We start from the raw sequence: 104,310 nt of genomic DNA on the forward strand, positions 1-104,310 counted from the left end.
AGGTGCCGAGTGGTGGGGCAAGAGCCTTTTGCTTACTTTTGGGCTCCTCCAAAAGTGAGCCGCTGTAAAAGCGGAACCATAGGAGGCCGTTACCGAAGAAATGGATATGTACTCGGTCTAATCCAAAACCCTGGTGCAACATCGCACCACAGTTGTGTAGATACCTATGCCCATCGCTGGCAAGCCAGCCCCCACAAGGATCTGGACGCGGCACATGGCGTAGATCGATCAGCCAAGTCAAAGCCATAGACAGCATCGATCACCCCGTCAGCCAGAGCAATTGGACAGGCTGCCTCCAGGCCTCTAGCCTTCAACCGCTGCCACAGCACGAAAACGGCTGAAGACCCCACTGATGATTGTCCGTCCCAAACCCAACCTGATCGGCATCCTGTTCTCCCTCAAGGGTTCGATTGCCAAGCGCATCGCCTTGCGCAGCCTGCTGGTGACGCTGCTGGCATCGGTCATTGTGCTGGTGGAAACCTGGCACCCCGCGTACTTCTCCAAGGTCAATGCCACGCCTTTCACCCTGCTAGGGCTGTCGCTGTCGATTTTCATGAGCTTTCGCAACAACGCCTGTTATGACCGCTGGTGGGAAGGCCGCAAGCAATTGGGCCAGTTGATCATCGAGCTGCGTTCGCTGATCCGCGAAACCCAGGTGCTCAAGGACCCAGGTGAACGTGAACCGCTGCTGCGCGAACTCTGCGGTTTCGCCCATGGCCTGATTGCCCGGCTGCGGGTCGAAGACGAGGCTGCGGCAATCAGACCATGGGCCGATGTCGAGGCCGACCTGCGCCATCCGAATCTAAGCGATCGCCTGCTGCAACACGTCGGCGCCCGTTGCTCACGCCTGGCCGAGCTGGGCCGGATCAGCGAATGGCGCTATACCCAACTGGAAACCCGGCTGGTCAGCCTGAGCCAGGTACAGGCCGCTTGCGAGCGGATCAAAAGCACGCCCCTGCCCTTCCCCTATACCCTGCTGCTGCATCGGACCATCTACCTGTTCTGCATCCTCCTGCCCTTCGCCATGGCCGAACCGCTGGGCTGGCTGACGCCGGTGTTCACGGCCATCGTCAGCTACACCTTTTTTGGCCTGGACGAAATCGGCGACGACCTCGAAGATCCGTTCGGCTTCGATGAGAACGATCTGCCGTGCAATGCCCTGCTGCGCCTGATCGAGCGTGAAGTCCTGGCCGCCCTCGGCCACGACGAACTGCCCCCGGCCCTGGAGCCGGTCGACTACGTTTTAAACTAGGCGCGGGTTTGACTCAGGGCCTGCGCTGACCGAAGCTGGCACCCCTGCACTCGTTGTCAGCTTCCGGATCCGCGCATGTCCAAGCCTCGTCGCTACCTGATCATCAGCCTACTGGTTGTCGTTGCCATCGCCATCACCTGGCTGTCCCTGCGCAGTGTCGCGCCGCAGGTGCCGGAGGCGATCAAGCGCGGCTACAGCGAAGCCCTGGACCAGGCGCGCAATGGCAAGCCCGGTGCGGCGCGTGTGCTGTACCAGCAATTGGCCCGTCCGGATATCTCCGACAAGCGCCGCCTGTGGCTGCATGCCGAACTGCCCAACTACCCCAGCCCCCAGGCCCTGAAGCTGGCCGATGCCGACCTGCACCACCCTTCGGTGGCGGTGCGCGAGGCGGCGATCGACAGCATCGTCGGGCTGGTGCCCAGCGGCCAGCGCAGCTTGTTGCTCGGGCCACTGCTGGAGGACAGCGAGCAAGCGGTGCGATTTGCCGCCGCCGAGGCGTTGCTCGGTTTGTCGCCCGATGACCTGGGGCTGTACTTCGGTCCGCTGCAGCAAGTCATCGATGAGTACGAGCAGGCACTGCAAAGCCAGCCAGTTACCGCCCACACCCAGTACCAACTGGCGCGCCTGCACCTGCACAACGCCGAACTCAAGCAGGCGCAGCAAGCCTTGGAGCAGACCCTGGCCCTGGACCCGGGCAACCTGCCTGCGCTGGTGATGCAGATCGAGGTCCTGGACAAACAAGGCCAGAGCGAAGCGGCCCAGCAACTGCTGGCCCGCCAGCTCAAGGCGCAACCTGACTCGGCGTACCTGCAACACGCCCTGGGTTTGTGGCTGTTGCACCACGGGCAAAGCGAGTTCGCCCTGCTGGGGTTGTCCAGGGCGGTGGAGCTGGAGCCGAACAACAAGCACTACCGCTATGACCTGGCGACCACCCTGCACAGCGAGCACGAGCTGGAAGCGGCGCAGAAGCAGTTGCAGGAAATCGTCCAGCGCCACCCGGCCGATCGCAAGGCGCGGGTACTGCTGATCAACTACTGGAAGGAAAGCGGCCAGTTGCAGAATGTCCAGGTGCTGCTGGCGCAGCTGGAGCAGATGAATCCGGACGATCCGGCGCTGCAGCAGGGTCTATGATCAGATTGCGTTGAACCGTTTGGCTCGTCCCGGGGTCCAGTGAACAGGCAGCCATTTCGCCAGTATCGGCCGCTGCCTCGCTTCCCCTAGTCATGAGAGGGCATTTTTTGTCTACATCCAACGAGTTGAACAGTGAAAAAGCCGCCACCGGCATTGAAGGCCTGGATGACATCCTCGCCGGTGGACTGTCCCGCGGCCATGTGTTTCTGCTGGAAGGAGAACCCGGCACGGGCAAGACCACGGTGGCCCTGCATTTTTTGATGGCCGGCGCCCGCGCTGGTGAACGCTCGCTGTACATCACCCTGTCGGAAACCGAACGCGAATTGCGCCAAGGCGCCAAGTCCCACGGCTGGGAACTGGATGAGAACATCCACATCTTCGAGCTGACGCCGCCAGAGAGCCTGCTCAATGGCGAGCACCAGCAGAGCCTGCTGTATTCCTCGGACCTGGAGTTGGGCGAAGCCACCAAGCAGATTTTCGAGGTGGTAGAACGGGTCAAGCCGACCCGGGTGGTGCTCGACAGTCTTTCGGAAATCCGCCTGCTGGCCCAGAGTTCGCTGCGCTATCGGCGGCAGATCCTGGCGATCAAGCACTACTTCGTGCGCTACGACGCCACCGTGCTGTTGCTCGACGACCTGACCACCGAATCCCTCGACAAAACCGTGCACAGCGTGGCCCACGGGGTGATTCGCCTGGAAGAACTGACCCCCAACTATGGCGCCGAACGCCGGCGCATCCGGGTGGTCAAGTACCGGGGCCAGAAGTATCGCGGCGGCTTTCATGACTTCACCATCATGGCCGATGGCGTGCACGTGTTCCCCCGGCTGGTGGCTGCCGAACATCGCGGGCGGTATATCCGCCAGCAGTTGACCAGCGGCATCAAGGAAATGGACGCCCTGCTCGGCGGTGGCATCGAGACCGGGTCCAGCACCCTGATCCTCGGTCCGGCCGGTACCGGCAAATCGCTGATCTCGATGATCTTCGCCGCCGCAGCCGTGGCACGGGGCGAAAAGGCCGCGCTGTTCATCTTCGATGAAGAGCTGGGCCTGCTGTTCGAACGCATGAAGAACATGGGCATCGACCTGCAAGCCCTGCAAGACTCCGGCAACCTGCTGATCGAACAGGTGGACGCGGCCGAACTGTCCCCAGGCGAGTTCTCGCACCGGGTGCGCCGTTGCGTCGACGAACGCGGGATCAAGACCGTGGTGATCGACAGCATCAACGGCTACCAGGCCGCCATGCCCGAGGAAAACGCCCTGGTGCTGCACATGCACGAGTTGCTGCTGTACCTCAATCGCCAGGGCGCCGCGACCTTCATGACCGTGGCCCAACACGGGCTGGTGGGTGACATGCAGGCGCCCGTGGATATCACTTACCTGGCCGACACGGTGATTCTGCTGCGTTACTTCGAGGCCCTGGGCAAAGTGCGCCGGGCCATTTCGATCATCAAGAAACGCACGGGCAGCCATGAATCGACCATTCGCGAATACCGTATCGGCAGCACCGGCATGACTATTGGTGAGCCCCTGGACGCCTTTCAAGGCGTGTTGCGCGGTGTGCCCACCTACCTGGGCGCCAACACACCGTTACTTGTGGACGAAAACCATTGATCGCGCTCAAGGCAGTGTCCGAGCGCGCGTTGATTCTTGCGCCCTTGGGACGCGACAGCCAGATCGCCCTGACCCTGCTTAACGAGGCCGGTTACGCCGGCGTGATTACCCAGGGGCTGGGCGTGCTGTGCGAGCAACTGGAACACGGTGCGGGCCTGCTGCTGATTTCCTCCGAGGCCCTGCTGGGCGCGGACCTGGAGCCATTGCTGCGGTTTATCGAGCAACAACCGGCCTGGTCGGACTTGCCCATCGTGCTCCTCACCCACCATGGCGGCGCCGAGCAGAACCCAGCGTCGCGCTTTGGCGCCCAGTTGGGCAACGTGACCTTCCTCGAGCGCCCGTTTCACCCGGTGACCCTGATCAGCCTGGTATCCACGGCGCTGCGCGGGCGCCGCCGGCAGTATGAAGCCCGCGACCGCCTGGTGGATTTGTACCAGAGCGAGCTGCGGCTGAAGAACACCCTGGAAACCCTCGAGCAACAGGTCGAGGAACGCACCACCCAACTGCGGCACAATGAAGAGGCCCTGCGTCAATCGCAGAAAATGGAAGCGGTCGGCCAGCTCACGGGCGGTATCGCCCATGACTTCAACAACATGCTGACCGGCATCATTGGCAGCCTGGAATTGCTGCGCCGGCGCCTGGCGCGCGGTTGCACCGAAGACCTGGACGGGCTGATCGACCTGGGCGTGACCTCCGCCAACCGCGCCGCTGGCCTGACCCATCGCCTGCTGGCGTTTTCCCGACGCCAGTCGCTGGATTCCAAGCCGGTGGAAATGAACACCCTGGTGCGCTCGATGGGCGAACTGCTGCAGCGCAGCATCAATGAAAGCATTCAGTTGAACATGCAACTGCAGGATCCGCTGTGGGTGGCCGAGGCCGACCCCAACCAGCTGGAAAGCGCCCTGCTCAACCTGGTCCTGAATGCGCGCGACGCCATGCCCGACGGCGGCACCCTGGCGGTCAAGACCTTCAATCAGCACCTGGACACCGAGTTCACCCAAGCCCACGGCAACCTGCAAGCCGGCGATTATGTGGTGTTGAGTGTGATCGACAGTGGCTGTGGCATGCCCCAGGCCACCATCAGCCGGGCTTTCGACCCGTTCTTCACCACCAAGCCGATCGGCCAGGGCACTGGCCTGGGGCTGTCGATGATCTATGGCTTCAGCAAGCAGTCCCGTGGCCACGTGACCATCCAGAGTGCAGTGGGCAGCGGGACCACGGTGAACCTCTACCTGCCGCGCTTTCGTGGCGACCTCACGCAAAGTCAACCGCCCCAGGTGCCCCACGCACCGGGGGCAAAGGCCGGGGAAACCGTGCTGATTGTCGAGGACGATCCGGCGGTGCGGGTGCTGGTCAGTGCGGTATTGAGCGAGTTGGGGTATGCCTTCGTCGAAGCCGGGGACGCCGACAGCGCGGTGCCGATCCTCGATTCCGAACAGCGCATCGACCTGCTGATCAGCGACGTCGGGCTACCTGGCATGAACGGCCGGCAACTGGCGGAAATCGGCCGGCAATACCGGCCCGACCTCAAGGTGCTGTTCATTACCGGCTACGCCGAGCATGCCGCGGTGCGCGGCGGCTTTCTCGACCCGGGCATGCAAATGATCACCAAGCCATTCACCTTCGACCTGCTGACCGCCAAAGTCCGCGAAATGATCCGCACCTGAGGCAACTGCCAGCACGGCCCCGGGACGCTCATCAGATTGAGTAATGCGGGGATTGCGGTTGGCTCAGGAAAGCATTTCCTGCATCAGTTCCTGCAGCACGTCGAGGTCGAACGGCTTGGCCAGGATCGGCGCCTTTTGCGCGATGGGGCTGCCGGACTCGCGGATTTCCTGCGGGTAGCCGCTGATGAAAATCACCTTGAGCTCAGGGCGCAACTTGACTGCCGGCTCGGCAATCTGCACTCCGGAAATGCCTCCGGGCAGGCGAAAGTCGGTGATCATCATGTCCAGGTGGGGTTTGCTGGCCAGGATCGCGAACGCTTCCTCGCCGTCCACCGCCTGCAACACCCGATAGCCCTCGCCTGACAGGTAGGCGGCAAGCACCATCAGGATCGAAGGATCATCTTCGACGATCAATACGACGTCTTGTGCATCTTCACTCATGGGAAGCCTTTGTTCGGTCAATAGCTGCTATTACGACCCTGCATCGCTGCAGAGGTTGCGTTTATTTTGCCTGTTTTACTAGAGCGGCAGGCAAACCCGGAACATTGCGCCCTCGTTGATCCGGCTTTCGACGCTGATCGAACCTCCATGGGCGGCGATTATCTGCTCGGAAATGAACAGCCCAAGGCCCAGGCCCGCCACTACGGTCTTGGCCGAAACCCGTTCGAACTGCTGGAATATCCGCTGCTGGTTCTCTTCACTGATGCCGATCCCTCGGTCGCGTACTTCAACCCGGGCCTGGCCATCCTGGCTGTACACACGGACTTCGATCAGGCCTTTGCCGCCATACCGCAAGGCGTTGGTCAGCAGGTTGGAAATCACCTGCTCAATGCGGAATTCGTCCCAGTGTCCCTCTACCGGATGCTCGGCAATGAAGCTGATGGAACACTCGGCGGCCTCCACCTGCGGCGCAAAGTTCTGCAGCAGGTTAGCCACCCGTTGTGACAGGTCGAAGTAGCTGGGCCGGATGGAGAGCTTGCCCGTGCGAATCCGCGACACATCGAGCATGTCTTCGATCAGCCGAATCAGGCTTTTGATCTGCCGCTCATCGCGGTCGACCATCGCGTGCATCTTGTCCAGGGTAAAGGCTGCGGCGTTGTCGCGGGCCAGGTGCATCTTGCGTAACTGGGTTTCCAGGATCAGCCCGTTCAACGGCGTGCGCACCTCATGCGCGACGATCGACATGAAGTCGTCGCGCATGCGTACTGCCTGCTCCAGTTCGCCCTGGGTGGTCTGCAACTGCTTGAGCAAGGCTTCCTGCTCGCGGCGGCTTTGCTCCAGGGCTTCGACCTGCAGCTTCATTGCCTTGCGTTGCCGGAACAGGTCGACGAACACGTTGACCTTGCTCTTCACCGCGTGGATATCCAGGGGTTTATGCAGGAAGTCCACCGCGCCGCTTTCGTAGCCCTTGAAGGCATAGTTCATTTCGCGTCCGGCGGCGCTGACAAACACGATCGGAATGTTCTTGGTCTTTTCCGTACCGCGCATCAGTTCTGCCAGCTCGAAGCCATTCATGCCCGGCATCTGCACGTCGAGAATGGCCAGGGCGAACTCGTGCTGCAGCAGCAGCGACAGCGCTTCATCGGCCGACAGCGCCTTGTACACCGCGCGATCTTCGCGCTTGATCAGCGCTTCAAGGGCCAGCAGGTTCTCCGGCAGATCGTCGACGATCAGCAATTTGGCCTGGATAGTACTTAGCATGAGGTTCCTTCCAGCTCGACAAGCAGACGGCCGATGCCGTGCAAGGTGAGTATGTGATCGGGTTGCTGCAGGGCCAGCGCCGCGTCGGGCATGGTCGCCACCTGGGCTTCGGCCGGGTCCTGGACCACGGTCAACCCGCCCAGGCGCTTGACGTGCGCCAGGCCCCGCGCGCCATCCTGGTTGGCGCCGGTCAACAGCACCGCCAGCAAGGCCGGGCCATAGGCGTCGGCAGCGGATTCGAACAGGTAGTCGATCGCTGGCCGCGAATAGTGCAGGCGCTCCTCCAGGCTCAGGGACAAGCTGCGATCCTGCTCCACCGACAGGTGATAACCGGGTGCAGCCAGGTACAGGGTGCCGGCCTCGATCACGGCCTTGTCGAGCGCCTCGACCACCGGCATCGCCACCCGCCGCGCAATGACCTCAACCAACTGGCTGCGCCGTTGCTCCGGCAGGTGCAGGACGACAATGATCGGCAAGGCAAAACCCGACCCCAGCTTGCCGAAAATACTCAACAACGCCTCCACGCCACCGGCGGAAGCGCCAATGACGATGGCCTCGACCCGCGAGGCTGGAGCGTTGCTCAACAAGCCGGTTTTCATGTTTTACGGTAGATCCGTTCTTGTTTGACCAGGGGCTCGAACTGTTTGCTGTAGCTCGAAAAGTCGAGGGTTTCCTTACTGCCCAGCACCAGGAAACCGCGGTGACAGAGCGACTCATGAAACAATCCGAAGGCGCGATCCTGCAACTTTTTATTAAAGTAAATCAATACGTTACGACACGAAATTAATTGAGTTTCTGAGAACACGCTATCGGTTGCCAGGCTGTGATCGGCAAAGGTCACGTTGTCACGCAGGCTCTTGTCGAAAATCGCGTAATCGTAGGCAGCAGTGTAGTAGTCAGCGAATGAACTCTGCCCGCCGGCCTGCTGGTAGTTGCGGGTATAGGCGCGGATGTTCTCCAGGGAAAAGATCCCCTGCTTGGCCTTTTCCAGGGAGCGCGGATTGATGTCGGTGGCGTAGATGATCGTGCGCTCCAGCAGGCCTTCTTCGCGCAGCAGGATCGCCATCGAGTAGACCTCCTCGCCCGTGCTGCAGCCGGCAATCCAGATCTTGATCGACGGATAGGTGCGCAGCAGGGGCACCACTTCCTGACGAATCGCCAGGAAGTGCGCCGGGTCGCGAAACATCTCGCTGACCGGAATGGTCAGCAACTGCAGCAATTGCATGAACGCCGCCGGATCGTGCAGGACTCGCTCCTGCAACGCCGAAATGGTCTTGCATTCGAACTGGTGCAGGGCGTGATTGACCCGGCGCTTGATCGAGGCGCCCGAGTAGTCACGAAAATCGTAGCTGTACTTGAGGTAGATCGCTTCGATCAGCAGCCGCAGTTCGATTTCAGTATTGCGCTCCACTAAATTCTTTCCATCTTCGGTAACCACACGCGAATCAACGAGAACAGGCGATCCAGGTCGATGGGCTTGGCCAGGTAATCGTTGGCGCCCGCCTGCAGGCAGCGCTCCTGATCGTCCTTCATGGCCTTGGCCGTGACGGCGATGATCGGCAGCTTGCGCCAGCGCGGATCCTTGCGAATTTCCACGGTGGCCTGGAAGCCGTCCATTTCCGGCATCATCACGTCCATCAATACCAGGTCGATGTCCTCGACTTCATTGAGTTTGTCGATCGCTTCACGACCATTACGGCCAATGACCACGATTGCGCCTTTGTGCTCCAGGGCGCTGGTGAGGGCGAAGATGTTGCGCACGTCGTCGTCCACCAACAGCACCTTGCGCCCTTCGAAGACCTTGTCGCGACTGCGCGCGGTCTTGAGCATCGTTTGCCGCTCATGGGACAACCGCGATTCGACTTTGTGCAGAAATAATGTCACTTCATCCAGCAGCCGCTCCGGCGAACGCGCGCCCTTGATGATGATCGACCGCGAATACTTGCGCAGGTCTGCCTCTTCATCGCGGGTCAGGTTGCGCCCGGTGTAGACGATCACGGGCGGGAACGAGCAGATGTCTTCGGTGGACATGCGCTTGAGCAGGTCATTGCCGAGCATGTCGGGCAGCTTGAGGTCGATGATCATGCAGTCATAGATGTTGTTGCGCAGCAGGTCCAGCGCTTCCTGGGCCAAGCCCACGGCGGTAATTTCGATGTCATCGTCGCCGATCAGCCGGGCGATACTGTCGCGCTGCAGGTCATCGTCTTCCACCAGCAGCACGCGCTTGACCTTCTGCGTCAGCTTGGCCTCCAGGCGGGCGAACACGTCCTTGAGTTCCTCGCGAGTGGTCGGCTTGACCGCATAGCCCACGGCGCCCATGTGCATCGCAGCCTCGACCCGGTCTTCGACCGAAATCACATGCACCGGTATGTGGCGGGTTTCGGCGTGTTCCTTGAGGCGCTGCAGCACGGTCAGCCCGGAATGGTCCGGCAGGCGCATGTCCAGCAGGATCGCGTCGGGCAGGAACTCGCTGGCCAGGTCGTAACCTTCATCGGCACCATGGGCCACCAGGCACTGATAACCCAGTTCATGCGCCAGGTCGTAGAGGATATGCGCAAAGTTGACCTCATCCTCCACCACCAGGATGCAGCGGGTGCTGAACGGCGCATTGGCGCGGTCATCGGCAAAGCGCGGGATCTGCGCCTCGATGATCGCGGCCGGACGTGCCACCGGCACCGCCGGGACAAAGGCGACCGACGCCGGTGGCGGCAGTTGGACGCTGTTCTCGTCACGCTCCACGTACTGCTCGGGCAACAGCAAGGTAAACAGGCTGCCCTGCCCCGGTTCGCTGCTGACGGTGATCGAGCCGCCGAGCAACGCTGCCAGGTCGCGGGAGATCGACAGCCCCAGCCCGGTGCCACCGTAGCGCCGGTTGGTGGTGCCATCGGCCTGGCGGAACGCCTCGAAAATACTGCTGTGCTGATCGCTGGCGATGCCGATCCCCGAGTCGCGCACGGCAAAGGCTATTGCGCCCCCTGGCTGCAGACTGACATTGAGGCTGACTTCGCCCTGCTCGGTGAATTTGATCGCGTTCGACAACAGGTTCTTCAGCACCTGCTCCACACGCTGGCGGTCGGTGAACAGCAGCGTCGGAGCGTCCGAGTCCAGGTGGACGTTGAACGCCAGGTGTTTGTCCACCGCCAGCGGCTCGAACATGCCGCGCAGGCCGTCCACCAGACGCGCAACACTGGTGTTCTCCGGGCGTATCTCGAGCTTGCCGGCCTCGACCTTGGAGATGTCGAGGATGTCGTTGATCAGGTTCAACAGGTCATTGCCGGCGGAGTAGATCGACTCGGCGAACTTGACCTGTTCGGCGCTGAGGTTGTCCTGGGGGTTTTCCGCCAGCAACTTGGCGAGGATCAACGAACTGTTGAGCGGCGTGCGCAATTCGTGGGACATATTGGCGAGGAATTCAGACTTGTACTTGCTGGAGCGCTGCAGCTCCTGGGCACGGTCCTCGAGCTGGACCTGCGCCTGGTTCAGTTCGGTGTTTTTCAGGTCCATGGCGTCGCGCTGTTCGGCCAGGGTTTGGGCCTGCTCGGCGAGCTGCTCGTTGGTCTGCTCAAGTTCCACCTGCTGGGTTTCCAGGTGGGCCTGGGACTCCTTGAGAATCCGCGACTGTTCTTCCAGCTCTTCGTTGGCGGTCTTGAGTTCTTCCTGCTGGACCTGCAGCTCTTCGTTGAGTTGCTGGGTCTCGGCCAGCACTTCCTGCAAACGCTGGCGATAACGGGCCGCTTCGATCGAGGTGCCGATGTTGCCGGCAATCAACTCAAGCAACTCGATGTCACGCTCGTCCAAGGCCCGCAGGAAACCCAGTTCGATCACCCCATTGACCCGGCCGTCGTCGCTGGTAGGCACCACCAACACACTGCGCGGCACCCCGTCGCCAAGCCCGGAGCTGACTTTGAAATAGTCGGCCGGCACCTCGTCCAGGCGAATCAGGCGGCCCTGCAGTACGGCCTGGCCGGCGATGCCCTCGCCGTTATAGATCTGCTGGTCAACGGCTTCCTGCTCGCGGGAAAAACCATAGGTTGCCACGCGATTGAGGCCGCCATGATCCTCCTTGACGTAGACCGCCGCGACTGCGCTGCCCAGGTATTGCGCACAAAACTGCAGGATATTGCGCCCCAGCAGGTTCAATGACAGCTGGCCCAGCACTTGTTCGGCCAGTTCAGTCTGGCCGTTGCGCAACCAGGCCTGTTGTTCCAGGCGCCGGGCGCTGCTTTGTTGGGCCGCCAGGTTGGTGCTGTAGCTACGCGAGAGGCTGAGCAAGTCGCGGCGCCCGATGTAGGCCAGCAAAGCGCTGATGCCGACCACGAACAGGACGTACAGCGTAATGCTCCAGAGCGTGGTGCGACGCACCTCTTCATTGCGCGTGGTGCGCAACTGCTGCTCCATCTCGATGACGTCTTCGTACTGTTTGCGGATCTCGTCGGTCAGGCGCTTGCCGCGACCGGCGCGCACGGCAGAACGGTAGTCGCCGCTGCTGCGCTGTAGCTCGATCATGGTCTGGGCGTAGGTGTTCCACTCCTCCTGCATGGCTTGCAGACGGTGCAACCGATCGACCTGGACCGGGTTGTCCGCGGTCAGTTCCTGCAGGGTTTGCAGGGCCACTACAATACGCGGCCGGGCTGTCTCATAAGGGTCGAGAAAATGCTCGTCACCGGTCAGCAGGTAGCCGCGCATGCCGGTTTCCAGGTCGACCGTGAGCTTGACCGCTTCGTTGGCGTTGTTGATCACCCGATCGGTATGCTCCACCCACTGGATGGTCGACATCAGGTAGGTGATCAGGGAGACGAAAAACACCACGCTGAGCACGCCCACCCCCAACGGCAAGCCGATGTTGCGGCTCAGGAGTTTGCGGAAACTTTGCTCATCAACGGACGACGAAGTGATCATTTGCGGGCCTTGGTGGACGGGCATAAATGAAGGAGTTTGCCCCAAAATCGCGTCTGGGATCCATTTTTCTGACAGCTTAGCCAGCATTTTCCTGCATTGCGCTGCAATCTCCCCAGCACCGGGGTTATCCTGTCGAGGCCCGTACCCTGAGGGTTTTTTCAGCCCGCCGGGAACTTGTCGGGGCCGGCTGATTACTGATGAAAAAGCCGGCCAATTTGCGACACCGGTCACCCCACGCCCTTTTCGAGAACAGTCACTATGTCCAGCACCACTGCCACCATCCTCGTAGTCGAAGACGACGCCATCGTGCGCATGCTGATCGTTGATGTGCTCGAAGAACTGCAATTCAAGGTGCTGGAGGCGGACAGCGGCACCGCGGCCCTGGTCCTGCTGGAAAACCGCGATACGCTCATTGACCTGCTGATGACCGATGTGGGCCTGCCGCAAATGGATGGCCGGGAGCTGGCTGCACGCGCGCGCGCGCTGCGCCCGAGCCTGCCGATCCTGTTTGCCAGCGGTTATGCCGAAAGCCTGGAAGTGCCTGCCGGGATGCACGTGATCGGCAAGCCCTTCTCCATCGATCAGTTGCGCGACAAGGTCAAGGGCCTGCTGGCTGACCGCCCTGTGGTTTAATAACGCCGCTCGCGCCCTCCCCCCTGCCGCTTCAAGGAAATACCGCTCATGAGTCAGTCCCGCGCAACCAAAGTCCTGGTTATTGGTTACGTCTGGCCCGAACCCCGCTCATCCGCCGCCAGTGGGCACGTGATGCAGATTCTCGAGACATTCCTGGAACAGGGCTGGGACATTACCTTCAGCAGCCCGGCAGGCCCCGGCGAGCACAAGGCCGACCTGACGGCCATGGGTATCGCAGAGTGCAGCATCGAGCTCAACAGCAGCAGCTTTGATGCTTTCGTCAGTGAACTGGCCCCGGATATCGTGCTGTTCGACCAGTTCATGATGGAAGAACAGTTTGGCTGGCGCGTGGAAAAACACTGCCCTAACGCTTTGCGGGTCCTGGAGACTTCAGATTTGCAAAGCCTGCGCCATGCTCGCCACCAGCGGCTCAAGGACCATCTCAAGGCCAGCGACGACCACGATGACGGCACCGCGCTGTTCGGCCAGACGCTGGCCCATGAGTTCACCGCGATGGCCGACACCGATCTGGCTCGGCGGGAAATTGCCGCACTGTTTCGCTGCGACCTCAACCTGATGATCTCCGAGGTGGAGATCCGCTTGCTGGTCGAGCACTTCAGCCTGCCACCCAGTGCCCTGCATTGGTGTCCACTGATGCTCGAACCCACGGCACAGGCGCTGGCTCCGTACGCCGACCGTGCGCATTTTCTTAGCATCGGCAATTTCCGCCACGCGCCGAACTGGGACGCGGTGCTCTGGATGAAAAATGCCGTCTGGCCGCTGATCCGCCAACAACTGCCTGGCGCGCAACTGCACATCTATGGTGCCTACACGCCGCCCAAGGCGAGCGCCTTGCACAACCCGGCGCAGGGTTTTCACATCATGAACTGGGCAGAGGATGCGTTGCAGGTGATGACGGCCGCGCGTATTTGCCTGGCGCCCCTGCGTTTCGGAGCCGGGATCAAGGGCAAGATTGTCGACGCGATGCTCTGCGGCACGCCCAACGTCACCACTCCCATCGGCGCCGAAGGCATGGCCGGGGACATGCCCTGGGCCGGGGCGATTGGCCAAAGTGCCACGGCCATTGCCGCAGCCGCGGTGCGCCTGTACCAGGATGAACACCTCTGGAACCAGGCCCAGGATGCCGGCGTAAAGCTGCTGCACGCCCGTTACCGGCAAAGCGTGCATGGCCCGGCGCTGATCGCACGCCTGGAACATTGCCGCGAACATCTGCTTGAGTTACGCCAGGCCAACTTTATTGGCGGCATGTTGCGTCATCACCAACACAAGAGCACCCAGTACATGTCGCAGTGGATTGAAGAAAAGAACCGCAACAACGCGTAAGCGGTAATCTGGCCAGGGGCAGTGCCGGGCTGCAGGTTGTTTCGGCACGCTGCCTTGTTCCTGCACGACCTCCTCCAATTCCCACGGCCCTTAGCGAAATCTGCAACTACCGAGCACTGCAACTTGAGCCTAGTTTAGGAACTTCCCTCTTCTCATTTCGCTCATTGGCAAATTACACATGACAGACTGCACCCACCAAGCGGCCCGGCGTGCATATATGAAGAGTGGAAACGTTGTTGACCCACAGTGCAACTTCATCAGCCGTCCTTAAATAGCCTGGTGCGACAGGACGGAATCATGACTACTCAAGGAAGTGTAGATATGAATATCACCCACACAGCAAAAATCTCATTCCGGCATGAATGGATGAGCAAGACCCCGAGCATGGACGGCTTGACCCTTAACCAACTGGTTTGGCCAGGAGCTCACAACTCGGGAATGGATTTGTATAGCGCCGACAACAACATAATCAATAGCGTGCTAGCCTCCCACACCATGTGCCAGAACGGCCCTTATATCCAACAGCTCAATAGCGGTGCACGGGCACTGGACCTGAGGGTTTTCTCCAACTCCAGAAGAACAGATATTTATCAGTTCGAGGCCTTTCACGGCCCCGCAACCGGCAGCCCGCTCAGCGATCTGGTCAAGGCTCTGGATTTTTTCCTCGATAAAAACCCCGACGAATTCATCCTGCTCGACGTGCATCAAACCGAGGGCAGCCAAGGTAACGGTTTTGCTTTCAAGGAGTTCAACGATGCGATCAACAGTCGCCTGGGCGAGCGCCTGATCCCTTATGCCAACCGCAACCTGACATTGGCTGAACTGAAAGCCATTAGCCGCACACAGCGGGTGGTGATTGCCGCTTCGGGGCACCCCGAATTCGACGCACGGGTATTCTGGCCGAAGATCCAGCACCGCTGGAGCGGCCAGGACCTGACTTCTCCCAGTGAGCTGAAACAACACATCGCCCGCACACTCGACAATCCGCCAGACGGTTCGCTGCCGTGGTCGCTGTCAGCAACCAGTTATATCTGGTTCGATGCGTCGGGCATTTCCCTTATTGACCCGTTATTCGGGGCTAACAACGCTTTCGTAAGGGTCAATAAGATCACCGATGAACTGAATGAATGGTTCAGCCCCACCCCCAACGGCGAATGGCTGCTCAAGTGCAGCATTATCAATGTCGACTTTATCGACGAAACCTTGCTGGTCGAGTACTGCCGGGAAGCCAACATGTACAAGGCACGTAAAAAGTAGTCGTTGACCTTGGTCGGATCTTGCGGCTTGCCCGCGATGGTCTCAAGAACGCTGCGTTCATCCTGGATCTGCGCGTTATCGTTGACGTCCATCGCGAGCAAGCCGCAAGCGGGTACCCGCTCCAACAGGGGCGGCGTTGCCCATGGTCCTATAACACTGAAAAGTTGTAGCTGAGGATCAGCCGCGTTTCATCTACATCCCTGGCGACCGCCTCGTAGTTGGTACGGTAGGTCGCGCTGCGCAGGCGCAGGCTCAGGTCCTTGAACGTACCGCCCTGGATCACGTACTTGAGCTCGCTGTCGCGCTCCCATTCCTTTCCCTCTTGCTCGCTGCCCGCCACCTTGATCTGGTCACCGCTGACGTAACGGGTCAGAAAGCTCAAGCCATTGATGCCCAACGCCTTGAAGTCATAGTCGTAGCGTACCTGCCAGGAGCGCTCCTGGGCCGCGGCGAAGTCGTTGACCTGGACGTAGTTGACCAGATAAGGATTGCTGCCATCCAGGTAGGGCATCGAGGTGTCGCCGATCATCCGCTGCCAGCCGGCACTGAAGGTGTGGCCACTGATGGCATAGCCGAGCATCCCGCTCAAGGCGCGGTTATCGATGCTGCCGGCGCGCGCGGCGCCGGTGTCGGCGCTGCTGAGCAAACGCAGGTCAGCCTTGAGCAGCCCTGGGCCCATGGGTTGGTTACCGAGCAAGCCAACGAAGTGCTGACGGTAGATCTCATCGAGCTCCGCGTACTGGTACTGCGCACTCAAGCGCTCGTTGAATTTATAGTCCAGGCCATACAGGTCGAAGTGATCGGCGCTGATATTGCACGCGTAGCGCTTGTTCTTGCAGTGCACGCGGATGTCTTGCTGGTCGGTGGAATCCCGGGCGGTGTACTGGTCCAGGCGGGCGGCGGTGAAGGTCAGGTCCTTGAGTTCCCTGGACGTCAGCAAGGCGCCATTGAACTGGGTCGGCAGCAGGCGCCCGTCGTTGTATTTGAGCAGCGGCAGATCCGGCAACAAGGAGCCGTACTTCAATACACTGCGCGAGATGCGCATCTTGGCCGTCAGGCCGAGCTTGGCGTATTGGTCTTCCGAGCCACGGGGGTTGCTGCCGGAGGACGGCAGTAGGCCGCTGTTGCTGCTGTCGGCACTGGAGTCGAGCTTGAGCCCGAGCATGCCCAGCGCATCCAGGCCAAAACCCACGGTGCCTTCGGTGTAACCCGACTGCAGGTTGAGGATAAAACCCTGGGCGGACTCTTCGCGCTTGGAAGCACCTTGCGGGTTGCTGCTGTGGCCATCGCGAAAATCGCGGTTGAAATACACCGTACGCGACTCGACGCTGGCGCGACTGTCGTCGATGAAACCACTGGCCTGAGCGCCAGTGCTAAAACCTGCGCACAGGGCCAGGACGCCGAGGCCCAGAGCCGGGCGCGGTGTGATGAGGGAATACGGGGGACGCATGAAAAAAGCTCCAGCAGTGCATCTGTGCGACGGGTCAATCAAGCAACACAAATAACGCGCACCCCATGCCGGACAAGGCTCGGGAATGCAGGGGGAAGTAATAACGGGTGATCGCCAATGATGGCATAAGGCTTGTTTGCTCGGCAGGCGACTTTAGTCGGAAATCCGCCGGCGAAAAATCAGCGCAAATCGACTTAACCTCCGGTTAATCCTGTGGTCCAACAGTGACTGGACCGCGTTCGCGCAGAGCTCTCTGACGCCCCACGCGGCAGGGCCGGCATCCGAAATGCCGCGCCGACTTCAAGCCCGCTGTGGAGACTATCCATGAACCTGCGAATCCTCCTGCTTGCCACTTCTCTCGCCTGCACCGGGGCCTCCGGCCTGGCGCTGGCCGACAACACCAACACCGCGCTACCCGTGCCCTATCACTACGGCATGGAGCTGCACGTGAAACACGTGATCTCGATGACCGAACCCAGCACCGAGGAATGCAAAGTGGTCACTGCGCAGATGACGTTCATCGACAACCAGGACAAACAGGAAAACATCAGTTATCAGAAGCTCTCGGACGCCTGTAGCTATCAGAACTGAACCAAGGGCTGAAATGCCCCTGGCCTGGCTGCAAGACCAGGCCCGGGGCATCTGGGGTCGAACTTTTCGAGCGTGGGCTTAGAATGCCCGCAGTTTCGGCTCGATCGCATGAGTGCCAGGTTTGTATGCCAGGTCATGGCGCAACTCGGCAATCAGCTCGTTGATTTCGCGGCAACCATTGAGGGTGCTGGCGTCGATCCCGGTGACCACGAGGTCGACCTGATCAGTTTGGTGATCACCGAAGATCTTGATGGTCATCGACAAGTCCGGTGACAGCGTGCATTGGCAGCGTTTTGGCAAAAAACTGCTTTCAATGATATTGCGCAGTTCCAGGGCAGACAGAAACATAAGCAGGCTCTCCTTTTTATCGACCGAATAATGTTTGTTTGGTCAACCTCTGCCGGCCGGGCCGGATCTTTCCTTCGCGATGGTTCCCGGTTTCTGCCAGGACGCAGCCCGAGATTTATTTTTACATGATGCTCTTCATATTCCTTCACAAGAATGGAGCATTAAACATGCCTAAAACCGCTCGCAGCAGTTCGTAGGCCAATCAGCAGCTTAGGTCAGGCATCAACATTTGGGCTCATGCAAAACGCAAGATTGGCGGTAAATCGTCCTGCAATTTGCCAGCTCCACCATTGCGGTTTGCATTAGGCGAGCGGCACGGTAAGAATGCTCCCGTTCACCGAATCCACCCTATGCAAGGAGGCATCATGCGCTCTTCTCACTTAAGCGTCATGGCCGTGCTGCTGGCCGGTCTGTCGACCCAGGCCTTGGCCACAAAACTCGAAGACGTCGCGCCCTTTCCGAAGGCGGACAAGGGTTTTACCCGGCAGGTCATTAACCTCGCCCCGCTAACCGCTGAAAACAATTACCAGGTCGAGATCCTCGCCGGCAAGACCCTGACCGTGGATTGCAACAACCCACGCCTGGGCGGCATTCTCGAAGAAAAGAACCTCGAAGGCTGGGGCTATCCGTTCTACCGGATGGACAAAGTCATCGGCCCCATGAGCACCCTGATGGCGTGCCCTGATGACAAGCGCACGGAAGCCTTCGTGCCCGTGGTCGGAGATGGCTTCATGCTGCGTTACAACAGCAAGCTGCCCATCGTGCTCTACGTACCCAAAGACATCGAAGTGCGCTACCGCATCTGGTCGGCGTCCGACAAGGTCGAGAAAGCCGTCCAGCAATAACCCTGCCGGCCCACGCTCAAGCCGACGCGCCCCACAAGGCGGCGCGCTCGGCGACATGGCGCAAGCTGTCGAAGTTGATGTTGGCGCCTGAGTCGATGGCCACCAAGGTTTGTCCCTGGATCGCGTTGCGTGCCACATACTGCTTGATTCCCGCCACGGCCAAGGCTCCAGAAGGCTCGGTGATCGAGCGGCTATCGTCGTAGATATCCTTGATCGCGGCGCACAACTCATCGTTACTGACGGTGAGCACCTGATCCACGTAGTCGCGGCATATGGCAAAACCGTGGGCGCCGATCTGTGCCACGGCAACCCCGTCGGCGAAACTCCCCACGCTCGGCAACATCACCGGTTCCCCCGCCGCCATCGCCGCCTGCAGACAGGCCGAATGCTCGGACTCAACGCCGATGATACGGATAGTCGGCCGCAGGTATTTGACGTAGGCGGCGATGCCCGCGATCAGCCCGCCCCCACCGACCGGAACGAAGATCGCATCCAGGCGCCCCGGATGCTGGCGCAGGATTTCCATGGCCACGGTGCCCTGCCCGGCAATCACATCCGGGTCGTCGAACGGCGAGACGAAGGTGCGAGCGCTGTCGCGCGCCAGTTGCAAGGCATGCTCCAGGGCAAACGGGAAACTGGCACCGTGCAGCAGGGCCTGCGCGCCACGGCTACGCACGCCGATCACCTTCAACTCCGGCGTCGACTCGGGCATGACGATACAGGCGTCGATCCCCAACTCCCGTGCGGCCAACGCCACCCCCTGGGCGTGGTTGCCGGCGGACGCGGTGATCACGCCGCGGGCTTTCTGTGCCTCACTCAGGTGGGCCAGCTTGTTGTAGGCGCCGCGAATCTTGAAGGAGAAGGTTGGCTGCAGGTCTTCGCGCTTGAGCAGGATCTGGTTGTCCAGCCGCTGGGACAACGCGGGCGCTGCCTGCAGCGGCGTACGCACCGCCAGTTGATAGACCGGTGCGGCGAGGATCTTCTTCACATAGTGCGCCAGTAGCGGCTGGCCGGCGGTGGGAGTGTCCATTGATGTCTCCTGGAGTACGTCAGGCCCTGGAGACAGAAAAACAAAACCCGCCTCAAGGGCGGGTTGGGTGCAGCCGTCAGCTAGCCCGCCAAATTCGCAATGGCGGTAATAATAATGCTTGGCTGGCGGCGCGATACGGTGAAAGTCATGCCCGGAAATTAGCCTCGGGGCGCCAGCAAGTCAATCCCCGGTTTGCAGGCCGATCTTGTAAAGCGCACCGTTCCGGTCGTCCGTCAGCACATAGAGGTAGCCATCCGGCCCCTGGCGTACATCGCGGATCCGCGCCTTGAGCTCACCCAATAAACGCTCCTCATGCACCACCTTGTCACCATCGAGCTGCAGGCGAATCAGTTCCTGGGTCGCCAGCGCGCCGATGAATACACTGTGCTGCCAAGCCTTGAACCGGTCGCTGTCGTAGAACGCCATGCCGCTGATGCCCGGTGACTGCTGCCAGACGTGATGCGGACCGACTGTCCCTTCCACGGTCTGGCCGCGAGCTTCGGGGATTGGCAGACCGGAGTAGTTGATACCGTGGGTCGCATAGGGCCAACCGTAGTTTTTACCGCGCGAGATGATGTTCAGCTCATCGCCGCCCTTGGGTCCGTGCTCGTTCTCCCATAGCTCACCGCTCCAGGGGTTGAGGGCTGCACCTTGCGGATTGCGCTGGCCGTAGGACCAGATTTGCGGGCGTACCCCGGCTTGGCCGACAAAGGGATTGTCCTTGGGGACCTGGCCGTCCGGATAGATCCTCACCACTTTGCCTTGCAGCTTATCGAGGTCCTGCGCCGTTTCGCGCACGTTGTTCTCGCCCAGGGTGATGAATAGATAGCCGTCACGGTCAAACACCAGGCGCGAGCCGAAATGGTTGCTGGTGGACAGCTTGGGCTCCTGGCGGAAGATCACCTGGAAATCCTCCAGTGCCCTGAGGTCCCTGGACAAGCGGCCACGACCGACCGCCGTGCCGGCCTTGTCCCCGGCACCACCGCCCTCAGCGTAGGACAGGTACACCAGGCGGTCACTCTTGAACTGCGGTGACAGCGCCACGTCAAGCAGGCCGCCCTGGCCCTTGGACCAGACACTGGGCACCCCGCTCAATGGCGCCGAGGGCTTGCCCTCGAGGTCGACGATACGCAGGTTGCCCGGCCGTTCGGTCACCAGCATACCTTGCTGGTCGGGAAGAAACGCCAGGGCCCAGGGGTGTTCCAGGCCTTCGGTGAGCTGGGTCACCGTCAGGCTGCCCAGCTCGCTCGGCAACTGTTGGCTGGACGCCGCCGACACTGGCAGCGCAATCATCAGGGCGCTGCCCAACAGGGTCGCCAAAAGAGTTTTACCTGACATGCACACTTCCTTTATTGCTGATCGTTACCCCCTGGGCCCTCAGCGGTTGCTGGTGTCCGGGTCTCTGGGAGGGGGGGCGGGTGAGACATAGGGCCTGACTGTTCCGGGGGTGGCATTAGGGCGCGGATAACCGTTGCCAATGCCGCCGTTATCCAGGGTCGGTGGGCGTGGCACTGGCACGGTGTTGGGCGCGCGAATTACCGGCGCTGGCGGTCGGGTGCCCTGCATGCTGTTGGGGTTGGCCCGGCGAATCGGGTTGTTGTAGGGATTGTTGTTGCTGGCGCCCGGCAGATTCTGCGCAACCACCAGGCCTGGCCCTGCGAGTGCGGCAATCCGGTCCGGATCGTCCTGCGCCTGCGCCATCGATCCCAGCAAGGTCGACGCCAGCAGCGTTACAGCCAACACATACCTGCTCATGATGGAGGTCCTCCACTGTCATGCCGATAAGGTCTTCGATACCACGCTACGCCCAGGGTTCGCCGCTGTGAAGGAAATACTCCCAGACAAGATGTTGCAGGGCTGCCTGCTACCGCGCTCCACCGGGCACCCGCCGGAAACTTTCGCCAACCCGCGCAGGTCACCTGATCATCACAGCGCGAGGCAACGGCGATGGCACGGGCAATCTGGAAAGGCGCAATCAGTTTCGGGCTGGTCCACATCCCGGTGTCCCTGGTCTCGGCCACGGCCTCCCAAGGGGTGGATTTCGACTGGCTGGACAACCGCAGCATGGACCCGGTCGGCTACAAGCGGGTCAACAAGGTCACTGGCAAGGAGGTGACCAAGGAGCACATCGTCAAAGGCGTGCTCTACGAAAAAGGTCGTTATGTGGTGCTCAGCGAGGAAGAAATCCGTTCCGCTCACCCCACCTCGACCCAGACCATCGACATCTTTTCCTTCGTCGATGCCGAGCAGATTCCCCTGCAGAACATTGACACGCCGTACTTCCTGGCCCCCGACAAACGCGGTGGCAAGGTCTACGCCCTGCTGCGCGAGACCCTGGCCAACACCCGCAAGGTCGCCCTGACCCACGTGGTGCTGCATACCCGCCAGCACCTGGCCGCCTTGATGCCGCTGGATTCGGCCCTGGTGCTGGTGATGCTGCGCTGGCCTGCCGAGGTCCGCAGCCTGGACGAACTGGCCCTGGGCAGCGACGTCACCGCCCCGACCCTGGCCAAGGGCGAACGGGACATGGCCAAGCGCCTGGTCGAAGACATGAGCGGCGATTGGCAACCGGCCGACTACCGCGACAGCTTTGAGGACAAGATCATGGCCCTGGTGGAGAAAAAGGCCCGGGCCGGCAAGATCGAGGACGTCGAAAGCGTGCCTGGTGCCGAACCGCGCAAATCCGCCGACGTCATCGACTTGACCGAGCTGCTCAAACGCAGCCTGGGTGGCAAGTCTGCCGCCACGCCCGCAAAAAAAACCGCGCGCAAAGCCACGCCAGCAAAAAAACCGCGTAAGGCTGCCGGCGATTGATCGCCAGGGATCGTGCTAATGACCAAGGCCGTCAGTGAATACACGCGTAAACGCAACTTCGCGATGACTTCCGAGCCGCCAGAAGCGTCCGCGCGCAAGCCCGGTAAAAAAGCCGTTGCAGCCTTGCGCTTCGTGATCCAGAAACATGCCGCGCGCAACCTTCACTACGACTTTCGCCTGGAACTGGCCGGCACCCTGAAAAGCTGGGCAGTGCCCAAGGGCCCAAGCCTGGACCCGAGCCAGAAACGCCTGGCGGTGCATGTCGAGGACCATCCTCTGGATTACGCCAGCTTCGAGGGCACCATTCCCCCCGGGCATTACGGTGCTGGCGAGGTGATCGTCTGGGACCACGGCGTGTGGCAGCCCCACGATGATCCGGAAGCGGCGTACCAAGCCGGCAAACTCAAGTTCACCCTGATCGGCGAGAAGCTCGCGGGCGACTGGACCCTGGTGAAAACCCGCCTGCGCGGCAGCAGTGACAAGGAACAATGGTTGCTGATCAAGGAGCGCGATGCCCAGGCCCGCGCCAGTGCCGACTATGACGTGCTCACGCAACAGCCCGACAGCGTGCTGAGCGAGGCACGCATCGCGGGTAAAAAACCGTCGAGAAAAAACCCGATAAAAGCCGGCAAATCCGCCACAGCCGTCCAGGCGCTGCCCACCCACCTCGCCCCGCAACTGGCGACCCTGGTGGATCAGGCCCCAAGCGGCGATTGGCAGTATGAAATCAAATTCGACGGCTACCGCATCCTGGCGCGGATCGCCGACGGCGAGGTGCGCCTGATCACCCGCAACGGCCACGACTGGACCGCTCGCCTGCCCCGCCAGGCCAAGGCGCTGGCCGCACTCAAGCTCGACGGCAGTTGGCTGGATGGCGAGATGGTGGTGCTCGACGACCAGGGTCTACCGGACTTTCAGGCGCTGCAAAACGCTTTTGAACTCGGGCGGACCCTGGAGATGGTCTATTTCCTGTTCGATGCACCGTTTCTACAGGGTAGCGATCAACGCCAGACGCCCCTCGAACAGCGTCGCGCCGCCTTGAAAAAGGCCCTGGCGCGCCACCGCGGCCAGCTGCTGCGTTTTTCCGAGGCGTTTGTCGCCGAGCAACAGGACATCCTCGCCAGCGCCTGTGCCCTGTCCCTCGAAGGACTGATCGGCAAGCGGCTCGGCAGCCCTTATCAAAGCCGGCGCAGCGCTGACTGGATCAAGCTCAAATGCCGGCGACGCCAGGAATTCGTCATCGTCGGCTACACCCAACCGCAAGGCTCGCGCAGTGGTTTTGGTGCCTTGTTGCTCGCGGTGCATGACGCTGGCGACCTGGTCTACGCCGGCCGCGTGGGGAGCGGTTTCGACCAGCAGACCCTGGACCACCTGCACCAACGGATGTCGGGCCTGGCCCGCGACACCTCACCCTTGGCCAATGCGCTGAGCAGCGCCCAGGCTCGTGGCGTGCACTGGATCAAACCGCAGCTGGTGTGCGAAGTCCAGTTCGCCGAGTGGACCCGCGCCGGCCTGATCCGCCAGGGCGCTTTTATCGCCTTGCGCAGCGACAAACCGGCCAGCCAGATCAGCCGCGAACAAGCCCAGCCCGTCAGCGCCCCTGTGCCAGACAAGAGCAAGAAAAACGAGATGTTGGCCGGCGTTCGGGTCAGCCATCCCGAACGGGTGATCGATAAGGCCAGCGGCACGCAAAAGCTGCAATTGGCGCAGTTCTACGCAGGTATCGGCGACTGGCTCCTGCCTCATCTACGGCAGCGCCCGGTATCGTTACTGAGGGCGCCGGAAGGTGTAGGCGGCGAGCAGTTCTTCCAGAAACACGCAGAGAGAATGGCGATCCCCAACATCCGCCACCTGGCTCCCGGACTGGACCCTGGACATGCACGGCTGATGGCCATCGACAGTGTCGAGGCCCTGGTGGGCGCAGTGCAGATGGGCGCGATCGAGCTGCATACCTGGGGGGCCACCGCCGATCACATCGAGACGCCGGACCAGTTCGTGCTCGACCTGGACCCCGACCCGGCGCTGCCCTGGAAAAGCATGCTGGAGGCCACCCAACTGACCCTGTCGGTGCTCGATGAACTGGGCCTGGAGGCGTACCTGAAAACCAGTGGCGGCAAGGGCATGCACCTGATCGTGCCGCTGGCCCGCACGGAAAGCTGGGACCGGGTCAAGGCCTTCGCCAAAGCCATCGCCCAGTTCATGGCGAGCGAGCTGCCGGAGCGCTTCAGCGCCAAAATGGGACCGCAGAATCGCATCGGCAAAATCTTCATCGACTACCTGCGCAATGCGCGCGGGGCCAGCACAGTCGCGCCCTACTCGGTGCGGGCCCGGGAGGGCCTGCCGGTGTCGGTGCCGGTGCGCCGCGATGAACTGCCGGGGTTACGCAGCGCCCAGCAATGGACGGTGGCCAACCTTGGCGAGCGCTTACGCGCACTCAAGGCCGACCCTTGGGCCGACCTCACTCATCGCCAGCGCCTGAGCGCAAGGATGTGGCAACGCCTGGGGGCGAAAAAACCCTAGATCCAGAGGATCACGGCCAGCAGGCCGCCGAAGATCGCCCACTTTTCCAGGTAGTAGAGCTTGCGATTGCGCTTCTTCAGTTCCTTGCCGCGCAGACGGATCTTGTACAGCCTGGCGAACGCGCGGTTGATCCCGCCGGTTTTATCGCCGGCATCGTTGGGCGCGCCGGCGGCGGACATCACGGTGCGACTGAACCAGGCATTGAACGCAGCTGCCCAGCGGTACTTCAACGGCCGCTCGACGTCGCAGAACAGGATGATGCGATTCTCCTGGGTGGTGTTTTCGGCGTAGTGGATATAGGTCTCGTCAAACATCACCGCCTCGCCATCGCGCCAGTGATAACGCTCGCCGTCGACCTCGATGTAGCAACCGGGGTCATTGGGAGTGTCCAGGCCCAGGTGATAACGATAGGAGCCGGCGTAGGGGTCACGGTGGCGCACCAGTTTTGAACCCGGTGGCAACTCGGCAAACATGGCTGCCTTGATCGAGCCGATACTCTGGACCAGCTCGGTGGTGCGCGGGCACAGCTTGGTCGCCGAAGGATGGCTTTCGCCGTACCACTTCAGGTAGAAACGCTTCCAGCCGGTCTTGAAGAACGAGTTGAAACCCACGTCGTTGTACTGGTCCGAGCGCTTGATCTCCCCCGCCCGCAGCAGGTTCTGGCCTTCTGCGCGAATTTCCTGCCAGTGAGCCTGCAACGGGCTCAGGTCGGGGAAGTCACGGGGGTCCAGGTACGGTCGGTTCGGCAGTTTGGAAAACAGGTAGAGGAAGCAGTTGATCGGCGCCAGGAAGCTCGAATGATCGCTTAACTGGCGACCCAGCTTGTGCCGGACACGACCGCGCAGGTGTACGTACGCGATGGAGAGCAGGTAGAGGGAAACAATGATCAGCTTCACGAAAAATAATCACAGGTCAGAAAAAATACACGCTGCGCGCCACGGGACCTGGCTTAACGCAACATCGGGCATCTATGGCAGGGGCTGAGCACAACGCCAGCACCTGACCATTGGCGCGCATTTTAGTCACAGTTTGTAACCTAGGGAAAACCAACAAATGTGAAAAACTTTAGGCTGGATGTACTGCCGACAACCCGGCACCCTGGCCACTCAGGCAAAATCTCCAGCTACCTGCCCCCTGTTCATGGAAGATCCACCTAATGAAGCCAGCTGCGCGCTTGACCGCTCTTTCGCTGTTCGCCGGCGTGTTCAGCGCCCTGACCAGCGCGTCCGCCTACGCCATTGATTACCCCGATGCCGCTGCCAGCGACCCGATAAAGCTCGGCTGGATGGTCGGTTCGCCACCGCCACCTGCGCGCATCATTCGGTTCGCCGATGGCAGCTACTACCAATTTCCGGCGCTGCGCTGGAGCTTCTCCAACTTCCGCCAGTTGATGCCGACACTGAACGTCTCGCGCGGCCTGGCAGCGCCATCGGTGCTGGCACAGGCACCCGACAACGCCATCGACGCCCTGTCATTCAACACCACGGACAACCAGTCTCTTACCTGGTCGCAATCGCTGGCCGCCACCTACACCGACGGGATTGTCGTGCTGCATCGCGGCAAGGTGGTGTATGAACGCTACTTTGGCGTACTGACGCCCCAAGGCCAGCACGCGGCCATGTCGGTGAGCAAATCCCTGGTCGGCATCCTGGGGGCAACCCTGGTCGCCGAAGGCAAGCTCGACCCGGCACAGCGCGTCGACCACTACGTGCCGGAACTGGCGAGCTCGGCCTTTGGCGATGCGACGCTGCGCCAGGTGCTGGACATGACCACTGGCCTTGAGTACAGCGAAGACTATGCCAACCCCGACGCACAAATCTGGGCCCATGCCAATGCCGGCAACCCCCTGCCCAAGCCCAAGGATTACCGTGGGCCACGCAGCTACTATGAGTTTTTGCAAAGCGTGCAAGCCCAGGGCCGCCACGGCGAGGCCTTTGCCTACAAAACGATCAACACCGACGTACTGGGCTGGGTGATCGCCCGGGCCACCGGGCAAAACGTCGCCCAACTCCTCTCGCAACGCATCTGGAGTCGCCTGGGCATGGAACAGGACGCCTATTTCAGCGTGGACAGCATCGGCACGCCCTTTGCCGGTGGCGGTTTCAACGCCGGGTTGCGGGACATGGCCCGGGTCGCGGAAATGTTGCGCAATGACGGGCAAGCCAACGGCGAGCAGATCGTGCCCAAGGCGGTCGTCGACGAGATCCGTGGCGGTGGCGACAAGGCCGCCTTCGCCAAGGCCGGTTATGGCCTGCTGCAGGGCTGGAGCTACCGCAACATGTGGTGGGTCAGCCACAACCCGAACGGCGCCTTCATGGCCCGCGGCGTTCACGGGCAAAGCCTGTACATCGATCCGCAGGCGCAGATGGTCATCGCCCGTTTCGCCTCGCACCCGGTGGCGGGCAATGCCGCCAATGACCCGGTGACCCTGCCGGCCTTCGCCGCCCTCGCGCAGCATCTGCTCCAGCAGCCTTGAGGCACGGCGACCCGTCCTGGCGGTGCCCACACCGACACCGCCAGGCTGTCCAAGCAGATTAATGAGCATTATTGATTGGTATTAGCTGCGCGCCAGGGCTCCACTGCCGCCCCCCCGGCTGCTCCGGCGGTGTGCTGGTGGATGAAAATCATCGATTCGACATCCCTATCATTTCCAATTGAGCGTCTATGCTGGATTTACCCTTCTCATGCCGTTGCTGTCCGCCCCCGGAGGCTCTCCATGCTACCCACCCCTGTGACCGAGAAATCCTTCTCCCGGGATATGCTTGATGTGCTGATCCGTGCGGGACTGCTCGCGGTCCTCCTGATGTTCTGCTTCCGCATTTTCAGCCCGTTCCTGGACTTGATGCTGTGGTCGGTGATTCTGGCGATCACCCTGTACCCGTTGCACGGCAAACTCAGCCGCAAGCTGGGCACCAGTGGCGGGCACACCGCGACCGTGATGGTGCTGATCGCCGTGGCGATCCTGTTGGTGCCGGTCTATCTGTTGGGCACCTCGATCGTCAGCTCGGTGGAAAGCGCCATGACCATTGTCCGGGCCGACACCGTGCATATCCCGGTTCCGCCTGATTCGGTAGCCACCTGGCCACTGGTGGGCGAAAAACTCCATAGCCTGTGGATGCAAGCCGTCACCGACCTGCCGGTGCTGGTGCAAAAGTACATCCCCGAGATCAAGCACTTCAGCCTCGCCCTGCTGAGCAAGTTGGCCGGCGCCGGTGCGGGTTTCCTGATCTTCATCTTTGCCCTGATCATCGCCGGGATCTTCATGGCCTACGGTGAAAGCGGCAGCCGCAGCGCGGTGCATATTGTTTCGCGGGTCTGCGGCCCGGACCGTGGCCCGTCCATCACCGAGCTGTGCACCGCGACCATTCGCGCGGTAGCCCTGGGCGTGATCGGCATTGCCTTCATTCAAATGCTGCTGGTGGGTGCCGGGTTCGTCCTGATGGGCGTACCTGCTGCCGGCCTGCTGGCCCTGGCGGTGCTACTGCTGGGCATCATGCAACTACCGGCCACGCTGATCACGTTGCCGGTGATCATCTTCGTGCTGGCCAGCCAAGGGGCGACGACCGCCACCATCATCTTCTCCATCTATGTGTTCATCGCCGGCCTGGTGGATAACGTGCTCAAGCCCCTGCTACTGGGGCGCGGCGTCGACGTGCCGATGCCAGTGGTGCTGATCGGCGCCCTGGGCGGCATGGTCACCAACGGCATCATCGGCCTGTTCATTGGCCCGGTGGTCCTGGCCGTGGCCTACCAGTTGTTCTGGCAATGGGTACAGGACCAGCCACCCGCTTCCCGACCCGACAAACTGGGGCAGTCCTGACACGGGCGGGTGCACTGCATGCTTAAATCCTGCCATCCAGGGCACCTGTTGCTGGTTGCGCTGCTCGGTCTCGGCGGCTGCGTGCGCCTGGGCCCCGACTTCCAGAGTCCGGCGCAGCCCTGGACGCGGCAGTGGAACAGCGCCGCCCTCGAACAGGCCAGCCAACGCGGCGACAATCCGGACCTGCGTCAATGGTGGCGGGTGTTCAACGACCCGCTGCTCGACCGCTTGATTGCCGCTGCCGATGCCCACAACTCAAGCCTGCAGATCGCCGGCTTGCGGGTCATGGAGGCCCGCGCGCAACTGGGCATCGCGCAAGCCGGGCTCTATCCGCAAGTGCAGCAGGCCAGCGCCGATAGCCTCTACGTGAACCGTAGCCAGGCCGGCGGCAAAAACCCGCAGAGCAGTAACTTCTGGCAGTACAGTGCTGGCTTCGATGTCGGCTGGGAGTTGGACTTCTGGGGCCGTTTCAGTCGCGCCATCGAGTCCTCGGATGCCAGCTACTTCGCCGCCCAGGCCAACTATGAGGATGTCCTGGTGCTGCTGCGCGCCCAGGTCGCCGATACCTACTTCGCCCTGCGCACCACCGAAGCACGGCTACGCGTGGCACGGGAAAACAGCACCCAGCAGAAGCGCAGTTTCGAGATCACCGAAAAGCTCTTCAACAGCGGCCAGACCGCCGAGCTTGACGTGCAACAAGCCAAGACCCAGTACCTGGGAACCCTGAGCAACATTCCCAGCCTGGAAGATCAGGCGGCACGCACCCGCAACGCCCTGGCCGTGTTGATCGGGCAACCGCCGGGGGCGCTGCCGCAACTGAGCCTGAATACTGGCCTGATACCGCTGGTGGACCGCGCCGTGCTGCAGGACGTGCCCGCCGAACTGCTGCTGCGCCGCCCCGACGTGCGGGCCGCGGAGCTGAATGTCGCGGCGCAGTCGGCACTGATCGGTGTGGCCGAATCCGACCTGTATCCGTCCCTGAGCCTGCTGGGCAGCATCGTCTGGTCAGCCAATTCTCTGGGCGGCACCTCCAATAACCTGGACCTGGTCGGTGGCCCCAGCTTGCGCTGGAACATCTTCGATTACGGGCAGATCCACAACAACGTGCGGGTGCAGGATGCTCGCTTGCAGCAACTGATCGAAGCCTACCGCGACAAGGTCCGCCAGGCGGCGCGCGAAGCCGACGATGCCGCCACCGGATTGACCAAGGCCCTGGAGCGCGAGCGCATCCTGCGCGAGGCGGCATTTGCCGCCGAACGTTCGCTGGTGCTGGCAAACGCCCAATACCGCGAGGGCTACTCGGACTTCCAGCGGGTCCTCGATGCGCAGAGCGCGCTGCTGGCGCAACAGGACAATTACCTGCTCAGCCGCAGCACCGCCGTCAGCAACCTGATTGCCCTGTACCGGGCCCTGGGAGGTGGCTGGTACAGCGCCCAGGCGAAAATCGATGTAGATACGCGCCAGCAAATGGAACAACGCACCGACTGGGGCGACCTGCTGCAGGAACCCGCCAACCCGCCACCCGCCCCAGTCCCGGCTCCCGCTCCCCAAGGTGATCAACGATGAGTGACGTCCCGCCGCCCGCCGCCAAGGCTCCCGAACCTGCCGCCGAACCGGTGAACAAAAGCCTCAAGTGGGTTGTGCTGCTCATCGTCCTGAGCCTGGCCTGGTACCTGCTGGCGGACCGCTTCACGCCCTACACCCAGCAGGCGCGCGTGGGCGCCTTTGTCATCCCGGTGGCGTCCGAGGTAGCGGGTCGGGTGATCAAGGTCAATGTGCGCAACAACCAGGACGTCAAGGCCGGGGACGTGCTGTTCGAAGTCGATCCGCAGCCCTACCAGATTGCCGTCGACCGGGCCCGTGCCGACCTTGAGTCGACCCGCCGGCAGATCGGCGCCAGCACCGCCGGGATTGCCGCAGCGCAAGCCAACCTGCGCGCGGCCCAGGCCAACGAACTCAAGACCCGTCAGGACAACCAGCGCCTGGAAGGCTTGTACCGGGAAGACCGCGGGACCATTTCCGTGCGCTTGCTGGAAGTCTCCCGCGCCAACCACGCCCAGGCGGTCAGCCAGGTAGCTGCCGCCCGCGCCGAAGTCCAGCGCGCCCGTGAGCAGGAAGGCGGCAGCGAGCAGGACAACGCCTTGTTGCGCAGCGCCGCCACCGCGCTGTCGAAAGCCGAACTGGACCTGGCCAATACCCAGGTGCATGCACGCTCGGCGGGCCTGATCACCGACTTGCGTACCGATACCGGGCAGTTTGCGGCTACCGGTACCCCGGTCATGACCCTGATCGCCATCCACGATGTGTGGATCAGTGCCGACATGACCGAGAACAACCTCGGCCTGGTCAAGACCGACACCGAGGTATCCATCGTCCTCGACGCCCTGCCCGGCGAGGTTTTCAGCGGCCACGTGCGCAGCGTCGGCTACGGTGTCAGCGTCGGCCAACCGACCTCCCCCGGCGCCCTGCCTACTGTGCAGAACAGCCGCGATTGGCTACGCCCGGCGCAACGTTTCCCGGTGATCATCGAGTTTTCCGCCGAGTCCCTGGCCAGCCTGCGCGACGGCCGTGGAATACGCGCCGGTGGCCAGGCGGAAGTCATGGCGTTCCCCACCGCTGGCAACCCGCTCAATCCCCTTGGCCGCTTGTTCCTTGGGTTGATGAGCTGGCTGTCGTATGCCTACTGAGCGCTCGCCACAGGCCCAGCGCGCGCTGCGCCTGGCCTGCGGTACGGCGCTGTGCCTGACGGTCAGCTTCGGCCTGGCGCTGCCGATTCCCTTCATGGCACCGGTGCTGGCGCTGATGCTGCTGGTGTCACTCAACCAACCGCTGTCGTTCAAGGCCGGCCTGGGCCTGATCCTGGTCGCCCTGTTCACCACCGGCGTCGGACTGCTGCTGATCCCGGTGCTGCGCTACTACTCGGCCAGCGGCGTACTGCTGATCGCGTTGGCGCTGTTTGTGGTGTTTCGCATGGGTTTGCGTGGCGCCAATGGCCTGGTGGTGACCTTTCTGATTATCGGCCTGACCCTGATCTCCGCTGCCGGCGTCGCCGACTTCGGCCTGGCGGTGACGGTGATCGAGGCGCTGGGCAAGGGCCTGTTCCTCGCGATGCTGTCGGTAGGCGTGAGCCACTGGCTGTTTCCCGACCCTGGTAACGCGCCCTCCCCCCCGCCGGCCCCGGCCCTCAGCCCAGCAGAGATTACCCGGGTCGCGCTGCGCGCCACGTTGATCGTGCTGCCGACTTTTGTCCTGGTGCTGCTTGACCCGGCCAGCTACTTGCCGATCGTCCTCAAGGCCGTCAGCCTGGGGCAACAGAGCTCCACCACCGGAACCCGCCACGCCGGGCGCGAACTGATCGGCTCGACCCTGCTCGGCGGCCTGCTGGCGATATTGTTCTGGTGTGGACTGAGCCTGTTTGTCCACCTTTGGATGTTTTTCCTGTGGACCCTGCTGTTCACCTTGCTGGTGGCGCGCAAGCTCTACCGCCTGCGCCCGACCGCACAAAGCCCGGGCTTCTGGCTAAACACCCTGGTGACCATGATCATCCTGCTCGGTCAATCGGTACAAGACAGCGCCGCCGGCAAGGACGTCTACACCGCATTCGCGATCCGCATGGGGCTGTTTATCCTGGTGACCCTCTATGCCTGCCTGATGGTCCACCTGCTGGATCAACGCCGACGCAACGCCCCGCTCAACCCTCCTGCTCTTGCAAAATAGAGGCGTTGTCGCTGATCGCACTGCAACTGCCCGCCTCCAGGCAATGGGTGATGTAGATGACTTGTTTGCCGCAACCGCGCACACCGATGGTGTACTCCGTGCGTTGACTGGAATAGGGAATAAAGCTGATCTTGCTGGTGATCACCGCCGAAGTGACGTTTTCACAATTGATTTCGTACTGCGCGCGTTTAGTCGCGGTCAGGAGGGCCGACTCTTTACTGGTAGCCAGCGCCTCTTTATCACTCATGCACCCGCCCAGGCTGACCATTAGGAACGAGGCAAGCAAACACGCAGCGGGGGCGACTCGACGCTTCATGGAAATACCTTCCAGCTCAGTTGACGGTATTCGCCCGTTCCCTGGCTCCAACCTTGAGCCTGTAAACCCTTACCGGGCGAATGAGCACAGCTTAGGGCTGCGCACTGAACAGTTCTTTAGGAGGATTCTTAATTTGCCGGTTGCTTACAAAGCTGTGCGCAATCCAGGTGCTTATCGATCAACCCGGCCGCTGCAGGTGAGTGGGTAAACCCAAGTCATGACCCGCGTCGGGGAACACCTGCAGTTGCGCGTGCGTTATCAGTTGCGCAAGGCCCCGGGCAAAAACGGCAACTGCTCAGGTGGGGTGATCATTGGCTCGTTCCTTGAGGTGGATGTGTGGCCCAGCAGTATGCCGCTGGGCAGCACGTGTAGCTTGATGGATCTGGGGGTTCTAACAGCTTCTTAGAAGCTATAGCGGGCGGTCAGCTTCACATTGCGTGGGTCGCCGTAGATGTCGTACGGGCTATAGCCACCATTGGCCACGCTGCTGTAGTAGGTGCGGTCGAACAGGTTGTTGACGTTGAGCTGCAGATCCAGTTGCTCGGTGGCCTGGTAGCCTCCTACCAGACCGACCACGGTGTAGGAGCCCTGCTGGTTTTTCCATGCGCTGGCACCGGTTCCTCCCGAAGTGCGTATGCGGCTCTGCTGATAGACATCACCACCAATGCGCCAGCGCTGCAGGTCATCGGGCAGGGTGTAGATCGTCGCCAGCTTGAATAGCTGGCGCGGTTTCTTGCGGTCGAAGTCTTCGCCTTCTTTGGCTGCGTTGGCGTCGTTGACGTATTGGGTCTGGGTGTAGGTGTAACCGCCAGCCAATTGCCAGTTGTCGGTCAGGGCGCCCTGGATTTCCAGGTCAATGCCCTTGCTGCGCACCAGGCCAGCGGCCTCATAGCAGGCACTGGCGGCGCCTGAACCGCAACCTTTGATATCAGGCAACTCCTGGGCGCGATTCTTCTGATCGATCTGGAACACTGCCATGTTGGTATTCAGCGCGCCATCAAAGTACTCGCCCTTGATGCCCACTTCGTAGTTCTCACCCACTACGGGCTCGATCACGTTGCCGCCTATGCCTTTTTCGCTTTGCGGTTTGAAGATATCGGTGTAGCTGACATAGACCGAGTGATTGGCGTTGAGATCGTAGACCAGGCCGGCATAGCGGGTCAGGTTGCGAGTGACCTTGTAGTTGCTTTGACTGTTTGCGCTGTCATCGAATTCGTACCAGTCCAGACGGCCACCGAGAATCAGCGACAGTGGCTCGCTCAAACGCAGGCGGGTACTGGCATAGAAGCTGTCCTGGGTGGTGGTCTCGGGAAGGCCATCAGGCCCCCTGACGTAATCCGGCTTGTCATGACCCCGTGGGTCCCACTCGAAAAGATTGCTGCCTGCGTCGATGAAATCGCTCCAGGCCTTTCCGGAACGATAATCCAGCTTGCGCTTGCTTACGCCCAGGCTCAGGTCATGTTCTTGACCGAGCAACTGGAAAGGGCCGCTCAGCGCCAGGTCGTAGCCGGTTTCCTTCTGCTCCATGGCTTCGGTCCAGAGGTAGTGGCGATCGTATTCCCATATCGAAGAGGCCAGCACGTCGGTGTCGGTCTTCGATTGCATGGCTGCCAGGCGTAAGGTCCAGTCGTTGGCCAAGCCTTGCTCAAGAGTGGCGAAATAGCCGGTAGTGCGATTGTCGGAATACTCCCAGTCATTACCGAGGAAGGTGTCACGTGGCAGCCCGAGATGACCGCCACCACGGGCCATCGGCAACCCGCCCCAGATGTAGTTGGTGTAGTTCTTCTGCCGGTAGCCACCGAATGTCAGGGTGGTGCTTTCACTCAGGTCGGCGTCGACCACGCCGTAGTACAGATCCGCATCACTTTCCACCGAGTCGCGGAAGCTTTTGGCATCCTCGCGCGAGATCACGGTACGGGCACGCAGGGTACCGTTGTCATTGAGCGGGCCGCCGACATCCAGGGTGCCGGCGTAATCGTCCCAACTCCCGGCACTGCCGGTGAGCGTGCCCTGGAATTGATGGGTCGGGCGCTTGCGTATCAGGTTGATGGCGCCAGCAGGGTTGCCGGCGCCCTGGGCCAGCCCGGTGGCGCCGCGCACGATTTCGACCCGGTCATACATGGCCAGGTTGGCCTCTCCACTGGGCAGGTAGGTCAGGAAGCTGGTGGGAAAACCGTCGTACATGATGTTGTCGATGTCGAAACCGCGAGCGCTGAATGTCGGCCGCCCCGCCCCGCCGGAGTTGTTCAGAAAAACCCCCGGTGCGCTTTGGGCGACATCGCTGATGCTGGTCATGGCCTTGTCGTCCATACGCTTGCGCGTGACCACGCTGACCGTCTGCGGTGTTTCGCGCAAGGTCAGGGGCAGCTTGGTGGCAGTCTGCATAACCCCGGTGGTATAGGAACCGCTATTCTCAGTGGTCGCCGCCAGGTGCTGTCCGGTAATGCTGGTAGCGCCCAGTTCCAGACTGGTGCCGGTGTCCTGCGGTGTCAGCAGGTACAGCCCGCTACCCTGCGGTGAAGCTTGCAGGCCGGTACCCTGCAACAGTTGCTGCAGGCCGCCTTCCACGCTGGTGGCGGCATTCAGGCCAGGGCTGCGCAACCCCTCCACCAGGCCCGGTTCGATGGGCAGGGTGATATCCGCCTGGCTGGCGAACTCGGCGAGCGAACTGCTCAGGTTGCCGGCTGGCACCTGATAGGCACGCTTATGCTGCGCGCCTTGCTCGGCGGCCTGCAGCGATGCGGTGGCCAGGCTGCCGCCCGCAATGATCAGACCCAGTGCGGCAGCGTGTACTGCCCGCGCCAATGGTTGCATGCCCTGCTTCGTCGCCATGTGTTCGTCCCAGCCCTGTAAAATTGATGTGGTTACAGAAGGGACACGCGACCTGAAGAAAACACGACAATGATTCTTATTAACTTTACGCGCGGGCCGTGAGAGTGACCCAGTAGGGCGTGCGGTAGTGGACGCTCACCGGCAGAGTCTGGCTCAGTGCATGAAGAATCTGGTCGGTATCACGCAACTGGAAGGTGCCGGAGATCAGCAGTCCGGCGACCGCAGGATCGCAACGCAGCAGGCCAGGTCGATAGCGATCCAGCTCGCGGATGAAGGCATCGAGGCGCATTTTTTCTACGCGCAGCACGCCGCTGATCCAGTCCAGACGATTCTGCGCCAATGCCAGTGATGGCTCCGCAGCCAGGGGGGTGACATGGGTCTGCCGGCCGGCCGTCAGGCGCATCAGGCCGTCATCACCCCGTGACAGTCGCGGACGCACCAGGACAGCGCCCTCCAGAGCGGCGAGGTAAGTGCTGTGCGGGTACTGACGCACCACAAAGCGGCTGCCGAGCAAAGTGAGTTGTGCTTCGGCGGTATCGACAATGAATGGCCGCCTGGCATGCTCGCGAGGCACCTCGACGAGCATCTCTCCGCTGATCAGGCGCACACGACGAATGCTCTCGTCGTAGGCGATATCGACGGCGCTGCCAGTGTTCAGGCGAATCTGTTCGCCATCCGGCAGATGCAGCGTGCGTTGTTCCCCGGTGGCGGTACGCTCGTCCGCCTGCCACTCGCGCCACGGCAGGCGTTGCTGTACTGCGAATCCGAGCGGGGCGGCGGCGATCAGCAACGCCAGGGTCTTGAGGGTCTGGCGCCGATCCAGGCCGCGCGGGCGTTCCAACGCTGTCCGTCCGGCATCACCGGCAAGCTGCTGGGAGCGCTCGCTGAAGCGCTTGGCCAGTTGCCAGGCGCGTTCGTGATCAGCGTGCCGCGCCCGCCACTCCGCGCCGGCGGCATGCTCGGCGGCACCGGCACCGCTGTTCTGCAAGCGCACGAACCAGCCCGCCGCTTCCCGGGCAATGCGCCGGTCGATGGGCGTATTACTCATGCAACGCGCCCTGGCTGGCGAGCATGATGCACTCTTCAAAAGCCCGCGCCAGATAACGTTGTACTGAACGCACACTGAGATTGAGGCGGCTGGCGATCTCTTCCTGCGTGTAACCCTCCAACTGCGCCATCAGGAACGCCTGCCGGCTTTTGGCTGGCAATAGGGTCAGTACCTGGTCGATCTCGTCGAGGGCCTCGAGCACCAGCGCCTGATGTTCCGCAGACGGCGCCAGGTCTTCCGGGGTTTGCGCCAGGGTGGCCAGGTAGGCCTGCTCCAGTGAGCGACGGCGGTAGAGATTGATGGAAAGGCGATTGGCGATGGTTGCCAGATAGGCGCGCGGCGTCGTGAAGTTCAGCGGCTCGCCAGGTGCACTGCTGAGCAGCCGCACGAACGTATCCTGGGCCAGGTCCCCCGCATCGGCGGCATTGCCCAGGCGTTTGTGCAGCCAGCGTTGCAGCCAACCGTGGTGGTGGCTGTAGAGCTGATCGATGGCCTGGTTAGGGTGGCGGTTTGCCGATGAAGTGGACTGCACGGTATAGGAGATACATGAATGAGAATGCATCGCATTCTAGCAGTGTCAGACCGTGCTCGTACAAGCAAAGGGTTCAGGTCCTACGGTCCCCCCCCCATTGGCGGGTACCGGGCTGCGGTATTTCGTCGCGGGGCTCAACACGGATATGGCGCTTATTGGGTTACAGCCCCTCCTCCGTGCTGAGGTAGGATCAGGTTTTTTCACGATATAGGTGAGCCATGGCCGTCCCGCAAAACAAAGAGCAATTGCTGGATGCCATAGAGACTCACTATGAAAAACTTCTCTGCACCCTCAACAGTGTGCCAACGCAATGGCTCGACGAATGCACCCTGGAGGGACACGCCAAAGGGACTCAGATGAGCGTTGCCAACCTCGTCGCCTACCTCGTGGGCTGGAACGAATTGGTGTTGAAGTGGCTGGAAATGGATGCTCGCGGGCAAGTTATCGACTTCCCGGAAACCGGCTTCAAGTGGAACCAGCTGGGCGAGTTGGCGCAGAAGTTCTACCACGACTACGAGGGCATTGCTTTTGCGCAGTTGCTCGAGCGACTCGACATGGCGAAACAGCGGATCGTGTCCTTCATCCGCAGTCACGCCAACGCCGACCTCTATGAGTGCCCGTGGTATGAGCGCTGGACGATGGGGCGAATGATCCAATTCAACACCGCATCGCCCTATGACAATGCACGCGGGCGCTTGCGCAAATGGCTGAAAACCAGGGATTGCAAAGGTGTTGGCCACTCCCTGCGTGTTCCCGCTGTCGAGCAACAGTGAGTCCATCAAGCAGCCATCTGATCGACACAGACAGTGGGGGCCGGCCTTGAAGGCATTGGTGATGCCTCATCGGCTGCCGTACAACTGCCGTCATACTTATGCGACAATATGCGTTATGTCTGGCATGAACCCCGCATTCATTTCCCAGCAACTCGGCCAACACCTGCCGATGTTGCTGTCTACTTATGCGCGATGGATCAACTCACGCTCAGGCTGGAGTGCAGCGAAACATACTCCAGATGGGTCAGAAATTGCTCCCGGCTGCAAAATGCGCAACCTAAGCTATTGAAAGGTAAAGTAATTGATCTCCACAGCAAATATCACGATGCAGTTCGGCGCCAAGCCGTTGTTCGAGAACGTCTCGGTCAAATTTGGTGCAGGTAACCGCTACGGCCTGATCGGCGCCAACGGTTGCGGCAAGTCGACCTTCATGAAAATCCTCGGCGGCGACCTCGATCCGTCCGGCGGCCAGGTCATGCTCGAGCCGAACGTGCGTCTGGGTAAATTGCGCCAGGACCAGTTCGCCTACGAAGAATTCAGCGTGATCGACACCGTGATCATGGGTCACGAAGAGCTGTGGAAGGTCAAGGCCGAGCGCGATCGCATCTACTCGCTGCCGGAAATGACCGAAGAAGACGGCATGGCCGTTGCCGAGCTGGAAACCGAGTTCGCCGAGATGGACGGCTACACCGCCGAATCCCGTGCGGGTGAACTGCTGCTGGGCCTGGGTATTGGCATCGAACAACACTTCGGCCCGATGAGCGAAGTCTCGCCAGGCTGGAAACTGCGCGTGCTACTGGCACAGGCCCTGTTCTCCGATCCGGAAGTGCTGCTGCTCGACGAACCAACCAACCACCTGGACATCAACACCATTCGCTGGCTGGAAAACATCCTGACCCAGCGTTCGAGCCTGATGATCATCATCTCTCACGACCGTCACTTCCTGAACAGCGTCTGCACCCACATGGCTGACCTGGACTACGGCGAGCTGCGCCTGTTCCCGGGCAACTATGACGAGTACATGACCGTGGCGACCCAGTCCCGCGAGCAACTGCTCTCGGACAACGCCAAGAAGAAAGCGCAGATCTCGGAACTGCAATCGTTCGTCAGCCGCTTCTCGGCCAACGCCTCGAAAGCCAAGCAGGCCACCTCCCGTGCCAAGGCGATCGACAAGATCCAACTGGCCGAGGTCAAGCCTTCGAGCCGGGTCAGCCCATTCATCCGTTTCGAGCAGACCAAAAAGCTGCACCGCCAGGCGGTCATCGTCGAGCGTATGGCCAAAGGCTTCGACGGCAAGCCGCTGTTCAAGGACTTCAGCTTCCAGGTTGAAGCCGGCGAGCGCGTCGCGATCATCGGCCCTAACGGCATCGGCAAAACCACCCTGCTGCGCACCCTGGTCAACGAGCTGAGCCCGGATGCCGGTAGCGTGAAATGGACCGACGCCGCGGAAATCGGCTACTACGCCCAGGACCACGCGTCGGACTTCGAAGACGAATCCAACCTGTTCGACTGGATGGGTCGCTGGACCACCGGTGGCGAGCAACTGGTACGCGGCACCCTGGGCCGCATGCTGTTCTCCAACGATGAGATCCTCAAGTCGGTCAAGGTCATCTCCGGTGGTGAGCAAGGTCGCATGCTGTTCGGCAAGCTGATCCTGCAAAAGCCAAACGTGCTGGTCATGGACGAACCGACCAACCACTTGGACATGGAATCCATCGAAGCGCTGAACCTGGCGCTGGAGAACTACCCGGGCACGCTGATCTTCGTCAGCCACGACCGTGAATTCGTATCGTCCCTGGCCACTCGCATCATCGAGCTGAGCCCAAGCGGCGTGACCGACTTCAGCGGCACCTACGACGACTACCTGCGCAGCCAAGGCGTGGTGTTCTAAGGTCAGCTGTCAGTTTCAAGTGAAACGCTACAAGTAAAAGCCCTGTCCTGGTGACGGGGCTTTTTTATTTCTTTTGTCCCGAAGTGCGAGGGCCTGCGAGGACTGCGGGCTCGACAGCTGCTACGGGGGACTGGGGGACTCCCGAGATCCAGGATGAGTCAGAGGCCGCCATCGCGGGCGAGCCCGCTCCCACATCTAATCAGCCATCACCACAGCAACGGATTTTCACTCCGACCTATGTGGATCGTGAGCATTTGGCTACCATCACCCACGCTCTCGACTTTCACGGATGATGTTGCCCATGACCACGCCCACCGCCAGTGCCGATACCGCACTGACGCACAGTACTTTTGACTTGCGCCCGCTACTGGTCGCCAACATGGCCTGCACCATGGCGATGATGGCTTTTGTTTCGCTGATCGGCCCGATTTCCCGGGTGCTGGGCATGGCCACCTGGCAAGCCGGGGCTGCGGTGACGGTGTCCGGAGTGCTGTGGATGATCCTTGCCCGACCCTGGGGCGAGTTCAGCGACCGCCGTGGACGCCGGCATATCCTGTTGCTCGGCGTCGGCGGTTTCACCCTCGCCTACTGGGCGCTCTGCGTGTTCATCGACCTCTCCCTGCAATGGCTGCCGTCGGCCCTGGTGGGGTTTATCGGGATCATGCTCGGACGCGGGATCATTGGCGTGTTCTACGCGGCGATTCCGGTGGGTTGCAACGCCTTGATCGCCGACAACCTCGAACCCCGTCTTCGCGCTCCCGCCATGGCCTCACTGGGCGCCGCCAACGCCTGTGGCCTGGTCATCGGCCCGGCGATTGCTGCCCTGCTGTCGCGCTATAGCCTGAGCCTGCCGTTCTACGCCATGGCCCTGCTGCCGTTGCTGGCGTTCCTGGTGCTGCGGTTCAAGCTCAAGGGCCAGGAGCTGCACCTCAAGCAAGCCCCGCGCAGCGTACGCCTCAACGACCCACGCCTGCGCCGGCCAATGGCCGTGGCCTTCGTGGCCATGCTCTGTGTGTCGATCGCCCAGATCACTGTCGGCTTCTACGCCATCGACCGCCTGGGCATGGGCCCGGCCGAAGCGGCGCAAACCGCCGGCATCGCCCTGACCATGGTCGGCCTGGCGCTGATTTGTGCGCAGTTGATCGTGCGCAAACTGGATTGGTCGCCGCAGCGCCTGATCCGCATCGGCGCGCTGATTGCAGCGTGCGGCTATGCCGGCAGCATGTTGGCCGACACGGCCTGGGGCCTGTGGTTGTGCTTTTTTGTCTCTGCGGCGGGCATGGGCTGGATCTTCCCGTCCTTCGCCGCCCTGGCCGCCAATGCCGTGGAGGCCGGCGAACAAGGCGCCACGGCCGGCAGCATCGGTGCCGCCCAGGGTTTTGGCGTGGTCATCGGGCCCTTGGCCGGGACCCTGATCTATGCCCTGGAACCGCGCCTGCCCTACCTCTGCGCTGCAGCCCTGTTGGTGCTGGTGGCGGTGTGGCCGTCGCGCAAGCCGCGCTGAGCCTCAGAGGATGCGATAAAGCAGACGCTCGATCCGTACCCGGCTGACCCGACGCAGAAACTTGCTGACGTCCGGCGGGTACTCCAGCAGCGTCTCCAGTTGCTGATAACGCTCGATACGGCTGGTATTGCGGAAAATCTGCGCCAGCTCGCGACGACGGGGCTCCTGCAGCTCGGCCTTGGGATCATCGATCAACAAGGCGTTTTCCAGGTCCAGGCGAAATGCCCGCGGGTTGAGGTTGTTGCCGGTCAACAGGGTGTAGCGCTCGTCGACCCACATGCCCTTGAGGTGATAGGTGTTGTCACCGTCACGCCACAGGTGCAGGTTCAACAGCCCACTGTCGATCACCCGTTGGTGTCGCTTGGCGAAGCGCCGCAGGCTGATCTCGTAGAGGTATGGCAGCGCCGCGATGACCCGGAATGGCTCGCTTGGCGGGATATAGAAGTCATTGGCGGTCTTGTCGCCGACCACGATATCGACCTTCACCCCACGGGCCAGGGCCCGGTTGATCTCGCGGGTGACCGGCAAGGGCAGGTTGAAGTACGGCGTGCAAATGGTCAGTTGTTGTTGGGCACTGGCAATCAGTTCGCAAATCACCCGGTTCAGCGGGTTGTTCTTGCCCACTCCCAGCAGCGGACTCACCGACAGGCCACCCTTGACCACCTCACCGGCGGCGGTGTCGTAGGCCGCATGCTTGAGGCGGCTGCGCAGATCGCCAATGTCGTGGCGCAGGCTACGGGTGCTCGGCAGGTTCGGCAGGTCCAGGCGGTGCACCGCCTTGGAGGTGATCAGCCCGTGTTGCACCAGGTGTTGCATGGAGTCGGCCAGCGCGCGGTTGCGCAGCAGGTGATAACGATCAAAGCGGTACTTGTCGAACTTGTGCAAGTAAACGTTGTTCAGGCTGGCGCCGCTGTAGATCACACAGTCATCGATCACGAAGCCCTTGAGGTGCAACACCCCGAACAACTCGCGGGTCTGGACCGGGACGCCATACACCGGCACTTCGCTGGCGTGGTCGCGGGTCATCTGCTGGTACCAGGCCGAGTTGCCCGGCTGTTTACCTGCACCGATCAGGCCGCGCTGGGCCCGCAGCCAGTCCACCACAACCACCACATCGAGTTCCGGACGTGCGGCTTTGGCGGCGTGCAGGGCATCGAGGATTTCCTGGCCGGCTTCATCCTGTTGCAGGTACAGCGCGACAATGTAGATGCGCCGGGTCGCCTGGGCGATCTGCTCCAGCAGGCAACGACGGAACTCGGCAGCGCCATCAAGGATGGTGACCGCATCGGCGGTCAGCGGGAAACTGCGCAGTTTTGGCAGCAGGGAACGTTTGAAAAGCGACGGCATAGGGCTCGCAAATGGGTCGAATCCGAAGAACCCACGAGCTTACACCATGTCCGAAAAAATAGACATTTCGAATCTAGCATTGACCAAGGAGAATGATCGTTCTACTCTTTGCCACATGAACTCAATCACTAGTAACGACACCCGCGATATTATCCTCGACGTCACCGAAAAGTTAATCTACCGAAGTGGCATTGCCGCCACGGGCATGGACTTGCTGGTGAAAACCGCCGGGGTCTCGCGCAAGAGCATCTATCGCTACTTCGCCAACAAGGACGAGTTGATCGTTGCCGCCCTGCAGCGTCGCGATCAGCGCTGGATGCACTGGTTCACCAGCCAGGTGGACCAGGCCCCGACTGCTGGCGAGCGCCTGCTCAAGCTGTTCGACGTGCTCAAGGCCTGGTTCGCCAGCGAAGGCTTTCGCGGCTGCGCATTCATCAACACCAGTGGCGAGACCGGCGATCCCCAGGACCCGGTGCGCCAGGTCGCCAAAGCGCATAAAGACAAGCTGCTCGACTACCTGCACACCCTGTGTCTCGACCATGCCGTGCAGGACCCACACGCACTGGCCAGGCAGTTGCTGATCCTGATCGATGGCGCCATTACCGTCGCCCTGGTGACGGGTGATCAGAGTGCCGCTGATACTGCGCAAGACATGGTGCGCAAGCTGTTACAGCTCGAATGCGTCAATCCGTAGACACCTGCTGTTTTTACCCCAACCTGCCCGGAGCCACTTTATGTCCTCTGCTGCCGAAGTTCGTCCGCCCTTGCCTCCCTTCACCCGCGAGTCGGCCATGCACAAGGTGCGCCTGGCCGAAGACGGCTGGAACTCCCGCGACCCACAGCGGGTGTCGCTGGCCTATACCCTGGACACCCAATGGCGCAACCGCGCCGAGTTCATCAACGACCGCGAGCAAGCCAGGGTTTTCCTCACCCGCAAATGGGCCCGGGAGCTGGATTACCGGTTGATCAAGGAGCTCTGGGCGTTCAGCGATAACCGCATCGCCGTGCGGTATGCCTACGAATGGCACGACGACTCGGGCAACTGGTACCGCTCCTACGGCAATGAAAACTGGGAGTTCGATGAACAGGGCCTGATGGCCAAGCGGTATGCCTGCATCAACGACCTGCCGATCGAGGAGCACCAGCGTCTGTTCCATTGGCCCCTGGGCCGGCGGCCGGACGACCATCCCGGGCTGTCTGAGCTGGGTCTGTAGAGCTTGAGCTTAAGCCGCCTGGGGTAGCGCTTTCGGGCCTCGCAGTTTTCGGATAGCGCCACCCCCGGGCGCCCTGCACCATGCGCGGCTCATTCGCCACAGCCCATGGGTAATCCAGTGATACGCCTCTTTCGCCTGCTTCCAGTGGTCCTGCTCCTCGCCGTGACCGGTTGTACGACAATGCCCGACGCTGACACACGCCATTCCGGATTCCTCAACGACTACGCAAGGCTGAGCAAGGACCCGCAATGGCCCAAGAGCGAAATGTGGGTCAAGCCTGGCCTTGAAATAAACCAGGCCTACCAGAAACGGGTCTACCTGGAGCCGCCGCGCTTTTACTTTACCGGCAAGGACCTCTCGCGCAGCCCGGCGGACACCACCGCCATGCTCAAATACCTGAACCAGGCGCTGCAGCATCAGTTCCTGACGGCAGGCTACGAAGTAACCCGTCGCCCGGAACCCCATGCGCTGATGCTGCGCACCGCCATCACCGGCACCGAACGCACCCCGCGTGACCTGTCGATTCCCGAATACCTGCCGATCGGGTTTGTCATCGGCGGCGCCATGTACCTGACTGGCACCCGGGATGAAAGCCTGCGCATCTTCTTTGAAAGCGAAATGCGCGACGCCCAGACTGGCGAACTTCTGGCTCAATCCGTCAGCGCCACCACTGGCAAGCAAATCTCGCCATCGGACGCCACCAAGGTCGAGGACACCTACCCCGCCCTCGATGCCTGGGCCAAACAATTGCGCGAGCGCGCTGACCTGGCCTTCGCCAAACAAACCACCACCGACTGATCCGACACCTGGCAACAGTCCCCTGGTTGGCCAGACCGTGGCTGACCAGCAGAACTTCGCGAACACGAGCACCCAAGAGGACGAACCATGAGCCATTCTTTCACCTTGAAAAACGGCTCGAAGGCCCTGTTCAATCCTGAGGACTCCAGGTTATCGATCACCACGCCCCTGGGCGAAGTTCAGCACAGCACCCTGGGTCGAGCCGAATCACGCCTGCTGGATCTGATGCTCGCTGAACCTGGGGTGATCAAGTCCCGCGAGCAGATTATCGAGCACACCTGGAATGATCGGGTGGTCGCCTCGGGCAGCTTGAACCAGGTGGTGTTCTCCCTGCGCAACTTGCTCAACGACAGCCGCGATCACGAAATCCTGATGACCATTCCGCGCCGTGGCTATCGCTTCAACCCGGCGTATGTCAGCGCCGGGACCACCTTGCAGGCTCAGCCGACGCCTGAGCCGGTCGAGCTGGAACCCATCAGGGTGGCCACCCCAACCGCTGATACAGCGCCTACTGTCGAACCGAAACAGCCCATCGGATGGCTATCGATTGCCTGTGCCGTGACCCTGCTCACGTGCCTGGCAACCCTGGCCCACTACACGTTCTCGACCAAGGCGCCGAGCATCGAAGTGGCCAGCTCCCAGCGTGAGCAGTTGACCATCAATACCCTGGGTAGCAGCCTCGATTCGGCCCGGGCACTCAACACCGCGGTCGAGCAACAACTGCAAGACCTGCCGAAGAACCTGGTCGGCCAGGTCTGGATCAACCAGTCCCGCTCCAACTACTCGATCTCCTGCATTCGCGCCGATCAAAGTACCCGCAATATGCTGTTCAACCCCCAGCAAAAACCACTCGCCAGCATGCTTGCGCAATGCCTGGAGGTGACCCTGTGAACCGCCAGACAAAAACCCTTGTGCAGTGGCTGTTGCTGGGGCTGATCAACCTGGGCTGTATCGGAGCTTGGCTCTATTCGCCGGTGCCGTTCGAGAACAACAGCAACTTTCACACCCAGAGCCAGCAGTGGCTGGATGACCAGAGCCAATTGAACACCGAGGAATACCTCACGGTGAACGCGCATCGAATGACCCACTCGACCATCGAAAGTCTCAATGGCAAGTTCCGTCATGCCACCTTGACTGCCGACATCACCCAATCGGGCAATGACGCCCTCCAGGTACAAGTGGTGCGCGCCAAACTGAGCCATGATCGCGAACTGTTTGCCATCGAAAAAACCCCGGAGCTGTTTTTTCGTCGCCAGTACGTCGTCCAGGAAGGCTCCACGCTCAACTACAGCCTGCTGGCGACGCCCAGTGAAAACACCCTGTGTTTCTTCCTCCATGAAATGGACCGCCTGCGCTGCATGAACCACTGAAATCCCGGCAAATGACAATCAATCATTTCCATTGCGCGCCTGGCATTCCCACCCTGCTCCATTTCCCTGTCCCTAGGAGGTCAGCATGCTCAGCCGTCGCTTGAATCGCTTGCCACTCAAACAAAAGATCCTGCTGTGCACCTTCGCCTACCTGTGCGGAATCACCCTGGCCTGGCTAGTGGACGTGTGAACAGCCGCCACGGGTTGCAACAGCCGATTTGAATACACCAGGGTCAAACCATGATGGCGCACTATTTGGCGTGGGCGAGACAACAGGACTTGTCGAGCTGTGTAAGTAACCGATGGCTTGAGATCAACTACCTGCCCATCACTGATCGGCGCACGGGCCGTCTGGTCGGCGCCAGGGCCCTGTCACGCTGGGCCCGGGGCGGCGTCAGTATCGCACCCCAGGTAGCGCAGCAACTGACAGGTGCCGTGGTCCGCCAGGTTGCCGAGGACTACAGCACCTACCTGTGGGCCTGCAAAGACTTCTCCATCTGCCTTCCCCTGTCCCCATTGGACATCCTCGACCCTGATTTCCCGGACTTTGTTGCCGACGTACTGGAGCGGTACGCCATCCCCGCCTCGGCGATCATGCTCGATGCCTGCGCCAGTTCCCCTGGCAATCAGCCAGCCGCGCTGCCCATTGCCGCGCTGGCCCGCAAGTACTTCGCGATTGCCAACGAAGCGCAGACTCTGGGGCGCTGAGCCGCGGCGACGGCAATAAGCATTAATGACTTTTATCCATGATTGGGGCCGGGCAATTTCCCGCCCAACACTTCACACCTGACAAACCCGTACAAGGACTACCCTGCACATGCCATTTCGAAAATTCGCCTTCGTTTCCCTACTGTCGTTGCTGGCGCTGCCAGCGTTCGCCGATGACAAGGGCTTTTACCTGGGCGCCGGTGTGACTAGCATCGAAACCGACGACAGCGCCTTGAGTGATGAAGACAACAGCTACAAGGTCTATGCCGGTTACCGCGCCAATGGTTACCTGGCATTCGAGGGCGCCATTGTCGACCTCGGCAAGTTCAAGGACGACAACCTCGACTTCGAAGGCCACTCGGCCCAGGTCGCCGCCCACGTCGGCTTCCCGCTGGGCGAGCGCATTCGCCTGTTCGGCATCGTCGGCGCCCACGCCTGGGACGCCGATGGCAACGCTGCCGACGATGACACCGGGGTCGACCTGACCTACGGCGCCGGGGTCGAGATGGATGTGCTGCGCAACATTGGCATCCGCGCCGAGTATGAAGTGTTACAGGTCGGTAACCTAGATCTGAACCAGACCACGGCGTCGGCCTATATACTGTTCTGAGTTTCGCCGGTCGGGCGCGCGCAATGCTCGCCCGACCTGGCCACTCAGACGCCGCGAGGCCCACTCAACCCGAGTCTTTTTCAGGTGCCCTTCCTGTACAGCATGTCCGCCCTTCCAACCCCTGCTTTATTGACCCTCGAATCCGTTGCCCTGGACGAACTGTCCACCGGCAATGACCAATGGCACATCGATTTTTCTTCCGTCGAGAAACACGCGCGCATCCATCGCCTCAAGCACATGCGCGGCCCTCGCCTGCGCCATAGCCGGTTCGATTTCAAGTGCTCCATCAGCGCCGTCAGTTGTGTTCCCGACGGGCACATCACCTTCGCCCTGTCCCAGTCCACCACGGGCCGCCCGACCTGGAACCACCAGCGGCTGTACCCCAATGAAATGGTGGTGCTGTACAGCGGCGAACCGGTGCATTACCTGTGCGAGCCCAACGAAGCGCTGTTCACCGTTACCACCACCCTGGAGCACTACGAGCAGTGCCGCGAACTGTACGGCACCACTGATGTGCTCAAGCAGCGCCAGGGCCAGCGCTATCAGGCGCACGATCATTACTCGGTGCTGAACGCGGTCAACGCCATCAGCGTCTCGTTGAACCAGCGCCATCCACCTGACGTCGTGTCCGGCGCGCAATGGGAAGCGACCTTGCTCAGCTCCTTGCTGCAAGCCCTGAGCCCACGCCATGACTCGGCGCGCGAGGCGCCATTGCGCAGACAAATCGCCAGCCAGGCCATCGAATACCTGCACGCCCATGCGCACACCGCCCTGTGCATGGAGCAGCTCACGCAAACCCTGGGAACCCACGGCCGCACCTTGCACCAGGGTTTCGTCGAGACCTTCGGCACCACGCCCATGGCGTACTTGCGCACCCTGCGTTTGTCTAACGCCAGACACGACCTGCTGACCCAGCGCTGGGCGACCGTGACCGAAACGGCCATGCACTGGAACTTCTTCCATCTGGGGCGTTTCTCCCAGGACTATCAGCGCAGTTACGGTGAATCGCCGTCCCAGACGTTGCGCCGCAACAGCGCCTGAACCTGGCGGCAGGTGGTGTGGCGGTCGCGGCCGCCACAGGTTATGGGTAAGATGGCGCCGGCCTTATCCCACTGCCCCACCGAATAAGTCGACCCCATGCCTTTCGAACTCAGCGTAGACCTCACCACCCTGGCCATTCTGGCCGTTGTCGCGTTCATTGCCGGTTTCATCGATGCCATTGCCGGCGGCGGCGGCCTGTTGACCACCCCGGCCCTGCTCACCGCCGGCCTGCCCCCGCACCTGGTGCTGGGCACCAACAAGCTCAGCGCGACTTTCGGCTCGGCCATCGCCAGCGTCACCTTCTACCGGCGCAAGCTGTTCCATCCAAGGCAGTGGGTGCATGCGATTGTCGGCACCCTGGTGGGAGCGCTGGCCGGTGCGGTCGTGGCGCACTACCTGCCGGCCGAATGGCTGAACAAAATGCTCCCGGTGATCGTGTTTGCCTGTGGCCTGTACCTGCTGTTTGGCGGGACGCCCAAGGCGCCGGTGGACAGCGACGCGCCGATCAAGAAGAAGTGGCAGTCGACCCAGGGCTTCAGCCTAGGTTTCTACGACGGCGTGGCCGGTCCCGGCACGGGCGCGTTCTGGACCGTCAGCAGCCTGCTGCTGTACCCCATCGACCTGGTCAAGGCCAGCGGCGTGGCGCGCAGCATGAACTTCGTCAGCAACGCGGCCGCGCTGTCGGTGTTCATTTTTTCCGGGCAAGTGGACTGGATCATCGGCCTGAGCATGGGTGTGTCGGTGATGGTCGGGGCGTTTTTTGGGGCGCGCACCGCCATCAGCGGTGGGGCGAAGTTCATTCGCCCGGTATTCATCGCGGTAGTGCTGGGCCTGACCGTACGCCTAGCCTGGCAGCACTGGTTCAGCGTGGCCTAAGCGCCGCGCAACGTAGACGTCGATCAGATAACGGGCAATCGAGCGCGACGCCGGCAACGGCGGCAGCGCGTGAATGTTGAACCACTGGGCGTCTTCAATCTCGTCGGCTTGCGGGACGATCTCGCCAGAGGCGTACTCGGCATGGAAGCCGAGCATCATCGAATGAGGGAACGGCCAGCACTGGCTGCCCAGGTACTGGATGTTCCTGACCTCGATCTGCACCTCCTCGCGCACCTCGCGAATCAGGCAGTCCTCGGCCGACTCCCCCGGCTCGGCAAAACCGGCCAGGGTGCTGTAGACCCCGCTGACAAACCGCGGTGAACGCGCCAGGAGGATGTCGTCGCCGCGGGTGATCAGCACAATCATGCTCGGTGAAATCCGCGGGTAACTGCGCAAGTCACACGGCTGGCAATACATCGCCCGCTCACGTGGCACCTGGACCATGGCCTGGCCGCAGTTGCCACAAAAACGGTGCTCGCGGGCCCAGGTGCCGATCTGCGCGGCGTAGCCCAGTACCTTGTACAACGTGTGATCGCCTTCAAGCATGAACCCACGCAAGCCTTTCCAGCCACACCCCGGCACCTCGCCTGCGGCCTGCAACTCCAGCAGATACACCGGCTCGCCGTCGAGATGGCCAATGCCATGCTCGGCGAGCAGCGACAAATCCTGGCGCTTGAGCCATTCCCGGGGGAACAGCGCGCCATTGTCATCGAACAAAAAGCCTTCGGGGCTGCGGGCTACTGCCCAGCCGCCGGTTACGTCGGTGTCGAGTACTGCCGTGGTCCAGCGTGAAGTCATGTGGGCTCAATCCAGAAATTCGGGCTTCTGTTTGCTCATATGGGCGGCCATGGCCACGCGCAGATCGTTGGACTGCAGCATGGCGGCGTTCCAGGTGGCGATGTATTCCAGGCCATCGTTGATGCTGTGATCACGCATGTAGCTGATCATTGCCTTGGTACCGGCGATAGCGATTGGCGACTTGGCGGCGATCTCGCGGGCTATGCCCATGACCCCGTCCAGCAGGCTCTCGGTGTCCGGATAGAGCCGGTTGACCAGGCCAATCTCGCGTGCTTGCTCGGCACCAAAGGTGCGTCCAGTGTAAGCCAGTTCACGCAGCATGCCGTCACCAATGATCCGCGGCAAGCGTTGCAGGGTACCGACGTCGGCAGCCATGCCGATGTCGATTTCCTTGATCGAGAATTGCGCATCGGCGGCCGCATAGCGCATGTCGCAGGCGCTGATCAGGTCAATGGCCCCACCCAGGCAATACCCCTGGATTGCCGCCAACACCGGCTTGCGGCAGTTGTCGACCGCATTGAACGAGGCCTGCAAGGCGAGGATCTTGCGGCGCAGCAGGCGCGCGTTGCGACCCACGTCCTTGCCCATTTCGTTAGCCACCCCGGCCAACATCATCAGGTCGATCCCCGAGGAGAAATGCTTGCCGGCACCACTGATCACCACCGCGCGCACCTCGTCGGTGTCTTCGATCCACTGGAAAATCTCGATGATCTCGGTCCAGAACACCGCGTTCATCGCGTTGATCTTTTCCGGACGGTTGATCTGCACATGGGCGATGTTGTCCGCCAGTTCGACGCGGAAGGCTTGATATTCGGGCATGGCAGTAGTCCTTGCTGGCACAGAAATGAAGGCCCGAACTATACCAAGCCGATGCCTCCTGCCGTAGGCGCCGCATCGGCCAAAAACAGGACTGCCCTTGCCAAATACCGGGCGCACAAAAAACCGCGCCTGCCAGGGGCAGACGCGGTTGGTTCAGCCTTGTAGCAGGATCAATGCATGAACAAGGCAATCAGGATAATGATCGGGATTGGTACGCCGAGGAAAAACAGCAGGAGTGAGCGCATGGTAGTTCTCCTCAATCAACGAATGGCAGTGGGCGCAGAGACCGGGATATAGCCGGCCGGTTCCAGGTACACCACCGCGTCCCGGCGACGACCGCCAAAGGTAGCGGCGAGGCTGGCAAAAAAAGCACCACACAACAGTGCGACAAACATCCACAGCGCGGTCCAGGCCGCCACTTTGCTGGCAGTATCGGCTGCTTGCTTGGCCGCCAGCTTGGCATCCTCGACCGCCTTGTGCGCCTTGGCGAACACTTCATCGACCCGCCGCTCGGCATCCGCCTGGGTCAGGTTGGTCCGTTGGGCCACCAGTTGGGCCAGGTAGGTACGATCCTCCGCCGCCAGTTGACCGTCATGGCTGAGGGTCTGCACGAAAATCCGGGTCACGGTGGCATGGGCGGCATCGTCGCTCACCGCCGCCGGACGATCATCACGAAACAGGCTGTCGACGAAATAACCGTAATCATCCGCGCTGCCCTGGCTGGCAGCGGTCCCCGCAGCCATGGTCATGGCACTGGCCGCCCCGCCTGCCACACTGGCACCGGCCTGCACCCCACCACTGACGATGCTGCTGACCGAACCGACCACCAGGGTCGCGGTCACCAGGGTCGCCACCGCCCAAGCCAGAAAGCCATGGGCCGTGTCGCGAAAATACACCTCATCGCCATGCATGTTCGACCACTTCACCCGCAACCGCCCAGCGATATAGCCACCGAGCCCGGAGGCAACAATCTGGGTGAAAGCCAGCCAGACGATAGTCGAAATCCCCAGGCCCTTGGCACTGATCCCGCTCCCGGCCCACGGCGACACCGCCGAAAATCCGAGGCCAAAACCCAGCACCACGAGAATCAGCGACAGCGCTGCCGCAGCCGCCGCCCCGGCAAAAATCGCCGCCCAGGACACCCCCGACAGCGCACTCGACGCTGGCAGATCGGCCGGATACATATCAGAGGTTCTATTCATTGTTGTAGTGCTCCAGGCATGAGGAAGACTGTTGCAACGCTTCAGACCTGATATTGCAGTCAACATGCCAGCTACGAACTTTGAATAAAACCTTTAAATTCAATCAGTTGAAATCTTCGGCGGTTTTCCACTCATGCAATTTGCAACAACCGCCCCGATGCAGCGGGCGTAATGCACTGCCCAAATCACAACCGCTACTTACGCTTGTAGCTCTTGTTGCCACTGGGCGTCAGACAATAAACCCCACCCCTGGGCCCGGTACAAAACGCCCCGCTGCCACACTGACACCCACCCGAGTCCTGCAACAAAGGCTGGGCCACGGCACTGCCGGCCTTCTGGCCGAATGTGGCCGAACAGCTTTTTTTCGACGCACTGATAGAACCGTCATTGCACAAAAACAACTCGCCGTCACAACGGGCAATCCCACCTTTCTTTCCGGAGCACGGCTGATTTGCCGCCGAAGCAAAAGACATCGCGAACCCCAGGAAGAGCAACACAGACAAAGACGGCATCCAACCACGGCGAGACAAAACACGCACGATCAAACTCCCGAAAAAAGTATGGCCGGATGATATCAATGTTCCACACACAACCCACACCCCTCAACAGCCCGAGCACCAGCTCGCCTGCCACCCCTGATCTTGAGCCTCCCAAACTCGGCAAAAGCAGGCCGGCCGATAGGCCGCCTCGCCCGCCCTCACCACTCAGGCCGACCGGCAGGTCGCCGTGCTCTGGCTCTTGATCTTGATCCACCCGCCCCATCGGCAGGCTGAGCCAAGGTGTCCATCAGGGGGTAGGCGCGCAGCGCCATGCGGCGAAGCCGCATACATCGAGAGGAGGTGCAGCGAAGCAAACCGGAGGCGATGCCCCCGGATGGATACCGTAGCGAAGGAACCCCGAGCCCTAGCGAGGGGCCGTACGCTTGGGGCAAAGCGTTTTGCTTCCTTTTGGGCGTTTGCAAAAGGGAGTCGCCGTAAGGGCGAAACCATAAGTAGCCGTTACCGCTGTAACGGATATGCCCCCACGCCCCCTATATAAACTTTAATTTAGCAACCCAACCCCCATTTCTTGGCACACTACGCCAGGCAACTCACCCACCCTCAGGCAACCCCATGACCCGAATCCTGACCATTGAAGACGACGCAGTCACCGCCCGGGAGATCGTCGCCGAACTGAGCAGCCACGGCCTCGACGTAGACTGGGTAGCCAATGGTCGCGAAGGCCTGGCCCGCGCGGTCAGCGGCGACTACGACCTGATCACCCTCGACCGCATGCTGCCCGAACTCGACGGCCTGGCCATCGTCACCACCCTGCGCACCATGGGTGTGTCAACCCCGATCCTGATGATCAGCGCCCTGTCCGATGTCGACGAACGTGTACGCGGCCTGCGCGCCGGAGGCGACGACTACCTGACCAAACCCTTCGCCACCGATGAAATGGCCGCCCGGGTCGAAGTCCTGCTGCGCCGCCAAAACACCGTCAAGAGCGTGGAAACCACCCTGCAGGTGGCCGACCTGGAACTCAACCTGATCAGCCGCGAAGCCACCCGCGCCGGGCAACTGCTGATCCTCTTGCCCACCGAATACAAACTGCTGGAATTCCTGCTGCGCAACAGCGGGCAGATCCTCTCGCGGATGATGATCTTCGAAGAAGTCTGGGGTTACCACTTCGACCCCGGTACCAACCTGATCGACGTCCACATCGGCCGCCTGCGCAAAAAAGTCGACCCACCAGGGCTGCTGCCACTGATCCGCACCGTGCGAGGCTCGGGTTATGTCATTGCTGAACCCGTCTAAAGGCTGGCGCTCCTCCAGCAGCCGCCTGCTGGCGCTCTACAGCGCACTGTTCGTGGTCTGGAGCTGCCTGCTGATGGGCGTGATGTACTACGAGGTGTCGAGCTACCTGGATAACCTGTCCCGGCATTCGATCATGCAACGCCAGCACCTGTTCTCGCGCTTTCACGGCGAGCAACTGGATGAAGCGCTGATCGCCAGCACCACCTTCGACCAACGCGGCGTTGATGCCTACGGCCTGTTCGACGCCTTTCACCGCCCCCTGCACGGGCTGATCCAGCAGATCCCCGAGGGTCTGCCGCTGGACGGCAAAGTGCATGAGCTCGCCAACTGCGCCGACCCCCATGACCCACGCCTCCCCCCGGACAGCTGCGACGCCGTGGCGACGCCGACCCTGGATGGTCGCTGGCTGGTGCTGGCGCGCGACAACGGTTCACTGTTTGCCGTGAATCGGATCATCCTGCATGCGCTGCTCTGGGGTGTATCGCTGACCATCATTCCCGGCATTGCCGGCTGGTACCTGTTGCGCCGCCGCCCCCTGCGCCGCATTCACGCCCTGCAGGCCAGCGCCGAAGCCATAGTCGCCGGCAACCTCAACCACCGCCTGCCGCTGTCCAGCCGCCGCGACGAACTGGACATGCTGGCCGCCATCGTCAACGCCATGCTCGAACGCATCGAACGCCTGGTCAACGAGGTCAAGGGGGTGTGCGACAACATCGCCCACGACCTGCGCACCCCGCTCACCCGGCTGCGCGCCCAGTTGTACCGGATCCAGCAGCAAGCAGCCGAAGGCTCGACCGAGGCGGCGCAACTGGACCAGGTGATTGCCGAGACCGACACCTTGATGGCGCGTTTTCGCGGATTGCTGCGGATCTCCGAGCTGGAGGATCAACAGCGGCGTTCCGGCTTCCTGCTGTTCGACCCGCTACCACTGCTGCAGGAACTGCACGACTTCTACCTGCCCCTCGCCGAAGAAGGCCAGTTGACCTTGAGCCTGCAGGCACCGCCCAGCCTGCCGTCACTGACCGGCGACCGGGCGCTGCTGTTCGAGGCCTTGTCCAACCTGCTGAGCAACTCGATCAAGTTCACCCCCGCCGGCGGTCAGGTGCAGGTACGGGCCAGCGACAATGCCGGCAGTTGCCGGATCGAAGTACACGATTGCGGCCCCGGCATTCCCGCCGACAAACGCACGGCCGTATTCCAGCGCTTCTACCGGGTCGACGACAGCGCCCAGAACGGTGGGTTCGGCCTGGGCCTGTCGATTGTCGCCGCCATCGTCCACCTGCACGGCTTCAGCCTGGACGTCGGTGTCAGCGAATGGGGCGGTGCGCGCCTGACACTCGATTGCCGCCAGCGCTTGTTGCCGGCTACTGAGTGATGCAACGGGTGGTGGTAGTGACCCGGGTCACTTCCCCCTCCGCCCGGGCCTGGCCCAGCACCTGGGTATCTTGCGCGGTGTTGCAGGTCTTGACCGGCGGGGCTTGCACCACCACTGGCGGTGGTGGGCTGGCGCAGCCACTGAGGATGGCAACCGCGCAGAGTGGCAACAGCAATGGCGCAAAAGCAGATCTCAAAAAAGTGTGCATGAGGTGGCCTGCGAGTCGGGTTAAGAGGAGTTCAGCCCAATGTAAGCCACAGAGGGCCTGATCTGTAGAGCCGCAAGGACTTCAGATAGTTCAGCGATCGATAGCTCCTCAACCGCCAACCCGGGTTCAAGCGCTGTCGGCCTGCCCCAGGCGGGTAGCGCTTAGCTCATAGCGCAGCTCTTCGAGCATTTGCGCCAGGTCGCTGGCGCTGGTCAGCCGGCCGGGCTTGATCCCGGTCACCACCAGGTGCACCCGACCGTCTTGCGCTTCGAACACTCGCAGCGTCAGGCAACCATCGGCATCCACGCTGAAGTCACAGGCCAGCGGGGCCAGGGCTTGTTCGATGTAACTGCGCAGTTGCGCTTGGGTCATCACGGCAGGCGTCCATTGGGCTGGGCTGAAAGGAAGCGGCAAACGTCCGATGGACGATGCGCACCCTGACAGCCTATGAACTGGCGAGCCGTTGCAGAAGCTCAATTTGCACTGTCGCGACTAGTGCATTTGCACCTTTATTTCGGGCTTTTCAGCCGCCGCTCACCAGCAAACAACCCACGTTCACGGGCCCAGACAATAGCCTCGCTACGGCTGTGCACGGCCAGTTTGGAGTACAGCGTAGCCACGTGATTACGCACGGTATTGGGCGCCAGTTGCAGCCGCGCGGCGATCTCTTTGTCAGCCAGGCCTTCGCAGATCAAACCCAGCACGTCGCGCTCACGGGCGGTAAGTTCGGTAAACGCCACGCTCGGCCGGTGGCTGCGATGGGCACTCTTGGCGTTGGCCAGCTTTTCGATCAGGGTCTGGCTGAACCAGGAGGCGTCCTGCATCACCTCCTCGATCGCCGCCACCAGTTCCAGCTCGGTGCGTTTGCGTTCCGTGATGTCCATCAGCACCAGCAGATAACAAGAATGGTCCTGGATGCTCACCGTGTCGGCCCAGACCGCGCAGTCGATCAGCACCGCGTCCTGCTTGCGCACTTGCAGGTCGACGCTTTCCACGCTGCCGAGCCTCTTCAACGTAGCAAACAATTGGCTGGCGGCATCCCGGGTGGCGAAGAAGCCAAGCTCATCGATGGTCTTGCCCAACAGCGTCTCACTGGCGTACCCGATGCTGTTGAGGAAGGCATCGTTGACGTCTACCACCTGCAGACTCTCGGCGCTGCAGATCAGGGTCGGCACCGGACTCATGCGAAACGACTTGGCGAACCGCTCCTCACTCTGGCGCAGCGCGGTTTCGGCCCTGCGGCGCAATTCCAGGTCGACGAAGGAAAACAGCATGCACGGTTCTTCGTTGAGGTCCAGCGGCTGCCCGGCCACCACTACCAATTTGCGGCTGCCATCGGGCAGGCGCAGGTCGGCCTGCATTTGCGGAACGGTAATGCCCTGGCTCAGGCGCTCGATGGCCAGGTCGCGGCGCTCGGCGTCCTCCAGCACGTCCAGTTCGTACAACGAACGGCCAATGATCTGCTCGCGTGAGTAGCCGGTCATTTCCACGAAACCCTGATTGACCTTCAGGTAACGCAGGTCGCTGAGGCGGCAGATCACCGCCGGGGCCGGGTTGGCATTGAAGGTTTTTTCAAAGCGCTGCTCGGCGCTGGCCCATTCAGTGGCATCGCTGAGGATCAGCACCAGGGATTCCGGCGCACCCTGCTGATCGGTGAGGATCATGCTGCGGATGCGGTGCACCCAGGTACGCTCCGGGTCGCCGGTCGGCGTGACTTCGACCACCACATCGCTGAAGGTCTCACCATTGGCAACCCGGCTGATGGGGTAGTTTTTCACCAACACCGGATGGTTGTTGCGATAGCGCAGGGTGAATCGCCGGGCATACTCGCGGGCGTTGGCCCCCAGGTCGCTGATCCGCTCGACCCCGTGCATGGCCAGCGCCGCGTCATTGGCCCACAGCAGAGTCTTGTCCGCATCCAGCAGAATCACCCCGTCGGACAGCCCGGCGATGATTTGCTGCAACTGCCGGCGATTGGTTTCAGTGGCAAGTACATCCTGGCTCATTACGTCTCCCCGTTGCGCTGGGCCTGGGCCCTGTGAAGGGTACGACCGCGACGCACCGCATTCGTGCGCAAAAGACTACGCGTGTATTCAGGCAATACGCGTCATCGTTAGCGACCATCGCGAGCAGGCTCGCTCCAGAGTGCTGTGCAATACCACGCAAAAACACATTGGCAAGCGATAACTATGTACCGCATTACCGGGTTCGGTTTTTTTGATAGTGAAGCTCACTCTTAACGGGAGCCCACTATGCAACCCTTCACTCCGCTCACGATCCGCACCTACCTCACCCACCTCGGTGATCCGTCCATCAGTAGCCTGGAAAGCATGCAAGCCCGGCAGATGCTGGGCTACCTGACGAGCGTCGATGTTCACCGCGCCCTGAGTGCCACGGCGCCCGACAGCATTGGCCAATGGACCGACGGCAGCGTGCTGCCACTGCTGCTCAACCTCAAGGCAACCCGGTTGATCGCGGCCCGGGCCACGGGCCGCGCCCTGGATACCATCGGTCCCGATTGGATGCTGGAGTTCATGTACCAGTTGGCCTCGACCATCTGGCGGGACTTTGCCGACCGTGCGGCTTATCCCGATTCGCTCCCGGATAGCGAAGCGCGAAGCCAGTTCCGAGCCAGCTTTTTTGCCCGGGCCCTGGAGCACAACCACAACGCCTATGTACTGCATAACGATCAGATCAGCCTGCTCGCCAGCATCGTCGATGCTCGCCACGTGCGCGGACTGCAACGCCAGCAGATTGGGCGAATGCTGGGTAACCGCTTCGAGCAGATCGGCTTGTTTGCCCAGCAGCCGAGCGCGCAGGCAACGCTGATCAAAGGGCTCACCGAGCTGATCGGCGAAGTTGCTCCGACCCTCGATCCGGCAACGATTTACTCGATGCGGGTACACGCTGCAGAAGAAGATGACCCGGCCCTGATCATGCTCGACCCGGTCACGCAACGTCCGGCTGTCGCGCTGTCGTACAACCAACCGGTTGCACAGTTGATCACCGAGATGCTGCGCGCCAACACGACCCCGCCTGAGGGCCGGGAATGCAAAACCCTCTGGATATCCCTGTATCAGGACCTTCACGTCCAGCAGCAGGACGGCCCGTCGAGCCCAGTCAGCAGCGCGGACTTGCTCAGGGAAGCACCGGTCAACTACAGCAATTTCAAACTCCACGCCTTCCTGCCCGTCAGCCGCACCCTGTTCGATGGTCTCCTCGAGTTCCTGCGCAACTGGACGGCAAGGTGGCTAGACGACCTCAAGCACTACTGGGATACCCCCAGCCCGGGTATACCGCGCAAACAGGCATGGGGTAGCCAACTGACGGCACGCTTGCAGGATGCTGCACGCCTGGGCGTACTGGATGGCACGCTGGAAACTACGCACTATCAATTCCTGTTCAGAACGCTTGAAGACCCGACCACCGCGTGCATCCATACCCTGGCCTTGCAAGACCGCGCGAGCTTTCGTACCTGCGTACTCAATCGCTGCTTCCTCATCACGCCCGCTCTGGCGGATGCGCCAGACTTCGAGCAACTGCAAGGCCCGATCATCTGTGTGACGCCGACCAGAGGGCTGCAGGTATTTACCGGGTGGACAGCGCTGAACCGCGACGTCACTGAGCAATTGGCTCAGGCGCCAGGAGCAGGTCCATTACTGGGATGCCTGACCAGGCACGACGCCCTGCATCTGGCCAGCGCGCTGCGTGACAGCATCGAGCGAGTATCCCTTCACGCGTACCCGCTTGCGTCGGACCTGGTCGGCGAACTGATCGACGCCACGCTGGCAATGCAAGATAAAAACCTCAACTTTGCCGTTGAAACCGGCAAGGGGTCGGTACTGGACCAAGGCCTGCTCGCATTCCTCGGACATTTGGATGCCGCCCTTGAGACATCCCGCGTCCAGGATCTGGCGCCATGGGTGGCCGAACGTAACCTGCGGCTCGTCGAAAAGATCGCCGACCAACAGTTGTTCAATGCCTGGACGGCCCACCGCAACGAAGCCGGTCGCGACGGCAATGCCCTGGCCTTGACGTTTTTCGACATGCCGCCCCTCAGGACTGGGGCACTGACAGACGCCGAACGTCGTCAGCTGATGCTTGAAGCACTGGCCAGCCCGCAAACGATCGAGCGTGTTGGCCAAGTGCTGAACCGAACGCCGTATTATTTTGCCCAGGGCGCCATCACCCCAGCGCTCGCCTTCCGCGTCATCGAAAAGATCTACCGCTATCAATTGCATCGGCTGAATGCGCAGTGGGAGGTTCCCGATAGCCGTGGCTACAAGTGTTTCGTCATGGAGCAACTACTAGCCCGCGACGCGACCCGCGAACAGGCACGACATACCGCCGACCTGGTGACTCCAGGCTTGCTCGGCCTGAATCCCGCCGCCTCCGAGCGCCTGGACCTCAGCTACAGCGCCACCGTGCTGGACGAAGCCCAGGCCCGCATACGGGCCGGCAGCTTCAGGATTGATTCAATCATCGGCGCCAGGAGCACGCCTGCCGACGTCGATGCCCTGTGCGATTACTTGCAGGTCAGCCTTGTGTACCCAGCAGCAACCGCCCCCTCCCACACGGATCCTTACCTGCTGACCCACGGGCTGTTCCTCGACTTACTGTGTGACTTTCCGGGCTTTCACCGGCTCGAACGGGCAATGGATCCCCGGCATCTTCAATCGCCCCCACTGCGCAGGGCCATGGCGCTCGAGGCGTTGACCAACTATCTCGAGCCGGTGGCCAGCCGCTCCCTGGGGCATGTCTGCGGGCTGAACCTGTTAACCGTGGCGTTGGGAGAGCGTACCCATGAGCAGGTACGTCTACACCTGCGCCAGCACCTGCAGGCCACGTTTAAGCAAAGCAGCGCCCGTGGGGCAGGTGCGTTGACCTTTACCTTGCTGTGTCGTGAGCATGCTCCGGAGTTGCTGGTCCGCAATGTGCCTGACACTCTGCTGTTCGGACAGAGCCTGAGCGCCATCCAGTTCCGTCATGCGGTCAACCTGGCAGAACAGCTTCGCCCCGGTTCTTCGCTGATTCACCGTTATCAGGAGCTGATGAGCTTCTACAGCCAATGCCCGTTCGAGCAATTGCCTGAGCCAGCACAACTGGCGATTGCCGTCAGTGGCCAAGTCGCCACCTTGCACTTTGCGATGTGCCGGGGCGTCATTGCGCAGACTAGCGCTGACCAGGTCGGGCCGGATCAGTCATTGGCAGCCTTGCTGCATTTGCAACAGCAACAAATGCTTGAGGCAAGAACCTTTACCCAACTGGCACAAGTGCCTCCCGTGCGCAAATCCATGGCCCTGGAACGTCTGAAGTCGCAACCGGAACTGAACCTGCAACGCCGGTCATCATTCACTGAAAGCCAGGTACTGCGATTTTTTGTGAAGGGTTATCACGAGCTTGGTCGCTCGATGCGCATGACCGCGCTCGAACGCTATATGACCTGTGGTGTAGAGCGTGCATTCGGTGTCAGCGAATTGGGTTTTGTCCCTGATATCGACGGCGGCTGTGCGCTTCAAGCAGCGTTCGAGGAGCGCTACCAGGACTTCAAGCAAAATTACCTGCAAGGCCAGGTAGAGCGCATGGTCCTGGCCTTGCACGACTTGCCGGCGCTGGACCGTGACAGGATCCTTGGGGCCTACAAATTCATCAAGGTGTCCTTCAAGGATCCCCAGGGGCAACGCCAGACCGCCTGCCACGGGTTGATCGCACTCTACAAGAAGGATGATCAGGAGTACGCCTACGAAATCTTTTCTGCATCGGGCACGATTCGCCTGCTGGGACGCAACGGCACGCGAAGAATTCGCGTCAACTACAGGTTTTCACCCCCTACGGCCGACGCCATTTATCACGAGTCGCCCTACATGAGCGCAGTGCCGGATCTGGACCAGGACGCCTACCTTCAAGGGCGTCCCGGCAAGGTTCTCGCGGAACCCGAACTGGACGTTGGTTTCTACACAGTAGCTCGCCAGATCAGCGCACTGGATCGTGATGGAAAAATCCGTTTTCTCAGCCAGAAGATGGTCGACGAAGTCTTTGGCAAAGCCGTCGACCAGGCGTACGACGTCTTGCGTGAGCCGACCCCCTATGAACGCTATCGCGAGAGTCTGGCGGCGAGCAACGAGCGCCTGGCGAGTTTCTTTGTGCCCGGCTATTCGGTGTACCTGGACATCAGCCGCGGCACCGTAACCCCCGGTACCTTCCTGTTCGCCGGGTTGGAAGCGCTGAGCTACCTGGTGCCTTTTGGCAGTGCCGTATTGCATGCCGTGAGGGCTTACGTCCAGGTGGGACGCCTGGTAGTGCGTTCGACATCCTTCGGGATTTCCCGGTTGGCGCTCAAGGCGGCGCAAACCGCCCAGGGTGCCCGGGAGTTCGGTGCAGTGTTGGCCAAAGGTTTTGCTCAGGCGGCCAACCCGCTGGGGCCGGCGATATTCCTGTTTCAAGGGGGTATCAAAGGCGTGGCGCTGGTACGCGCCGGCTCGCGCTTCGTTCGCGGACAACTCCATGCATCGCAGCTTGCCAACGGCCTGAACCTGCCGCCCCTGGGGGCCGCCTCCGGCGACTTGTTGCGCTCACAGGACCTGACCACCCTGGCCGCATTCAGGCAGGCCGACGCGCTGGCTTTCTTCAAGCCAAACCTGTCTGTCACCCGCAACGCCCTGACTATCCCTCAACAGCGCCAATTGGTCGCCCACGGCATTGATCTTTCGCACGTCACCCCCGTCATGAACCTTTACACGATAAACCGGCACACCTACATCCTCATGCAGGGCCATCCCTACGCTGTAAGCCCGCTGCCCGATACCACGCAATGGCGGGTCCACAGCGCTGAGGTGCAGGGGCCGGTAGTCACCTTCAACGCCTCGCGCCAGGCCTGGGAGGTCACATGCTGAGCGTCAGCGGCCTATGCCGCCTGCCACGCACGCCGCAACAACAGCTGGCACCCGTGCATGAGGTCACCATCCCGGTCGATGGCATGTCCGTCACCGGTTGGGTTCACCTGGGGCCAGAGCAGGATTGCCAAGCGATTTTCATGGTGCAGCAAGGTTGCTGGTGGTTGATCGATTTTCGGGGGCAACCGACTACACCCACCTGGCGCAATGCCCAGGGCCAATGGGTCACCGGTCCTGTCGCGCAATGGCGCGCGGTCAAGGACAGCCTGCCGGCGCCTGCAAGAATGCAGACCGTGCAACTGCCCAGGCTCCCGGTGTTTGCGAGCAACCTTGCGCCTATCCCTGCGAACATTCACTACCTATGGCTGGGGCATGCCGTGCCGTCGCCTCGACTGATCGAGAACATCGCCCATAACTGCCGGCTCAGCAGCCGTTATGTGTCGACCCTGCATGTCGATATACAGGACGCCGAGGTACTGGCACAAATTCGGGAGCAACTGCAACGGGCCGCGCCCTCGCTGGTGATAGCGCCGTTACGGGACACCGCGTTTTTCAGGATGTTCTCGCAATCGGACAACTACCAGCAGTACACCACCGTCATGCACGGGCCCGGGCGTAATTACTCGGCAGCCTCCGATGTGTTGCGCTATCCCTTGACCGACCATCATGGTGGTATCTACATGGATGTCGATGACACCTTTCGGGTGGATATCAACGATATCGAATTGCTGGCCGCACCTAACGATTTGCTGCTTGGGCCCAAGGTCACTGAGCAGATGGCAGGGTTTTCAGGCTACAACAGCAGCATTTTCGCGTCCCATCCCAACAATCCCGTATTGCAGGAAATTTCCAAGGAGATGCAGCTGCGCTTTGTGCAAAGCCCAGGCTTTTTTACCCAGGTCCGGCCCTATGTCGATGCCCTGGGTATCCTCGGCAACCCCAGGGAGGCGGCCATGGACATGCCGACCTACGCACGTGAACTGTTCCGCCTCACAGGCCCCGGTGTGCTCAACGACGTGGTCGCCGTCGAGCGCGCCGACTACTATCGGCTTTGCTTCAATGCCGAGCCGGGCGCCAACATTTCAAACACTCATCACCTGTGGGATCAGGCTTATGTCGACCAGCAAATGGCCCTGATCGATCATTACTTTCCGTTCAATCGCCGAGCCGTGGTCGATATCGGGCATGAACACTCCTGGTTCAATACGTGAGTGCGCGCACCTGGGGCGCGAGTTGGCCATTGGGCTAAGTAGCCGCTTCGCAATCAGGCTGGGGTGGGCAGCCACAGCCTGAATCGCGCCCCGCCCAGCGGCGACGCCTCGACGGTGAGGGTGCCGCCCTGGGCTTCCAGGGCCCGGCGGCTGATGGCCAGGCCCAGGCCGAAGCCGCCGGTGGCGCGGTCGCGGCTGCGGTCGAGGCGGTAGAACGGTTCGAAAATCCGCTCGCGCTCATCGTCGGGGATGCCGATGCCGTCATCGTCGACCCAGATCTCGCAGCCTTCGGGCCGCACTTGCACACCAATCTGGATGCGCTTCTCGCAATAGCGCATGGCGTTGCGCAGCAAATTCTGGATAGCCCGGGCGGTCAGGCGCGGGTCGAGGCTGAAGCGTTCGAGATGGCCGTGCAGCAGCACGTCGATCACGATTTCCGGCGACTCCAGCTCTTCGTCGACGCTGCCCAGGATGCTGTCGATGAACTCGTCCAGTGCCACCTCGACCTGCTCCGGCAAACGTGCCGGGTTTTGCAGGCGGCTGTAGGACAGCAACTCGAGGACCAACTCGTCCAGCTCACGAATGTGCGCCACCAGGCCTTGCAGGCGCTCGCGGCTGGCGGCCGGCAGGTCATCGGACAGCGCCAGGGCCAGGCCGAAATCCAGGCGGGTCAAGGGTGTGCGCAGCTCATGGGATACCGCGTTGAGCAGGTCGCGCTGCTGGTTCAGCAAGTTCTCGATGTCGCCGGCCATGGTGTCGAAGACGTGGGCCAGGCTGCCGATGTTGGAGCTGGCAGCAATCTGCGTGCGTTCGCCCAGGTGACCTTTGCCGAAACGTTCGGCGGTGTTGCGCAGGCGCTCCAGATCGCGCCAGTGCGGACGCAACCAGATCAGCAGGCAGGCGAGCAGCGCCGCACCGATCAGCACATTGATGCCCCAGTACAGCAAACTGACGTCCAGCGGGTCCGGCGGCACCACCAGCTTGACCGCCTGCGATTCATTCAATGGCGCCGCGGCCAACGTGCGCCAGCCCCAGTCACCGGTGCGCACGGCCATTTCACCGCGCTGCAAACGCTCGCGTTCATGGGCAGTGAAACCCTCATCGCTGATCGGTACCACGGCGATCTGCAACGGACTAAATTGTTGATCCAACTCAGCGGCGAGGGCCGGCCATTGAGTGCTCGGCACGCCTTGAAACTGCTTGACCAGCAGGTTCTGCACGCCCCGGGAGTGGTCCAGGTTATAGCTGGAAAAGCGCTCGTGAAAGACCTTGACCACCAGGTCTGGCACCAGGTAGATCGCCGCACTGAAGGTGACGATGGTGATCAGGTACAGGCGGATCAGGATGCGCAGCATGGCGTCAGCATTCCCACTCGGAACGGCTGAACAGATAGCCCTTGCCCCACACCGTCTTGATCTTGCGCGCTTCGCCGGCGTGGTCGTCGAACTTGCGCCGCAGCTTGGAAATCGCCACGTCCACCGAGCGGTCGGTGCCATTGAACTCGATGCCGCGCAGGCGCTGCAGGATCTGGTCACGGCTCAGCACTTCCCCGGCATGCCGGGCCAGGACCACCAGCAGGTTGTACTCGCCGCTGGACAGCTCCACCGGCTGCTCGCGCCAGGTCACGGTGCGCTCCGACAGGTCGATGCACAGGTTGCCCATGAGGATCCGGTCGCTGGCGCTTTGCGGTTCGTTGAGGCTGCTGCGGCGCAGCAAGGTGCGCACCCGCGCTAGCAACACCCGGGGCTCGCAGGGTTTGGTGACGTAGTCGTCGGCGCCCATTTCCAGGCCCAGCACCTGGTCGTGGCTGTCATCACGGGCGGTCAGCATCAGGATCGGCAGGCTCGCCGAATCGGCGCGCAACAGTCGGCACACCTGCAGGCCATCGAGCCCGGGCAGCATCAGGTCGAGGATCACCAGGTCCGGCGGGTTGACCCGCGCTCGTTCACGCACCTGATCGCCACGGCTGATCACATTGACCTGATAGCCATTACGTTCGAGGTAGCTGGCAATCAGCTCGGAGAGCGCAGAGTCGTCTTCGACCAGGAGGATGTTGGGCATGGGTGTTTCCAGAAATAGCGATGGCGTCTGGACGGATCCATCGCGGGCGAGCCCGTTCCCACAGGGGATTGCGCACCACAGATCATGTGGGAGCGGGCTTGCCCGCGAAAGCGGCTGAACAGACACAAAAGAAACCAAGGATATACGCCCTCACGCATGCAGGAGCAAAACCTTCACACAATTTCACACAGCCACTACAAAGCTTCACCGCTACCCTGGCCGGCTGCCCGTAGCATGCCTGGGTCATTATTGGGGTATTTACATGTCCAAGAACCTGCTTGCACCGCTCAGCCTGATAGCACTGGCATTGATGCTGAGCGCCTGTGACAAGTCTTCCAGCGTCGAGGAGGCCGCGCCGCTGGCCAGCGTGCGCATCGAAACCATCGAAGCTCGCCCCCTGTCGATCAGCAGCGAGCTGAGCGGGCGGATCGCCGCGCCACGCATCGCCGAAGTGCGCGCCCGGGTCGCCGGGGTAGTGCTGCAGCGCGCCTTTCGCGAAGGCAGCGACGTGAAACGGGGCCAGGTGTTGTTTCGCATCGACCCGGCGCCGTTCAAGGCCGACCTCGACAGTGCCGACGCGGCGCTGCGCAAGGCGCAGGCCAATGCGTTCCAGGCGCGCCTGCAGGAAAAACGCTACGCCCAGTTGATCAAGGACCAGGCCGTCAGTGCCCAGGATTACGACAATGCTCGTGCAGCCACGCTGCAGGCCAATGCCGACGTCGCCGCCAACCAGGCCGCCGTGGCCCGTGCCCGGCTGAACCTGGGTTACGCCACGGTCACCGCGCCGATTTCCGGGCGCATCGGCCGCGCGCTGGTCACCGAAGGCGCACTGGTCGGACAGAACGAAAGCACGCCCCTGGCGCTGATCCAGCAACTGGACCCGATCCACGCCGACCTGACCCAGTCGACCCGCGAGCTCAACGAGCTGCGCCGCGCCTTCCGTGCCGGGCAGATGCAGCAGGTTGGCCAGGACCAGGCCAAGGCCACGTTGATCCAGGACGACGGCAGCCACTATCCGTTGCCGGGCAAGCTGTTGTTCTCGGAAATCAGTGTCGACCCCGGCACCGGCCAGATCATTGTGCGCAGCGAGTTCCCCAACCCCGACCTCGACCTGCTCCCTGGCAGTTTCATTCGCGTGCGCCTGGAGCAAGCGGTCAACCAGCAAGGCATCAGCGTGCCGCAACGGGCGATCCAGCGCGACAGCGCCGGCATTGCCCAGGTGTTGCTGCTCGACAGCGAGGACCGGGTCAGCCAGCAAGCCGTGCAACTGGGCCAGGTGCAACAGGACCGCTGGATCGTCAGCGCCGGCCTCAAGCCCGGCGACCGCATTGTCATCGAAGGCCTGCAGCACGCCCGTCCCGGCGACAAAGTAGCCATCGACGCCACCCCTCTTGAGCACGCCCTGGTCACCGGGCAGTAGGCAGGACGCAGATTTTATGCCGCATTTCTTTATTGACCGCCCGGTGTTCGCCTGGGTGGTTGCACTGTTCATCCTGTTGGCCGGCGCCCTGGCCATCCCGCAACTGCCGGTGGCCCAGTACCCGGATGTGGCGCCGCCACAGATCGAAATCTACGCGGCGTACCCGGGTGCCTCGGCACAAACCGTCGATGAAAGTGTGGTCAGCCTGATCGAGGAGGAGCTCAACGGCGCCGACCATCTGCTGTATTTCGAATCCCAGAGCAGCCTCGCTTCGGCCACCATCACGGCCACCTTCAAGCCGGGCACCAACCCGGAGCTGGCCCAGGTCGATGTGCAGAACCGCCTCAAAGTGGTGGAGTCGCGCCTGCCGCAAGCAGTGATCCAGCAGGGCTTGTCGGTGGAGAAAGTGTCTTCCGGCTTCCTGCTGATGATCACCTTGACTTCCAGCGACGGCAAGCTCGATGAAGTGGCGCTCAGCGATTACCTGGCGCGCAACGTGATGAACGAGATCAAGCGCCTGGATGGGGTCGGCAAGGCTTCGTTGTACGGCGCTGAACGGGCGATGCGGATCTGGATCGACCCGCAGAAACTGATTGGCTTCAACCTGACCCCGGCCGACGTCAACGCCGCGATCGTCGCGCAGAACGCCCAGGTTTCCGCTGGCAGCATCGGTGATTTGCCGACCCACAACAGCCAGGAAATCACCGCCACCGTGCTGGTCAAGGGGCAATTGTCGACGCCCGAAGAGTTCGCCGACATCGTGCTCAAGGCCAACCCCGACGGCTCCATCGTGCGCATCGGCGATGTGGCGCGGGTCGAGATCGGCAGCCAGGAATACCAGTTCGGCACCCGCCTCAACGGCAAGCCGTCCACCGCGGTCGCCGTGCAGCTGGCACCTGGCGCCAACGCGCTGAACACCGCCACCCTGGTGCGCGAGAAGATGGACGAACTGGCCCGCTACTTCCCGGCTGGCGTCGAATACAAGATCCCCTACGACACCTCGCCCTTCGTCAAAGTCTCGATTACCAAGGTGGTCTACACCCTGGGCGAGGCAATGCTGCTGGTGTTCGCGGTGATGTACCTGTTCCTGCAGAACATCCGCTACACGCTGATCCCGACCCTGGTGGTGCCGGTGGCGCTGATGGGCACCTTCGCGACCATGCTGGCGCTGGGCTTTTCGATCAACGTGCTGACCATGTTCGGCATGGTGCTGGCCATCGGCATCCTGGTGGACGACGCCATCGTGGTGGTGGAGAACGTCGAGCGGATCATGGCCGAAGAAGGCCTGTCGCCCAAGGAAGCGACCCGCAAGGCCATGACCCAGATCACCGGGGCAATCATCGGCATCACCCTGGTGCTGGTGGCGGTGTTTATCCCGATGGCGTTCATGCAAGGTTCGGTGGGGGTGATCTACCAGCAGTTCTCGCTGTCGATGGCCACCTCGATCCTGTTCTCGGCGTTCCTCGCGCTGACCCTGACCCCGGCGCTCTGCGCGACCCTGCTCAAGCCGGTGGCCAAGGGCGAGCTGCATGCCAGGAGCGGATTCTTCGGCTGGTTCAACCGACGTTTCGAGCAGTTCACGGATCGCTACCAAGGCTGGGTGGCCTATGCGCTGAAACGCAGCGGCCGCTACCTGCTGATCTACGGCGTGTTGCTGGTGGCGCTCGGCGTGCTGTTCAGTCGCCTGCCCTCCTCGTTCCTGCCGACCGAAGACCAGGGCTACACCATCACCGACATTCAACTGCCGCCGGGCGCCAGCAAGAACCGCACGGTGCAGGTGGCGCAACAGATCGAGGCGCACAACGCCAGCGAAGCGGGAATCGGCGACAGTACGGTGATTCTCGGCTTCAGCTTCTCCGGCAGTGGGCAGAATGCGGCGCTGGCCTTCACTACCCTCAAGGATTGGTCGCAGCGCGGCAGCGATGACTCGGCGGCCTCGATTGCCGACCGCGCCAATATCGCCTTCAGCCAGATCAAGGACGCGGTTGCCTACTCGGTGCTGCCGCCGCCAGTCGATGGCCTGGGCACTTCCAGCGGGTTTGAGTTCCGCCTGCAAGACCGTGGCGGCCTGGGGCACAGCGCGTTGATGCAGGCGCGTACGGCCTTGCTGGACGCCGCTGAAAAAAGTCCGATCCTGGCCAATGTGCGCGAAAGCGCCCTGGCTGAAGCGCCGCAAGTGCAATTGATCGTCGACCGCAAGCAGGCCAATGCCTTGGGCGTGTCGTTTGCCGACATCGGCAGCGTATTGTCCACCGCGGTCGGCTCCAGCTACATCAACGACTTCCCCAACCAGGGACGGATGCAGCGGGTGGTGGTGCAGGCCGAGGGTGATCAACGCAGCCAGGTCGAAGACCTGCTGAAGATCCATGTGCGCAACAGCAACGCGAATATGGTCCCGCTGTCGGCCTTCACCCGAGCCGAATGGACCCAGGGGCCGACCCAGTTGACCCGCTACAACGGCTACCCGGCCGTGAGCATTTCCGGTGAGCCGGCCCCTGGCTACAGCACCGGACAAGCCATGGCGGAAATCGAGCGCCTGGTGGCCCAGGGGCCAGCGGGGTTGGGCCAGGAATGGACGGGGCTGTCATTGCAGGAACGCTTGTCGGGCAGCCAGGCGCCGATCCTGCTCGGTTTGTCGTTGCTGATCGTGTTCCTGTGCCTGGCGGCGCTGTACGAAAGCTGGTCGATCCCGACCTCGGTATTGCTGGTGGTGCCGCTGGGAGTACTCGGTGCGGTACTGGCGGTGACCTTGCGCGGCATGCCCAACGACGTGTTCTTCAAGGTAGGACTGATCACCATCATCGGCCTGTCGGCGAAGAACGCGATCCTGATCATCGAGTTCGCCAAGAGCCTGTACGACGACGGCCACGACCTGCTCGACGCCACCCTGCAAGCCGCGCGCCTGCGCCTGCGGCCGATCATCATGACCTCGCTGGCGTTCATCCTCGGCGTGGTGCCGTTGGCGATCGCCACCGGCGCCAGCTCGGCGAGCCAGCAAGCCATTGGCACCGGGGTCATCGGCGGGATGATCACCGCGACCCTGGCCGTGGTGTTTGTGCCGGTGTTTTTTGTGGTGGTGATGAAGCTGGTACGCAAGCGTCACAAGGACATCTGACCAACGTCACTGGTGGGAGCTGGTCGGCCAGCTCCCACACCGGACCTCATCAGGCTCACCGATGTGGCCACACTAGACTGCGCTGCGCTATGGTTCTTTGAAGTCCCATTGCAGTGAGCCCCCATGCCCCACCTCGTCCGCACTCACCCACGCCTCACCGCTGCCACCCTGATTGGCGTCGCGGCAGGTATTCTGGCGCCCGCCGACTCACTCGTCAGCAAAATCCTCATTGGCTGGAATGCCGGCGTCTGGACCTACCTGGCCCTGATGCTGTGGCTCACCGTCCGTTCGCGCGCCGATCAGGTCAAGCGTATCGCTGAGGTCGAGGATGAAAACGCCGGGCTGGTGCTGTTCATCGTCAGCATTGCCGCCATCGCCAGCCTGGTCGCGATCACTGTCGAGCTGGCAGGCACCGGCGATCTCGGCACCTCGCAAAAGCTTGTGCGCTACGGTTTTACCGGGGTGACGGTGATCGGTTCCTGGCTACTGATCGGGATGATTTTCAGCGTGCACTACGCGCGACTGTTCTACACCTGGGATGGCAAGGAACCGGCGCTGCGCTTCGCCGAGGGCCTGAAGCACCCCGACTACTGGGACTTCCTGTACTTCTCCTTCACCATCGGCGTCGCAGTACAAACCGCCGATGTCGGCGTGGCCACCCGGGACATTCGCAAGATCGTGCTGGCACAATCACTGATCGGCTTTGTGTTCAACACCGCAATACTGGGCTTTTCGATCAATATTGCGGCGGGGTTGGTCGGTAGCTAACGCACAGCAGTCGTCGTCGCCTGTATGGTGGTCGAGCCCGAACGCTTGCCCAGAGTGTTCACTGCACGCACCGAAAAACTGTAAGTCGTGCCGGGACTTAACCCTTCAATGTTTCGGTAGGTATTGGCGGTTGTAACCCGGTACACCGTATCTACAAAAATTTCATAACCCTCGATACGAACTTCGCCATAAGCGGGAAACCATGCGAGGCTGATGGTGTCATGAGTGACGTAGCCCCTGAAGTTAGCCGGAATCGTAGGCCCCCCCACATCCGGAATTGATACCATCAAGGGGTCGGAATCGGCATGGTTTCCATCGGGATCCTGCGCCCGCACCATGAAAATATAAGTCGTCGCATCATTCAGATCGGCGACCGAATAACGAATACTATCTGTATTGCCGACAAGTTTCCCGTCGCAGAAAATCTGATACCCAACCACCCCACCATTGTCGACCGACGCCACCCACGCCAGGTTGACTCTATTGCCAACCACACTGTCAGTGCGTAAGCCCGTTGGCTTGCTCGGTGGCATCCGATCCGGCACATACCGCCCTATGCGAGCCCGACTCGGGTTGGAGCGGATGTTGCCCGTCGCCTTGGCATAGAGATAAAAAAAGTACTCCTGATTAGGGTTCAATCCGTTGATGACACACGGTGGTCGGCTCACGGTAATGGTGGCAATCCCCTCGGCCATGACCTCATAACCCGAGGCGTTATACGGGCAATAGACGCACCGGGTGTAGGGCTCATCCCACGTCAGGAGCGCGGTTGTCGCGCTGGTTCTTTCTCCTCGAATTCCACCGGGACTGCAAATCATGATTGAAGCTCCTGCGCACGTTAACCTTGTGTCACACAGTGTCAGGCGAAACCAACCTGTCGCGCACCTGACAGATCTGCCAGTTGCCTTTGTGCCCACGTCGTGATCCGGACGATGGCGCACGCGCTTGATCAACTTTTTTCGATACGGGCATTTTCGAGCTTGACGGCCCAAGGGCTTTTGGTATCTTCTGAAACCGGTTTCAGCGATAGTTAACCTACGCTGCTGCCGATAATTCCAAAAATAAGGTCGTCGCCGTGAACAGTTTTTCCGCCGCCCAACGCAGCCGCGTGACCATGCTCGATGTCGCCGAACGTGCCGGGGTGTCCAAAGCCAGCGTGTCGCGTTTTATCGGCGAGGACCGCGCTCTGCTGTCAGATGCCATCGCCTTGCGCATCGCACAGGCGATCGACGAGCTGGGTTATCGCCCGAATCAGATGGCCCGTGGTCTGAAACGCGGGCGCACCCGCCTGATCGGCATGCTGGTGGCCGATATCCGCAACCCCTATTCGATTGCCGTGATGCATGGCGTGGAGACCGCCTGCCGCCAGCACGGCTACAGCCTGGTGGTGTGCAACACCGACCGCGATGACGAGCAGGAAAGCCAGCACCTGGCAGCGTTGCGCTCGTACAACATCGAAGGCCTGATCGTGAATACCCTCGGCCATCATCCAGAACAACTGCGTGAGCTGCACCGGGAAATGCCCATGGTACTGGTGGATCGCAAGGTCGAGCACCTGCACAGCGACCTGGTCGGCCTGGACAACCCCGCTGCCGTCCACACCGCCCTGAGCCATCTGCAGGAGCAGGGTTATCGCCAGGTGCTGCTGGTCAGCGAGCCCTATGACGGCACCAGTTCGCGGATCGAGCGGGTCAGCAGCTTCACCGCGCAAATCGCCCAACGCCCGGCCTTGTCGGGGGCGGTGGTGGAGACCGGCAGCGAGCTGACTGCACGTATCCAGGCCTTCCTCTCTGACGCCCCCGATGTGCCTAAAGCCCTGTTCTGTGCCAACGGCATTGCCGCCCTGGCGGCAACCCGTGCGCTGCGTGAACTTAGGTGCGACTTGTTCGCCGACGTCGGCCTGATCGCCCTCGATGATCTGGACTGGTACCCGCTGGTGGGCAGCGGCATCACCGCCCTCGCCCAGCCGACCGAAGCCATTGGCGCCAGTGCGTTCGACTGCCTGCTCAAGCGCTTGCGCGGCGACGACGGGCCCGTGCGAACCCTGGATTACCCGGCGCAATTGATTGTGCGCGGGTCGACGCACCCACGATCCTCCAGCACTAACGGCTAATCCGCACAGGCACTTGCTAGGCAACCAAACGCAGCCTGCGCAGTTGCTACAGATGTGTGCAGATTTTTATGAACAAAAATGAAACCGGTTTCAGAGGTCAATAACAATGAGAAAATCACCTGTTTCCATCAGCTTGTCCAGCTACGGCGCCGACCTGGTTCGCCAGGTTGGCCAACTGGCATTCGTCGAGATCCTGGCCAAGGCCGGGGCCCAGCGAATCGAGTGGCGCGAAGAATTGCTGACCAGCGAGGACCCGCGGGAACTGGCCCACGCCATCGAACAACAGGGGCTTGAGGCGGTGTTTTCCTCGCCGCTGGAATTGTGGGTGGCCGGTCGCTCGCAGCCCAACCCATTGCTGGCGGCGACCCTCAAGCGCGCCGCGAGCTTCGGTGCCCGGTGGCTCAAGGTGTCGCTGGGTTACTTCACCGACAACAACGACCTGCACAGCCTGGCCGCGTGCCTGGCCGAGCATCCGGTGCAGTTGCTGGTGGAAAACGACCAGACCCTGCACGGCGGACGCATCGAGCCGTTCCAGCGCTTTTTCGCGCAGGTGGAGCAACATGCGTTGCCGGTGCGGATGACCTTCGATATCGGCAACTGGTCATGGCAGGACCAGAGCGCCACCACCGCTGCGCGCCTGTTGGGCCGGCATGTCGCCTACGTGCATTGCAAGGCGGTGACCCGCCGCGCCGACAGCAAGCTGGTGGCGATCCCGCCGGCCGCCGACGACCTGCTGCAGTGGGAACAGATGCTACGGCACATGGCACCGGGCATCTCGCGTGCCGCGGAATACCCATTGCAGGCCGATGACCTGCAGCAACTGACCACCGAACACGTGGCCGTCCTCGCCCGCCTGGGCCAACCACGCCTGGAGCACGCCCATGTCTGAAGTCGATATCCTGTCGTTTGGCGAAACCATGGCCATGCTGGTCGCCGAGCAAACCGGTGATCTGGCGCAGGTCGCGAACTTTCACAAACGCATTGCCGGGGCCGACAGCAATGTCGCCATCGGTCTGTCGCGATTGGGCTTCAAGGTGGCCTGGCTGAGCAGGGTCGGCGCCGACTCCCTGGGGCGCTTTGTCCTCGACGCTTTGCAACGTGAAGGCCTGGACTGCTCCTCGGTCGAGGTCGATCCGTTGCACCCAACCGGTTTTCAATTCAAGTCCCGCGAGGAAGCCGGCGCCGATCCCCAGGTGGAGTACTTCCGTCGGGGTTCGGCCGCCAGTCATCTGTCGACCCAGGCGATCCAGCCGCAGTTGCTGCAAGCCCGGCACCTGCATGCCACCGGCATTCCGCCTGCGCTGTCGGCCACGGCTCGCGAGCTGTCTTTGCAACTGATGACGCAAATGCGCGCCGCCGGCCGCACCGTGTCGTTCGACCCCAACCTGCGCCCGGCGCTGTGGGCCAGCGAGCAGCAGATGATCACCGAGATCAACCGCCTCGCCGCCCTCGCCCATTGGGTGTTGCCGGGCTTGGGCGAAGGCCGCCTGCTGACTGGTTTCGACGACCCGGCGGACATTGCCGCGTTCTACCTGGATCAAGGCGCCCAGGTCGTGGCGATCAAGCTCGGTGCCCACGGTGCCTACTACCGCACGGCGCTGGACCAGGGCTTTGTCGCCGCCGTGCCGGTGGCGCAGGTGGTCGATACCGTCGGCGCCGGCGATGGTTTTGCCGTCGGCCTGATCAGCGCATTGCTCGAATGCCACAGCGTCAACGACGCGGTGCGACGCGCCAACTGGATTGGTAGCCGCGCGGTGCAGAGCCGTGGCGACATGGAGGGTTTGCCGACCCGGCTTGAGATGTCTGCTGAATTTGAGGCCGCCATCGCGAGCAGGCTCGCTCCCACACTGGATCGTATTCCAATGTAATTCCCCTGTGGGAGCGAGCCGGGCGGCGCTCCGCTTGCTCGCGATGAGGCCAACCCGATCACTGAAGATTCCGATACCTGCTGCGACAAAAACAACAAGCTCAGGAGCACTGCCATGCAAACGCCCAAACTCGCCACCCGCCGCTGGTGGTACATCATGCCCATCGTGTTCATCACCTATAGCCTGGCGTATCTGGACCGCGCCAACTATGGCTTCGCCGCCGCCTCCGGAATGGCTGCCGACCTGATGATCACCCCGGGGTTGTCGTCGTTGCTCGGCGCCCTGTTCTTCCTCGGTTACTTTTTCTTCCAGATCCCCGGCGCGATCTACGCGCAGAAAAACAGCGTGAAAAAGCTGATTTTCGTCAGCCTGATCCTCTGGGGCAGCCTGGCGACCTTGACCGGGGTCGTCTCCAACGCCTACTGGCTGATCGTCATCCGCTTCATGCTCGGGGTGGTCGAGGCCGCCGTGATGCCAGCGATGCTGGTGTACCTGTGCCACTGGTTCACCCGCGCCGAACGCTCGCGCGCCAACACCTTCCTGATCCTCGGCAACCCGGTGACCATGCTCTGGATGTCGGTGGTCTCCGGTTACCTGGTGCAGCACTACAGCTGGCGCTGGATGTTCATCATCGAAGGCCTGCCGGCGGTGCTCTGGGCGTTTATCTGGTGGCGCCTGGCCGATGATCGTCCGTCCCAGGCCAAGTGGCTCAACGACCAGGAGAAACACGACCTGGAAAGCGCCCTGGCCGCCGAACAGGTGGGCATCAAGGCGGTGAAGAACTACGCCGAAGCCTTCCGTTCGCCAAAAGTCATCATCCTCGCCCTGCAGTTCTTTTGCTGGAGCATTGGGGTCTACGGCTTCGTATTGTGGTTGCCGTCGATCCTCAAGGCCGGCGCGCAGATGGACATGATCGAGGCCGGCTGGTTGTCGGCGCTGCCGTATCTGGCGGCCGTTATCGGCATGCTGCTGGTGTCCTGGGGCTCGGACAAACTGCAAAAGCGCAAACGTTTCGTCTGGCCACCGCTGCTGATTGCCTCGGTGGCGTTCTACGGCTCCTATGCCCTTGGCGCCGAACACTTCTGGTGGTCCTACACCTTGCTGGTGATTGCCGGCGCGTGCATGTACGCGCCCTACGGACCCTTTTTCGCCATCGTCCCGGAAATCCTCCCGGCCAACGTCGCTGGTGGTGCCATGGCGTTGATCAACAGCATGGGCGCGCTGGGTTCGTTCGGCGGCTCTTATCTGGTCGGCTACCTGAACAGCTCCACTGGCTCGCCCGGCGCTTCGTACCTGTTGATGAGCGGTGCGTTGCTGCTGTCGGTGCTGTTGACCCTCTGCCTCAAGCCCGGCGCGAGCGACCGCGCGCCATCCAAGCAGACCGCGAACCAACCGCTGCTGGCGACCCACTCCTGAATTGAATGGAAGGTAAACCCATGAACAAGCACATCGTGCTCTACAAAAAACTGTCGCCCGCGCTGATGACCCGCTTGCAGGAACGGGCACAGGTGACCCTGATCGACACGCTCGACAGCGACGGCCTGCAGTGCCTGCGCGCAGCCCTGCCGAGTGCCCACGGCCTGTTGGGCGCCAGCCTGCGCCTGGACGCCGAACTGCTGGACCTGGCACCCCGACTGGAAGCCGTCTCCAGTGTCTCGGTGGGAGTCGACAACTACGACATCGACTACCTGAGCGGCCGCAATATCCTGCTCAGCAACACCCCGGACGTTTTAACCGAAACCACCGCCGATACCGGTTTCGCGCTGATCCTGGCCACGGCGCGGCGGGTGGTGGAACTCGCCAATCTGGTCCGCGGCGGACAATGGAACCACAACATCGGGCCGCTGCATTTTGGCAGCGACGTGCACGGCAAGACCCTGGGCATCATCGGCATGGGGCGGATCGGCGAGGCGCTGGCGCAGCGTGGGCATTTCGGCTTTGGCATGCCGGTCATTTATCACAGCAACAACCCGAAACCGGCAGTGGAGAAACGCTTCAATGCCCAGTACCGCAGCCTGCCTCAGCTGTTGCAGCAAGCCGACTTCATCTGCCTGACCCTGCCCCTGACCGCCCAGACCCAAGGCCTGATCGGTGCCGAAGAGTTTGCCCTGATGCGCCCCGAGAGTATTTTCATCAATATTTCCCGGGGCAAGGTGGTCGACGAAAACGCCATGATCGCAGCCCTGCAGCAGCGGCAGATTCGCGCCGCCGGTCTGGATGTATTCGAGCGGGAACCGCTGCAGCACGATTCACCGTTACTGCATTTGGACAATGTGGTGGCGACCCCACATATCGGCTCGGCCACCCATGAAACGCGTGAAGCGATGGCGCGATGTGCGGTGGACAACCTGCTGACGGCGCTGGTGGGTGAGCGGCCAGCGAATCTGGTGAACGAGGTGGTATGGCGCCAGAGGCTGGAAAGGGTCTGAGATCGGGCGCGCTTCGACCGATCGCTCCAAGCGTTGAAAATGTGATGAACGGCAGATCCGCAAGGGTCTGCCCCGTACAAGGGCTCGCGAGGGCCTAGAATCGGACCAAACCAGAGAATCCACCTACACAATTTTGAGAAACAACAGACAGAAATTTCTCACTCCCCTGCATTAAGGTGCAGCACCTGTTAGTTCTTACAGGTTTCAAGGCGTTGGATCCGCGTTATAACTGAGCCGAACCTACAGCGCCCTGAGCGGCGTCTGTCAGCAGGACGCAGGAACCACGCCCAGATTCAGGAAGGATCCTTCGCCCACCTCATTGATTGATAAATGGGAGTGCCTGTCATGAACCATTCAGCCCCAATCGCCATTCGCGCTCGCAACCTCCAGCCCGGGCTTGAGCGGCAAGCAACCGGACAGCCGTTGGGTATCACGCTGACCAACCGAGAAAAAGAAGTGCTGCTATGGAGTGCCAGAGGCAAGTCGTCCTGGGAAATCGGCCAGATCGTCAATTGCAGCGAATCCGGGGTGAATTATCACTTTGGCAATATCCGCCGGAAATTCGGCGTGAGTTCACGCTGGACCGCCGTGTTCAAGGCACTGGAGCAAGGTTTGATTCAACTGTCTTGAACCTGGCTGACTGCGGTGTACGGCGCGCCGTTGGCCCCTGTCGAGACACCGCATGAACCCTGCGCAATCGTTGTCCCCAACTGCCCCGAAACACTGCGGCGAGATGCCTGAAACAGCTGTACACCGAACGCTGAACACAGCACGCATCATTCTCGCCGACGACCATCCCGTGGTGCTAATGGGCGCTGAAATGGCCCTGTGCCAGCCCCCCAGCCAGGGGTTCGCGGTTGTCGCCCAGGCCAACAGCGCCGATGAGCTGATTGACCGCCTGCAACGCATCCCCTGTGACATCCTGATCAGCGACTATGCGATGCCCTACGGGGACTTCCCCGATGGCCTGGCGTTGATGGGTTATGTGAGACGCCACTTCGGCCATGTGCGCTTGGTCGTCATGACCATGCTGCGCAATCCGTCCCTGTTGCAGGCGTTGCTCAACCAGGGCGCCTGCGCACTGTTCGATAAACGTAGCCCGTTGAGTGAACTCAGGCACGCGGTACAGAGCGTGGCCAGGGGGCGTCGCCATCTCTGAGTCCTGCCGCCCCTGATACTGACGAACGCTGGCTCGATCGCGACATGATCGGCTGCTGGCTTGATGTTGCCCAACACCAGCATGTCCGAGGGAACATGCCGCCCTCCCGTAGTCTCGAGAAAAATGTTTTCACCCGGAAACAGCAGGTTCTTGAGCACATCCAGTTGTGTCTCATCGACCAGCTCAACCCACTGTTTGTTCACCACCAGTGACGCTGAGTAGAGAGCCTGGCCCGCAGCCTTGTCGTCCGGAATCAGATAGGGAAAATTACTGCCCTCAGTCGGCAGACCCTGCCCATTCTCATCACGGGCTTTCACCCGGATGAACACCAGTACAGCGCCATCGCCCTGATTGCTCGCACCTGGCTCGCCAGAGCCTGGCGCTTTTTGCGTCCTGATGTAGAAACCTGTTGGACTCAGGGGGTTGTAACCACTGAAGTCAAACAGACCCAGTTCGAATAGCCGTCGGTCATCTGGCAGTGCGGCCAGGTAGGTTTGAATGAATTCCGCGACCTTCTTCTGGACCCCAGGCAGGCTACCCAGATTGCATTTCAGATTTGGGTCGCTGGCCAGGTCAAGCGTCACCCTGCCGCGCTTATCGACTTCGCCTTCAACCGAAGTCAGGTCAATCTGCATCTCGACCTTGAAGCCCATGTCTTCGGCAATGCTGAAGCTGGACAATAAATGGGGCACCCCGGTCACCGGATAACTCATGGCGGTGTAGGTTCCGCCCACCAGGTTCATGGTCAAGGTGACCATGGACCTATCCAGCGATGCCGAAGCAAACGACAGCACCGGCTTGCCCAGTAACAGCGAATCCAGCTCCACGGATTCGGTTTGATCCGGGGTCACGTACAACAGACCGCTCATTGGTGGTATGAAGCGAGACTCGTTCAACCAGGAAAGGTACTGCTCTTCGAGCAGCCGATTGAGTTGGGTGCGGCCGAATGCCGCCACCGCCCCCCAGCCAAGGACCACTGACCCTCCTCTCATACGTTGCAACAAACTTTCCAGAGAATGACCTGACATGATGGAACTCCCAACTGTTAGTGAGCGAAGACCGGCTCGTCATCCGCGCTTAACATCTGCATAGCCTCTGACACACTCACCAGCGGTATCGGCAAGAGGATAAAACCGTCATCCGAGGGTCGACCGGGTCTGAGCGGGGGAATGTGGGCGATGACAATGGCAAACTTGTGCAACCCCATGGGGTCGATGGTGTACACCCCCGTCGCCGGGTCAACCCGATGCGCACCCACCTGGCCGGGCTCCCCCCATTGCACCCAAGCCCGCTCTGGTGGGTAGATAACCGCAGCTTGCGGAATCTCGACAACGACTCCGGAACTTGCCTGCAAGGGGTCCAGTACCTGTTGCTCACCCGCCCCCGTTGCCTTGTCAGTTGAAGGCCAGGGCAATGAACGCGGAATCGGTGTTGCGGCGACATCCAGTTCGACATAGTCGGAATATGCACTTGGATTACCCGCACGATCCAATACCCGGTAACTCACAGAGCGCAAGCCATCCCCACGCCCGCGAATCAACTCGCCAGGAATACTGAGCACTAGCAGGTCGGTGTAGTTTTGCTCGTCCAGTTCGAGAAAACCACCCTCGTCCAGATCCCCGGGACTGCGCCCCCAATACCAGACAATACGATCCCCTGGCGCTGGCGTCGCGAAAACCGGGACAGTGACCCGGAGTCGATCCTCGTTACGATCAAGGTAATAGGCCGTGAGTTGATTGGGCGGGAGAACAGCACTCGGCATGCTCAACCTACTGTCTGGGCTGGCCAACAACGGCGCACGAATGTCGACGGTAATAATCTCGGTGTCCGACGGGTCCGGATTATCTGGATCCCCGGACCAGTTCAGCGCCTCGTAATGCAAAACCCGCAAACCATGAACATTCAGCACTTTGTCGAGAGGAATCTCGACGAACAAATCACTGCTTTCGATAGGCCCTGCGGTCCACACTTTGTATGCAACTTCAGCACCGTCCAGAAACATCCGTACGCTTTCCGGAAACGCAATCGAGGGCAAGGAATTTTTCCAGAGAGGGAAAGTGACCTTCAGGTGCTGACGCCCAGGATCAACGGGAACAAGATTCTTTTCCCCGCCCTCTATGTCTGGAAGCGCATCCGGCACGCTGGGGGCGCCAAGTTTTTCCTCTGCATCAGATCTGGATCCGGACATTGTCGCTCTCCCTTACATAGACGCGAAGGGACACAATGCCTACCCGGCAGGGCCTACTTCACATGAACTATATAAACCGGGATTAGACGACAGTTTGACGCCGTCTGATACTGTCAGAGTTGACAGGTAGGCAGGATAAAAATGCAAACGAACCTGTCACCCTCCCCTAAGGCTTGACTGCGCTCGGACACACAATCAAACCAGAGGGGCACAGGCTGATGCCAGGCGATTACCAGCTGTAGCGCACGCCGATGTTAGCCCCCCACGGCTGATCGATCTTGTCACCCTGGCTGTAATCGAAGTCGGCATGGATCGACACCTTGTCAGTCACCGTCATCGCCACCCCGACACCCAGTTCACCGCGGGAACCGGAAAGGTCGTTGTTGAACACATTACTGTTGACCTTGACTTCGTTGCTCTCGGAGAACTCATGTACATAAGCCGCACGTACATACGGCTGCACAGCCTTGCCTGCACCCAGATTGAAATTACGTCCGGCGGTGGCACCTACCTTGCCCAGCAAGGAGCGAGTGCTATCGCCCTCGGCAGACAAACCGTTGTCCAGATCGTAATCCTTGCCTTGAACCATCACGCCCGACAGCTGGGTATACGGCTCAATAAAATAGCCGTCGTCCAGGGTTATATGCCGGCCGAACTCCACAGAGGCACCAATGCCGCTGTTGTCGTAATCACCTTTGGTTTTTTTGCCGTCGCTCAACTGAACATCGGACGAGTTCTGGAAGCGGTTGTACTTGAGGACGCCGTCAACGTAGTAACCGCTCTCGTCATCCAGCCAGGTGGTGTAGGCACCGACATAATAACTGTCGACCTTACCGCTGGTGCCGCGGCCCAGGTCCAGATCGGACTTGCTGTAACCACCGAGCAGGCCAACCAGCCATTGCCCGTCGCCGATCGGCAGCGGTGCGTCGGCACCGAACGAAATACCCTGCTGAATTTGTTGATAACCGACGCCTGCACTGGCATCGACCTCAAATTTGTTGCCGTAGCCGCGCATCCACCCACCCGCCTTGCCTGCGTCCATCCGCAATTCGCCCATGCGGCTGCGCAACGTGCTGAGTTCGCCGTACCAGACGGTCGGCGCGGCGTTGAACAGTGCCATGACCGATTGAGTACCAGGGCTGACGACGCGTGTCGTGGTGTCCAGATACCAGTTGTTGCTGTCTCGCTGAACCAGATCGTAAGAGAACGCGCCCAGGTCGACCGGACCGCCCTGCAACGTAAAATCGGCGTCGCCGCTGCCGATGCGCACCATGTGCAGATTGCTGGTGTCGGAAGGATCTGCACCGCTACTGCTGACGGCGATGCTGTGATTTCCACTGGCAGCGCCCGTCACGTCGAGGAAGTCGACACTGCCGGTGGCGAAATCGGCACCCATGATGAACGTACCGTTGCCGGACAGGTTGCCGACCGACAAGGTGTAGAACTCATTCACATCACCGAACTTGATTGCACCACCGCTCATCGACAGCGTCGCGATATCACCATCACCCACCATGGCCCAGGTGGCATCGCTATTGACCGTCAGGCGCTCGACATTCTCCAGGTGCCCGGTGAATGTCGCAAAATTTTCCAGCTGCACCGTGGCGGCGCTGCCAGCCTCGACGACCACATTGCCCTCCAGCTGGCTGTTACTCACGAGCAGGTTGGCCAGCCCCCCACCCTTGACTTCAAGCAAGGTGTCGTTGCTGGCAGCCAGGGTGGAGTTGTTGCGCACTTCGATATTGGCGGTGGGCGTACTGATATCGAAACCATCGACGAGGACTGCCGAACCGTTTTGTCCGGTGACGCTCGACTGGTTGTCCAGTATCAGTGTGCCGGGGGCCGAGACTTGCGGGTCGAACACCATCAGCACCCCGTTTTTGCCGCCACTGATTGAACTGCCGTTGGCCGTGACATTGCCACTGGACATCAATAGGCCAAAGCCGTCCGCGTTAGTACCGCTGAGGGAAGATCGGGTCAGATTCAACTGACTACGCCCGTTGACGAGGCCACCATTGCGCCCGCCCGAGATCGCACTATCAACCACGCTCACCGTTGAACTGACCGCGCCATTGTCGCCGGCGGACACTCCCGTAGCATCGACACCGGCAACGATCGCGCTGGAGGTAATACTCGCCGTACTGCCATGGACTCCGACACCATCGTTGAAACCACTTGCCGTGACCTGACTGCGATCAAGGTTCAGGGTCGAGCCACTGCGAACCTGGATATCGAAGGTACGTGCATCGATTGCGGTCAGGCTGGACTGGTTGCGAAGTAGATAATTGTCCGGAGAGTTACCTGCACCAATCGTTGCATTTTCATTGTTCATATCCCGCGCAAGCGCGTGCGGACTGACCCATAACAACGGTGCAATGGACAATAGTTTGATCGCGCCAGCCAGTTGGCGCACAGCAAAAGGAGTTATCGAAAACATGAAAGGATCACCACGAAATTAGAGTCGCCAGTAGAATTAGTTCATTGCTTCTCGCGACGAACTCGGCTTGTACTTACAAAGGCGGCGAACAATATCGAGATACAGCCCCACCGAATGTAGGACTAATCCTGTAATGGAGCGGAGCCATCCACAGAATCAGCGATCCACCCGGCCAGGTGCACAAAAGGGGCTGCGTGCCCCTTTTGTGTCCATGTAACGACTTATCGCCTCATTACGGGTGAGGGGGTATCGGGCATGTGCCTGTACCCGTGCCCAACGCGACATTCAACGTCGCGTCCGGCGAAGGTGGCGTCACGCCGCTAACCGTATAGCTGACGATGCCCCGACCAATCTGGTCCGACTCGCCGCCGTACAAGGGCAGGATTTTTGTCGCATACGGCCGCACGATCCAGTCAAGACCGTTAACCACTTGCGCCGCAGTCAGGGGTGGGAAGGTATGTTGCAAATCAGTGCCCACGATGGGGTCGGCAGGGAGCGGACCCGAAGGATCGTAGCCTTTATGCCCCTGCCACTTGACGGTGACTACCACCCCTAACTTCAAGTAGCGGGCGTTGGCCGGAATATGCACCTTGATCCCGAGGCCTTCCACCGGGTCCCAGTCCAACAAGTGACAGAACATGAAGCCACTTGCATTCCCGGGAAACTCCACGACATCCGGGACAATGGTATGGACTTCCACCTTGACCGGCTTGGGCTTGGAATGCTCGGCGTTGATATAGCCAGCACGACGCAGCCAGTAAAACACCGGCAACCCAGGAGCCGTACTGTTACTGCGTTGATCAATCACACTCCACGGGATTGGAAGGACCATCGCCTGACCCGCAACCTCAGTTGTGATGACGTGCACGGGTAGCACAGGCAGGTTGTCCCACATCAAGTGGATTTCATCACCGGCCGTCGGCGAGTCGTACAACGTAAACCTGGCCTCGGCGTCGAAAGTCGCATCCGACAGATTCAGTTCATCCTTAAGGTCCGATTCACCCCAGACTTCAACTTCGTGCAGGTTCGGGTTGGTAATGTCCGGCCAATCTGGGTTAACGGGGCCGATCCTGGAAAAATCCACCTGGACGGTAATGCCTGGTGCGTCGAACGCCCGCAACCCCCGGCGAACCTCATACTTGACCGGGGTGGTTTGCTCGCCTGTAGTCTGGGTGTATTGAGCCAGCAACACCGCCAGCGGAACCTTGACCAACGTTTGCGCACGCGGCACGAGAGGATGGGGCTCGAGTTCCTGAGTCCCCCAGATGAGATGAATTTTGTCGGAGCTCTTGCCGTTGGTCACTGCAGGAATCACCACGGTGACCTCTCGAGTGGCGGCGTCGAGTTGATCGATCAAACCGTCGTCGTCTGCCAGCGGTACGCTGGGAGGATCCAGAGGAGCAATGGGTAGCGCTCCGAGCGCAACGTTACGCAGGCGCATCCGGGACAACCGGCCCGGGTTGCCGGCCTTGTCGAACAAGCGGTAGGCACAGAAGACCGGGCCATCGCCAGCGTCCTGAATCCACGGCAAGGGAATTTCGAACAGGCGATTCGCAGGAATAGTGACCGGAACCGGAGTAATCGGCACGATGTCTTCCGGGTTGATCGGTTCGACTTTTTGCCAGCCGTAGGAAATCGTGTCGCCCGGCTCATAATCCGCATAGGCGGGTAACTCGACGATTACTTGGTTGCCGTTGGCAGCCAGGTAAGCATCGTTGATTTCATTGGTAGCGAGTATGAACTCCGGTGGGTTGAGCAGATCATACGGGGGCGTTCGGTCAATTCTGAGCGGTGTGGTGGTTGACTCTTCGACGAATCCCGGAGCACTCCAGATTTTCAACCTCCATCGAATATTGAATCTGCCTTCAATCTCCTTATCGAACACATCGAGAGTGACCGCCTTGGGGAAATCCGGACGGTTTTGCGGGTAGGGAAACGGTTGCTCCTTGAGCACTTCCCAGACGCCGCTGCCAACCCTGGCCATTTCAATACGAACCGTGTCAGCCTGGCCGGGGATCGGCACAAGATTATCCCAAGCCGGAATATTCACCACCAGCGGCTGGTCATTGCTCACCGCCGGTCGTAGTCCCTCGGTATCTCCCGGCATCAAGCCGTTCACGGTAAGGGGGTCGAGCGGCCCCGCAGTTGGAGCGTCACGCTGGGCCAACCGTTCGCGATTGGCCCAGCGCACCTGCTCGGCATTTAGCTGCTTGTCTGAACGTGCCATGTGCTTTCTCCAGTACTGTTCATAGTCAACCGTGACCTGAGCCAAGGCGATGAAACCTGTCTGGCAGTTCGAACTTCGAAAGCATTGCACACTACGCCTTATCGTTCTGCCGGACCTGAGCGACCCGGAGCAAATTAGGCACTAGTTTTTTATCTGCCGATAGCTGTCAGAGTTGACAGGTACCCGCTGTGTGGAGGGTCATGCCTGGCGCAACGCCAACCGCCAGACCCGGGCAATATCCCGTGCCCGCTCACGCAATAGTTGCGCGGCATTGGCACACGCCCGAGCCAGGCTTGTTGGCCCGGAAGGTAACGCAAAGGCGGCATCGACCCCCTGTTCATACATCTGCTCGTAACCCTCGCCCAGGGTGCCGGCGATCACGATCACCGGTACACGGTTTTGGCGGGCGATACGCGCCACCCCGAAGGGGGTCTTGCCCCTTAGCGTCTGCGCATCAAAGCAACCTTCGCCGGTGATCACCAGATCGGCTCCCCGCACGGCGTCCGCCAACCCGACCAGTTCAGCCACGACTTCCACGCCCGGACGAAATTGCGCGTTCAAAAACGCCTTGGCCGCAAACCCCAGGCCCCCCGCCGCACCGCTGCCGGGTTCGTCACGCAGGTCCTTGCCTAGCACGTGCGCACAATGATCGGCAAAGTGCCCCAGGGCAAGATCGAGTTGCTGCACTTGCTCAGGCGAAGCACCTTTCTGTGGGCCGAAAATCGCTGAGGCGCCATGGGGGCCGCAGAGTGGATTGTCGACGTCGGCGGCGATCTCGAAACGGACCTCGGCCAGGCGCGAGTCGATGCCCTTGAGTTCAATACGGGCCAGGTCTTCGAGCGCCAGGCCACCGTGACGGATCGCTTGCCCCTGGGCATCGTTCAAGCGCACGCCCAAGGCGTGCATCGCGCCCGCTCCACCGTCATTGGTGGCACTGCCGCCAATGGCCAGGATGATACGTCGGGCACCCGCATCCAGCGCCGCACGAATCAACTCGCCGGTGCCAAAGGTGCTGCTGATGCACGCATCACGCTGCTCCAGCGGCACCAATTGCAGACCGCTGGCTTCGGCCATCTCGATGATTGCAGTGTGGCTGTCGGGCAACCAGCCCCAACGGGCCTCGACCGGCTCGCCCAATGGCCCTTGCACCCGGGTACTGCGCAACTCGCCAGCGCAGGCCGCGAGAATCGCCTCGACCGTGCCCTCACCGCCGTCGGCCATCGGACATTTGACCAACTGCGCATCCGGCCAGACTTCGGCCAGCCCCTGGGCAATGGCATCCGCCACACCAATAGCACTCAGGCTGTCCTTGAACGAGTCGGGGGCGATGACGATCTTCATGTGATTTCTCCGGTTGTTATGCAGAGCATGCTGCCAGTTGCCCCAGACGATGACGCCAGTCCGCTGCACAAGGGTGGAGGGGGTTTATTGTTCATTTCTACAAAACCCAACTCAAGCCCTGCTCCTACACGTCTGCGCAGGGCTGGGGTAACAGCTGCACACCGAGGTACAGCGCCAGCATGCCGTCCAGCCGCAGCGGATCGACTCCGCTGAGTTCGGCCACCCGCTCCATGCGATAGCGCAGGCTGTTGCGGTGGATCCCCAGGGCATCGGCACAGGCCTGGCTTTGGCCATCGTGCTCGCACCAACTGCGCAAGGTCGCCAGCAACTGCCCGTTGCTATCCTTGGCGATGACCTTGCGCAAAGGGCTGAGTAGCTCATCCAGCGCATCATCGTTGCGATGGCGCCAGAGCATCACCGGCAGGCGGTAGCGGTTGAGGGTCAACAAACGACTGTGCGGCAATACATCGCGACCGTAGGCCAGCAAATCGCCAACCCGCCGATAGCAGCGGCGCAAGCCCTGCAGACCGTCGGCCTGGCCACCGACCGCAATGCGCAGGATGTTCCAGCCCAGGCCATCGAGTTTCTCCAGCAAGCGCTCGTTCTCCACCGTATGAGTGGTCGGGCGGCACCACAGCAACGAGGACTTGGCCGAACTTACGCACCAGCTATCGGGGTAGCGCGAACTCAGCCAGGCACTCAAGGCTTCGGCGGTCTGGCCGTTGCCGTGTTCCAGGCCCAATTCAAACAAATAGGGGGTACGTGACAATTGCGGCTTGAGGCCCATTTGCTGGGCTTCGTCGATCAACCGCGGCGAGTCCCCGGCCTCACTGAGCAATAGCGCCAACAGATCATCGCAGCGCTGGCGGCGCCATTGCTGCTCGGCCTGCTGGTTGCGCTGGGCCACCAGCATTTCGGCGGTCATGCGCACCAACTCGGCGTAGGTGCGCAGTTGCTCGGGTTCACCGGTGATGCCGAGTACGCCGATCAGGCGCTGATCGAGGAGCAACGGCAGGTTGATCCCCGGCTGCACGCCCTTGAGGTGCACTGCCGTCTGGGCGTCGATTTCCACCACCCGACCATTGGCCAGCACCAACTGCGCGCCTTCATGCCGGGTGTTGACCCGCTCCGGCTCGCCACTGCCCAGGATCAGCCCCTGGCTGTCCATGACGTTGACGTTGTAGGGCAGAATGGCCATCGCCCGGTCGACGATATCCTGGGCCAGGTCGTGATCAAGTTCGAACATGAGGGGTATTCCTGGAAAAGCTGGGGCTTTGGTTGTTCACCCGCACAGGCGCTTGGCGTAATCGCTGTGCTCAGGCACAAAGACATCCGCCAATGGGTGACCGAGACTCTGCATGCGGTCACGTTACCCTCGCACCGCAAAAAATCATAATAAAGAGAGACCCGCCATGTCACAGAGCGCCGCTGCCACCCTGGCCACCGATGACGATAAAAACGCCGTCTACAAGCGCATTACCCTGCGCCTGATCCCCTTCATCTTCATTTGCTACCTGTTCAACTACCTGGACCGGGTCAACGTTGGCTTCGCCAAGTTGCAGATGCTCGATGCGCTGAAATTCAGCGAAACCGTGTACGGCCTTGGGGCCGGGATTTTTTTCATCGGTTACGTGCTGTGCGGCGTACCGAGCAACCTGGCGCTGACCCGCTTCGGCCCACGGCGCTGGATTGCGCTGATGATGATCACCTGGGGCACGTTGTCCACCTGCCTGCTGTTCGTCACCACGCCCACCGAGTTCTATACCCTGCGCCTGTTCACCGGTGCCGCCGAAGCCGGGTTCTTCCCCGGCGTGGTGTTGTACCTCTCGCAGTGGTTCCCGACCTTCCGTCGTGGCCGCATCATGGCGCTGTTCATGTCGGCGATCCCGGTCTCGGGTCTGCTCGGCAGCCCGTTCTCCGGTTGGATCCTCAACCACTTCGCCGCGGGCCAAGGTGGCCTCGCCGGCTGGCAGTGGATGTTCCTGCTGCAGGGCATTCCGACGGTGATCCTCGGTGCACTGGCGTACTTTCTGCTCAGTGACGACTTCGCCAGCGCCAAATGGCTCAAGCCGCACGAGCGTGCGGTGCTTGAGGCGGACCAGGCAATCGACCGCGCCAACAAGCCGAAGACGGCCACCGACTCGCTGCTGGCCGTGTTCAAGAACCCGGCGATCTGGGCGTTCGGCCTGATCTACTTCTGCATCCAGAGCGGCGTGTACGCGATCAACTTCTGGCTGCCGTCGATCATCAAGAACCTCGGTTTCAGCGACAACCTGGTGATCGGTTGGCTCAGTGCGATTCCCTACCTGCTGGCCGCGGTGTTCATGCTGCTGGTCGGACGCTCGGCGGACCTGCACAAGGAGCGCCGCTGGCACCTGGTGGTGCCGATGCTGATGGGCGCGCTGGGCTTGCTGATCGCGGTCAACTTTGCTGCTCACCCGGCCATCGCGATTCTCGGCCTGACCATCGCCACCATGGGCGCCCTCACCGGCCTGCCGATGTTCTGGCCGGTGCCAACCGCCATGCTCAGCGCCGGTGCCGCCGCCGGTGGTCTGGCGCTGATCAACTCCATGGGCCAGATGGCCGGCTTCCTCAGCCCGTACCTGGTGGGCTGGGTCAAGGACACCAGTGGCTCCACCGATGCCGCGCTGTATGTGCTGGCAGCGGTGATTGTCGGCGGTAGCCTGCTGGCGTTACGCATGACCCGCACCCTGCGCGTCTGACCCCAGCCACGGTGGGAGCGGGTTGCCCGCACCCACCATTGGATAATTGCGGTTGCCCACATCGCCCTTCTGGTATTTGATTGAGCCTTTCCCACCGGTAAAAGGAATTCGTCATGAGCTACCGCACACTGGGCCATTCCGGACTGCAAGTGTCTACGCTGACCCTGGGCACCATGATGTTTGGCGAGCAGACCAGCACCGAAGACTCGCTGCGAATCATCGACAAAGCCTGGGATCAAGGCATCAATTTCATCGACACCGCCGACGTCTACACCAATGGTCGCTCCGAGGAAATCGTCGGCGAGGCGATTGCCGGCAACCGGCATGAGTGGGTGGTGGCGTCCAAGGTCGGCTTCGGCCCGGTGGACGGCCTGCCGAATCGCAGCGGCCTGAGCCGCAAGCACATTTTCAACGGGATCGATGCCAGCCTGACCCGCCTGGACACCGACTACCTGGACATCTATTACCTGCACCGCGAAGACCACAACACCCCGCTGCACGTCACGGTGTCGGCCATTGGCGACCTGATTCGCCAGGGCAAGATCCGCTATTGGGGCCTGTCCAATTATCGTGGCTGGCGCATCGCCGAGGTGATTCGCGTGGCCGAGCAACTGGGCGTCGACCGGCCGGTGATCAGCCAGCCGCTGTACAACATCGTCAACCGCCAGGCCGAAACCGAACAGATCACCGCCGCCAACGCCTACGGCCTTGGTGTCGTGCCCTACAGCCCGCTGGCCCGTGGCGTGCTCAGCGGCAAGTACGCCCCCGACATTCGCCCCGACGCCAACAGCCGCGCCGGCCGCCAGGACAAACGTATCCTGGAGACCGAATGGCGGGTCGAGTCGCTGCGCATCGCCCAGCAGATCCAGGCCTACACCGAGCAACGTGGCGTCGGCATGGTCGAGTTCGCCATTGCCTGGGTCCTGAACAACGCCGCGGTGACCTCGGCCATCGTCGGCCCACGCACCGAAGAACAGTGGGACGCCTACACCAAGGCCCAGGACGTGAAGATCAGTGCCGAGGACGAAGCCTTCATCGATTCACTGGTGACCCCGGGGCATGCCTCGACACCGGGGTTCAATGATGTGAGCCATTTTGTCTCGGGGCGCAAGGCACTGAGTAGCTGAGGCCATTGCAACGATATTCGTCGCTCAAACCACGTATCCTTCCCCTCTGTTTATGTTCAGTGTCGCGAGGACAGCTTGTCTAAAGGAATTGCTCTATCGGTGTCGGCCTCGGTGCTGTTTGCCGTCATGTATTTCTACACCTCACTGCTATCGCCGCTCGACGGTGTGGAAATTTTCGGCTGGCGCATGCTGCTGACTGTGCCGTGCATGACGGTGTTCATGCTGGTATCCGGTGAGTGGCAACGGGTCGTGGAGATCCTGCGGCGGCTGGCAGTCAAACCGCTGCTGGTCGGTGGCTTGCTGGTGTCCTCTGCCCTGCTCGGCGTGCAACTGTGGCTATTCATGTGGGCACCGTTGAACGGCCATAGCCTGGATGTGTCCCTGGGGTATTTCCTGCTGCCACTGACCATGGTGCTGACCGGCCGCATCGTCTACGGCGAGCGCCTGTCGTACCTGCAGAAGATTGCCGCGAGCCTGGCGACCCTGGGCGTGCTCAATGAGTTGTACCAGGTGGGCAGCTTTTCCTGGGCGACCATGCTGGTGGCCATCGGTTACCCGACTTACTTCGTGTTGCGCCGACGCCTGGCGGCTGACAACCTCGGCGGCCTGTGGCTGGACATGGCGCTGTTGCTGCCAGTGGCGTACTGGTTCGTGCACAACGGCGCACAAGGCTTCGGCGTGTTCGACCAGTACCCTTGGCTAACGCTGCTGATTCCCGTGCTCGGGATCATCAGTGCCTCGGCCCTGGTGGTCTACATCATCGCCAGCCGCCTGCTGCCGTTCAGCCTGTTCGGGCTGCTCAGCTACGTCGAGCCGGTGCTGTTGCTGGGGGTGGCACTGCTGTTGGGAGAAAGCATCAAGGCGGGGGAATGGCTGACCTACATTCCGATCTGGCTGGCGGTGCTGGTCCTGGTGTTCGAGGGCTTCAAGCATCTGGTGCGCCAACGCAGGCCTTAAGCACACCTGAAACAAATGTGGGAGCGAGCAAGCTCGCTCCCACAGTTTTATCAGTGTAAGGGCTTAGTCCGTGGAGAGAACACCACGGCGCACCTGGTCACGTTCGATCGACTCGAACAGCGCCTTGAAGTTGCCTTCACCAAAACCATCGTCGCCTTTACGCTGGATGAATTCGAAGAACACCGGGCCCATCAGGGTTTCCGAGAAGATCTGCAACAGCAGGCGCTTGTCGCCGGCCTCGGACGAACCGTCCAGCAGGATCCCGCGGGCCTGCAACTCGCCGACCGGTTCGCCGTGGCTCGGCAGACGGCCTTCGAGCATTTCGTAGTAGGTATCTGGCGGCGCGGTCATGAAGCGCATGCCGATGCTTTTCAGGTGATCCCAAGTCTTGATCAGGTCATCGGCCAGGAAAGCAACGTGCTGGATGCCTTCGCCGTTGAACTGCATCAGGAACTCTTCGATCTGCCCGGCACCCTTGGAGGACTCTTCGTTCAGCGGGATGCGGATCATGCCATCGGGAGCGGTCATGGCCTTGGAGGTCAGGCCGGTGTATTCGCCCTTGATGTCGAAGTAGCGGATCTCGCGGAAGTTGAACAGCTTCTCGTAGAAGTTCGCCCAGTAGGCCATGCGGCCGCGGTACACGTTGTGAGTCAGGTGGTCGATGATCTTCAGGCCGGCACCGACCGGGTTGCGGTCGACACCTTCGATGAACACGAAGTCGATATCGTAGATCGAGCTGCCTTCACCAAAACGGTCGATCAGGTACAACGGCGCGCCGCCGATGCCCTTGATGGCCGGCAGGTTCAGCTCCATCGGGCCGGTCTCGATGTGGATCGGCTGGGCGCCGAGTTCCAGGGCCCGGTTGTAGGCCAGTTGCGAATCCTTGACGCGGAACGCCATGCCACACACCGACGGACCGTGTTCGGCGGCGAAGTACGAGGCGACGCTGTTGGGTTCGTTGTTGAGGATCAGGTTGATCGCGCCCTGGCGATACAGGTGCACGTTCTTGGAGCGGTGGGTAGCGACCTTGGTGAAGCCCATGATCTCGAAGATCGGCTCAAGGGTGTTCGGGGTTGGCGATGCGAATTCGATGAACTCGAAGCCCATCAGGCCCATTGGGTTTTCGTATAAATCTGCCATGGTTGACGCCTCATCATGCTTTTAATAATTAACTGATCGTTAGTCGTGAGCACTGCTGAGACGCGCGGGTGGCGCGCAGGAGATGCCTCGCACACTGCGGGCGAGAAAATCACCGTAGATCAATTGGAACCCAAATATCTTCATTGTCGACCCAAGGCTTTTGTGGGCGAGGCTTCTGCTGTCAGAAGACTTATTCTTATATGCGTAAACCGATTCTACACAGCGTAAAACAATTTGTCCGCCTTCTCTATAAAATCCGCCTTTTTGCCGTCGCTGCAAAGGCTTTGTTGCACAGGTAGATACCCAGCAGGATGACCGCCCCGCCCAGGTACATCGCGCCCGTCATCGGTTCGCCGAGCAGCAGCGCGCCGAGGATCACCGCGGTCAGTGGGTTCAACGCGATAAACGCGCCACTGCGGGTGGCGCCAATCCGGCGAATGCCGTCGTAATACCAGATATAGGCCAGCGCCGAACCTAGCACACCCAAGTACAGCAGGCTGATCACTTGTCCCGGGGGCAACTGCGCAAGGACCTGCCACTGGACTTCGCCGCGCACCGCGCAGGTCAGCCATAACATCAAGGTGCCCAGGACCACCGAGTAAGTCACGGTGTGCAGCGGGCCCAGCGCTTGGTTCAGCCCCCTGGAGAACAACGAATAGACACTCCAGCCCAGCACGCAGCCGAGCAGCAGCAGGTCGCCAAGCCAAGCCCCGCCGGTGAACACCGACTGATCGCCACTGACGATCACCAGCCCCGCTCCGCCGAGACACAGGAGGATGCCGACGACCTTGCTGGCACTAAGGCGCTCCTTGAACAGCAACCAGGACGCCAGCCCGATCACTGCCGGGTTCAAGGCGACAATCAGCGATGCGCGGGACGCGTGGATATACTGCAGGCCGTAAAAGAAACACAGGTTGTAGACGTAGATGCCGAAGAACCCCAACAGTCCCAATTGCAGCCATTGCCGGCCGCTCGGCCGAGCCAGGGGGATGCGGGCCAACCCCATGAACAGCAGCAGCGCCAGGCTCGCCAGCGCAAAGCGCAAACTCGCGGCAAACAATGGGCTCAGCGAACCCGCCAGGTAGCGCCCGGCGACGAAAGTTCCGCCCCAGAGCATGGTGACGCTGGCGAGCTTCAGGTACACCGGGACATCCGAACCATGCCAACCACTCTGGACAAGACTTTTCATGCAGGCTCCTGGGACATGACAGGGTTGATGGCTTATTCTTCCCGTCATGATCGATCATCGTAAAATGAGTGTTTACTCATGACCCTGAGCCAACTCGAGATCTTTTCCCTGGTCGCCGAGCTGCAAGGCTTCACCAGCGCAGCCCACCGTCTGGGCATCAGCCAGTCGGCGGTGTCCCATGCCATCAAGGCCCTGGAGCAGGAACTGGGTGTCGAGCTGCTCAGGCGCCAGCAGTCCCAGGTCGAACTCAGCGACATCGGCCAGCAGTTACTGGTGCGTGCCCGCGCCATGCTCGGCCTCGCCAGCACCCTGCGCCAGGAGGCCGCCGACGCCCGCGGAATGAAAAGTGGCACGCTGCGCATCGGTTCTTTTGGCCCGACGGCGTCGATCGGCCTGCTGCCGAAAATCCTGCCGCAGTACCGGGCGGCCTATCCCGGCATCGAGGTGCACATCGATGAAGGCCCTGACCGGCAAGTGTTGCAGTGGCTGGATGAGCGGCGGATCGATGTCGGTTTCGTGGTGCTACCCGAAGAGCGCTTCGACACCTTCCCCTTGGTCGAGGACCAGATGGTCGCGCTTATCCCCGTCGGACATGCCCTGGCCAACCGTGACAGCCTGACACTGCGCGAGCTGTGCGACGATCCGTTCATCCTCACCGAGGCCGGTTCTGCAGAACTGGTGACACGCCTGTTCAGCGCGGCACGGCTGAGCCCCGACATCCGTTTTCGCTGTTCGCAATTGCTCAGCACCCTGGCAACCGTGAGTCGGGGTGAAGCACTGACCCTGGTTGCCGAACGCTCGCTACCCGACACCCCGCAGGCGCATTACGTAAAGCGGCCGCTGTCTCCGATGGTCAAGCGCCAGGTGGGTCTGGCGGTGCTGGATCAACGCCAATGCTCGCCCGCCACCCTGGCGTTCATCAAACTGGCAACGGGATTGTCCTTGAGTTGAACAACACAATCGCCCAGTGCCATCTATCATCCCCGCTATGCAATCTCTTCATGGAAGGCAAGGCGTTGCCGCACCTGCATTTGAGAGCCCATCCCCGCAGTCCCAGGTTTGCCCAATGCCATTGACCTTAAAGCGCCGGCGTAAAAGCGCCTACCGTAACGCCATCACCGTGCTGGTGGCCCTGGTGCCCGTGGTGCTGGGCGGCGCCATTTTGTATATGCAAGCCGAAAGCCGACTGAGCCAGAGCACGCACCAGACCGCCGAGGAAGCCGTTCGCCAGTTTGACCTGATGCTCGACAACACCGCCCACGCGGCCCAGCTCCTGCTGCCGCTGGCTGGGCAGCCCTGTGCGGACGTCAAGCTGGCCCTACGTGAGCAAGTGACCCGCCGGCCCTTCGTGCGCTCCACCAACCTGGTGTGGGACAACAATCTGTACTGCAGCTCGTTGTTTGGCGAGTTCGAGGAGAAGGTCGACCCGGGCGAGTACACCCACGGCAAGTTGTGGCTGATGAACGGCAATCCGGTAACGCCCAACACCGCCCTGTTGGTGTACCGCCAGAGCGAGGGCCGACAAGGCGCACTGACCACGCTCGATGGCTACCACCTGAGCAACGTGCTGCGCCTGATCGGGCGCCAGACCCTGTTGTTGCTGCAGGTCGGTGACAATTGGTTGTCGGCCGATGGCCAGGTCCATGAGGGCGCCCTGCCCGAACTGCCGGTGGCACGCAATTACCTGGAATCGTCACGCTATGCCTTTAAAGTGGAGGCCGGATTCCCCGAGGGGGAAACCTGGCGCTACATGGTCAGCGAGTACCCACCACTGTTCAGCCTGCTGATATTTTTTGGCGCCATCGCCGGCACCCTCGCCCACTGGCTGCAAAAACGCTCGACATCACCCAGCCTGGAGTTGCAGCGGGCCATGGAGGCCAAGGAGTTTGTGCCGTACTTTCAACCGGTGGTGCATGGTGACAGCAAGGGTTGGGCCGGCACCGAGGTGCTGATGCGCTGGAACCACCCCAAGGATGGCCTGGTACGCCCGGACCTGTTCATTCCCTTTGCCGAGCACTCGGGGCTGATCGTGCCGATGACGCGCTCGTTGATGCAGCAGACCGCCGCAGTGCTCGGCCCGCAAGCCAGTCATTTCGGCGAACGCTTTCATATCGGCATCAACATCACCGCCAGCCATTGCCAGGACCTTGACCTGGTGGCTGACTGCCGCGAGTTCCTGGCGGCTTTCCCGCCCGGCAAGGTCGCGCTGGTCCTGGAGCTCACCGAACGCGAGCTGATCGAACCCACGGCCATCACCCACCAACTGTTCGAACAGTTGCATGGACTGGGCGTGATGATCGCCATCGATGATTTTGGTACCGGCCACTCCAGCCTGGGTTACTTGCGCCAGTTCAATGTGGACTTCCTGAAAATCGACCAGAGTTTTGTCGCAATGATCGGCGTGGACGCGCTGTCGCGGCATATTCTGGACAGCATCATCGAACTCTCCGGCAAACTCGACTTGGGGATAGTCGCCGAAGGGGTCGAAACACTAGAACAGAGTGAATATCTTGCAGGTCATGGGGTGAACTTCCTGCAGGGCTACCTGTATGGCCGACCGATGCCCGCTGGCGAATTCATTATCGAACTGAACAAACACTTGGCGGTTGAGCAAAACGCCCTGTAAAAACCATTACTGAGCGGTCGGCGCACCAAATGGCATCAAACAGCGGAGCTGCGTTACATAAATAAAAAGACATGATTTACTCGGAGTGAATTAACTACTACAATTTTTCCTGCCTGCGCAAGATTGCCAGGTGCGCCACTCTCACCGAGTCGCTTCAAGGCTCTTGGCTTATAGCTTTGTTTGCGGTTGGTCTCAGCCAAACACACTATTGGAGTAAAGATATTGTCCAGACTCGCTGAATTTCGTGCAGCTGAAAAGGCCCTTCAAGAGCAGCTTGCGCAGCTGGAATCACTGAAGAACGACGCCGGGCTGAAGAAAGAAATCGAATTCGAAGAGAAGCTCCAGGGCTTGATGAAAACCTATGGCAAGAGCCTGCGCGACATTATCGCCATCCTCGACCCCAACGCCAAGGCTAGCCTGCAGCCAGCCGCGGCACCCAAGACCCGCCGCGCCCGCGTGGTCAAGGTGTACCAAAACCCGCACACTGGCGAACTGATCGAAACCAAAGGCGGCAATCACCGCGGCCTGAAAGCCTGGAAGGAACAATACGGCGCCAGCACCGTTGATTCCTGGCTGCGTGCTTGAGGGCCATGAACCTCACCCTTAAAAGCCCTGCCGACGCAGGGCTTTTTTATGCCACTCGAATTTTAAGTAACGATGCTCGCCGATCTAGCGGAAAAATCCGCTAACTACCATGGGTCGGCACAATTAACTTTGTAGTTAGTCCTTCCGGCCAAAGAACTGGAAGCCCGCCATTGCGTCGTGAACACTGCAATCTGGAACTAAAGTTTCAAACTTTCACGCAGCGCCTGTATTTCTTTCTGACTTGCTGCGTACGCATCGGCTTGTCCGGCGTAGGAAAAAACATAGGCTTTATCTGCCTCTACCGCGGCCACTAGTGTTTGCGACAATACATGACGCCCGTTCTGGGTAATGGTGCAGGTGGTTTCCAGGGCAGCCAGGCGACTCAATGTAGCCGGATGAATCTTGTTGCACACACTCTGGTAGCCGCCCTGAAAGAAGTCCTTCTGGATCGACTTGCGCATTTCCAGCAACACCCCCTGCAAGTTGACCACATGCCCGGCCTCAACCTGGGTCATGGTCAACTCCATGACCAGTATCGTGTCACCGTTCTCATCGTTTTTCACCGCGCGCTGGCGTGAAACCTTCGCCGGCGCCTCGCTCGGCGCGGTTTCCGGCACGGGTTCCGGCGCGGTTTCCAGCGCGGTTTCTGGCTCCATGGCCTGGACCTGCCATCCATCAGGCCAGGTGATCTCGGCGAGCTGGGGTTGCGCAGCAGCAGCGGCGGCAAACAGACCGGATAACAGCAACAGGGATCGAATGGTTCGGATCATCAGGCAAGACACTGGCGAGGAAAGGCCCAAAGTCTGACCCCGACCGGGCCCGCAGGCAATAGCCGGAGCTTTGTGCATTGGCCCAGCACCGCCCCTTGCGTATCATTGGCCCACTGCATGGAAGCCTCGAGCACCGCAAGCCCAAGGACAGCTCCATCTGCTGGAGCGTCGTTTGCCCCACTTATTTTCCGGAGGGCCCATGAGCCTGCACGACCTGAACACCTTCCCCGGCGTCACTGCCCAACCTGACACTGCCACCCAGCAATTTGTGTTCAACCACACCATGCTGCGGGTCAAGGACATCACCAAGTCACTGGACTTCTACACTCGTATCCTCGGCTTCAGCCTGGTGGAAAAACGCGATTTCCCGGAAGCCGAGTTCAGCCTGTACTTCCTGGCCCTGGTCGACAAAAACCAGATCCCGGCCGACGCGGCGGCTCGTACCGAGTGGATGAAGTCGATCCCGGGGATTCTCGAGTTGACCCACAACCACGGTACTGAGAACGACCCGGATTTCGCCTACCACAATGGCAACACCGACCCGCGCGGTTTTGGCCACATCTGCATTTCGGTACCGGACATCCGCGCCGCCTGCGAACGCTTCGAAGCCCTGGGCTGTGACTTCCAGAAACGTCTGAATGACGGCCGCATGAAGAGCCTGGCCTTCATCAAGGACCCGGATGCCTATTGGGTCGAAATCATCCAGCCAGCGCCACTGCTGGCGTAGGAACAAGCTCAAGCATGGGGTGTAAGGGAAGTCTGCTCGCGATGGAGGTCGGTACATCCAACATCGATGCCGCCGCCATCGCGAGCAAGCCGCAAGCGGGCGCTCGCTCCCACACTGATTTTGGCTGTTCACAGATTCTGTATACACCACATCAAACCTGTGGGAGCGGGCTTGCCCGCGATGGCAGTGGGTCAGGCAACATCAATGTTGGCTGTGCTGGCCTCATCGCGAGCAAGCCGCAAGCGGGCGCTCGCTCCCACACTGATTTTGGCTGTTCACAGATTCTGTATACACCACACCAAACCTGTGGGAGCGGGCTTGCCCGCGATGGCAGTGGGTCAGGCAGCAACGATTTTGGACGGGGTCACTCGCAAAAGACAGAGGGGCAGCGCTGTGGTTTAAGCCGGGGCCGAGGTGCGGATCAGGTGGTCGAAAGCGCTCAACGAAGCCTTGGCGCCCTCGCCTACTGCAATCACGATCTGCTTGTACGGCACGGTGGTCACGTCACCGGCGGCAAACACCCCGGGAATCGAGGTTTCACCGCGGTTATCGACGATGATCTCGCCTCGTGGTGACAGCTCGACAGTGCCTTTGAGCCAATCGGTATTAGGCAGCAGGCCGATCTGCACGAAGATACCTTCGAGCTCGACATTCAAGGTCTCACCAGACTGACGATCCTTGTAACGCAAGCCGTTGACCTTCTGGCCGTCGCCAGTGACTTCAGTGGTTTGCGCACTGGTGATCACGGTGACGTTCGGCAGACTGTGCAACTTGCGTTGCAAGACCGCATCGGCGCGCAACTGCACGTCAAATTCCAGCAGTGTCACGTGGGCAACGATCCCTGCCAGGTCAATGGCTGCCTCGACCCCGGAGTTGCCGCCGCCGATCACGGCCACGCGCTTGCCCTTGAACAAGGGGCCGTCGCAGTGCGGGCAGTAGGCCACGCCCTTGTTGCGGTATTGCTGTTCGCCCGGCACGTTCATTTCGCGCCAACGGGCGCCGGTGGCCAGAATGACCGTCTTGGCCTTGAGGGTAGCGCCACTGGCGAATTTGACCTGGTGCGGTTCGCCGTTCTGGCCTGGCACCAGGGCATCGGCCCGCTGCAGGTTCATGATGTCGACGTCGTACTGCTTGACGTGTTCTTCCAGGGCCACCGCCAGTTTTGGTCCTTCGGTTTCCTGTACGGAAATGAAGTTTTCAATCGCCATGGTGTCCAGCACCTGACCGCCGAAACGCTCGGCGGCAACGCCGGTGCGAATGCCTTTACGGGCCGCGTAGATCGCGGCAGACGCACCGGCTGGGCCACCGCCCACCACCAACACATCAAAGGCTGGCTTGGCGCTGATTTTCTCGGCCTGGCGCTCGATGCCGCTGGTGTCGATTTTCGCGAGGATTTCTTCCAGGCCCATGCGGCCCTGGCCGAAATTCACACCATTGAGGTAAACGCTGGGCACGGCCATGATCTGTCGCTCGTCGACTTCGGCCTGGAACAGCGCGCCGTCGATGGCGACGTGATGAATATTGGGGTTGAGCACTGCCATCAGGTTCAACGCCTGGACCACGTCCGGGCAGTTCTGGCAGGACAGCGAAAAGTAGGTCTCGAAGTGGAACTCACCCTTGAGCGAACGGATCTGTTCGATCACTTCGGCACTGGCCTTCGAAGGGTGGCCGCCGACTTGCAGCAGGGCCAGCACCAGCGAGGTGAATTCGTGACCCATCGGGATGCCGGCAAAACGCAGGCTGATATCGGCCCCTGGGCGGTTGATCGAGAACGATGGCGTGCGTGCATCGGCACCGTTGTCGAGCAAGGTAATTTGGCTGGAAAGACTGGCAACGTCTTGCAGCAATGCGAGCATTTCCTGGGATTTCGCACCGTCATCGAGGGAGGCAACGATCTCGATCGGCTGGGTGACCCGTTCCAGGTATGACTTCAACTGGGCTTTAAGATTGGCGTCCAACATACGGGCGATCTCCTTTGTTCAATTCTAAAAAAAACGCCCGAGCGAATCTCGCCCGGGCGTCTTGAGGGCGGTGCAGCTGACTTAGGTGCGGCGTACCGCCCGGGTATCGCGAGTCACTGACTCAGATCTTGCCGACCAGGTCCAGGGACGGTGCCAGGGTGGCCTCGCCTTCTTTCCACTTGGCTGGGCAGACTTGGCCCGGGTGAGCGGCGACGTACTGGGCAGCCTTGATTTTGCGCAGCAACTCGGAAGCGTCACGACCTACACCGCCATCGTTGAGCTCGACGATTTTGATCTGGCCTTCAGGGTTGATCACGAAGGTGCCACGGTCTGCCAGACCAGCTTCTTCGATCAGCACGTCAAAGTTGCGGGAGATGACGTGGGTCGGGTCGCCGATCATGGTGTACTGGATCTTGCCGATGGCTGGCGAAGTGTTGTGCCAGGCTGCGTGGGCAAAGTGGGTGTCGGTGGACACGCTGTAGATCTCGACGCCCAGCTTCTGGAATTCGGCATAGTTGTCGGCCAGGTCTTCCAGCTCGGTTGGGCAAACGAAGGTGAAGTCAGCCGGGTAGAAGAATACGACAGACCATTTGCCTTTCAGATCGGCGTCCGACACTTGTACGAAATCGCCATTTTTGTAAGCGGTAGCGGTGAAGGGTTTAACTTGGCTGTTGATGATAGGCATCGTTGACTCTCCGTCAGGGTTGAAAAGTTGATGAGGTGAATCCTACCCAACCGATTGCCTGATGGCTCATTGGCAAACCTGATGCCGCTCATTGGTTTTCGCTATTAGCCACCATTCTTAATAGAAGAAAACCATCTCAGCGACGAAATGCCCTCGACCCGCCACACCGAGATCCGGCGCCGCCAATCGGTACCTAGCCGCGTGATACACTCCGCCCCCATACAAAGTACGTACTACATTACGCAATGGCAGGAGAAAACATGGCTCGGGGCGGTATAAACAAGGCTGTAGTACAGGCGGCACGCTTGGCGATCCTGGCGCGCGGCGACAACCCCAGCATTGATGCAGTACGTATCGAGATGGGCAATACCGGTTCGAAAACCACTATTCATCGCTACCTCAAGGAGCTGGATGACGAGGTTGCGGCCCGTCAGAGCGAGCCGCAAGAACAGATCGATGACGAACTGAGCGGGCTGGTAGCACGCCTGGCGCAACGCCTGAGGGAACAGGGCCAGGAGCGCATCGATCACGCCCAGGAAGGTTTCGAGCAAGCGCGCAAGGCGCTCGAAAGCCAATTGGCCGAAGCCCTGCAACTGCAGGCACAACTGACTCGCCAATTGGAGACCCAAGGCGCGACCCTGGCCAGTGAGTCCGCAGCCTTGCAAGACACCCGTGCGTCGCTACAGGGCGAACAGACTCGCAATGCCAGCTTGAGCCAGGCCCTCAGCGATTTTGAACTGCGCTTGAATGACAAGGATGAGCAGATCCGCTCACTGGAAGAAAAGCACCTGCACGCTCGCGACGCCCTGGAGCACTATCGCGAGGCCATCAAGGACCAGCGCGAGCAGGAACAGCGGCGCCATGAAGGCCAAGTGCAGCAGATCCAGATGGAACTGCGCCAGGCCCAGCAAAGCGCCATGGTCCGCCAGGACGAGATCACCCAGCTCAACCGCGATAACGAACGCCTGCTGACCGAGAACCGCGGCACCGTGCGTGAGTTGCACCTGTTGCAGGATCAACTCAAGCACAGCGAGACCCGCCAGGCCCAAGCCCAGGAACAGATCCGCCGCCACGAAGCCGAAGCCACCCTGTTGCAGGAACGCCTGCGGGTCGCAGTGCTGGAAAGCACCAGTGCCAAGCAGGCAGCCGCCGAGCAACTGCACGCCAACGCGGAGCTGGAACTGCGAGCCGCTAGCGCCGAAGCCAGCCTGCAGGCACTGCATCTGGCGGTGGCCACGCAAGCTGCGCTGGAGCCGGCGCCGGTCCCGGTTCCAGGCCCGGCTTCTAAGCAGTCGAAAAAACCTTAACCGGCCACTGGCGTGCGCATGGTGACGAACTCTTCGGCGGCCGTCGGGTGCACGCCGATGGTTTCGTCGAAGTCGCGCTTGGTGGCGCCGGCCTTCAAGGCAATCGCCAGGCCCTGGACGATTTCGCCCGCCTCCGGACCGACCATATGGCAACCCAGGACCTTGTCGGTCTTGGCGTCGACCACCAGCTTCATCAGCGTGCGCTCCTGACACTCGGTCAGGGTCAGCTTCATCGGCCGGAACCGGCTTTCAAAAATCTGCACCTCATGGCCTGCCTCGCGGGCCTGTTCTTCCGTGAGGCCAACAGTGCCGATGTTCGGCAAGCTGAACACGGCGGTCGGGATCATCTGGTAATCCACCAGGCGATACTGCTCGGGCTTGAACAGACGACGCGCAACAGCCATGCCCTCGGCCAGGGCCACCGGCGTCAGTTGCACGCGACCGATGACATCGCCAATCGCCAGGATCGACGGCTCAGCGGTCTGGTACAGCTCGTCGACCTCGACGAAGCCTTTCTGGTCGAGCTTGACCGCGGTATTTTCCAGCCCCAGGTTATCCAGCATCGGCCGCCGTCCGGTCGCATAGAACACGCAATCGGTTTCCAGCTTGCGGCCATCCTTGAGGGTCACGCTCAGGCTGCCATCGGCTTGCCGGTCGATGCGCTCGATGTCGGCATTGAACTGCAGGTCCATGCCACGCTTGGTCAGCTCCTCTTGCAGGTGCTTGCGCACCGCACCGTCGAAGCCGCGCAGAAACAGGTCACCGCGATACAGCAAGGAAGTCGACGCGCCCAGGCCGTGGAAGATCCCGGCGAACTCGACGGCGATGTAACCGCCACCCACCACCAGCACACGCTTGGGCAGGGTCTTGAGGAAAAACGCCTCGTTGGAACTGATGGCGTGCTCGGCCCCGGGGATCTGCGGGATCTGCGGCCAGCCGCCGGTCGCGATCAGGATATGCTTGGCACTGAAGCGCTCACCATTGATCTCTACGGTATGGGGCGCGACGATCCGGGCGTGGCCTTCATGCAGGGTCACCCCGCTGTTGACCAGCAGATTGCGATAGATACCGTTGAGACGGTTGATCTCGCGGTCCTTGTTGGCGATCAGCGTCGCCCAGTCGAACTGCGCCTGGTCCAGACTCCAGCCGAAGCCCGCAGCCTGCTCGAAGTCTTCGGCAAAGTGTGCGCCGTACACCAGCAATTTCTTCGGCACGCACCCCACGTTGACGCAGGTGCCGCCCAGATAGCGGCTCTCGGCCACGCCGACTTTCGCGCCAAAACCGGCGGCGAAGCGTGCCGCGCGTACACCGCCGGAACCGGCGCCAATCACATACAGGTCAAAATCGTAGGCCATTTCTATCTCCTCGGCAGGGCACCAGCATACCTGCTGGCGCAGTGCGGGTCAGCGCCGCGAACAATACGCGCTTGAAAAATGAAAAAGCCACCCGAAGGTGGCTTTTCAGAACGGGACGCCCAGACGTTATCAGTACGCCTTGCCCGTCTTGTAGAAGTGCTCGAAGCAGAAGTTGGTGGCTTCGATGTAGCCTTCGGCGCCGCCGCAGTCAAAACGGGTGCCCTTGAACTTGTAGGCAATC

General features: G+C 61.2%; 85 protein-coding genes and 4 pseudogenes. 50 read left to right on the forward strand and 39 right to left on the reverse strand.

What is annotated here, in order from left to right:
• The first annotated feature begins 352 nt into the window (after nt 1-352).
• From ACIOVD_RS16935 to ACIOVD_RS16950, 4 genes are all read left to right on the forward strand, one after another.
• Nucleotides 353-1,252: a bestrophin family protein gene (locus ACIOVD_RS16935; protein WP_320334424.1), complete on the forward strand. Its 900-nt coding sequence runs from the start codon at nt 353-355 to the stop codon at nt 1,250-1,252.
• 75 nt (nt 1,253-1,327) lie between these two features.
• Nucleotides 1,328-2,383 (forward strand): tetratricopeptide repeat protein, encoded by a 1,056-nt coding sequence (locus ACIOVD_RS16940; protein ID WP_159995657.1) that lies wholly within the window; start codon nt 1,328-1,330, stop codon nt 2,381-2,383.
• A gap of 107 nt (nt 2,384-2,490) precedes the next feature.
• Complete coding sequence (locus tag ACIOVD_RS16945) at nt 2,491-3,993, forward strand: ATPase domain-containing protein (protein ID WP_095168304.1); 1,503 nt, start codon at nt 2,491-2,493, stop codon at nt 3,991-3,993.
• Nucleotides 3,990-5,660, forward strand: coding sequence for a response regulator (locus ACIOVD_RS16950; protein ID WP_159995655.1), 1,671 nt, complete (start codon nt 3,990-3,992; stop codon nt 5,658-5,660). Before ACIOVD_RS16945 ends, ACIOVD_RS16950 begins: the two co-directional genes overlap by 4 nt.
• Before the next feature lie 63 nt (nt 5,661-5,723).
• Here ACIOVD_RS16950 and ACIOVD_RS16955 read toward each other — a convergent pair whose 3' ends face one another.
• From ACIOVD_RS16955 to ACIOVD_RS16980, 6 genes and pseudogenes are all read right to left on the reverse strand, one after another.
• Entirely contained in the window at nt 5,724-6,101 is a 378-nt protein-coding gene (locus ACIOVD_RS16955; RefSeq protein WP_095168307.1) for a response regulator, read from the reverse strand.
• A 78-nt stretch (nt 6,102-6,179) separates the two neighbouring features.
• Nucleotides 6,180-7,361, reverse strand: a complete 1,182-nt coding sequence (locus ACIOVD_RS16960) for an ATP-binding protein (RefSeq protein ID WP_401129180.1) — start codon at nt 7,359-7,361, stop codon at nt 6,180-6,182.
• A complete protein-coding gene (locus ACIOVD_RS16965) occupies nt 7,355-7,960 on the reverse strand; it encodes a chemotaxis protein CheB (protein WP_095168310.1) in 606 nt (201 codons plus the stop codon). The genes ACIOVD_RS16960 and ACIOVD_RS16965 overlap by 7 nt, the downstream gene beginning before the upstream one ends.
• On the reverse strand, nt 7,957-8,772 hold the full coding sequence (locus ACIOVD_RS16970) for a protein-glutamate O-methyltransferase CheR (RefSeq protein ID WP_095168311.1): 816 nt from the start codon (nt 8,770-8,772) through the stop codon (nt 7,957-7,959). The genes ACIOVD_RS16965 and ACIOVD_RS16970 overlap by 4 nt, the downstream gene beginning before the upstream one ends.
• Nucleotides 8,772-10,001, reverse strand: a pseudogene (locus ACIOVD_RS16975) (response regulator); the annotation flags it as partial. The pseudogene ACIOVD_RS16975 and the gene ACIOVD_RS16970, both read right to left, overlap by 1 nt.
• Nucleotides 10,002-10,090: 89 nt before the next feature.
• Nucleotides 10,091-12,260: pseudogene (locus ACIOVD_RS16980) on the reverse strand (CHASE3 domain-containing protein); the annotation flags it as partial.
• A 258-nt stretch (nt 12,261-12,518) separates the two neighbouring features.
• Between ACIOVD_RS16980 and ACIOVD_RS16985 the strand changes: the two are divergent.
• The 3 genes from ACIOVD_RS16985 (at nt 12,519) to ACIOVD_RS16995 (ending at nt 15,494) form a co-directional block, all read left to right on the forward strand.
• Nucleotides 12,519-12,893, forward strand: a complete 375-nt coding sequence (locus tag ACIOVD_RS16985; protein ID WP_401129182.1) for a response regulator — start codon at nt 12,519-12,521, stop codon at nt 12,891-12,893.
• Nucleotides 12,894-12,941: 48 nt separating this feature from the next.
• Nucleotides 12,942-14,237: a glycosyltransferase gene (locus ACIOVD_RS16990; RefSeq protein WP_401129184.1), complete on the forward strand. Its 1,296-nt coding sequence runs from the start codon at nt 12,942-12,944 to the stop codon at nt 14,235-14,237.
• A gap of 321 nt (nt 14,238-14,558) precedes the next feature.
• On the forward strand, nt 14,559-15,494 hold the full coding sequence (locus ACIOVD_RS16995) for a phospholipase (protein WP_095168317.1): 936 nt from the start codon (nt 14,559-14,561) through the stop codon (nt 15,492-15,494).
• Nucleotides 15,495-15,642: 148 nt separating this feature from the next.
• Here the strand turns inward: ACIOVD_RS16995 and ACIOVD_RS17000 are convergent, their stop codons facing one another.
• Entirely contained in the window at nt 15,643-16,944 is a 1,302-nt protein-coding gene (locus ACIOVD_RS17000; RefSeq protein WP_401129186.1) for an OprD family porin, read from the reverse strand.
• 324 nt (nt 16,945-17,268) lie between these two features.
• On the opposite strand from ACIOVD_RS17000, the gene ACIOVD_RS17005 reads away from it, so the two are divergent.
• Complete coding sequence (locus ACIOVD_RS17005) at nt 17,269-17,535, forward strand: DUF2790 domain-containing protein (RefSeq protein WP_095168321.1); 267 nt, start codon at nt 17,269-17,271, stop codon at nt 17,533-17,535.
• A gap of 78 nt (nt 17,536-17,613) precedes the next feature.
• Here ACIOVD_RS17005 and ACIOVD_RS17010 read toward each other — a convergent pair whose 3' ends face one another.
• Nucleotides 17,614-17,883: a DUF1652 domain-containing protein gene (locus ACIOVD_RS17010; RefSeq protein ID WP_095168323.1), complete on the reverse strand. Its 270-nt coding sequence runs from the start codon at nt 17,881-17,883 to the stop codon at nt 17,614-17,616.
• 365 nt (nt 17,884-18,248) lie between these two features.
• Between ACIOVD_RS17010 and eco the strand changes: the two genes are divergently transcribed.
• Nucleotides 18,249-18,728, forward strand: a complete 480-nt coding sequence (gene eco, locus ACIOVD_RS17015) for a serine protease inhibitor ecotin (RefSeq protein ID WP_401129189.1) — start codon at nt 18,249-18,251, stop codon at nt 18,726-18,728.
• 34 nt (nt 18,729-18,762) lie between these two features.
• Here the strand turns inward: eco and ilvA are convergent.
• From ilvA to ACIOVD_RS17030, 3 genes and pseudogenes are all read right to left on the reverse strand, one after another.
• A pseudogene (gene ilvA, locus ACIOVD_RS17020) lies at nt 18,763-19,758 on the reverse strand (threonine ammonia-lyase, biosynthetic); the annotation flags it as partial.
• 180 nt (nt 19,759-19,938) lie between these two features.
• A complete protein-coding gene (locus ACIOVD_RS17025; RefSeq protein WP_401129191.1) occupies nt 19,939-21,096 on the reverse strand; it encodes a PQQ-dependent sugar dehydrogenase in 1,158 nt (385 codons plus the stop codon).
• A 39-nt stretch (nt 21,097-21,135) separates the two neighbouring features.
• Nucleotides 21,136-21,513: a hypothetical protein gene (locus tag ACIOVD_RS17030; protein WP_401129193.1), complete on the reverse strand. Its 378-nt coding sequence runs from the start codon at nt 21,511-21,513 to the stop codon at nt 21,136-21,138.
• A 192-nt stretch (nt 21,514-21,705) separates the two neighbouring features.
• Here ACIOVD_RS17030 and ACIOVD_RS17035 point away from each other — a divergent pair, with 192 nt between their 5' ends.
• Together ACIOVD_RS17035 and ligD are read left to right on the forward strand one after the other, a co-directional pair.
• Complete coding sequence (locus ACIOVD_RS17035; protein ID WP_401129195.1) at nt 21,706-22,572, forward strand: Ku protein; 867 nt, start codon at nt 21,706-21,708, stop codon at nt 22,570-22,572.
• 18 nt (nt 22,573-22,590) lie between these two features.
• Entirely contained in the window at nt 22,591-25,092 is a 2,502-nt protein-coding gene (gene ligD / locus ACIOVD_RS17040) for a DNA ligase D (protein ID WP_401129197.1), read from the forward strand.
• Here ligD and lpxO read toward each other — a convergent pair.
• Entirely contained in the window at nt 25,089-25,988 is a 900-nt protein-coding gene (lpxO, locus tag ACIOVD_RS17045) for a lipid A hydroxylase LpxO (protein ID WP_095168337.1), read from the reverse strand. The genes ligD and lpxO overlap by 4 nt on opposite strands.
• A 260-nt stretch (nt 25,989-26,248) precedes the next feature.
• On the opposite strand from lpxO, the gene ACIOVD_RS17050 reads away from it, so the two are divergent.
• The 5 genes from ACIOVD_RS17050 (at nt 26,249) to ACIOVD_RS17070 (ending at nt 32,629) form a co-directional block, all read left to right on the forward strand.
• Complete coding sequence (locus ACIOVD_RS17050; RefSeq protein WP_401129200.1) at nt 26,249-27,568, forward strand: serine hydrolase domain-containing protein; 1,320 nt, start codon at nt 26,249-26,251, stop codon at nt 27,566-27,568.
• 240 nt (nt 27,569-27,808) lie between these two features.
• Nucleotides 27,809-28,912 (forward strand): AI-2E family transporter, encoded by a 1,104-nt coding sequence (locus ACIOVD_RS17055; protein ID WP_159995624.1) that lies wholly within the window; start codon nt 27,809-27,811, stop codon nt 28,910-28,912.
• An 18-nt stretch (nt 28,913-28,930) separates the two neighbouring features.
• Nucleotides 28,931-30,478, forward strand: a complete 1,548-nt coding sequence (locus ACIOVD_RS17060; RefSeq protein WP_401129202.1) for an efflux transporter outer membrane subunit — start codon at nt 28,931-28,933, stop codon at nt 30,476-30,478.
• Nucleotides 30,475-31,599: an HlyD family secretion protein gene (locus tag ACIOVD_RS17065; RefSeq protein ID WP_095168346.1), complete on the forward strand. Its 1,125-nt coding sequence runs from the start codon at nt 30,475-30,477 to the stop codon at nt 31,597-31,599. Before ACIOVD_RS17060 ends, ACIOVD_RS17065 begins: the two co-directional genes overlap by 4 nt.
• Entirely contained in the window at nt 31,589-32,629 is a 1,041-nt protein-coding gene (locus tag ACIOVD_RS17070) for a DUF2955 domain-containing protein (protein ID WP_401129204.1), read from the forward strand. Before ACIOVD_RS17065 ends, ACIOVD_RS17070 begins: the two co-directional genes overlap by 11 nt.
• Here the strand turns inward: ACIOVD_RS17070 and ACIOVD_RS17075 are convergent.
• The 4 genes from ACIOVD_RS17075 to ACIOVD_RS17090 form a co-directional block, all read right to left on the reverse strand.
• Nucleotides 32,604-32,876 (reverse strand): hypothetical protein, encoded by a 273-nt coding sequence (locus tag ACIOVD_RS17075; RefSeq protein ID WP_143501186.1) that lies wholly within the window; start codon nt 32,874-32,876, stop codon nt 32,604-32,606. The two genes, ACIOVD_RS17070 and ACIOVD_RS17075, sit on opposite strands and share 26 nt — an antisense overlap.
• Before the next feature lie 471 nt (nt 32,877-33,347).
• Nucleotides 33,348-35,777 (reverse strand): TonB-dependent siderophore receptor, encoded by a 2,430-nt coding sequence (locus ACIOVD_RS17080; RefSeq protein WP_401129206.1) that lies wholly within the window; start codon nt 35,775-35,777, stop codon nt 33,348-33,350.
• Nucleotides 35,778-35,862: 85 nt separating this feature from the next.
• Nucleotides 35,863-36,825 carry a FecR domain-containing protein gene (locus ACIOVD_RS17085; protein WP_401129208.1) on the reverse strand — a complete coding sequence of 321 codons (963 nt, stop codon included), beginning with the start codon at nt 36,823-36,825 and terminating at the stop codon, nt 35,863-35,865.
• Nucleotides 36,818-37,387, reverse strand: a complete 570-nt coding sequence (locus ACIOVD_RS17090; protein WP_401129210.1) for a sigma-70 family RNA polymerase sigma factor — start codon at nt 37,385-37,387, stop codon at nt 36,818-36,820. Before ACIOVD_RS17090 ends, ACIOVD_RS17085 begins: the two co-directional genes overlap by 8 nt.
• 188 nt (nt 37,388-37,575) lie before the next feature.
• Between ACIOVD_RS17090 and ACIOVD_RS17095 the strand changes: the two genes are divergently transcribed.
• The 3 genes from ACIOVD_RS17095 to ACIOVD_RS17105 all read left to right on the forward strand — a co-directional run bounded on the left by ACIOVD_RS17095 (nt 37,576) and on the right by ACIOVD_RS17105 (nt 41,525).
• Nucleotides 37,576-38,130, forward strand: a complete 555-nt coding sequence (locus ACIOVD_RS17095; protein ID WP_401129212.1) for a ClbS/DfsB family four-helix bundle protein — start codon at nt 37,576-37,578, stop codon at nt 38,128-38,130.
• A 301-nt stretch (nt 38,131-38,431) separates the two neighbouring features.
• Nucleotides 38,432-40,021: an ABC-F family ATPase gene (locus ACIOVD_RS17100; RefSeq protein ID WP_095168355.1), complete on the forward strand. Its 1,590-nt coding sequence runs from the start codon at nt 38,432-38,434 to the stop codon at nt 40,019-40,021.
• Between the two features lie 301 nt (nt 40,022-40,322).
• Complete coding sequence (locus ACIOVD_RS17105) at nt 40,323-41,525, forward strand: MFS transporter (protein WP_401129214.1); 1,203 nt, start codon at nt 40,323-40,325, stop codon at nt 41,523-41,525.
• A gap of 3 nt (nt 41,526-41,528) precedes the next feature.
• Here ACIOVD_RS17105 and pssA read toward each other — a convergent pair whose 3' ends face one another.
• Nucleotides 41,529-42,872, reverse strand: a complete 1,344-nt coding sequence (pssA, locus tag ACIOVD_RS17110) for a CDP-diacylglycerol--serine O-phosphatidyltransferase (protein WP_095168358.1) — start codon at nt 42,870-42,872, stop codon at nt 41,529-41,531.
• A 115-nt stretch (nt 42,873-42,987) separates the two neighbouring features.
• Between pssA and ACIOVD_RS17115 the strand changes: the two genes are divergently transcribed.
• The 9 genes from ACIOVD_RS17115 (at nt 42,988) to ACIOVD_RS17155 (ending at nt 49,489) form a co-directional block, all read left to right on the forward strand.
• Entirely contained in the window at nt 42,988-43,566 is a 579-nt protein-coding gene (locus ACIOVD_RS17115) for a TetR/AcrR family transcriptional regulator (protein WP_095168360.1), read from the forward strand.
• A gap of 40 nt (nt 43,567-43,606) precedes the next feature.
• Complete coding sequence (locus ACIOVD_RS17120) at nt 43,607-44,086, forward strand: nuclear transport factor 2 family protein (protein ID WP_095168362.1); 480 nt, start codon at nt 43,607-43,609, stop codon at nt 44,084-44,086.
• A 180-nt stretch (nt 44,087-44,266) separates the two neighbouring features.
• Entirely contained in the window at nt 44,267-44,884 is a 618-nt protein-coding gene (locus ACIOVD_RS17125) for a DUF3313 domain-containing protein (protein ID WP_159987292.1), read from the forward strand.
• 87 nt (nt 44,885-44,971) lie between these two features.
• Nucleotides 44,972-45,775: a transcriptional regulator gene (locus ACIOVD_RS17130; RefSeq protein WP_401129218.1), complete on the forward strand. Its 804-nt coding sequence runs from the start codon at nt 44,972-44,974 to the stop codon at nt 45,773-45,775.
• Nucleotides 45,772-46,254: a hypothetical protein gene (locus tag ACIOVD_RS17135; RefSeq protein ID WP_237234990.1), complete on the forward strand. Its 483-nt coding sequence runs from the start codon at nt 45,772-45,774 to the stop codon at nt 46,252-46,254. The genes ACIOVD_RS17130 and ACIOVD_RS17135 overlap by 4 nt, the downstream gene beginning before the upstream one ends.
• Nucleotides 46,255-46,494: 240 nt before the next feature.
• Complete coding sequence (locus ACIOVD_RS17140) at nt 46,495-46,962, forward strand: EAL domain-containing protein (RefSeq protein ID WP_320334402.1); 468 nt, start codon at nt 46,495-46,497, stop codon at nt 46,960-46,962.
• Between the two features lie 109 nt (nt 46,963-47,071).
• Nucleotides 47,072-47,572 (forward strand): outer membrane beta-barrel protein, encoded by a 501-nt coding sequence (locus tag ACIOVD_RS17145; protein WP_095168372.1) that lies wholly within the window; start codon nt 47,072-47,074, stop codon nt 47,570-47,572.
• Nucleotides 47,573-47,674: 102 nt separating this feature from the next.
• Complete coding sequence (locus ACIOVD_RS17150) at nt 47,675-48,613, forward strand: helix-turn-helix transcriptional regulator (RefSeq protein WP_159995590.1); 939 nt, start codon at nt 47,675-47,677, stop codon at nt 48,611-48,613.
• 96 nt (nt 48,614-48,709) lie between these two features.
• A complete protein-coding gene (locus ACIOVD_RS17155; RefSeq protein WP_095168375.1) occupies nt 48,710-49,489 on the forward strand; it encodes a TSUP family transporter in 780 nt (259 codons plus the stop codon).
• On the opposite strand, the gene nudC is transcribed toward ACIOVD_RS17155, so the two are convergent.
• The 4 genes from nudC to ACIOVD_RS17175 all read right to left on the reverse strand — a co-directional run bounded on the left by nudC (nt 49,457) and on the right by ACIOVD_RS17175 (nt 52,820).
• A complete protein-coding gene (nudC, locus tag ACIOVD_RS17160; RefSeq protein WP_401129222.1) occupies nt 49,457-50,287 on the reverse strand; it encodes an NAD(+) diphosphatase in 831 nt (276 codons plus the stop codon). The two genes, ACIOVD_RS17155 and nudC, sit on opposite strands and share 33 nt — an antisense overlap.
• A 6-nt stretch (nt 50,288-50,293) precedes the next feature.
• A complete protein-coding gene (locus tag ACIOVD_RS17165) occupies nt 50,294-51,106 on the reverse strand; it encodes a crotonase/enoyl-CoA hydratase family protein (RefSeq protein ID WP_095168379.1) in 813 nt (270 codons plus the stop codon).
• A 260-nt stretch (nt 51,107-51,366) separates the two neighbouring features.
• Nucleotides 51,367-52,308, reverse strand: a complete 942-nt coding sequence (locus ACIOVD_RS17170; RefSeq protein ID WP_401129224.1) for a hypothetical protein — start codon at nt 52,306-52,308, stop codon at nt 51,367-51,369.
• 194 nt (nt 52,309-52,502) lie between these two features.
• Nucleotides 52,503-52,820, reverse strand: coding sequence for a hypothetical protein (locus ACIOVD_RS17175; RefSeq protein ID WP_401129270.1), 318 nt, complete (start codon nt 52,818-52,820; stop codon nt 52,503-52,505).
• Between the two features lie 600 nt (nt 52,821-53,420).
• On the opposite strand from ACIOVD_RS17175, the gene ACIOVD_RS17180 reads away from it, so the two are divergent.
• Together ACIOVD_RS17180 and ACIOVD_RS17185 are read left to right on the forward strand one after the other, a co-directional pair.
• The gene (locus ACIOVD_RS17180) at nt 53,421-54,104 is read left to right on the forward strand and encodes a response regulator transcription factor (RefSeq protein ID WP_095168383.1); all 684 of its coding nucleotides are present in this window, start codon (nt 53,421-53,423) and stop codon (nt 54,102-54,104) included.
• Complete coding sequence (locus tag ACIOVD_RS17185) at nt 54,082-55,479, forward strand: HAMP domain-containing sensor histidine kinase (RefSeq protein ID WP_095168385.1); 1,398 nt, start codon at nt 54,082-54,084, stop codon at nt 55,477-55,479. The genes ACIOVD_RS17180 and ACIOVD_RS17185 overlap by 23 nt, the downstream gene beginning before the upstream one ends.
• Here the strand turns inward: ACIOVD_RS17185 and ACIOVD_RS17190 are convergent.
• From ACIOVD_RS17190 to ACIOVD_RS17200, 3 genes are all read right to left on the reverse strand, one after another.
• Entirely contained in the window at nt 55,469-55,687 is a 219-nt protein-coding gene (locus ACIOVD_RS17190; protein WP_143501188.1) for a hypothetical protein, read from the reverse strand. The genes ACIOVD_RS17185 and ACIOVD_RS17190 overlap by 11 nt on opposite strands.
• A gap of 126 nt (nt 55,688-55,813) precedes the next feature.
• The gene (locus ACIOVD_RS17195; protein WP_095168388.1) at nt 55,814-56,059 is read right to left on the reverse strand and encodes a DUF1652 domain-containing protein; all 246 of its coding nucleotides are present in this window, start codon (nt 56,057-56,059) and stop codon (nt 55,814-55,816) included.
• A 137-nt stretch (nt 56,060-56,196) separates the two neighbouring features.
• On the reverse strand, nt 56,197-57,693 hold the full coding sequence (locus ACIOVD_RS17200) for a PAS domain S-box protein (RefSeq protein WP_401129227.1): 1,497 nt from the start codon (nt 57,691-57,693) through the stop codon (nt 56,197-56,199).
• 246 nt (nt 57,694-57,939) lie between these two features.
• On the opposite strand from ACIOVD_RS17200, the gene ACIOVD_RS17205 reads away from it, so the two are divergent.
• Together ACIOVD_RS17205 and ACIOVD_RS17210 are read left to right on the forward strand one after the other, a co-directional pair.
• Nucleotides 57,940-62,580: a hypothetical protein gene (locus ACIOVD_RS17205; protein WP_401129229.1), complete on the forward strand. Its 4,641-nt coding sequence runs from the start codon at nt 57,940-57,942 to the stop codon at nt 62,578-62,580.
• Complete coding sequence (locus ACIOVD_RS17210) at nt 62,574-63,791, forward strand: glycosyltransferase (RefSeq protein WP_401129231.1); 1,218 nt, start codon at nt 62,574-62,576, stop codon at nt 63,789-63,791. Before ACIOVD_RS17205 ends, ACIOVD_RS17210 begins: the two co-directional genes overlap by 7 nt.
• A 53-nt stretch (nt 63,792-63,844) precedes the next feature.
• Here ACIOVD_RS17210 and ACIOVD_RS17215 read toward each other — a convergent pair whose 3' ends face one another.
• Both ACIOVD_RS17215 and ACIOVD_RS17220 read right to left on the reverse strand, forming a co-directional pair.
• Nucleotides 63,845-65,146, reverse strand: coding sequence for an ATP-binding protein (locus tag ACIOVD_RS17215; RefSeq protein WP_401129233.1), 1,302 nt, complete (start codon nt 65,144-65,146; stop codon nt 63,845-63,847).
• A gap of 4 nt (nt 65,147-65,150) precedes the next feature.
• Entirely contained in the window at nt 65,151-65,852 is a 702-nt protein-coding gene (locus ACIOVD_RS17220; RefSeq protein WP_095168397.1) for a response regulator transcription factor, read from the reverse strand.
• Between the two features lie 262 nt (nt 65,853-66,114).
• On the opposite strand from ACIOVD_RS17220, the gene ACIOVD_RS17225 reads away from it, so the two are divergent.
• From ACIOVD_RS17225 to ACIOVD_RS17235, 3 genes are all read left to right on the forward strand, one after another.
• Nucleotides 66,115-67,272: an efflux RND transporter periplasmic adaptor subunit gene (locus tag ACIOVD_RS17225; RefSeq protein WP_401129236.1), complete on the forward strand. Its 1,158-nt coding sequence runs from the start codon at nt 66,115-66,117 to the stop codon at nt 67,270-67,272.
• A 16-nt stretch (nt 67,273-67,288) separates the two neighbouring features.
• Nucleotides 67,289-70,387, forward strand: a complete 3,099-nt coding sequence (locus ACIOVD_RS17230) for a multidrug efflux RND transporter permease subunit (protein WP_401129238.1) — start codon at nt 67,289-67,291, stop codon at nt 70,385-70,387.
• 123 nt (nt 70,388-70,510) lie between these two features.
• Nucleotides 70,511-71,155, forward strand: a complete 645-nt coding sequence (locus ACIOVD_RS17235) for a DUF1345 domain-containing protein (RefSeq protein WP_095168403.1) — start codon at nt 70,511-70,513, stop codon at nt 71,153-71,155.
• Here the strand turns inward: ACIOVD_RS17235 and ACIOVD_RS17240 are convergent.
• Nucleotides 71,152-71,973 carry a fibronectin type III domain-containing protein gene (locus tag ACIOVD_RS17240; protein WP_095168405.1) on the reverse strand — a complete coding sequence of 274 codons (822 nt, stop codon included), beginning with the start codon at nt 71,971-71,973 and terminating at the stop codon, nt 71,152-71,154. The genes ACIOVD_RS17235 and ACIOVD_RS17240 overlap by 4 nt on opposite strands.
• A 257-nt stretch (nt 71,974-72,230) precedes the next feature.
• Here ACIOVD_RS17240 and ACIOVD_RS17245 point away from each other — a divergent pair, with 257 nt between their 5' ends.
• The 7 genes from ACIOVD_RS17245 (at nt 72,231) to ACIOVD_RS17275 (ending at nt 78,724) form a co-directional block, all read left to right on the forward strand.
• A complete protein-coding gene (locus ACIOVD_RS17245) occupies nt 72,231-73,268 on the forward strand; it encodes a LacI family DNA-binding transcriptional regulator (RefSeq protein WP_095168406.1) in 1,038 nt (345 codons plus the stop codon).
• A 106-nt stretch (nt 73,269-73,374) separates the two neighbouring features.
• The gene (locus ACIOVD_RS17250) at nt 73,375-74,157 is read left to right on the forward strand and encodes a sugar phosphate isomerase/epimerase family protein (RefSeq protein ID WP_401129241.1); all 783 of its coding nucleotides are present in this window, start codon (nt 73,375-73,377) and stop codon (nt 74,155-74,157) included.
• Entirely contained in the window at nt 74,150-75,136 is a 987-nt protein-coding gene (locus ACIOVD_RS17255; protein WP_401129243.1) for a sugar kinase, read from the forward strand. Before ACIOVD_RS17250 ends, ACIOVD_RS17255 begins: the two co-directional genes overlap by 8 nt.
• Before the next feature lie 114 nt (nt 75,137-75,250).
• On the forward strand, nt 75,251-76,552 hold the full coding sequence (locus ACIOVD_RS17260) for an MFS transporter (protein ID WP_401129245.1): 1,302 nt from the start codon (nt 75,251-75,253) through the stop codon (nt 76,550-76,552).
• A gap of 20 nt (nt 76,553-76,572) precedes the next feature.
• Nucleotides 76,573-77,565 (forward strand): 2-hydroxyacid dehydrogenase, encoded by a 993-nt coding sequence (locus ACIOVD_RS17265; protein ID WP_401129247.1) that lies wholly within the window; start codon nt 76,573-76,575, stop codon nt 77,563-77,565.
• Nucleotides 77,566-77,910: 345 nt separating this feature from the next.
• A complete protein-coding gene (locus ACIOVD_RS17270) occupies nt 77,911-78,195 on the forward strand; it encodes a response regulator transcription factor (RefSeq protein ID WP_095168415.1) in 285 nt (94 codons plus the stop codon).
• A gap of 190 nt (nt 78,196-78,385) precedes the next feature.
• Complete coding sequence (locus ACIOVD_RS17275) at nt 78,386-78,724, forward strand: response regulator transcription factor (RefSeq protein WP_401129272.1); 339 nt, start codon at nt 78,386-78,388, stop codon at nt 78,722-78,724.
• 1,045 nt (nt 78,725-79,769) lie between these two features.
• Here ACIOVD_RS17275 and ACIOVD_RS17280 read toward each other — a convergent pair.
• From ACIOVD_RS17280 to ACIOVD_RS17300, 5 genes are all read right to left on the reverse strand, one after another.
• Nucleotides 79,770-80,912, reverse strand: coding sequence for a hypothetical protein (locus tag ACIOVD_RS17280; RefSeq protein WP_401129249.1), 1,143 nt, complete (start codon nt 80,910-80,912; stop codon nt 79,770-79,772).
• A gap of 229 nt (nt 80,913-81,141) precedes the next feature.
• On the reverse strand, nt 81,142-83,349 hold the full coding sequence (locus ACIOVD_RS17285; RefSeq protein ID WP_401129251.1) for an autotransporter outer membrane beta-barrel domain-containing protein: 2,208 nt from the start codon (nt 83,347-83,349) through the stop codon (nt 81,142-81,144).
• A 232-nt stretch (nt 83,350-83,581) separates the two neighbouring features.
• Complete coding sequence (locus ACIOVD_RS17290; RefSeq protein WP_401129253.1) at nt 83,582-85,576, reverse strand: hypothetical protein; 1,995 nt, start codon at nt 85,574-85,576, stop codon at nt 83,582-83,584.
• 198 nt (nt 85,577-85,774) lie between these two features.
• The gene (locus tag ACIOVD_RS17295; RefSeq protein WP_095168431.1) at nt 85,775-86,917 is read right to left on the reverse strand and encodes a glycerate kinase; all 1,143 of its coding nucleotides are present in this window, start codon (nt 86,915-86,917) and stop codon (nt 85,775-85,777) included.
• Nucleotides 86,918-87,041: 124 nt separating this feature from the next.
• Complete coding sequence (locus tag ACIOVD_RS17300) at nt 87,042-88,163, reverse strand: sugar diacid recognition domain-containing protein (protein ID WP_095168433.1); 1,122 nt, start codon at nt 88,161-88,163, stop codon at nt 87,042-87,044.
• Between the two features lie 166 nt (nt 88,164-88,329).
• Here ACIOVD_RS17300 and ACIOVD_RS17305 point away from each other — a divergent pair, with 166 nt between their 5' ends.
• The 3 genes from ACIOVD_RS17305 (at nt 88,330) to rarD (ending at nt 91,724) form a co-directional block, all read left to right on the forward strand.
• Nucleotides 88,330-89,640, forward strand: coding sequence for an MFS transporter (locus ACIOVD_RS17305; RefSeq protein WP_095168434.1), 1,311 nt, complete (start codon nt 88,330-88,332; stop codon nt 89,638-89,640).
• A 113-nt stretch (nt 89,641-89,753) separates the two neighbouring features.
• Nucleotides 89,754-90,767, forward strand: coding sequence for an aldo/keto reductase (locus tag ACIOVD_RS17310; protein ID WP_159995534.1), 1,014 nt, complete (start codon nt 89,754-89,756; stop codon nt 90,765-90,767).
• 75 nt (nt 90,768-90,842) lie between these two features.
• Nucleotides 90,843-91,724: an EamA family transporter RarD gene (gene rarD / locus ACIOVD_RS17315; protein ID WP_401129256.1), complete on the forward strand. Its 882-nt coding sequence runs from the start codon at nt 90,843-90,845 to the stop codon at nt 91,722-91,724.
• Nucleotides 91,725-91,787: 63 nt separating this feature from the next.
• Here the strand turns inward: rarD and hppD are convergent, their stop codons facing one another.
• Nucleotides 91,788-92,864: a 4-hydroxyphenylpyruvate dioxygenase gene (gene hppD / locus ACIOVD_RS17320; protein WP_401129258.1), complete on the reverse strand. Its 1,077-nt coding sequence runs from the start codon at nt 92,862-92,864 to the stop codon at nt 91,788-91,790.
• Between the two features lie 247 nt (nt 92,865-93,111).
• Nucleotides 93,112-94,053 carry a DMT family transporter gene (locus tag ACIOVD_RS17325; RefSeq protein ID WP_401129260.1) on the reverse strand — a complete coding sequence of 314 codons (942 nt, stop codon included), beginning with the start codon at nt 94,051-94,053 and terminating at the stop codon, nt 93,112-93,114.
• Between the two features lie 78 nt (nt 94,054-94,131).
• Between ACIOVD_RS17325 and ACIOVD_RS17330 the strand changes: the two genes are divergently transcribed.
• The 3 genes from ACIOVD_RS17330 (at nt 94,132) to ACIOVD_RS17340 (ending at nt 97,264) form a co-directional block, all read left to right on the forward strand.
• Nucleotides 94,132-95,004 carry a LysR family transcriptional regulator gene (locus tag ACIOVD_RS17330; RefSeq protein WP_401129262.1) on the forward strand — a complete coding sequence of 291 codons (873 nt, stop codon included), beginning with the start codon at nt 94,132-94,134 and terminating at the stop codon, nt 95,002-95,004.
• A gap of 115 nt (nt 95,005-95,119) precedes the next feature.
• On the forward strand, nt 95,120-96,679 hold the full coding sequence (locus ACIOVD_RS17335; protein WP_095168444.1) for a cyclic diguanylate phosphodiesterase: 1,560 nt from the start codon (nt 95,120-95,122) through the stop codon (nt 96,677-96,679).
• Between the two features lie 222 nt (nt 96,680-96,901).
• Nucleotides 96,902-97,264, forward strand: a complete 363-nt coding sequence (locus ACIOVD_RS17340) for a histone-like nucleoid-structuring protein, MvaT/MvaU family (protein WP_095168446.1) — start codon at nt 96,902-96,904, stop codon at nt 97,262-97,264.
• Nucleotides 97,265-97,461: 197 nt separating this feature from the next.
• Here ACIOVD_RS17340 and ACIOVD_RS17345 read toward each other — a convergent pair whose 3' ends face one another.
• Nucleotides 97,462-98,034 (reverse strand): DUF4946 domain-containing protein, encoded by a 573-nt coding sequence (locus ACIOVD_RS17345; RefSeq protein WP_401129265.1) that lies wholly within the window; start codon nt 98,032-98,034, stop codon nt 97,462-97,464.
• 199 nt (nt 98,035-98,233) lie between these two features.
• Here ACIOVD_RS17345 and gloA point away from each other — a divergent pair, with 199 nt between their 5' ends.
• A complete protein-coding gene (gloA, locus tag ACIOVD_RS17350) occupies nt 98,234-98,761 on the forward strand; it encodes a lactoylglutathione lyase (RefSeq protein ID WP_095168449.1) in 528 nt (175 codons plus the stop codon).
• Nucleotides 98,762-99,159: 398 nt separating this feature from the next.
• Here the strand turns inward: gloA and ahpF are convergent, their stop codons facing one another.
• Complete coding sequence (ahpF, locus tag ACIOVD_RS17355; RefSeq protein WP_095168451.1) at nt 99,160-100,722, reverse strand: alkyl hydroperoxide reductase subunit F; 1,563 nt, start codon at nt 100,720-100,722, stop codon at nt 99,160-99,162.
• Nucleotides 100,723-100,843: 121 nt separating this feature from the next.
• Nucleotides 100,844-101,407 (reverse strand): alkyl hydroperoxide reductase subunit C, encoded by a 564-nt coding sequence (gene ahpC, locus ACIOVD_RS17360; RefSeq protein ID WP_095168453.1) that lies wholly within the window; start codon nt 101,405-101,407, stop codon nt 100,844-100,846.
• A 260-nt stretch (nt 101,408-101,667) separates the two neighbouring features.
• On the opposite strand from ahpC, the gene ACIOVD_RS17365 reads away from it, so the two are divergent.
• Nucleotides 101,668-102,714, forward strand: coding sequence for a DNA-binding protein (locus ACIOVD_RS17365; RefSeq protein WP_401129268.1), 1,047 nt, complete (start codon nt 101,668-101,670; stop codon nt 102,712-102,714).
• Here ACIOVD_RS17365 and gorA read toward each other — a convergent pair.
• Both gorA and ACIOVD_RS17375 read right to left on the reverse strand, forming a co-directional pair.
• Complete coding sequence (gene gorA / locus ACIOVD_RS17370; RefSeq protein WP_159995518.1) at nt 102,711-104,069, reverse strand: glutathione-disulfide reductase; 1,359 nt, start codon at nt 104,067-104,069, stop codon at nt 102,711-102,713. The two genes, ACIOVD_RS17365 and gorA, sit on opposite strands and share 4 nt — an antisense overlap.
• A 129-nt stretch (nt 104,070-104,198) precedes the next feature.
• A pseudogene (locus tag ACIOVD_RS17375) lies at nt 104,199-104,310 on the reverse strand (UTP--glucose-1-phosphate uridylyltransferase); the annotation flags it as partial.

Origin of the sequence: Pseudomonas sp. NPDC087626, from assembly GCF_044743405.1 — a bacterium.
In the GTDB taxonomy this organism is placed as follows: Bacteria; Pseudomonadota; Gammaproteobacteria; order Pseudomonadales; family Pseudomonadaceae; genus Aquipseudomonas.

Coding starts and splice junctions, on each gene's coding strand:
- ACIOVD_RS17025 (WP_401129191.1), bottom strand. CDS start 21,096: ATGTCAGGTAAAACTCTTTTGGCGACCCTGTTGGGCAGCGCCCTGATG.
- ACIOVD_RS17150 (WP_159995590.1), top strand. CDS start 47,675: ATGTCCGCCCTTCCAACCCCTGCTTTATTGACCCTCGAATCCGTTGCC.
- ACIOVD_RS17310 (WP_159995534.1), top strand. CDS start 89,754: ATGAGCTACCGCACACTGGGCCATTCCGGACTGCAAGTGTCTACGCTG.
- ACIOVD_RS17205 (WP_401129229.1), top strand. CDS start 57,940: ATGCAACCCTTCACTCCGCTCACGATCCGCACCTACCTCACCCACCTC.
- ACIOVD_RS17035 (WP_401129195.1), top strand. CDS start 21,706: ATGGCACGGGCAATCTGGAAAGGCGCAATCAGTTTCGGGCTGGTCCAC.
- ACIOVD_RS17120 (WP_095168362.1), top strand. CDS start 43,607: ATGTCCTCTGCTGCCGAAGTTCGTCCGCCCTTGCCTCCCTTCACCCGC.
- ACIOVD_RS17270 (WP_095168415.1), top strand. CDS start 77,911: ATGAACCATTCAGCCCCAATCGCCATTCGCGCTCGCAACCTCCAGCCC.
- ACIOVD_RS17230 (WP_401129238.1), top strand. CDS start 67,289: ATGCCGCATTTCTTTATTGACCGCCCGGTGTTCGCCTGGGTGGTTGCA.
- ACIOVD_RS17215 (WP_401129233.1), bottom strand. CDS start 65,146: ATGCTGCGCATCCTGATCCGCCTGTACCTGATCACCATCGTCACCTTC.
- ACIOVD_RS17190 (WP_143501188.1), bottom strand. CDS start 55,687: ATGCACACTTTTTTGAGATCTGCTTTTGCGCCATTGCTGTTGCCACTC.
- ACIOVD_RS17065 (WP_095168346.1), top strand. CDS start 30,475: ATGAGTGACGTCCCGCCGCCCGCCGCCAAGGCTCCCGAACCTGCCGCC.
- ACIOVD_RS17345 (WP_401129265.1), bottom strand. CDS start 98,034: ATGATCCGAACCATTCGATCCCTGTTGCTGTTATCCGGTCTGTTTGCC.
- ACIOVD_RS17095 (WP_401129212.1), top strand. CDS start 37,576: ATGGCCGTCCCGCAAAACAAAGAGCAATTGCTGGATGCCATAGAGACT.
- eco (WP_401129189.1), top strand. CDS start 18,249: ATGCGCTCTTCTCACTTAAGCGTCATGGCCGTGCTGCTGGCCGGTCTG.
- ACIOVD_RS17225 (WP_401129236.1), top strand. CDS start 66,115: ATGTCCAAGAACCTGCTTGCACCGCTCAGCCTGATAGCACTGGCATTG.
- ACIOVD_RS17165 (WP_095168379.1), bottom strand. CDS start 51,106: ATGCCCGAATATCAAGCCTTCCGCGTCGAACTGGCGGACAACATCGCC.
- ACIOVD_RS17210 (WP_401129231.1), top strand. CDS start 62,574: ATGCTGAGCGTCAGCGGCCTATGCCGCCTGCCACGCACGCCGCAACAA.
- ACIOVD_RS17000 (WP_401129186.1), bottom strand. CDS start 16,944: ATGCGTCCCCCGTATTCCCTCATCACACCGCGCCCGGCTCTGGGCCTC.
- hppD (WP_401129258.1), bottom strand. CDS start 92,864: ATGGCAGATTTATACGAAAACCCAATGGGCCTGATGGGCTTCGAGTTC.
- ACIOVD_RS16940 (WP_159995657.1), top strand. CDS start 1,328: ATGTCCAAGCCTCGTCGCTACCTGATCATCAGCCTACTGGTTGTCGTT.
- ACIOVD_RS17050 (WP_401129200.1), top strand. CDS start 26,249: ATGAAGCCAGCTGCGCGCTTGACCGCTCTTTCGCTGTTCGCCGGCGTG.
- ACIOVD_RS17200 (WP_401129227.1), bottom strand. CDS start 57,693: ATGAGCCAGGATGTACTTGCCACTGAAACCAATCGCCGGCAGTTGCAG.
- ACIOVD_RS17325 (WP_401129260.1), bottom strand. CDS start 94,053: ATGAAAAGTCTTGTCCAGAGTGGTTGGCATGGTTCGGATGTCCCGGTG.
- ACIOVD_RS17305 (WP_095168434.1), top strand. CDS start 88,330: ATGTCACAGAGCGCCGCTGCCACCCTGGCCACCGATGACGATAAAAAC.
- ACIOVD_RS17070 (WP_401129204.1), top strand. CDS start 31,589: ATGCCTACTGAGCGCTCGCCACAGGCCCAGCGCGCGCTGCGCCTGGCC.
- ACIOVD_RS16995 (WP_095168317.1), top strand. CDS start 14,559: ATGAATATCACCCACACAGCAAAAATCTCATTCCGGCATGAATGGATG.
- ACIOVD_RS17300 (WP_095168433.1), bottom strand. CDS start 88,163: ATGTTCGAACTTGATCACGACCTGGCCCAGGATATCGTCGACCGGGCG.
- ACIOVD_RS17175 (WP_401129270.1), bottom strand. CDS start 52,820: ATGCCGTCTTTGTCTGTGTTGCTCTTCCTGGGGTTCGCGATGTCTTTT.
- ACIOVD_RS17155 (WP_095168375.1), top strand. CDS start 48,710: ATGCCTTTCGAACTCAGCGTAGACCTCACCACCCTGGCCATTCTGGCC.
- nudC (WP_401129222.1), bottom strand. CDS start 50,287: ATGACTTCACGCTGGACCACGGCAGTACTCGACACCGACGTAACCGGC.
- gloA (WP_095168449.1), top strand. CDS start 98,234: ATGAGCCTGCACGACCTGAACACCTTCCCCGGCGTCACTGCCCAACCT.
- ACIOVD_RS17220 (WP_095168397.1), bottom strand. CDS start 65,852: ATGCCCAACATCCTCCTGGTCGAAGACGACTCTGCGCTCTCCGAGCTG.
- ahpC (WP_095168453.1), bottom strand. CDS start 101,407: ATGCCTATCATCAACAGCCAAGTTAAACCCTTCACCGCTACCGCTTAC.
- ACIOVD_RS17250 (WP_401129241.1), top strand. CDS start 73,375: ATGAGAAAATCACCTGTTTCCATCAGCTTGTCCAGCTACGGCGCCGAC.
- ACIOVD_RS17055 (WP_159995624.1), top strand. CDS start 27,809: ATGCTACCCACCCCTGTGACCGAGAAATCCTTCTCCCGGGATATGCTT.
- ACIOVD_RS17060 (WP_401129202.1), top strand. CDS start 28,931: ATGCTTAAATCCTGCCATCCAGGGCACCTGTTGCTGGTTGCGCTGCTC.
- ACIOVD_RS17010 (WP_095168323.1), bottom strand. CDS start 17,883: ATGTTTCTGTCTGCCCTGGAACTGCGCAATATCATTGAAAGCAGTTTT.
- ACIOVD_RS17290 (WP_401129253.1), bottom strand. CDS start 85,576: ATGGCACGTTCAGACAAGCAGCTAAATGCCGAGCAGGTGCGCTGGGCC.
- ACIOVD_RS17235 (WP_095168403.1), top strand. CDS start 70,511: ATGCCCCACCTCGTCCGCACTCACCCACGCCTCACCGCTGCCACCCTG.
- ACIOVD_RS17080 (WP_401129206.1), bottom strand. CDS start 35,777: ATGGCGACGAAGCAGGGCATGCAACCATTGGCGCGGGCAGTACACGCT.
- ACIOVD_RS17330 (WP_401129262.1), top strand. CDS start 94,132: ATGACCCTGAGCCAACTCGAGATCTTTTCCCTGGTCGCCGAGCTGCAA.
- ACIOVD_RS17130 (WP_401129218.1), top strand. CDS start 44,972: ATGAGCCATTCTTTCACCTTGAAAAACGGCTCGAAGGCCCTGTTCAAT.
- ACIOVD_RS17240 (WP_095168405.1), bottom strand. CDS start 71,973: ATGATTTGCAGTCCCGGTGGAATTCGAGGAGAAAGAACCAGCGCGACA.
- ACIOVD_RS17180 (WP_095168383.1), top strand. CDS start 53,421: ATGACCCGAATCCTGACCATTGAAGACGACGCAGTCACCGCCCGGGAG.
- ACIOVD_RS16965 (WP_095168310.1), bottom strand. CDS start 7,960: ATGAAAACCGGCTTGTTGAGCAACGCTCCAGCCTCGCGGGTCGAGGCC.
- pssA (WP_095168358.1), bottom strand. CDS start 42,872: ATGCCGTCGCTTTTCAAACGTTCCCTGCTGCCAAAACTGCGCAGTTTC.
- gorA (WP_159995518.1), bottom strand. CDS start 104,069: ATGGCCTACGATTTTGACCTGTATGTGATTGGCGCCGGTTCCGGCGGT.
- ACIOVD_RS17170 (WP_401129224.1), bottom strand. CDS start 52,308: ATGAATAGAACCTCTGATATGTATCCGGCCGATCTGCCAGCGTCGAGT.
- ACIOVD_RS17090 (WP_401129210.1), bottom strand. CDS start 37,387: ATGCATTCTCATTCATGTATCTCCTATACCGTGCAGTCCACTTCATCG.
- ACIOVD_RS17260 (WP_401129245.1), top strand. CDS start 75,251: ATGCAAACGCCCAAACTCGCCACCCGCCGCTGGTGGTACATCATGCCC.
- ligD (WP_401129197.1), top strand. CDS start 22,591: ATGACCAAGGCCGTCAGTGAATACACGCGTAAACGCAACTTCGCGATG.
- ACIOVD_RS16985 (WP_401129182.1), top strand. CDS start 12,519: ATGTCCAGCACCACTGCCACCATCCTCGTAGTCGAAGACGACGCCATC.
- ACIOVD_RS17030 (WP_401129193.1), bottom strand. CDS start 21,513: ATGAGCAGGTATGTGTTGGCTGTAACGCTGCTGGCGTCGACCTTGCTG.
- ACIOVD_RS17285 (WP_401129251.1), bottom strand. CDS start 83,349: ATGTTTTCGATAACTCCTTTTGCTGTGCGCCAACTGGCTGGCGCGATC.
- ACIOVD_RS16935 (WP_320334424.1), top strand. CDS start 353: ATGATTGTCCGTCCCAAACCCAACCTGATCGGCATCCTGTTCTCCCTC.
- ACIOVD_RS17185 (WP_095168385.1), top strand. CDS start 54,082: ATGTCATTGCTGAACCCGTCTAAAGGCTGGCGCTCCTCCAGCAGCCGC.
- ACIOVD_RS17275 (WP_401129272.1), top strand. CDS start 78,386: ATGGCCCTGTGCCAGCCCCCCAGCCAGGGGTTCGCGGTTGTCGCCCAG.
- ACIOVD_RS17365 (WP_401129268.1), top strand. CDS start 101,668: ATGGCTCGGGGCGGTATAAACAAGGCTGTAGTACAGGCGGCACGCTTG.
- ACIOVD_RS17115 (WP_095168360.1), top strand. CDS start 42,988: ATGAACTCAATCACTAGTAACGACACCCGCGATATTATCCTCGACGTC.
- ACIOVD_RS16960 (WP_401129180.1), bottom strand. CDS start 7,361: ATGCTAAGTACTATCCAGGCCAAATTGCTGATCGTCGACGATCTGCCG.
- ACIOVD_RS17255 (WP_401129243.1), top strand. CDS start 74,150: ATGTCTGAAGTCGATATCCTGTCGTTTGGCGAAACCATGGCCATGCTG.
- ACIOVD_RS17085 (WP_401129208.1), bottom strand. CDS start 36,825: ATGAGTAATACGCCCATCGACCGGCGCATTGCCCGGGAAGCGGCGGGC.
- ACIOVD_RS17280 (WP_401129249.1), bottom strand. CDS start 80,912: ATGTCCGGATCCAGATCTGATGCAGAGGAAAAACTTGGCGCCCCCAGC.
- ahpF (WP_095168451.1), bottom strand. CDS start 100,722: ATGTTGGACGCCAATCTTAAAGCCCAGTTGAAGTCATACCTGGAACGG.
- ACIOVD_RS17265 (WP_401129247.1), top strand. CDS start 76,573: ATGAACAAGCACATCGTGCTCTACAAAAAACTGTCGCCCGCGCTGATG.
- ACIOVD_RS17125 (WP_159987292.1), top strand. CDS start 44,267: ATGCCCGACGCTGACACACGCCATTCCGGATTCCTCAACGACTACGCA.
- ACIOVD_RS17105 (WP_401129214.1), top strand. CDS start 40,323: ATGACCACGCCCACCGCCAGTGCCGATACCGCACTGACGCACAGTACT.
- ACIOVD_RS17195 (WP_095168388.1), bottom strand. CDS start 56,059: ATGACCCAAGCGCAACTGCGCAGTTACATCGAACAAGCCCTGGCCCCG.
- ACIOVD_RS17145 (WP_095168372.1), top strand. CDS start 47,072: ATGCCATTTCGAAAATTCGCCTTCGTTTCCCTACTGTCGTTGCTGGCG.
- ACIOVD_RS16990 (WP_401129184.1), top strand. CDS start 12,942: ATGAGTCAGTCCCGCGCAACCAAAGTCCTGGTTATTGGTTACGTCTGG.
- ACIOVD_RS17295 (WP_095168431.1), bottom strand. CDS start 86,917: ATGAAGATCGTCATCGCCCCCGACTCGTTCAAGGACAGCCTGAGTGCT.
- ACIOVD_RS17140 (WP_320334402.1), top strand. CDS start 46,495: ATGATGGCGCACTATTTGGCGTGGGCGAGACAACAGGACTTGTCGAGC.
- ACIOVD_RS17075 (WP_143501186.1), bottom strand. CDS start 32,876: ATGAGTGATAAAGAGGCGCTGGCTACCAGTAAAGAGTCGGCCCTCCTG.
- ACIOVD_RS17005 (WP_095168321.1), top strand. CDS start 17,269: ATGAACCTGCGAATCCTCCTGCTTGCCACTTCTCTCGCCTGCACCGGG.
- ACIOVD_RS17335 (WP_095168444.1), top strand. CDS start 95,120: ATGCCATTGACCTTAAAGCGCCGGCGTAAAAGCGCCTACCGTAACGCC.
- ACIOVD_RS16955 (WP_095168307.1), bottom strand. CDS start 6,101: ATGAGTGAAGATGCACAAGACGTCGTATTGATCGTCGAAGATGATCCT.